The sequence below is a fragment of the Pseudomonas agarici genome (assembly GCF_900109755.1).
Taxonomy (GTDB): domain Bacteria; phylum Pseudomonadota; class Gammaproteobacteria; order Pseudomonadales; family Pseudomonadaceae; genus Aquipseudomonas; species Aquipseudomonas agarici.
This window is the reverse complement of the sequence record NZ_FOAR01000025.1, coordinates 1-85825: the sequence shown is the minus strand read 5'-3', so window position 1 is coordinate 85825 and position 85825 is coordinate 1. Positions and strand designations below refer to the sequence as shown.

Annotated in this window: 84 protein-coding genes and 2 tRNA genes; 38 read left to right on the top strand and 48 right to left on the bottom strand. The window is 59.9% G+C overall.

Annotation, left to right across the window (positions count from 1 at the left end; genetic code table 11):
* Both BMX68_RS20240 and BMX68_RS26170 read left to right on the top strand, forming a co-directional pair.
* On the top strand, positions 1-234 hold a 234-nt coding region (locus BMX68_RS20240), incomplete at its 5' end, for a Tox-REase-5 domain-containing protein (RefSeq protein ID WP_218145923.1).
* Between the two features lie 83 nt (positions 235-317).
* Entirely contained in the window at positions 318-1052 is a 735-nt protein-coding gene (locus BMX68_RS26170; protein WP_211208488.1) for an Imm52 family immunity protein, read from the top strand.
* A gap of 251 nt (positions 1053-1303) precedes the next feature.
* Here BMX68_RS26170 and BMX68_RS26000 read toward each other — a convergent pair whose 3' ends face one another.
* Genes BMX68_RS26000 through nudE form a run of 3 tightly spaced genes read right to left on the bottom strand, consistent with a single transcriptional unit; the run spans position 1304 to position 2849 of the window.
* On the bottom strand, positions 1304-1444 hold the full coding sequence (locus BMX68_RS26000) for a hypothetical protein (RefSeq protein ID WP_017132539.1): 141 nt from the start codon (positions 1442-1444) through the stop codon (positions 1304-1306).
* Positions 1444-2286 carry a 3'(2'),5'-bisphosphate nucleotidase CysQ gene (gene cysQ / locus BMX68_RS20230; RefSeq protein ID WP_017132540.1) on the bottom strand — a complete coding sequence of 281 codons (843 nt, stop codon included), beginning with the start codon at positions 2284-2286 and terminating at the stop codon, positions 1444-1446. Before cysQ ends, BMX68_RS26000 begins: the two co-directional genes overlap by 1 nt.
* Positions 2283-2849, bottom strand: a complete 567-nt coding sequence (gene nudE, locus BMX68_RS20225) for an ADP compounds hydrolase NudE (protein WP_017132541.1) — start codon at positions 2847-2849, stop codon at positions 2283-2285. The genes cysQ and nudE overlap by 4 nt, the downstream gene beginning before the upstream one ends.
* Before the next feature lie 139 nt (positions 2850-2988).
* On the opposite strand from nudE, the gene yrfG reads away from it, so the two are divergent.
* Positions 2989-3651, top strand: coding sequence for a GMP/IMP nucleotidase (gene yrfG / locus BMX68_RS20220; protein WP_026013235.1), 663 nt, complete (start codon positions 2989-2991; stop codon positions 3649-3651).
* A 51-nt stretch (positions 3652-3702) separates the two neighbouring features.
* Here the strand turns inward: yrfG and lysM are convergent, their stop codons facing one another.
* A complete protein-coding gene (gene lysM / locus BMX68_RS20215; protein WP_017132543.1) occupies positions 3703-4143 on the bottom strand; it encodes a peptidoglycan-binding protein LysM in 441 nt (146 codons plus the stop codon).
* Positions 4144-4374: 231 nt separating this feature from the next.
* Between lysM and BMX68_RS20210 the strand changes: the two genes are divergently transcribed.
* The 5 genes from BMX68_RS20210 (at position 4375) to BMX68_RS20190 (ending at position 10355) form a co-directional block, all read left to right on the top strand.
* Entirely contained in the window at positions 4375-5262 is an 888-nt protein-coding gene (locus BMX68_RS20210; RefSeq protein WP_017132544.1) for a LysR family transcriptional regulator, read from the top strand.
* 94 nt (positions 5263-5356) lie between these two features.
* Positions 5357-6190: a formate dehydrogenase accessory sulfurtransferase FdhD gene (gene fdhD, locus BMX68_RS20205; protein ID WP_017132545.1), complete on the top strand. Its 834-nt coding sequence runs from the start codon at positions 5357-5359 to the stop codon at positions 6188-6190.
* The gene (locus BMX68_RS20200) at positions 6187-8535 is read left to right on the top strand and encodes an FdhF/YdeP family oxidoreductase (protein ID WP_017132546.1); all 2349 of its coding nucleotides are present in this window, start codon (positions 6187-6189) and stop codon (positions 8533-8535) included. The genes fdhD and BMX68_RS20200 overlap by 4 nt, the downstream gene beginning before the upstream one ends.
* Positions 8536-8734: 199 nt before the next feature.
* Entirely contained in the window at positions 8735-9202 is a 468-nt protein-coding gene (locus BMX68_RS20195; RefSeq protein ID WP_060783185.1) for a glycine zipper domain-containing protein, read from the top strand.
* A gap of 244 nt (positions 9203-9446) precedes the next feature.
* Positions 9447-10355: a hypothetical protein gene (locus tag BMX68_RS20190; protein ID WP_017132549.1), complete on the top strand. Its 909-nt coding sequence runs from the start codon at positions 9447-9449 to the stop codon at positions 10353-10355.
* Between the two features lie 343 nt (positions 10356-10698).
* Here the strand turns inward: BMX68_RS20190 and bipL are convergent, their stop codons facing one another.
* The gene (gene bipL, locus BMX68_RS20180) at positions 10699-11637 is read right to left on the bottom strand and encodes a phospholipase BipL (protein ID WP_017132551.1); all 939 of its coding nucleotides are present in this window, start codon (positions 11635-11637) and stop codon (positions 10699-10701) included.
* A 111-nt stretch (positions 11638-11748) separates the two neighbouring features.
* Here bipL and BMX68_RS20175 point away from each other — a divergent pair, with 111 nt between their 5' ends.
* Both BMX68_RS20175 and BMX68_RS20170 read left to right on the top strand, forming a co-directional pair.
* Positions 11749-12324, top strand: coding sequence for a DUF6436 domain-containing protein (locus BMX68_RS20175; protein ID WP_017132552.1), 576 nt, complete (start codon positions 11749-11751; stop codon positions 12322-12324).
* Between the two features lie 300 nt (positions 12325-12624).
* A complete protein-coding gene (locus tag BMX68_RS20170) occupies positions 12625-14991 on the top strand; it encodes a penicillin acylase family protein (protein ID WP_017132553.1) in 2367 nt (788 codons plus the stop codon).
* A 17-nt stretch (positions 14992-15008) separates the two neighbouring features.
* On the opposite strand, the gene BMX68_RS20165 is transcribed toward BMX68_RS20170, so the two are convergent.
* From BMX68_RS20165 to BMX68_RS20120, 10 genes are all read right to left on the bottom strand, one after another.
* A complete protein-coding gene (locus BMX68_RS20165; RefSeq protein ID WP_017132554.1) occupies positions 15009-15341 on the bottom strand; it encodes a type II toxin-antitoxin system RelE/ParE family toxin in 333 nt (110 codons plus the stop codon).
* On the bottom strand, positions 15341-15610 hold the full coding sequence (locus tag BMX68_RS20160) for a type II toxin-antitoxin system Phd/YefM family antitoxin (protein WP_017132555.1): 270 nt from the start codon (positions 15608-15610) through the stop codon (positions 15341-15343). The genes BMX68_RS20165 and BMX68_RS20160 overlap by 1 nt, the downstream gene beginning before the upstream one ends.
* A 227-nt stretch (positions 15611-15837) precedes the next feature.
* Positions 15838-16728, bottom strand: a complete 891-nt coding sequence (locus BMX68_RS20155; protein WP_017132556.1) for an ABC transporter permease subunit — start codon at positions 16726-16728, stop codon at positions 15838-15840.
* Positions 16725-17645 carry an ABC transporter permease subunit gene (locus tag BMX68_RS20150; protein ID WP_017132557.1) on the bottom strand — a complete coding sequence of 307 codons (921 nt, stop codon included), beginning with the start codon at positions 17643-17645 and terminating at the stop codon, positions 16725-16727. Before BMX68_RS20150 ends, BMX68_RS20155 begins: the two co-directional genes overlap by 4 nt.
* Entirely contained in the window at positions 17642-18784 is a 1143-nt protein-coding gene (locus tag BMX68_RS20145) for an ABC transporter ATP-binding protein (RefSeq protein WP_017132558.1), read from the bottom strand. Before BMX68_RS20145 ends, BMX68_RS20150 begins: the two co-directional genes overlap by 4 nt.
* 80 nt (positions 18785-18864) lie before the next feature.
* Positions 18865-19959 (bottom strand): polyamine ABC transporter substrate-binding protein, encoded by a 1095-nt coding sequence (locus BMX68_RS20140; protein WP_026013236.1) that lies wholly within the window; start codon positions 19957-19959, stop codon positions 18865-18867.
* Positions 19960-20136: 177 nt separating this feature from the next.
* The gene (locus tag BMX68_RS20135; protein ID WP_017132560.1) at positions 20137-21243 is read right to left on the bottom strand and encodes a polyamine ABC transporter substrate-binding protein; all 1107 of its coding nucleotides are present in this window, start codon (positions 21241-21243) and stop codon (positions 20137-20139) included.
* 175 nt (positions 21244-21418) lie between these two features.
* Positions 21419-22783, bottom strand: a complete 1365-nt coding sequence (locus tag BMX68_RS20130; RefSeq protein WP_017132562.1) for an aspartate aminotransferase family protein — start codon at positions 22781-22783, stop codon at positions 21419-21421.
* Positions 22784-22838: 55 nt separating this feature from the next.
* A complete protein-coding gene (locus BMX68_RS20125; protein WP_017132563.1) occupies positions 22839-24197 on the bottom strand; it encodes a glutamine synthetase family protein in 1359 nt (452 codons plus the stop codon).
* A gap of 41 nt (positions 24198-24238) precedes the next feature.
* Positions 24239-25015 carry a gamma-glutamyl-gamma-aminobutyrate hydrolase family protein gene (locus tag BMX68_RS20120; protein WP_017132564.1) on the bottom strand — a complete coding sequence of 259 codons (777 nt, stop codon included), beginning with the start codon at positions 25013-25015 and terminating at the stop codon, positions 24239-24241.
* Between the two features lie 277 nt (positions 25016-25292).
* Here BMX68_RS20120 and BMX68_RS20115 point away from each other — a divergent pair, with 277 nt between their 5' ends.
* On the top strand, positions 25293-26669 hold the full coding sequence (locus BMX68_RS20115) for a glutamine synthetase family protein (protein ID WP_026013237.1): 1377 nt from the start codon (positions 25293-25295) through the stop codon (positions 26667-26669).
* Positions 26670-26814: 145 nt separating this feature from the next.
* Complete coding sequence (locus BMX68_RS20110; RefSeq protein ID WP_017132566.1) at positions 26815-27453, top strand: TetR/AcrR family transcriptional regulator; 639 nt, start codon at positions 26815-26817, stop codon at positions 27451-27453.
* A 12-nt stretch (positions 27454-27465) separates the two neighbouring features.
* Here BMX68_RS20110 and tauD read toward each other — a convergent pair whose 3' ends face one another.
* From tauD to tauA, 4 genes are all read right to left on the bottom strand, one after another.
* Positions 27466-28299 carry a taurine dioxygenase gene (gene tauD / locus BMX68_RS20105; protein WP_017132567.1) on the bottom strand — a complete coding sequence of 278 codons (834 nt, stop codon included), beginning with the start codon at positions 28297-28299 and terminating at the stop codon, positions 27466-27468.
* A gap of 69 nt (positions 28300-28368) precedes the next feature.
* The gene (gene tauC / locus BMX68_RS20100) at positions 28369-29199 is read right to left on the bottom strand and encodes a taurine ABC transporter permease TauC (RefSeq protein WP_017132568.1); all 831 of its coding nucleotides are present in this window, start codon (positions 29197-29199) and stop codon (positions 28369-28371) included.
* Positions 29196-29990 carry a taurine ABC transporter ATP-binding subunit gene (gene tauB, locus BMX68_RS20095; protein WP_017132569.1) on the bottom strand — a complete coding sequence of 265 codons (795 nt, stop codon included), beginning with the start codon at positions 29988-29990 and terminating at the stop codon, positions 29196-29198. Before tauB ends, tauC begins: the two co-directional genes overlap by 4 nt.
* 36 nt (positions 29991-30026) lie before the next feature.
* Positions 30027-31004, bottom strand: coding sequence for a taurine ABC transporter substrate-binding protein (gene tauA / locus BMX68_RS20090; RefSeq protein ID WP_060783188.1), 978 nt, complete (start codon positions 31002-31004; stop codon positions 30027-30029).
* A 676-nt stretch (positions 31005-31680) separates the two neighbouring features.
* Between tauA and BMX68_RS20085 the strand changes: the two genes are divergently transcribed.
* The 8 genes from BMX68_RS20085 (at position 31681) to BMX68_RS20050 (ending at position 38953) form a co-directional block, all read left to right on the top strand.
* Positions 31681-33075, top strand: a complete 1395-nt coding sequence (locus tag BMX68_RS20085) for an OprD family porin (protein ID WP_060783189.1) — start codon at positions 31681-31683, stop codon at positions 33073-33075.
* A gap of 314 nt (positions 33076-33389) precedes the next feature.
* Positions 33390-34028 (top strand): peroxiredoxin, encoded by a 639-nt coding sequence (locus BMX68_RS20080; RefSeq protein WP_017132572.1) that lies wholly within the window; start codon positions 33390-33392, stop codon positions 34026-34028.
* Positions 34029-34259: 231 nt separating this feature from the next.
* Positions 34260-34853, top strand: a complete 594-nt coding sequence (gene ssuE / locus BMX68_RS20075; RefSeq protein ID WP_017132573.1) for an NADPH-dependent FMN reductase — start codon at positions 34260-34262, stop codon at positions 34851-34853.
* A gap of 98 nt (positions 34854-34951) precedes the next feature.
* A complete protein-coding gene (locus BMX68_RS20070; RefSeq protein WP_017132574.1) occupies positions 34952-35917 on the top strand; it encodes a sulfonate ABC transporter substrate-binding protein in 966 nt (321 codons plus the stop codon).
* A gap of 25 nt (positions 35918-35942) precedes the next feature.
* Positions 35943-37091 (top strand): FMNH2-dependent alkanesulfonate monooxygenase, encoded by a 1149-nt coding sequence (gene ssuD, locus BMX68_RS20065; protein WP_060783190.1) that lies wholly within the window; start codon positions 35943-35945, stop codon positions 37089-37091.
* Between the two features lie 9 nt (positions 37092-37100).
* Positions 37101-37892 (top strand): aliphatic sulfonate ABC transporter permease SsuC, encoded by a 792-nt coding sequence (gene ssuC, locus BMX68_RS20060; RefSeq protein WP_017132575.1) that lies wholly within the window; start codon positions 37101-37103, stop codon positions 37890-37892.
* Positions 37889-38695, top strand: a complete 807-nt coding sequence (gene ssuB / locus BMX68_RS20055; protein WP_017132576.1) for an aliphatic sulfonates ABC transporter ATP-binding protein — start codon at positions 37889-37891, stop codon at positions 38693-38695. The genes ssuC and ssuB overlap by 4 nt, the downstream gene beginning before the upstream one ends.
* A gap of 42 nt (positions 38696-38737) precedes the next feature.
* The gene (locus BMX68_RS20050) at positions 38738-38953 is read left to right on the top strand and encodes a TOBE domain-containing protein (protein WP_017132577.1); all 216 of its coding nucleotides are present in this window, start codon (positions 38738-38740) and stop codon (positions 38951-38953) included.
* Between the two features lie 81 nt (positions 38954-39034).
* Here BMX68_RS20050 and BMX68_RS20045 read toward each other — a convergent pair whose 3' ends face one another.
* The 6 genes from BMX68_RS20045 to BMX68_RS20020 form a co-directional block, all read right to left on the bottom strand.
* A complete protein-coding gene (locus tag BMX68_RS20045) occupies positions 39035-39664 on the bottom strand; it encodes a class I SAM-dependent methyltransferase (RefSeq protein WP_017132578.1) in 630 nt (209 codons plus the stop codon).
* Positions 39665-39838: 174 nt separating this feature from the next.
* Complete coding sequence (locus BMX68_RS20040) at positions 39839-40594, bottom strand: hypothetical protein (protein ID WP_017132579.1); 756 nt, start codon at positions 40592-40594, stop codon at positions 39839-39841.
* Positions 40595-41226: 632 nt separating this feature from the next.
* Positions 41227-41976 (bottom strand): L-cystine ABC transporter ATP-binding protein TcyN, encoded by a 750-nt coding sequence (gene tcyN, locus BMX68_RS20035; RefSeq protein WP_017132580.1) that lies wholly within the window; start codon positions 41974-41976, stop codon positions 41227-41229.
* A 3-nt stretch (positions 41977-41979) separates the two neighbouring features.
* Complete coding sequence (gene tcyL / locus BMX68_RS20030) at positions 41980-42645, bottom strand: cystine ABC transporter permease (protein ID WP_017132581.1); 666 nt, start codon at positions 42643-42645, stop codon at positions 41980-41982.
* Entirely contained in the window at positions 42645-43439 is a 795-nt protein-coding gene (tcyJ, locus tag BMX68_RS20025) for a cystine ABC transporter substrate-binding protein (protein WP_017132582.1), read from the bottom strand. Before tcyJ ends, tcyL begins: the two co-directional genes overlap by 1 nt.
* A 320-nt stretch (positions 43440-43759) precedes the next feature.
* A complete protein-coding gene (locus BMX68_RS20020; RefSeq protein WP_017132583.1) occupies positions 43760-44755 on the bottom strand; it encodes a D-cysteine desulfhydrase in 996 nt (331 codons plus the stop codon).
* Between the two features lie 190 nt (positions 44756-44945).
* Here BMX68_RS20020 and epsC point away from each other — a divergent pair, with 190 nt between their 5' ends.
* Both epsC and betT read left to right on the top strand, forming a co-directional pair.
* Complete coding sequence (gene epsC, locus BMX68_RS20015) at positions 44946-45875, top strand: serine O-acetyltransferase EpsC (RefSeq protein ID WP_026013238.1); 930 nt, start codon at positions 44946-44948, stop codon at positions 45873-45875.
* 263 nt (positions 45876-46138) lie between these two features.
* Complete coding sequence (gene betT / locus BMX68_RS20010; protein ID WP_169316105.1) at positions 46139-48112, top strand: choline transporter BetT; 1974 nt, start codon at positions 46139-46141, stop codon at positions 48110-48112.
* Positions 48113-48282: 170 nt separating this feature from the next.
* Here betT and BMX68_RS20005 read toward each other — a convergent pair whose 3' ends face one another.
* On the bottom strand, positions 48283-48540 hold the full coding sequence (locus tag BMX68_RS20005; protein ID WP_017132586.1) for a hypothetical protein: 258 nt from the start codon (positions 48538-48540) through the stop codon (positions 48283-48285).
* 716 nt (positions 48541-49256) lie between these two features.
* On the opposite strand from BMX68_RS20005, the gene mgrA reads away from it, so the two are divergent.
* Positions 49257-50294 (top strand): L-glyceraldehyde 3-phosphate reductase, encoded by a 1038-nt coding sequence (gene mgrA / locus BMX68_RS20000; protein ID WP_017132587.1) that lies wholly within the window; start codon positions 49257-49259, stop codon positions 50292-50294.
* A 268-nt stretch (positions 50295-50562) separates the two neighbouring features.
* Here the strand turns inward: mgrA and BMX68_RS19995 are convergent, their stop codons facing one another.
* The 9 genes from BMX68_RS19995 to BMX68_RS19955 all read right to left on the bottom strand — a co-directional run bounded on the left by BMX68_RS19995 (position 50563) and on the right by BMX68_RS19955 (position 60785).
* Complete coding sequence (locus tag BMX68_RS19995; RefSeq protein WP_017132588.1) at positions 50563-53613, bottom strand: efflux RND transporter permease subunit; 3051 nt, start codon at positions 53611-53613, stop codon at positions 50563-50565.
* Positions 53610-54680, bottom strand: a complete 1071-nt coding sequence (locus tag BMX68_RS19990) for an efflux RND transporter periplasmic adaptor subunit (protein ID WP_017132589.1) — start codon at positions 54678-54680, stop codon at positions 53610-53612. The genes BMX68_RS19995 and BMX68_RS19990 overlap by 4 nt, the downstream gene beginning before the upstream one ends.
* The gene (locus BMX68_RS19985; RefSeq protein WP_026013239.1) at positions 54677-55777 is read right to left on the bottom strand and encodes an efflux RND transporter periplasmic adaptor subunit; all 1101 of its coding nucleotides are present in this window, start codon (positions 55775-55777) and stop codon (positions 54677-54679) included. The genes BMX68_RS19990 and BMX68_RS19985 overlap by 4 nt, the downstream gene beginning before the upstream one ends.
* Positions 55778-56006: 229 nt before the next feature.
* On the bottom strand, positions 56007-56789 hold the full coding sequence (locus tag BMX68_RS19980; protein ID WP_017132591.1) for a MetQ/NlpA family ABC transporter substrate-binding protein: 783 nt from the start codon (positions 56787-56789) through the stop codon (positions 56007-56009).
* 248 nt (positions 56790-57037) lie between these two features.
* Positions 57038-57946 (bottom strand): sigma 54-interacting transcriptional regulator, encoded by a 909-nt coding sequence (locus BMX68_RS19975; RefSeq protein WP_017132592.1) that lies wholly within the window; start codon positions 57944-57946, stop codon positions 57038-57040.
* 55 nt (positions 57947-58001) lie between these two features.
* Entirely contained in the window at positions 58002-58583 is a 582-nt protein-coding gene (locus BMX68_RS19970) for an alpha/beta hydrolase (protein WP_060783197.1), read from the bottom strand.
* A 217-nt stretch (positions 58584-58800) separates the two neighbouring features.
* Entirely contained in the window at positions 58801-59202 is a 402-nt protein-coding gene (locus BMX68_RS19965; RefSeq protein ID WP_017132593.1) for an ExbD/TolR family protein, read from the bottom strand.
* 1 nt (position 59203) lies between these two features.
* Complete coding sequence (locus BMX68_RS19960; RefSeq protein WP_017132594.1) at positions 59204-59929, bottom strand: MotA/TolQ/ExbB proton channel family protein; 726 nt, start codon at positions 59927-59929, stop codon at positions 59204-59206.
* A gap of 43 nt (positions 59930-59972) precedes the next feature.
* Positions 59973-60785 carry an energy transducer TonB gene (locus tag BMX68_RS19955; RefSeq protein WP_074862545.1) on the bottom strand — a complete coding sequence of 271 codons (813 nt, stop codon included), beginning with the start codon at positions 60783-60785 and terminating at the stop codon, positions 59973-59975.
* A gap of 416 nt (positions 60786-61201) precedes the next feature.
* Between BMX68_RS19955 and BMX68_RS19950 the strand changes: the two genes are divergently transcribed.
* Complete coding sequence (locus BMX68_RS19950; protein WP_017132595.1) at positions 61202-62122, top strand: LysR family transcriptional regulator; 921 nt, start codon at positions 61202-61204, stop codon at positions 62120-62122.
* A gap of 33 nt (positions 62123-62155) precedes the next feature.
* Here BMX68_RS19950 and BMX68_RS19945 read toward each other — a convergent pair whose 3' ends face one another.
* The gene (locus BMX68_RS19945; RefSeq protein WP_017132596.1) at positions 62156-62842 is read right to left on the bottom strand and encodes a Crp/Fnr family transcriptional regulator; all 687 of its coding nucleotides are present in this window, start codon (positions 62840-62842) and stop codon (positions 62156-62158) included.
* Positions 62843-62927: 85 nt separating this feature from the next.
* Between BMX68_RS19945 and BMX68_RS19940 the strand changes: the two genes are divergently transcribed.
* Positions 62928-63137 carry a hypothetical protein gene (locus BMX68_RS19940; protein WP_017132597.1) on the top strand — a complete coding sequence of 70 codons (210 nt, stop codon included), beginning with the start codon at positions 62928-62930 and terminating at the stop codon, positions 63135-63137.
* A gap of 173 nt (positions 63138-63310) precedes the next feature.
* On the opposite strand, the gene BMX68_RS19935 is transcribed toward BMX68_RS19940, so the two are convergent.
* From BMX68_RS19935 to oscA, 5 genes are all read right to left on the bottom strand, one after another.
* A complete protein-coding gene (locus BMX68_RS19935; RefSeq protein ID WP_017132598.1) occupies positions 63311-64279 on the bottom strand; it encodes a sulfate/molybdate ABC transporter ATP-binding protein in 969 nt (322 codons plus the stop codon).
* A gap of 3 nt (positions 64280-64282) precedes the next feature.
* Complete coding sequence (gene cysW, locus BMX68_RS19930) at positions 64283-65155, bottom strand: sulfate ABC transporter permease subunit CysW (RefSeq protein WP_017132599.1); 873 nt, start codon at positions 65153-65155, stop codon at positions 64283-64285.
* A 12-nt stretch (positions 65156-65167) separates the two neighbouring features.
* Entirely contained in the window at positions 65168-65986 is an 819-nt protein-coding gene (cysT, locus tag BMX68_RS19925; RefSeq protein WP_017132600.1) for a sulfate ABC transporter permease subunit CysT, read from the bottom strand.
* An 81-nt stretch (positions 65987-66067) separates the two neighbouring features.
* Complete coding sequence (locus BMX68_RS19920; RefSeq protein WP_017132601.1) at positions 66068-67078, bottom strand: sulfate ABC transporter substrate-binding protein; 1011 nt, start codon at positions 67076-67078, stop codon at positions 66068-66070.
* 157 nt (positions 67079-67235) lie between these two features.
* Positions 67236-67418 carry a sulfur starvation response protein OscA gene (gene oscA / locus BMX68_RS19915; protein WP_017132602.1) on the bottom strand — a complete coding sequence of 61 codons (183 nt, stop codon included), beginning with the start codon at positions 67416-67418 and terminating at the stop codon, positions 67236-67238.
* Positions 67419-67785: 367 nt separating this feature from the next.
* Between oscA and desA the strand changes: the two genes are divergently transcribed.
* Both desA and BMX68_RS19905 read left to right on the top strand, forming a co-directional pair.
* The gene (gene desA / locus BMX68_RS19910; protein ID WP_017132603.1) at positions 67786-68970 is read left to right on the top strand and encodes a delta-9 fatty acid desaturase DesA; all 1185 of its coding nucleotides are present in this window, start codon (positions 67786-67788) and stop codon (positions 68968-68970) included.
* Between the two features lie 146 nt (positions 68971-69116).
* Positions 69117-70106 carry a GGDEF domain-containing protein gene (locus BMX68_RS19905; RefSeq protein WP_017132604.1) on the top strand — a complete coding sequence of 330 codons (990 nt, stop codon included), beginning with the start codon at positions 69117-69119 and terminating at the stop codon, positions 70104-70106.
* A gap of 108 nt (positions 70107-70214) precedes the next feature.
* Here the strand turns inward: BMX68_RS19905 and gabT are convergent, their stop codons facing one another.
* Positions 70215-71495 carry a 4-aminobutyrate--2-oxoglutarate transaminase gene (gene gabT / locus BMX68_RS19900; protein ID WP_017132605.1) on the bottom strand — a complete coding sequence of 427 codons (1281 nt, stop codon included), beginning with the start codon at positions 71493-71495 and terminating at the stop codon, positions 70215-70217.
* 183 nt (positions 71496-71678) lie between these two features.
* Positions 71679-73121 (bottom strand): NADP-dependent succinate-semialdehyde dehydrogenase, encoded by a 1443-nt coding sequence (gene gabD / locus BMX68_RS19895; RefSeq protein ID WP_017132606.1) that lies wholly within the window; start codon positions 73119-73121, stop codon positions 71679-71681.
* A 620-nt stretch (positions 73122-73741) separates the two neighbouring features.
* On the opposite strand from gabD, the gene BMX68_RS19890 reads away from it, so the two are divergent.
* A tRNA-Arg gene (locus tag BMX68_RS19890) sits at positions 73742-73818 on the top strand.
* 103 nt (positions 73819-73921) lie between these two features.
* Positions 73922-74179 carry a hypothetical protein gene (locus tag BMX68_RS25205; RefSeq protein WP_017132607.1) on the top strand — a complete coding sequence of 86 codons (258 nt, stop codon included), beginning with the start codon at positions 73922-73924 and terminating at the stop codon, positions 74177-74179.
* Positions 74180-74195: 16 nt separating this feature from the next.
* Here the strand turns inward: BMX68_RS25205 and BMX68_RS26470 are convergent, their stop codons facing one another.
* Complete coding sequence (locus tag BMX68_RS26470) at positions 74196-74561, bottom strand: avidin-fold protein (RefSeq protein WP_074862542.1); 366 nt, start codon at positions 74559-74561, stop codon at positions 74196-74198.
* 325 nt (positions 74562-74886) lie between these two features.
* On the opposite strand from BMX68_RS26470, the gene BMX68_RS19875 reads away from it, so the two are divergent.
* Together BMX68_RS19875 and BMX68_RS19870 are read left to right on the top strand one after the other, a co-directional pair.
* The gene (locus BMX68_RS19875) at positions 74887-75825 is read left to right on the top strand and encodes an alpha/beta hydrolase family protein (RefSeq protein WP_017132608.1); all 939 of its coding nucleotides are present in this window, start codon (positions 74887-74889) and stop codon (positions 75823-75825) included.
* Between the two features lie 132 nt (positions 75826-75957).
* On the top strand, positions 75958-76359 hold the full coding sequence (locus BMX68_RS19870) for a hypothetical protein (protein WP_017132609.1): 402 nt from the start codon (positions 75958-75960) through the stop codon (positions 76357-76359).
* A gap of 71 nt (positions 76360-76430) precedes the next feature.
* On the opposite strand, the gene gabP is transcribed toward BMX68_RS19870, so the two are convergent.
* Positions 76431-77822, bottom strand: a complete 1392-nt coding sequence (gabP, locus tag BMX68_RS19865; protein WP_017132610.1) for a GABA permease — start codon at positions 77820-77822, stop codon at positions 76431-76433.
* Positions 77823-78506: 684 nt separating this feature from the next.
* Between gabP and BMX68_RS19860 the strand changes: the two genes are divergently transcribed.
* From BMX68_RS19860 to BMX68_RS19840, 5 genes are all read left to right on the top strand, one after another.
* Complete coding sequence (locus BMX68_RS19860; protein ID WP_017132611.1) at positions 78507-79280, top strand: ABC transporter ATP-binding protein; 774 nt, start codon at positions 78507-78509, stop codon at positions 79278-79280.
* 13 nt (positions 79281-79293) lie between these two features.
* The gene (locus BMX68_RS19855; RefSeq protein ID WP_017132612.1) at positions 79294-80043 is read left to right on the top strand and encodes an ABC transporter substrate-binding protein; all 750 of its coding nucleotides are present in this window, start codon (positions 79294-79296) and stop codon (positions 80041-80043) included.
* 64 nt (positions 80044-80107) lie between these two features.
* A complete protein-coding gene (locus BMX68_RS19850; RefSeq protein WP_017132613.1) occupies positions 80108-80800 on the top strand; it encodes an ABC transporter permease in 693 nt (230 codons plus the stop codon).
* Positions 80800-81489, top strand: coding sequence for an ABC transporter permease (locus tag BMX68_RS19845; protein WP_017132614.1), 690 nt, complete (start codon positions 80800-80802; stop codon positions 81487-81489). Before BMX68_RS19850 ends, BMX68_RS19845 begins: the two co-directional genes overlap by 1 nt.
* 55 nt (positions 81490-81544) lie before the next feature.
* Entirely contained in the window at positions 81545-82756 is a 1212-nt protein-coding gene (locus tag BMX68_RS19840; protein ID WP_017132615.1) for a methyltransferase, read from the top strand.
* Positions 82757-83090: 334 nt separating this feature from the next.
* Here BMX68_RS19840 and BMX68_RS19835 read toward each other — a convergent pair whose 3' ends face one another.
* Both BMX68_RS19835 and BMX68_RS19830 read right to left on the bottom strand, forming a co-directional pair.
* On the bottom strand, positions 83091-83543 hold the full coding sequence (locus BMX68_RS19835; RefSeq protein WP_017132616.1) for a GNAT family N-acetyltransferase: 453 nt from the start codon (positions 83541-83543) through the stop codon (positions 83091-83093).
* Positions 83533-83667 (bottom strand): hypothetical protein, encoded by a 135-nt coding sequence (locus tag BMX68_RS19830; protein WP_256218811.1) that lies wholly within the window; start codon positions 83665-83667, stop codon positions 83533-83535. The genes BMX68_RS19835 and BMX68_RS19830 overlap by 11 nt, the downstream gene beginning before the upstream one ends.
* Before the next feature lie 166 nt (positions 83668-83833).
* Between BMX68_RS19830 and pdxR the strand changes: the two genes are divergently transcribed.
* Complete coding sequence (gene pdxR, locus BMX68_RS19825) at positions 83834-85294, top strand: MocR-like pyridoxine biosynthesis transcription factor PdxR (RefSeq protein ID WP_017132618.1); 1461 nt, start codon at positions 83834-83836, stop codon at positions 85292-85294.
* 56 nt (positions 85295-85350) lie between these two features.
* Positions 85351-85426: transfer RNA gene (locus tag BMX68_RS19820), tRNA-Thr, on the top strand.
* Positions 85427-85582: 156 nt separating this feature from the next.
* Here BMX68_RS19820 and BMX68_RS19815 read toward each other — a convergent pair.
* Positions 85583-85825: transposase (locus BMX68_RS19815; protein ID WP_143063333.1), on the bottom strand; the 243-nt coding region annotated here is incomplete at its 5' end.

Sequence of the window (85825 nt, the reverse complement as noted above, 5' to 3'; positions counted from 1 at the left end):
TTGGAGTGGCAGTATAACGGCGTGGATTTCGATGGATTTTGGCGGCAGAAGTGTACGGTCGTGGATGCGAAAGGCAAGTATGCGAAGCATATTGACTCTGAAGGAAAGCCACGAAGAGGATTCCCAAGAGAGGTTATGTTTCCTGCTTTTGAAAAAGAGCTTAATAGACAAAAGACAGCTATTGAGCATGCTCACCCACAAGCCAAGATAGAGTGGCACTTCATGGAACCTTAAACTTATGAGCTTGCTGTTAACGCATTAAGGCTCGATACGCGAGTATGTAATTATACCCCTTTACCTATAAAAATGGTGGCCGTATGATCACAATACAAATCGACGTAGAAATCCCAATGAGCGCCCTTTCTCCTGAGGAAGGTTACGCACGAATAGATAAAATCATTAAAAAAATGGCAACCGTACATCCCAGCTTTTCAGACTGGTTTGGTGGTTTAAATAACGCCGATGATAAATTTGTATCTTTCCGCCAGCGAAAATCGTTTATCGAACGCTTAAAATTGAGTATTGATAAAGGCTACGAACATGAAGGAGTTACGGTTCGCGCTACCACTGACGGAGATGTAGATGGTCCTGAGAAAGAAGGATGCGCGACTATTTGGATCTCCCCCACATCAGGATTTTTGAGAATAGATATTTGGCATCCTCTAGAAGCATTTGGCCCTGAAGAAACAACTCGTATATGTAAAGAAATTTTATGTATGGTGGTAAAAATCGAGCATGCTAGCTTTGCATATGTAGATGTTATTGCTAGAATTAAAAACCATAAATCCCCGAAGACATTTAAGCGAATCTTTGCAACATTCCCACATCGCAAATGCCTTGGGTGGATGGCATTTGTACCAAAAATAGTAACTGCTGAGCAACTACCTTTGGCCGCAGAACTTATCAACATCCCAAAAAAGGGCACCATCATTGTTGCCGTTAATGACCCATTCGACCTAACCAATATGGCACATATCCGTCGCACCAATGAGATAGAAATGGATATGGTGGATCTTGATTTATTGCCGTTAACCGATCCAAGTTTCCTTTGAGTTGGAATTGAAATCCCCACACCGCCAATGCGGTGTGGGGATCGTACCCTTGAGCGCCTGATCGAGGGGCGCAGCCCATGTCGCGGGTGGCAGCGAGCTGCTCCGGGACATGAATATTGACCAGCGTCTGCGCCAAGCCAACAACCCCAATGCGGCTGCTGAAGATTTCTTAACCGTTTTATCCGCTCAAAATCGTTGGGAGCCCTGATATGGCCGCTATTCCTGCCCATGGCCTGCGCTTGCTTGGCCAGCTATTCAAACGAGCCGGTACTGCCGAAGGCGTTCGGGCTATCGATAAAGTCGTTGTGACGGGCGCGCAAGCTGAGAGCCGTTGTGACAATGAAGAAAGCACCGCTGATGATTGTTTCCACGCCCTGCGTGGGGCCGATCATCAGCGGTGCAGTAAATCAGGCAACTGTCCCCGCCACTGTGCCTTCGCTGGCAACGCCAGGAAAAACCCGTTGAGCAACGACGAGCGCGCCGGGTAGCTCAAGCGCTCGCCGCTCAACGCCAGCACTTCGCCACCGGCCCCCTCCAGCACCCCCTGCGCCGCCGCCGTGTCCCACTGGGACGTTGGCGCCAGGCGCGGATAAAAGTCCGCCGCGCCTTCGGCCAGCAAACAGAACTTCAGCGAGCTGCCGATATTGGCCAAGTGCAGTTCACCCAGGCTGGCGCTCAATCCAACCAGCAATTGCTCCTGCTCGGGGCTCGAATGCCGACGACTGGCGACCACGGTAAACGCCGCACCGGTCGGCGGCAGTTCGCGCACCTGGATCGGCTCGGGCGCCAAGCCGGCATCCGCGCGCCAGGCGCCCAGCCCCGCGCCGCCGAAGTAAACGCGGCCATTGGTCGGCATCGACACCACGCCGAACACCACCCGACCCTGCTCGATCAAGGCAATGTTCACGGTGAACTCGTCGCTGCCGCCAATAAATTCCTTGGTGCCGTCCAGCGGGTCCACCAGCCACCAACGCTGCCAACCGGCGCGCACCTGCTGGGGGATATCGGCGTCCTCTTCGGACAACACCGCAATGCTAGGGTCCAGCGCGGTCAGGCCGGCCAGAATCAGGTGATGGGCCGCCAGGTCCGCCGCCGTCACTGGCGAGGCATCGGCCTTGTCCATTACTTCGACATCGGCACGCCAGAACGGCAGGATCGCCTCGCCCGCCCGGCGCGCCAGTTCGATCACTGGGGCCAGGTACGGGTGCGGCAAATTCAACAACGGATCACTCATGGCTGAAACACTCCACGTTGGGTCAACAGGTCCCGGGCCAGGTACAACGCCGCCAGTGCGCGCCCTTCGCTGAACTGCGGGTTCAGCACCAAACCGGACAGCTCGCGCAGGTTCACCCGGTCGATCCGCATCGGCTCCGGTTCGTCGCCCTCCAGGCGTTCTTCATAAAGGTCGCTGGCCAGGACGACCTGGATCTTCTGGCTCATGTAGCCGGGAGACAAAGACAGCTCGGTCAAGTGTTCCAGTTGCCGGGCGCCGTAACCGGCTTCTTCTTTCAATTCACGCTCAGCGGCCGCCAACACGTCCTCGCCCGGCTCGATCAGGCCCTTGGGCAGCGATAGCTCGTATTCGTCGGTGCCACCGCAATATTCCTCGACCAGCAACGCATGCTCGGCATCGATCATCGCCACGATCATCACCGCCCCATAACCCGCGCCTTTGCCCACCAGGCGTTCATAGGTACGCTCGACACCGTTGGAAAAACGCAACTGCACCTGTTCGACACGAAACAGACGGCTGCTGGCGACAATTTCGCGGGCGAGTACGGTGGGTTTCTGGCGCATGCAAGCTCCTTGGCGTGAGCGGGTTACTATACAGCCTCTTTGAACGCTGCCGCGCTCGCGATGCTTTCCAGGAAACTGTATACCGTGGCTTTTCCAATTGCCTGTTGCCTACTTTATTTTCTTGGCCGAGAAGTTTTCCATGTCCTCATTACCTTGGCACGACATCGATACCGTTCTGCTGGATATGGACGGCACCCTGCTCGACCTGCATTACGACAACCACTTCTGGATGGAGCACCTGCCCCGGCGTTATGCCGAACTGCACGGCATCAGCCTGGCGTTGGCCGAGGCGCAGCTGGGAGGGTTATTCAAAGACCATGCCGGACAGTTGAAATGGTATTGCCTGGACTTCTGGAGTGCCGAGTTGAAGCTGCCGGTGCGCGAACTCAAGCGCGAGACCGCCGAGCTGATCGCCCTGCGCCCGGATGCCGATACCTTTCTGGCGGCGATCAGGCAGGCGGGCAAACGAGTGATCCTGATCACCAATGCCCATCGCGACTCGTTGTCGCTGAAGTTGGAGCGAGTCGAACTGGCGGCATATTTCGAACGGCTGATCAGTTCCCATGACTACGGCTTTGCCAAGGAAGACCCGCAGTTCTGGGATGCGTTGCAGGCCGATATCGGCTTTGATCCGGCGCGCAGCTTGTTTATCGACGACACCCTACCGATCCTGCGCAGTGCCGAGCGCTTTGGCGTAGCGCACCTGTTGGCGGTAAGCGAGCCGGACAGTCGCAAGGGGCCCAAGGATACCGAGGAGTTCGCGGCAGTCACCGACTACCGCGAACTGATCAACGGCTTGTGATCATTGTGGTGAGCCCGCCAGATCGAGCTCGCCACGGCTGGCACTTATCGATCAATCAGGGATTCGCAGTTTCTGCCCTGGATAAATCTTGTCCGGATGCGACAACAACGGCTTATTGGCCTCGAAGATTTTGTTGTACTGGTTAGGGTCGCCATAGACCTGCTTGGCGATCTTGCTCAGCGTATCGCCCTTCTTCACCTCGACAAACCGCGCCGCCGGCTGAGCCTGCCCTCTGACGGTGATCTGGTCGTCGACACTGCCGATACCGGCGATATTGCCCAGTGCCAGCAGGACCTTTTCCTTCTCTTCCTGGCTAGCCACCGCTCCCGTCACCGTGACCTTGTCGCCTTCCACCGTGGCCTGGACATTCGGATTGCCCAGGCCGACCTTGGCGATATGGCCTTTAAGTTGCTCGCCGGCATGGGCGTTGCCCGGAGTCAGCAGGTCGATCAGTTTCTCGCCCGCCTCTTTCATAAAGCTCAAGATACTCATGGTTCCTTCTCCTTACGGATTGATGTCCAGACGCGAAAGACCAATGGCCTGTACGGTAAGTTCATTAGCTCAAGTTCGCAGGCCAGGAACGGCTGGCGACGAAATTGACTAACAGAACCGACCACACCGACCACTCAACCGGCGACGTCTATGACAGGTTCCGGACCGCCCAATCACTTAGCGTAGTCCAAGCGCGCTAGAATCCCGCGCTGGACCGCACCTGGAGCGACGATGGACATCAAACAGCTGAAATTCCTGATTGCCCTGGACGAAACCCGCCACTTCGGCCAGGCGGCGGCGCGCTGTCATATCACCCAGCCGACCCTGTCCATGCGCTTGCGCAGCCTGGAAGAAGAACTCGAACTGCAACTGGTCAATCGCGGTCAGCGCTTCGAAGGTTTTACCGCCCCCGGCGAACGGGTGCTGGCCTGGGCCCGTACCGTCCTGGCGGCCTATGAGGGATTGCAGGCAGAGGCCGCCGCCTGTCGTGGCAACCTGGTCGGGACCCTGCGCCTGGGCGTGGTGCCCTTGTCGAGCTTCGACCCGCTGCTACTGATGCAGCGCCTGCACGGCGAACACCCGAGCCTGCGCTTCGAGCTGTCGTCCCTCAGCTCCGAGCAGATCCTCGAACAACTGGCGAGCAATCGCTGCGACCTCGGCGTGTCCTACCTCGAACACCTCGACACCGACCGCTTCGAAGCCCTGGCCCTGAGTGAAACCGCCATGGGCCTGCTCTACGACCAGCGTTTCTTCAGCTTCGGCGAACAGCCCTTAAGATGGGAAGCACTGATCGAGCTGCCCCTGGGCATGCTCACCAGTGGCATGCACTTTCGCCAGTCCATCGACCACAACTTCCACAGCCGGGGCCTGAGCCCGCAACCGCTCCTGCAGACCGATGCCGTTCATCAGTTACTGCAAGCCGTACACGGCGGCCTATGCTGCGCGATCATGCCGCTGCACGGCGGTTTCGAAGGCCTGACCGATCATCTGCGCCTGCAACCGATCGAAAACGCCCAGACCCTGGCCCGTCTTGGCCTGATCATGCGCCGTGGCGCCCCACGCTCGGGCCTGGCCGAGGCCTGTTTCGCGCTCTATCAGAAATTGCAGAACGCATCTTGATCGAGGGCATCTATCGATGGATCAGTACTAGCAATTAGACGCGACCCTTCGCCGCGCTTAGTCTGGATACTGGATATTCCACCGGTGATACTCCATGAACGCCAAGCCAGAGGCCTGCGCGATCCCTGCCTTGACAGCGCCCGCCGCCAGCCAGAGTTATCAATACGGCAACCTCGACCGCAGCGCAGCCGCCGAGACGGCGCTGGCCGAAGAGGTCGCGCTGGCCATTGCCTACAACGGCATCAGCCAGGCGGTGATGCTGGTCACGCCCACGGACCTGGAAGACTTTATCGTTGGCTTCAGCATCGGCAGCGGGATTATCCATGACGCCTCCGAGCTTTATGATCTGAAGCTCAGCGGCAGCGGTTCAGCGCAACATGCCGAAGTAGAAATCTCCAGCCGTGCGTTCTGGAACCTCAAGGAACAACGTCGTCAACTGGCCGGCACCAGCGGCTGCGGCCTGTGTGGCGTAGAGGCGCTGGAGCAGGCGTTGCCTGAACTGGACGCGCTGCCCGGCGCGTCCCTGCCGCCAGCCGCATGGCTGGACAACCTGCGCCAGCGCATCAGCGCCCTCCAGCCCTTGAGCCAGCACTGCGGCGCGGTACACGCCGCACTGTTTATGAACCACCAGGGTGAACTGCTGCTGGGCCGTGAAGATATCGGGCGGCACAACGCCCTCGACAAGCTGATCGGCGCGCTGGTTCGCCAGCAGATCCCGACCGCAGGCGGCCTGGCCATCGTCACCAGCCGTTGCAGTCTCGAATTGATCCAGAAAGTCCTACGGGCCGGCATCCAGACCCTGGTCAGTCTGTCGTCCCCTACCGGCCTGGCCCTGCAATGGGCTCGTCGGCACAACCTCAATCTCATCCACCTGCCGCACAAAAGTGCGCCACGGGTCTACAGCCCCGCGATGGAGAACCAAGCGTGAGCAATCAGCAGCAAGCCGACCAGATCCCGACCCCACGCTACAAGCCCTACAAGGGCGCAGCGGGTGGCTGGGGCGCCTTGATCCGCGTGGCACAGGCCTGGATGACCAGCGGCAACGCCGTGAAAAACCTGCGCATGATGCTCAAGACCAACCAGAACGGCGGCTTCGACTGCCCAGGCTGCGCGTGGGGCGACTCGCCGCAAAGCGGTAAGGTCAAGTTCTGCGAAAACGGCGCCAAGGCGGTCAACTGGGAAGCCACCCAGCGCCGGGTGGATGCCGCGTTCTTCGCCAAGCACAGCGTCAGCGCGCTGTTCGAGCAATCCGACTACTGGCTCGAATACCAGGGGCGCCTGACCGAACCGATGAGCTACGACTCAACCACCGACCGCTATCGTCCCATCAGTTGGGAAGCGGCCTACGCGCTGATCGCCAAACACCTGCGCAATCTCTCCAGCCCCGATCAGGCCGAGTTCTACACCTCGGGCCGGGCCAGCAACGAGGCAGCGTACCTGTATCAGTTGTTTGTCCGAGCATTCGGCACCAACAACTTCCCGGACTGCTCGAACATGTGCCACGAAGCCAGCGGCGTGGCCCTGGCGCAAAGTATCGGGGCCGGCAAGGGCACCGTGACCTTCGAGGACTTTGAACACGCCGATGCGATTTTCGTCTTGGGCCAAAACCCCGGCACCAACCACCCGCGAATGCTCGAACCCCTGCGTGAAGCCGTGAAACGCGGCGCCCAAGTGGTCTGTATCAACCCGCTCAAGGAGCGCGGCCTGGAACGCTTCCAGCACCCGCAGCACCCGCTGGAGATGCTCACCAACGGCGACAAACCCACCAACACCGCCTACTTTCGCCCCGCCCTGGGTGGCGACATGGCCCTGCTACGCGGCATGGCCAAGTTCCTGCTGCAATGGGAACGCGATGCCCAGACGGCGAACGAGCCGTCGGTGTTCGACCACGACTTCCTTAACGAGCACACCGCCAATGTCCTCGACTACTTGGCCGCCATCGACGACACCCCTTGGGAGCACATCGTCTCGCAATCGGGCCTGACCCTGGTGGAGATCGAACAATCGGCGCGGATGTACGCCAAGAGCAAGAACGTCATCATGTGCTGGGCCATGGGTATCACCCAGCACAGGCATTCGGTGTCGACGATCCAAGAGATCGCCAACCTGATGCTGCTGCGCGGCAATATCGGCCGCCCAGGCGCCGGCCTGTGTCCGGTACGCGGCCACAGCAACGTGCAGGGCGACCGCACCATGGGCATCAACGAGCGCCCGCCGGTAGCCTTCCTCGACGCCCTGGAGCGGCGTTTCCAATTCAAAGTGCCACGCGCCAACGGCCATAACGTGGTCGAAGCCATCCATGCCATGCTCGACGGCCACGCCAAGGTCTTCATCGCCCTGGGCGGCAACTTCGCCCAAGCCACCCCGGACAGCCCGCGCACCTTCGAAGCGCTACGCAACTGCGATCTGACCGTGCAGATCAGCACCAAGCTCAACCGTAGCCATCTGACTCACGGCAAGGCGGCGCTGATCCTGCCGTGCCTGGGCCGTACCGATATCGACCTGCAAGCCGAAGGCGCGCAAGCCGTTACCGTGGAAGACTCGTTCAGCATGGTCCACGCCTCCAACGGCCAGTTGCAGCCACTGTCGAAACAAATGCGTTCGGAGCCCTCGATCATCGCCGGCATCGCCGCCGCCACCCTCGGCGCACAGCCGGTGGACTGGAACTGGTTGGTGGCCGACTACGGGCGTATCCGCGAGTTGATTGCCGACACCGTTCCCGGTTTCAAGGATTTCAACCAGCGCCTCGCCCTCCCAGGCGGTTTCTACCTGGGCAACACTGCCGGCGCCCGGCGCTGGAATACCCCGTCGGGGCGGGCGAACTTCCGCTCGAACCGGCTGCCGGCCGACCTGATCCACGAACGCATCCACGCCACCGGCAGGGTGCCAGACCTGATCATGCAGTCGATGCGTTCCCACGACCAGTACAACACCACCATCTACGGCCTCGATGACCGCTATCGAGGGGTCAAGGGTCAGCGCGACGTGCTGTTCGTCAACGAAGCGGACATCATCCGCCTGGGCTTCAAGCCGGGGCAGAAGGCCGATATCGTCGCGCTCTGGGAAGACGGACGCGAGCGCCGGGTCAAGGGTTTCACCCTACTGGCCTTCGATATTCCCGCCGGACAGGCCGCCGCCTACTACCCGGAAGTGAATCCCCTGGTGCCCCTGGAGAGCATCGGCGACGGCAGCCACACACCGACCTCCAAGTTCGTCGCGATCCGCCTGGAAATGGCCAGCGAAACCGGTTTGATCATGGCCAGGGCCAGTTAGGTGACGACAAGCAACCGCTGACAGCCGGAAAACAGAAGGGTTCAAGCAAAGTGAGACCGTCCTGAAGGGACTAAGTTCCTTAGTAAAAACAGTAAGTTATGATTTTGTATAGCATTCGTGCTATTCGTCGGATTTCCATTGTAACGACTCCGTAACAAGCCTCAGGATCGCGCTGTCATCCCTTTGAGGCTCCTCTCACATGAAGTTCTCGTCGATTCTCTTGTTGTCCCTGAGCCTGGCCAGTGGCGTCGCCTCGGCTGGCGGTACCACCGAAGCCGGCATTGGCGGCGCATTGGGTGGCGTGTTGGGTTCCGCTGTCGGTCAGTCGCTGGGCGGCAATACCGGCTCGACCATCGGCGCGGCACTGGGCGGCGCGGGTGGTAGTGCGGTGGGTGCCGACCGACACAGCCGTGGCGAAGCCGCTATTGGCGGCGCCCTGGGCGCCGCCGGCGGCAACGTGGTCGGGCGCAGCGTGGGGGGCTCCACCGGCAGCCTGATCGGCGCCGCGGCGGGCGGTGGCGCCGGTGGTGCACTGGGTAACTACATGGGTAACTCCAGTGATCGCGACGATCATCATTACCGGGACCATCGTCGCGACTATCGCGGTGATCACCGTGGCCGCGGCCATGCCTATGGCCATCGCAAGCACGATCGCCATTGGCGCTGATCGAGCCAACCGCAAAAGGGACGCCAGGGCGTCCCTTTTTGCTGCAGTACCGTCCATCCCCGGCAAGCAATGCATAAAACCCGTCGCGAAAGGCCTCGACCATGCAAATTGCATGGAACGCAGACCCAGATAAATTTTTAACCCGTTGAAATAGCTGACTATTTATCAAGGAATAGCTTGGCATGTCCGCTGCTATCTCCTGAATGAAGGCTGTACGTCTTTTCACTTCAGGAGCGCGACAACAATGATAGGGAACCCCGAAACCTATGCTGGTGCAGTGCACGACTCGTCGAATCACTCAGGAGTTTCCTGGGCAGCGATCTTCGCCGGAGCCGCTACCGCGGCCGCACTTTCCTTCCTGCTGCTCATACTCGGTGCCGGACTGGGCTTTTCCGCCGTCTCGCCGTGGTCGGGCGAAGGTATCAGCGCCAAGGGGCTTGGCGTCTCGGCGATCATCTGGCTGGCCGTGACGCAAATCATCGCCTCGGGCATGGGCGGTTATCTGGCCGGGCGCCTGCGGGTGAAATGGACCCGCATGCACGCTGATGAGGTTTACTTCCGCGACACCGCCCATGGCTTTCTAGCCTGGGCGGTGGCGACCTTGCTGACTGTCACGGTGATAGCCAGTTCGGTCGGCGGTATTCTCGGCGGCGGCCTCAAGGCGGGAGTGACGGCGGCCTCCGGGGCCACGAACAGTCTCACCAGCGCCGCCGCGCAGAGTACCAACAGCCATTCCGACTACTTTATCGACCTGTTGTTTCGCGATAACCGCCCAGCCGCGGTAAGTGCAGACGCGGTCCACGCCGTGGTCACGCGGATTTTGGTTCGCAGCCTGGGCAACGGCCAGTTGAGCAATGACGACCGCGCCTATCTGGCGCAAGTGGTGAGCCAGCGTACCAGCCTCAGCCAGGCCCAGGCCGAAGAGCGCGTGAACCAAGTCTACAGTCAGGCCCGCCAAGCGATCGAAGACGCCCGGCAGGCTGCCGACCGGGCTGCCAAAGCCGCCGCATGGTCGACCCTGTGGATGTTTATCGCGCTGCTGATCGGTGCCTTCTTCGCCAGCCTGGCCGCTACGTTCGGTGGGCGCCAACGCGATGGCGTGACGTACCTGCAAGCCAGCGAATACCACACCGACGCCGTGACCCCGCGTTAATCCAAGGAGAATCAACATGCGCTCACTTTTACTGTTCTTTTTGGGTGTGCCCATCCCGATCATTATCCTGATCGCACTGTTTGTACATTGATGTATCGACAGCGACCCTGCTTTGAGGGTCGCTGTCGTTGTCGGCGCTCTGCCTAATCCACCCCTCCCGCAGGCAGCGGACAGCAACGACCTGACTTTCTTCTAGTTTTCCCCGCTTTTCCGTAAGTGACATTGTTCACATGCCCGCCGACACCGTTGTCATGCCAGCGCGTGACGATCGGCTGGACATACCGATAATCAGCGCGTTATGGCAGGTGCTCGGTCATAAGGGCCTTGGCTCGCAAACAAGCGCTCAGAAATGAGCGCCGAGAAAACTGAAATAGCGCTCTCGGTACTCCGGGAGTTCATTCGCCAGATGATGGCGGGCCTCGGCCAGCATCAACACTTCGGGCTGATCGAACTTACTGCGCAGCACCGTCAGGTTGTGCCGCCAGTCAACGGTCATATCGCCATCGCCCTGGACGATCAGCGGCCGACGTGGGCTTTGCGCCGCGCCTTCGATACCTGGTATCCAGCGCGCCAGGGCGCCGACCCAGGCGGTGGGCAAGCGCTGCGGTTGCAGCGGATCGGCCTGCAGGAACGGCATGAACGCCGGGTCATGGGTGTTCTCGCTGAAGCGTCGGGCAATGCCTTTGACGAACGGTTTGAGCAGATAATAGCTGAACTTCGACCAGCCCCAGTCCCGTGGCCGTACCAGCGGCGAAAACAGCACCACCTTGCCCTGCGCCGGGCTTTCAAGGCCGTGCCGGAGCAGGTGATCGACGACGATGGCGCCGCCCGTGCTCTGCCCGAACAGGTGCCAGGGCTGTGGCAGGTCAAGGGACCGGGCTTCGTCGAACAACCCTTGCAGTGCCCGCTGGTACTCGGCGAAATCGTCGATACTGGCCCGCTCACCGCTGGACAGGCCGTGGCCCGGCAGGTCGCAGGCGAGTACCGCAAATCCCCGATCCAGCGCCCAGTCGATCACGTTACGATACAGCCCCATGTGATCGTAGAAACCATGGAACAGAAACAATGTCGCCACGGGGTCGCACGGCAGCCAGAGCTGGCTGACCAAATCGAAGCTGGCGCTCTTGAATGCGCCGAGGCGGCTGCTGAAGGGCGCCGTGCGATGGGCCAGGTCCAGGCCATAGAGGCGTTGGTAAGCCTGCGCCGACGCCGACAGCGGCTGCGCCGCAGCCAAGGGTCGCAGGCTGGCGCGCAGGGAGTCGGGGGCGAAGGTGACGGGCATAAGGGGCGTCCAGGCAAGGGTGCGGCAACGTCGAGAGGTTTTACTGAGTTGCGATATTCTTCTGTCGGGGCGGGCATGGCAAGCTACACGACTTTCAAGGACCCAATCGCCATGCCCAAGACTCGTCACAAGACATTGCTCAGCGGCCTGCTCGCCGTGGTTTGCGCGGCGGGACTGTGGCTGGCCTACGACTGGTTCCAGGGCCGCTATATCCGTGCCTTCAGCGACCAGACCGCGCTGTTCGCCGGCGACCGCCTCAGCCTGCCGGCAGACCTGGCCGGCCCGGGCAGAATCCGCCTGGTGCATTTCTGGGACCCGACCTGCCCCTGCAATGTCGGCAACCAACAGCACCTGGGCGAACTGATCGCGCATTTCGCGCCCTTGGGCGTGGACTTCTATTCGGTGCAAAAACCCGGCACCCATGGCCAACTTCCCACCACTCTGGGCGCCATTCGTCCACTGGCGCGCCTCCCCGGTGCCGAACACCTGACGGTCAGCCCCGCGGTGGCGATCTGGGACCGCGATGGCCAGCTCGCCTACTTCGGTCCCTACAGCCAGGGCGCCACCTGCAATTCCAGCAACAGCTTTATCGAGCCGATCCTGCAAGCCCTGAGCGAAGGGCGCACGGTCAGTGCAACAAACAATATGGCCGTAGGGTGTTATTGCCAGTGGTCGCCGGGTACCTAATGACCCGTGTGGCGAGTGCTGTTGATCAATTTCTGCTCCACTCACGCTGACTCGGCCATACGAGCCCGGAGAAATACCAGAGACTGTCATGGGCATAAGCGCGAGACTTACCCACTTTCGCGACGTCAAAGATAGGAACAAAAAAATAGCGAGACCCTACTTCTACAACACAGTAAGCAAAAAGCTACAAACGCTGTGTACCATGAAAAAATCCTGTCTTTGCCCAATGCATATCCAGCCCGACCGGTGATGATCCTTCCCGACCGTACCGGCAGCCCTGGCCCGCACAAGGAACCCCGCATGAAACGCAGCCTGATCATTCTCGTCGTCTTGGTCGTCGCCCTGGCCGGCGGGGGTACCTGGTACGTCCAGGGCAAACTGCCGACGCGTCAGGGCCAGGTCACGCTGGGCAATCTGCATGGGCCGGTCACCGTGCGTTACGACGAGCGCGGTGTGCCGCATATCCGTGCCGAGAACGAGACCGACCTGTATTGTGCCCTGGGTTATGTGCATGCCCAGGACCGCTTGTTCCAGATGGAAATCATCCGGCGCCTGGCACGCGGCGAGCTGTCCGAGGTCCTCGGTCCCAAGACCCTGGAAACCGACAAGCTGTTGCGCAGCCTGCGCATCCGTGATCGCGCCGACCGTTATGTCGCCGAACTGGACAAACAATCCCCGGCCTGGAACGCACTGCAAGCCTATCTGGACGGTATCAACCAGTACCAGGCCAGTCATGCCAGGCCGCTGGAGTTCGACGTGCTGGGCATCGAGCGCAGGCCCTTTACCGCCGAAGATACCATCAGCGTCGCCGGCTACATGGCCTACAGTTTCGCCACTGCATTGCGCACCGAACCGCTGCTGACCTATGTGCGGGACAAACTGGGCGCCGACTACCTGAAGGTGTTCGATCTGGAGTGGCGTCCCCAGGGCGCGCTCGGCTCCCCGACGCCGTTGGCCGATGCCGACTGGAAAGGCCTCGGCGCGCTGGCCCGGCTGAGCGATCAAGCCCTGCGCGATGCCGGAGTGGCGCAGTTCGAAGGCAGCAACGCCTGGGCGGTATCGGGCAGCCGGACCAAAAGCGGCAAGCCGTTGCTGGCGGGCGACCCGCATATCGGTTTCTCGACCCCGGCGGTGTGGTACGAGGCACAACTGTCGGCGCCCAATTTTGAGTTGTACGGTTACCACCAGGCATTGGTGCCGTTCGCCTTTCTTGGCAACAATCCGGCCTTCGGCTGGAGCCTGACCATGTTCCAGAACGATGACCTGGACCTGATCGCCGAGAAGACCAATCCCGACAACCCCAACCAGGTCTGGTACCACGGCCAGTGGGTCGAGATGACTCGCAGCGAACAGCAGATCGCAGTCAAGGGTCAGTCGCCAGTGACGATTACCCTGCTCCAGTCGCCCCACGGACCGATCGTCAACGACGTGATCGGGGCCAACGCCGGGGCCAGGCCAATCGCCATGTGGTGGGCCTTTCTCGAAACCCCGAACCCGATTCTCCAGGGTTTCTACGAACTCAACCGCGCCGATACGCTGGACAAGGCGCGCGACGCCGCCAGCAAGATCCAGGCGCCCGGCCTGAACCTGATATGGGCCAACGCCAAGGGCGATATCGGCGGGTGGAGCGCGGCGTTGCTGCCCAGGCGCCCGGCAGGGGTCAACCCGGCCTTTATCCTCGATGGCAGCACCCGCGACGCCGACCAGGACGGCTTCTATCCCTTCAGCGCCAATCCCCAGGAAGAGAACCCGGCACGCGGCTATATCGTTTCGGCCAACACCCAGCCGGTATCACCCACCGGCATGGTCATTCCCGGTTATTACAACCTCGCCGATCGCGGCCAGCAACTGAACCGACAACTGGCCGATACCAGCGTGCGCTGGAGTCTGGAGAACAGCCAGAAACTGCAACTGGGCACCACCACCGACTATGGCCCACGACTGCTCAGGCCATTACTGCCGACGCTACGCGAAGCGGCGAAGAACCCGACCGAGCTGAAGCTGGTAGAACAGTTGGCGATGTGGAAGGGCGATTACCCGATCAGCTCCACCAGCGCCACGCTGTTCAACCAGTTTCTCTACGAACTGGCCCACGCGGCCATGCATGACAAGCTCGGCGACGACTACTTCAACACGCTGCTCAACACCCGGGTGGTGGACGCCGCGTTGCCGCGCCTGGCAGCCGATGAACATTCGCCCTGGTGGAACGGCAACCGCGCCGACACGGTGAAACGCGCCTGGCAGGCGACACTGGCCCATCTCAGGACCACCTATGGCGACGACTCGGCCGCCTGGACGTGGGGCAAGGCCCATACCCTGACCCACGGCCATCCACTGGGACGGCAGAAGCCGCTGGACCGGTTGTTCAATGTCGGCCCATTCGAGGCGCCGGGCAGCCACGAAGTACCGAACAACCTCTCGGCGAAAATCGGCCCGGCGCCCTGGCGGGTGACCTATGGTCCGTCGACCCGACGCTTGATCGACTTCGCCGACCCAGGTCACGGCCTGACCATCAACCCGGTGGGACAGAGCGGGGTGCTGTTCGACAAGCATTACAGCGACCAGGCCCAAACCTATATCGAAGGCGGGTACGAGCAGGCGCATATAAACGAAGTCGAGGTCTCGGCCAATACCCACGGCGTACTCAAGCTGATACCGGCCAAATAATCCCTGATCGCCGCTGTTTACCGATCAACGCGCATCAACCGCTTGACCAATAAATCAGGCAAGTTCTTGCGTGTATCAGCAATAATATGAATGTAGATTTTCTCACCACGCAGCTCATAGATGATGCGATTCAAGCCCGATACAGCCTGGCCGTATTGGTTCAGGTGGAGCTTTTCGATTTCCGTCGGGACAGAACCTGCATAGGGCGACATCGCCAAATGACCAATCGTGTCCTTGAGCTTGCCGTAGCTATCATTCCAGGCTTGTGCGGAGAAATTTCTCAGCAGGTAACTCCTGAGTTCCTTCAAATCGATTTCCGCCGATCGAAGAATGACGACATCCACCTTCATTATTCTTCAATCTCATCCAGCTCTGCGAAGAGCTCTTGCGCGCTACGGAAGTGGCCTTGCTCTATTTCTTTGTTACCCAGCGCCAATAGCTTCAAGAGCGCCATTGTCTCTTCATGCTCTTCATAGCTTCGCACATCCATGACAACGAGCTTGGCTTCGCCATTCTGGGTGATCAACAACGGCTCACGACTTTCGGTGATGGACTTGACGATTTCTGCCGTATGGCTTTTCAAGTAGCTGATCGGTCGGATCTGTGAGGAATATTTCATAAGGAGTCTTCGCCTCGAATTGACAGGACTAAGTTTAGTCTTAATTCAGTCCTATCGGAATCATTCCAGACGAAATACGTTTTAACCCGCCAAACCGACAAAATGCCGGCGCAACTGCCGCGGCGCCACCCTCCCAGCTCCGAGGCTTACCTGATTGCGGGGTAAGACCCAGAGCCCCGTGGGTGCAGGCGATTGGCATTCCCGCTGGCCCGCGAGGCTTTTGAGGGCTACACGGCCTCGGTGGCAGGCGCGCGACGCACGTCCGGCTGTTTCCAGGAGTTGGCCGCCCCTTCCTCGATGGCTTGCTGGATAGCCTTCTTGCGGCGCTCCTCGGCCTGGCGACTGAAGTACCAGACCAGAAAAGTCACCAGCGACACCGCCAGCAGGATCAGGCTGGCCACCGCGTTGATTTCCGGCTTCACGCCCAGGCGCACCGCCGAGAACACTTCCATCGGCAAGGTGGTGGAACCTGGACCCGAAACGAAGCTGGCCAGTACCAGGTCATCCAGGGACAAGGCGAAAGACATCATGCCGCCCGCCGCCAGCGAGGGCGCGATCATCGGGATGGTGATCAGGAAGAACACCTTCCACGGGCGTGCGCCGAGGTCCATGGCCGCTTCCTCGATGGACAGGTCAAGCTCGCGCAGCCGCGCCGATACCACCACCGCCACATAGGCCGCGCAGAACGTGGTATGGGCGATCCAGATGGTGACGATGCCACGCTCCTGGGGCCAGCCGATCATCTGCGCCATGGCCACGAACAGCAGCAACAGCGACAGACCGGTAATCACCTCCGGCATCACCAACGGCGCCGTGACCAGGCCACCGAACAGGGTGCGGCCTTTGAAGCGGGTGATACGGGTCAGGACGAACGCCGCCAGGGTGCCCAGCGCCACCGCCGCAATCGCGGTGTAGCAGGCGATTTCCAGCGAGCGGGCAACCGAGCCCATCAGTTGGCTGTTATCCAGCAGGCCGACGTACCACTTCACCGACCAGCCGCCCCAGACCGTCACCAGTTTGGAGGCGTTGAACGAGTAGATCACCAGAATCAGCATCGGCAGGTAGATGAACACCAGGCCCAGTACCAGCATCAGGTTGGAAAAACTGAAGCGCCTCATTCCTTGCCCTCCATTTCTTTAGCCTGACTGCGGTTGAACAGAATGATCGGCACGATCAGGATCGCCAGCATCACCACCGCGAGCGCGGACGCCACCGGCCAGTCACGGTTATTGAAGAATTCTTGCCAAAGCACTTTACCGATCATCAGGGTTTCCGGACCGCCAAGCAGCTCGGGAATCACGAACTCACCCACCACCGGAATGAACACCAGCATGCAGCCGGCGATGATGCCATTCTTCGACAGTGGCACGGTGATCTTCCAGAAGCTGTTGAAGCGGCTCGAACCCAGGTCGGACGCGGCCTCCAGCAGACTGTAGTCGTGCTTCACGAGGTTGGCGTACAGCGGCAGGATCATGAACGGCAGATAGGAATACACCACGCCGATATACACCGCCAGGTTGGTATTGAGGATCTGCAGCGGCTCATCGATCAGCCCGGTCCACATCAGGAACGCGTTGAGCAACCCGTTGTTGCTGAGAATGCCCATCCAGGCATAGACGCGGATCAGAATCGCGGTCCAGGTCGGCATCATAATCAGCAGCACCAACACGGTCTGCAATTCCTTGCGGGCGCTAGCGATGGCGTAGGCCATCGGGTAGCCGATCAGCAGGCACAGCAGCGTGCTGAACAAGGCCATCTTCAGCGAGCCGAGGTACGCCGCGAGGTACAGGCCATCGTCGCCCAGCATCGAATAGTTGCCGAGGTTGAGGACCAGTTGCATCTTCTGTTCGACGAAGGTGTAGATCTCGGTATACGGCGGAATCGCCACATCCGCTTCAGCAAAGCTGATCTTCAGGACGATGAAGAACGGCAACATGAAGAACAGGAACAACCAGAGGAAAGGGATCCCGATGACCGCATGACGGCCAGAGGGGGTTATTCGATGCAGACGGCGCTTGAGCTTTCGCAGGTTCATGAACGCAGTACCACGCCGCTGTCGTCTTCCCACCAGACGTATACTTCGTCGCCCCAGGTCGGCCGCGCGCCCTGGCGTTCAGCGTTGGCGACAAAGGACTGTACCAGCTTGCCACTTGGCAGCTCGACGTAGAACACCGAGTGACCGCCCAGGTAGGCGATATCGTGTACCTTGCCGCGTGACCAGTTGTACTCACACTGCGGCGGCGTCGTGGTGACCAGCAGCTTCTCCGGACGAATCGCGTAGGTCACACTCTTGTCCTGGACCGACGTGCTTACGCCGTGACCGACGTAGATATTGCGCTCCAGTTCGGGACTGGTGATCCGCGCATAACCTTCGGCGTCATCGACCACCGAGCCTTCGAAGATATTGACGTTGCCGATAAACTCGCAGACCAGCCGGCTGGTCGGGGTTTCATAGATATCAATCGGGCTACCGATCTGGGCGATCCAGCCCAGGTGCATGATCGCGATCCGCTCGGCCATGGTCATGGCCTCTTCCTGATCGTGGGTCACCATGACGCAGGTCACGCCGACGCGTTCGATGATCTCGACAAGCTCAAGCTGCATCTGCGAACGCAACTTCTTGTCCAGAGCCCCCATGGGCTCGTCGAGCAGCAACAGCTTCGGTCGCTTGGCCAGGGAACGGGCCAGGGCCACGCGCTGGCGCTGGCCGCCGGAGAGCTGGTGCGGCTTGCGCTTGGCATACTGGCTCATTTGCACCAACTTGAGCATTTCGGCCACGCGGGCATCGACCTCGGCTTTCGGGATCTTGTCTTGTTGCAGACCGAAAGCGATGTTCTGCGCCACGGTCATGTGCGGGAATAACGCATAGGACTGAAACATCATGTTGATTGGCCGCTCGTAGGGTGGCATCTCGGTGATGTCCACGCCATCGAGGTAGATCCGACCTTCGGTCGGCCGCTCAAAACCTGCGAGCATGCGCAGCAAGGTGGATTTACCCGAACCCGAGCCCCCGAGCAGGGCGAAGATCTCGCCCTTCTTGATGTCCAGGGACACATCGTCCACGGCAATCGTTTCGTCGAACTTCTTTGTGACCCGGTCGATCTTGACCAACACCTGCTTGGGTGATTGATCGCCCTCGAGGGCTTTCTTATAGGCGCCGGAGGCAACAGCCATTTGCAAAACTCCCAACAAAATTTAACCGCGAGGCCAAGACAGCCCGGCATTGGATAGTTTGACCCGAAGGCCCCGGCGGACTACTTGCCCGACTTCACCTTGGTCCAGCTACGGGTCATCAAACGTTGGATTTTCGGGGGTAGCTCAGAATTGACATACAGCTTGTCCACCACCGTTTGCGGTGGGTAAACCGCTTCGTCGGTGCGCACGGATTGATCCATCAATTCACCAGCCTTCGGGTTCGGGTTGGCATAGCCGACATAATCACTGACCTGGGCGATGGCTTCAGGTTGCAGCAGATAATTGATGAAAGCATGAGCCTCTTTGGCATTACCGGCGTCCTTGGGAATCGCCAGCATATCGAACCAGAGGTTAGCGCCTTCCTTGGGAATCACGTAGGCGATATCCACGCCTTTCTTCGCCTCTTGGGCGCGTTTCCTGGCCTGGAAGATGTCGCCGGAGAAGCCAGCCGCTATGCAAATCTCACCGTTGGCCAGATCCGAAATGTACTTGGACGAGTTGAAATAGGTGATGTATGGCCGTACCTTGAGCAACTTCTCTTCAGCCCGCCGGTAATCCTTTTCATCGGTGCTGTTGGGGCTCAGGCCCATATAGTTCAGCACCGCCGGGAGCATTTCATCGGCCGAATCGAGGAAGGCCACGCCACAACCGGAAAGCTTCTCGATGTTCTGCGGCTCGAACAGCACCGCCCAGGAGTCGATCTTGTCGACACCCAGCGCCGCCTTGACCTTCTCGACGTTATAGCCAATGCCATTGGTGCCCCAGAGGTACGGCACGGCGTACTGGTTACCCGGATCGTTCTTCTCCAGGCGCTTGAGCAACAGCGGATCGAGGTTGGCGTAGTTGGGCAATTGCGACTTGTCGAGCTTCTGGAAGGCGCCGGCCTTGATCTGCTTGCCGAGGAAGTGGTTGGACGGCACGACTACGTCATAGCCGGTATGCCCGGCCAGCAACTTGCCTTCCAGGGTTTCATTGGAATCGAAGACGTCATAGACCGGCTTGATGCCGGTCGCCTTCTCGAAGTCAGCCAAAGTGCTCTCGCCGATATAATCGGACCAGTTATAAATATGCACGGTGGGCGCGGCCTGGATACTGACGGCCAACGTCAGGCCGGCACCGACCAGCATGGCTTTGCGAAACAAAGAAATAGACACTCGCAGGTCCTCTCATTAGTTGGGCCTGAGTTGCCCCGGTCACATGGCGTCAAACCACCCGGTGACAAAACCGGCGCGCAACTTACCCTCGATAAACCGATCCAGCAAAGTTTTCTGTCGATAGGCGTGTACCTTGTGGGGGGGCCGGGCTTGCCCGGGCCCCACAAGTGGAGCGGATTATTTACCCGACTTGATCTTGGTCCAACTGCGGGTCAGCTCACGCTGGGTCGCCGCCGGCAGGTCGGCGATGGCATAAAGCTTGGCCTGTACGTCGGCGGGCGGATAGATGCCAGGATCGCTGGTGATGCTCTTGTCGACCAGGGCGGTTGCCTTCTCGTTGCCGTTCGGGAAACGCACGCTGTCGGTGATCGAGGCCATGACTTGCGGTTTGAGCAAGTAGTTCATGAACTTGTAGGCACCCTCGACGTTTTCCGCGTCCTTGGGAATGGCGACCATGTCGTAGAAGCTGCCGGCGCCTTCCTTCGGAATGTCGTAGGCGACCTTAACCTTGTCACCGGCTTCGGCGGCACGGGACTTGGCCTGCTGGACGTCGCCCGAGTAACCGACGGCGACGCAGATATTGCCGTTGGCCAGATCGGAAATGTATTTGGAGGAGTGGAAGTAGGTGATCGAAGGACGAATCTTCAGGAACAGATCCTCGGCTTTCTTGATGTCCTCCTTCTTCTGGCTGTCGGTCGGCAGGCCCAGGTAGTGCAGGGCTACCGGCAACATCTCGGTCGGCGAATCGAGGAAGCTCACGCCACAGCTCTTGAGCTTGGCAATGTTTTCCGGCTTGAGCAGGATGTCCCATGAATCGATCTTGTCCACGCCCAACACCGCCTTGACCTTCTGCGGGTTGTAGCCGATGCCGATCGAGCCCCACATATACGGGAACGCATGCTTATTGTCCGGGTCGCTGATCGACACCGCCTTTAACAGCGACTTGTTGAGGTTGTCGTAGTTGGACAGCTTGGACTTGTCCAGCGCCTGATAGACGCCCGCTTTGATCTGCTTGGCCAGGAAGTTATTGGACGGCACCACGATGTCATAACCGGACTTGCCGGCCAGCAACTTGGCTTCCAGGGTTTCGTTGCTGTCGAATACATCGTAGACCACCTTGATCCCGGACTCTTTTTCAAAGTTCGCGATGGTGTCCGGGGCAATGTAGTCGGACCAGTTATAGATGTGCAGCACCTTGTCATCGGCCTGAGCGGCACCCATCGCGCCCAGCAAAGACAAGGCAAGGAGAGCCTTGCCGGTGTTATTAAAACCTAATGCCTTCATGCGTCATGCTCCAATTTTTCTTTTTTTAAACCCGCTGTTCGGCGACCGATTCCCAGGCAACTCGAAACAGTGGGTAGTCTGGCAAGATCACAGGTGGGCTTTCAAGGAAAGACCCGCTTTTCTGATCGTTTCGAGCAAAAGTATCTACACCGCACTTGCGTTAAAAGCCTAGCACCTAGCCCTGCAACGCACTGAGGGTCAGGTCCAGGCATCGACGCGCCTTGGTCACCAACTCGTCGATCTCGGCCTTGCCGATCACCAGCGGCGGGGCAATGATCATGGTGTCGCCGACGGCACGCATGATCAGGCCATTGTTGAAGCAGAACTGCCGGCAGATCATACCGACCCCCTTGCCGGCGTACCGCGCACGGGTGGCCTTGTCCTTGACCAGCTCGATAGCCCCCAACAGACCCACACCGCGAACTTCACCCACCAGCGGGTGATCGTTCAGTTCCCGCAGGCGTTTTTGCAAATAGGGTGCCGTTTCGGCGTGGACGTTCTCGATAATTTTCTCATCGCGCAGGATACGGATATTTTCCAACGCCACCGCCGCCGCCACCGGATGCCCGGAGTAGGTGAACCCGTGGTTGAAATCGCCGCCTTCGTTGAGGACCGCGACCACGTCGTCACGCACGATCAGGCCACCCATGGGGATGTAGCCGGAGGTCAGGCCCTTGGCGATGGTCATCATGTGCGGCTTGAGGCCGTAGAAATCGCTACCGAACCACTCACCGGTGCGCCCGAAGCCACAAATCACCTCGTCGGCGACAAACAGGATGTCGTATTTGGCGAGGATTTCCTTGATCCGTGGCCAGTAGCTGTCTGGCGGTACGATCACACCGCCAGCCCCCTGGATCGGCTCGGCGATAAAGGCCCCCACGGTGTCCACGCCAAGCTCGAGAATTTTTTCTTCCAGTTGGTTGGCCGCCCAGATGCCGAACGCTTCGGGGCTCATGTCACCGCCCTCACCGAACCAGTAAGGCTGCGCAATATGGACGATGCCGGGGATCGGCAGATCGCCCTGTTCGTGCATGTAGGTCATGCCACCCAGGCTCGCGCCGGCCACGGTGGAACCGTGATAACCGTTCTTGCGGCTGATGATGGTTTTCTTTTTCGCCTGGCCCTTGATCGCCCAGTAATGGCGAACCATGCGCAACATGGTGTCATTGCCTTCGGAGCCGGAGCCGGTGAAGAACACGTGGTTCATGCCTTCGGGGGCGATATCGGCGATGGCCTTGGCCAGTTCCAGTACCGGCGGATGGGCGGTCTGGAAGAACAGGTTGTAGTAAGGCAGCTCGCGCATTTGCTTGCTGGCGGCGTCGGCCAATTCGTCGCGCCCGTAACCGATGGCCACGCACCACAGGCCGGCCATGCCGTCGAGGATCTTGTTGCCTTCACTGTCCCAGAGGTAAACGCCCTTGGCGTTAGTGATGATGCGCGGGCCTTTCTCTTTCAACTGCTTGAAGTCACTGAAGGGGGCCAGGTGGTGATCGCTGCTGAGGGCTTGCCACGCAAGGGTTTGCGGGTTGTTGCTGGTCATACGGTTCTCCTGGATAACAGTGCGGACGCGACTATGAACCGCCGCGCCCGACGCATCAGACGGCGAAGAGCAGGAATTCCCGCTCCCACGAACTGATGACGCGCTTGAAGTTTTCATGCTCGGCCCGCTTGAGCGCGACGTAGCCCGTGATGAATTTACGGCCCAGGTACTTCTCGATGGTCTTGCTGTTTTCCATCCGCTCCAGGGCGTCTTCGATGGTCAGCGGCAGGCGCAGGTTGCGGCGCTCGTAACCGCGACCGACTACCGGCGCGCTGGGCGTCATGCCCTCGACCATGCCGATGTAGCCACACAGCAGGCTGGCGGCAATCGCCAGATACGGGTTGGCATCGGCTCCCGGCAGGCGATTTTCCACCCGACGATTCTGCGGCACGGCATCGGGAACCCGCAGGCCCACGGTACGGTTCTCTTCACCCCACTCCACGTTCACCGGCGCCGAAGTGTCCGGCAGGAAGCGGCGGAACGAGTTGACGTTCGGCGCGAACAGCGGCAACAGCTCAGGGATCAGCTTTTGCAGACCGCCGATATGGTTGAGGAACAGCTCGCTCTTGGTCCCGTCCTCATTGGAGAAGATGTTCCTGCCGGTCTCGATATCGACGATGCTCTGGTGCAGGTGCATCGCACTACCGGGTTCGCCGGTCATCGGCTTGGCCATGAAAGTCGCGGCCACGTTGTGTTTGAGCGCTGCCTCGCGCATGGTGCGCTTGAACACCAGGATCTGGTCGGCCAGGGACAGGGCATCGCCGTGACGGAAGTTGATTTCCATCTGCGCCGTGCCGTCTTCGTGGATCAGCGTGTCAAGGTCTAGTTCCTGCAACTCGCACCAGTCGTAGACGTCTTCGAACAGCGGGTCGAATTCGTTGGCCGCCTCGATGGAGAATGACTGGCGGCCGGTTTCCGGGCGACCGGAGCGACCAATGGGCGGCTGCAACGGAAAGTCCGGGTCTTCGCAACGTTTGGTCAGGTAGAACTCCATTTCCGGCGCCACGATCGGCTGCCAGCCCTTGTCGGCATAGAGTTTCAGGACTTTTTTGAGCACGTTGCGCGGCGACAGCTCGATGGGGTTGCCCTGCTTGTCGTAGGTGTCGTGGATCACCTGGGCGGTGGGCTCGATGGCCCAGGGCACCAGGTACACCGCGTTGCTGTCGGGGCGGCAGATCATGTCGATGTCCGCCGGATCGAGCAATTGGTAATAGATGTCGTCTTCGACATAATCGCCGGTCACGGTCTGCAGCAGCACGCTCTCGGGCAAGCGCATGCCTTTTTCGGCAATGAACTTATTGGTCGGCGAGATCTTGCCCCGGGTGATCCCGGTGAGATCGCCAATCATGCATTCGACTTCTGTGATCTTGTGGTCTTTCAACCAATCGGTGAGCTGGTCGAGGTTGTTGCTCATAAGTGCCTCTGGGCTAGGTTTCCTGACCTACATAATAGAAGTCAGGCCTTCATTGACGCATCTGCGTCGCGTTGTCTTGCCCGCTTTCGACAGGCATCGCCAAATGCCTGGAAAATCGCCAGGTAGACGGGGTTGGACTGGACCTGCCATTCCGGATGCCATTGCACACCCAAAGCAAAAGCTGCGCTGGCTGTCACCGAGACGGCCTCGATCAGGCCGTCCGGAGCCCGTGCCTCCACCCGCAGGGCAGGCCCCAGGCGGTCGACGCCCTGGCTGTGGAGCGAATTGACCTGGAACTCGGCTGGCAGGCCCAGGCCCGCCAGGACACCGCCGGGTTCGACCTGCACCGCGTGCGCGAGACCGTACTGGACCTCCAGCGGCTGGCTCTCATCCTCACGATGATCCATGAAGGTTCCCACTTCATGAACCTTCTGATGCAGGCTGCCATCGAACGCCACATTCATTTCCTGGAAGCCGCGGCAGATGCCGAACACCGGGATACCCGCAGCCACGGCGGCGCGAATCAGCGGCAGGGTGGCGCGGTCCCGCGCAAAATCATGAACAGTGCCCGGCGCGCTGGCCGGTCCGTCGTACAAATGAGGGGCTACGTTGGAGGCAGAGCCGGTAAAAAGAAGACCATCGATACCGTCCAAAATATCCGACGGTGCGAACAGATCCGCCAGGGATGGGAGGGTCAGCGGCAAGCCCTTGGCCGCGATAGCGACCGCACGGGCGTACTTATCGCCGCTGATGTGATAAGCATGCAAACCTTCCTGTCTGGAGCAGGCGGTGATGCCGATTAACGGCAGGCGAGACATGAAGCACCCCGGTATTATTGCTGTCATGGGTTTTAATCGAGCTTAGCCTTGTTCATTTTTTTACACAACACCCCATAAAAGATCCTACACGGCCCGCTCAAGCCTGCAGGACCCAAAGAGACGCAGAGGCAAAAAACGCCCAAAAACGCCTGAAAAAAGGCTCTGCGGTGCTTTCTCAGCACAAAAAATGCCTTGCTTGACTTCGGCAAGCCGTTCGGGTTGACTGAAACCAGAAAAGATCAATGATTGATATTTTTAACAACAAAGGTGTTGCATCATGTCGGTACCCCCGCGTGCCGTTCAGCTTAACGAAGCGAACGCGTTCCTTAAGGATCATCCTGAGGTTCTGTACGTAGACCTTCTTATTGCGGATATGAATGGTGTGGTGCGCGGCAAGCGCATCGAACGCACCAGCCTCCATAAGGTTTACGAGAAAGGCATCAACCTGCCGGCCTCTCTTTTTGCCCTGGATATCAATGGCTCGACGGTAGAAAGCACCGGCCTGGGCCTGGACATCGGTGATGCCGACCGAATCTGTTATCCAATCCCTGACACCCTGTGCAATGAACCCTGGCAAAAGCGCCCCACCGCGCAACTGCTGATGACCATGCACGAACTCGAAGGTGCACCTTTCTTCGCCGACCCCCGCGAAGTGCTCCGCCAAGTTGTCAGCAAATTTGACGACCTGGGCCTGACTATCTGCGCCGCCTTCGAACTCGAGTTCTACCTGATCGACCAGGAGAACGTGAACGGTCGCCCACAACCACCCCGTTCGCCGATCTCCGGCAAACGCCCGCACTCGACACAGGTCTACCTGATCGACGACCTCGACGAATACGTCGACTGCCTCCAGGACATCCTGGAAGGTGCCAAAGAGCAAGGCATCCCGGCTGACGCCATCGTCAAGGAAAGTGCCCCGGCACAGTTCGAAGTGAACCTGCACCACGTGGCTGATCCGATCAAGGCCTGCGATTACGCGGTGCTGCTCAAACGCCTGATCAAGAACATCGCCTACGACCATGAGATGGACACGACCTTCATGGCCAAGCCTTACCCTGGGCAGGCGGGCAACGGGCTACACGTCCATATTTCGGTACTCGACAAGGAAGGCAAGAACATCTTCGCCAGTGAGGATCCCGAGCAGAACGCCGCGCTGCGTCACGCAATCGGCGGTGTGCTCGAGACCCTACCGGCCCAGATGGCCTTCCTCTGCCCGAACGTCAACTCCTACCGTCGTTTCGGCGCACAGTTCTATGTACCGAATTCGCCGTGCTGGGGCCTGGACAACCGTACCGTGGCAATTCGCGTGCCGACCGGCTCTGCCGATGCCGTGCGTATCGAACACCGTGTCGCCGGCGCCGATGCCAACCCGTACTTGCTGATGGCTTCGGTCCTGGCAGGCGTGCACCACGGTCTGACCAACAAGATCGAGCCAGGCGCCCCGGTCGAAGGCAACAGCTATGAGCAGAACGAGCAGAGCCTGCCGAACAACCTGCGTGATGCCCTACGCGAGCTGGACGACAGCGAGATCATGGCCAAGTACATCGATCCGAAGTACATCGATATCTTCGTGGCCTGTAAAGAGAGCGAGCTGGAGGAATTCGAACACTCCATCTCCGACCTCGAATACAACTGGTACCTGCACACCGTGTAAGCGGTTGCGCTAATAAAGAAAAACGCCGTGGGCCTCGGCCCATGGCTTTTCCATGCCCTTGTGGCAAGCGGGCTTATCGAAACGCCACAAGGCACCACCAAACCGTCCTCGCGCACAATGCCCGCCATCTTTGCCGGAGAACCCCATGACTCGCCTCGCCACCGCTCGCAAACCCCGCGCACGCAGCCAGGGGCGGATCGATTCGATCCTCGACGCCGCTCGTACTCTGCTGGCCGACGAAGGCGTGGCCAGTCTGTCGATCTATAGCGTGGCCGAGCACGCGCAAATTCCGCCCTCTTCGGTCTATCACTTCTTCGCCAGTGTGCCAGCGCTGCTCGAAGCCCTCACCGCCGATGTCCACGCGGCGTTCCGCGCCAGCCTGGAGGAACCGATCGACCATGTCAGCCTGGACACCTGGCACGATCTGTCACGGTTGGTGGAACAACGGATGTTGAACATCTACAGCGAAGATGCCGCTGCGCGCCAGTTGATCCTCACCCAGCACGGGTTGACCGAAGTTAGCCAGGCCGACCGCCAACACGATGTCGAACTGGGAGACCTGATGCACAAGCTGTTTATTCGCCACTTCGAGCTGCCGACATTGCCCACCGATGTCGACGTGTTTGCGCTGGCAATGGAGTTGGGAGATCGGGTCTATGCACGGTCGGTGCAAGTGCACGACCAGATCACCCCACGCATGGCCGAGGAAGGCATGCGGGTATTCGATGCGTATCTGGGGCTATACCTGCCACCGTATTTGCCCAAGCGTGAAACGCCGCTCTGACGGACACACCGGTCAGAACGGCACATCGCCGAGAATCGTCGCCCGATGCATCACTCGCCGGTTCGGTCGATAATCGTCCACGGCGTAATGCTGGGTCACCCGGTTGTCCCAGAACGCCACATCGTTTTGCTGCCAGCGCCAACGGATAGTGAACTCCGGGCGGGTGGCGTGGGCGAACAACAGCTTGAGAATCGCCGCACTTTCCGCTGCCTCCAACTCGTTGATGCGGGTGGTGAATCCTTGGTTGACGAACAACGCCTTGCGTCCATTCACCGGGTGCCGGCGAATCACCGGATGAGACAGCGGTGGGTGCTTCTTGCGGGTTTCTTCCCAACGCGCCAGGTCTTGGGGGGTACTGCCAAAACGCTCTAAGGGGAACGATTGAGTAAAATCATGGGTGGCCGTCAATCCGTCTAACAACCGCTGCAAGGGCACCGACAAGGCCTCCCACGCGGCAATCCCGCTGGCCCACAACGTATCGCCGCCATAAGCCGGCACCTGCCTGGCACTGAGCACCGCGCCGAGCGCCGGGGTCGGCAGGAAGGTCACGTCGGTGTGCCAGATCGCGTTGTCCCGCACATCCGTGATCGCCGTATCGAGGACCATCACCTGTGGTTGCTCCGGCACATTGGGGTAGATCGGGTGAATATGCAGATCACCGAAATTCGCCGCGAACGCCGCCTGCTGTCGCGGGCTCAGCGCTTGGTTGCGAAAGAACAGCACTTGGTACTTGAGCAACGCCTGTTCGATGGCGTCACGCCGCTCGATGCCCAATGGCCGGTTCAGCTCGATACCGTCGATCTGGGCCCCCAGGGCAGCGCTCAGGGGAGTAATAGTCAGGCTCATGGTCGTTCTCTTCAAATACGTGACGGCAGTCGGCTTGTTTCACTACAGGGCTCAGGACGTCAAGGATCGTCAGTGAGCCTGGCCGTGCCACGGCACCAGCTTGCGTTGCAGGGCGCGCAGGCCCATCTCCATGGCGAAGGCGATAAAGGCGATCACCAAGATTCCCAACACCACCACATCGGTCACTAGGAACTGCGCCGCCGACTGGACCATGAAGCCCAAGCCGCTGGTCGCAGCAATCAGCTCCGCCGCGACCAGCGTCGACCAACCGACGCCCAGGCCGATGCGCACACCGGTGAGAATGTCCGCCAAGGCGCTGGGCAGGATCACATGGCGGATCAGTTGAGTCTTGGTCGCCCCCAAGGACAAGGCCGCCCGGAGCTTGACCGGATCGACGGTACGCACACCGGTTGCGGTCGCAATGGCAATCGGGGCAAAGATTGCCAAGTAAATCAACAGCACTTTCGACAGCTCGCCGATACCGCACCAAATCACAATCAGCGGCAGGTAGGCCAGCGGTGGAATCGGCCGGTAGAACTCGATCAACGGATCGAGAATGCCCCGCGCAACTCGGTTGTAGCCGATGGCGATACCCACCGGGATAGCCGTCAGCACGGCAACACCCAGGGCCACGCCGATCCGTCCGAGGCTCGCACCGAGGTGCTGCCACAAGGTCGCATCCATATAACCCTTGGTCACCAGCAACCGGCCTTTTTCCAGAACCGCCGAAGGCGGCGGCAGAAACAGTGGCTCGATCACACCGAACGCCGTAACGGCCCACCACAGCAGCACCAGGGTCAGCAGCGTCAACACACTGATCCAGCGGGTGCTCAGGCTGCGGCGCACCACGGGCGCGGTGGGCTTGACGGTCACGGCCACCGGCAATTCATAACTGCTCATATGAACTCCTGCCGCGACGCGGCGTTGCGTTGAGAGAACACACGGGCCAGCACATGCTCGCGGGTCTCGATAAAACGCGGGTCGGACTTGATTGCCCGCGCGGACTCGCCGGCACTGTAGCGCTGGCCGAAATCCAGGCTGAGGCGCTCGACGATCTGTCCCGGATTGGGCGCCAGCAGAATCAGGTCGGTGGCGAGAAAAACCGCTTCTTCAATATCGTGGGTAATCAGGAACACTGGCTTGGCGGTGCGCTTGCACACTTGCAGCAACAGCTCCTGCATCTGTTCGCGAGTAAAGGCATCAAGGGCGCCGAACGGCTCGTCCATCAGCAATACCCGGGGATCAGCCGCCAAGGCGCGAGCGAGGCCGACACGCTGCCTCTGGCCGCCGGACAACTGCCAGATTCGCCGGCTGTCGAAACCTGTCAGGTCGACCAGGGCGAGCATTTCCCGGGCGCGAGTTTCGCGCCGCTCCCGAGGCACACCCGCCAGTTCCAGGCCGAAACCGACGTTGGCCAGCACATCCTGCCAGGGCAGCAACGCGTCGTCCTGAAACACCACGCCACGCTCGGCGCTCGGGCCCTTGACGGTCACACCGTCAAGGGTAATGCGCCCCGCGCTGGGTTCGACGAACCCGGCGATCAGATTCAACAGAGACGTCTTGCCACTACCTGACGGACCGAGGGCCACACAGAGTTGCCGCGGCCCCAGGCGGAGGGAAATATCCGACAGCACCGGTTGGGCCGCACCGGGATACTGTGCGCCGATGCGCTCCAGCTGTAACAAGGCCATGGCGATGGGCTCCTCAGTCGCGGGCTAGTCGGTCAATCAGCGGGTAATAAACTTGGCGCTGACATACGGGGCATAGTCCGCCAGTATCGCTTCGACCTTGCCCTGCTCTTTCAGGAAGGCTGCCGTGTCGGTAATGGCCTGGACGGTCGATTGGCCGAGCACGGTGACCTGGTCAGCCGCCAGCGGGTAGACGTTGCCTTGCAGCAGCGATGGAATATCCGCGGCCTTGGCACCAGAGAGTTTCACCAGCTTGTCGACGTTGTCTTTGTCAGCCAGCCAGGCCTGTGGGTCCTTTTGGTAGTGCGCATAGGCATCAAGGGTAACTTTGGCGAACGCCTTGACGATCTCCGGGTGCTGCTCGGCAAAGTCCTTGCGCACGATCCAGGCGTCGAAGGTCGGCGCACCGAATTTGGCCAGATCACCGGAAGTGATCAGCACCTTGCCGTTTTCCTTGGCGACACCCAAGGCTGGGTCCCATACATAGCTAGCGTCGATATCACCACGCTTCCAGGCAGCCATGATGGCCGGTGGTGCGACGTTGAGAATCTGCACCTTCGAAGGGTCGATATTCCAATGCTTCAGCGCGGCCAGCAGACTGTAGTGCGCGGTGGAGACAAAAGGCACGGCAACTTTCTTGCCGATCAGATCCTGGGGCGAATTGATCCCGGAGCCATCGCGGGCCACCAGGGCTTCGGCAGCACCGATCTGGGTCGCGATCAAGAAGGTCTCGACTGGCACCCGGCGGGTAATGGCTGCTGTCAGCGGGCTGGAACCAAGGTAACCGATCTGCACGTCGCCCGAAGCGATGGCGGCAATGATGTCGGCGCCATTATCGAATTTGCGCCAATCGATCTTGGCGTGGGTGGCGTTTTCATAAGATCCGTCGGCCTGGGCTACTTTCGCCGGATCAACGGTGGTCTGGTAGGCAATCGTGACGTCGGCAGCCTGTACAAACCAGCTCGCTCCGACCAGGGAAAACACCGCCAGCAAGCGGAGTGAAAAATGCATTTTCATGGGAGAAGCCCCTCAACAGGTGGCCAGGAGTCGGCGTGTCGAGAAGACTAATTGATCTAATAAATTAAAAATAAATAACTTATTTGCATTAGCTTATGAGCGGAAACACGCCTCGAAAAACACTCAAAAAAACGACAAGGTAAATTTTTATATTCAATCGAATAGAAAAAATGCCCCTCATAATCTGCAATCCACGATTCATCTTAGAGTTAACGAGCGAAATCGAACGCTTGAATATGACAAATACATGTCAATTTTATGTGAAAATTTCTGCGTTGAAATAATAAGAGGCACCTCATTTAGTCGTGATTTTGTCGCTTTCATCCTAAAAAACGGCACATACAGCCTATAAATTTCGAATTTTGTTATAAAAAATCAGTAAAAAATACTTTTAATGAATTAGTCTCGTGATCACAAAAAGTCCGTGGTTGCGATGCACGGCGGCGCGCAATATTCCATAAAAATATAAAAAACAAAAAAATAAGTATTTTTAGCTGTATATGAAAATCATTACCCTGCGCCGGCCCAACGGTGCCGGTTAAACCCAGGTGGTCAGTATGGATGATTGAAATTGACTATACAGTCACAGTTTGGTTATGGCTGATAAATTTGTAGCAAAAATGACTTAAATATCGAATCAAGATTTAAAAAATTAGCAGTAAGAGGAGCAAGATCCATGAACAAATCCACTTTGGCCGTGGCTGTGGCCGTAGGGGTTTTGGCGCAGCAGGCAAATGCCGCAGGTTTTATCGAAGACAGCAAGGCCACTCTGGGTGTGCGCAACTTCTACATCAATACCGATAACCGCGACTCCGATGCCGGCAGCACCAAGGCCAGGGCGAGTGGCGTTCAGAGCAAGAACGAAGAATGGGGCCAAGGTTTCGATCTGCGCTTCATCTCCGGCTACACCCAAGGTACCGTCGGCTTCGGTATCGATGCCATTGGCCTGTTGGGTGTGCGCCTGGATTCAGGGGGTGGTACCAACGGCGCGACCTCGACGTCCTACGGCGGCACCGTGTTCCCGAGCGACTCCAATGGCAAAGCCGTCAACGACTTCGCCAGCCTGGGTTTGACCGGCAAGGTCAAGGTTTCTCAGACCGAACTGAAGATCGGTACCCTGCAGCCAAACAACCCGGTCATCAAGTCCAACGATGGTCGTCTGCTACCGCAAACCTTCCAGGGCGGCCAGATCACCTCGAACGAAATCAAAGACCTGACCTTGACCGCCGGCCAGATCGAACACGCCAAGGGCCGTAACTCCAGCAACACCGAAGGACTGTCCATTGCCGGCGCGAACAGCCCGACCGCGGCCGGTCGGCGCAGCAACAAGTTCTATTACGGTGGTGCCGACTATAAGATCACCAAGGACCTGACCGCTTCGTACTACTACGGTGAGCTGAAAGACTTCTACTCGCAGAACTTCCTGGGCCTGGTACACAACTGGTCCATCGGACCCGGCGTCCTGAAAAGCGACCTGCGTTACTACCGCAGCCGCGACGACGGTGCCAATGGCGATACCTCCGCCTACTTCACCAATGGTTACTATGACAACAAGCCCTTCGCCAGCAACACCAAGGGCAAAGTCGACAACGATCTATACAGCTACCTGGCCCTGTACTCGGTTGAAGGTCACACCTTCGGCGGCGGCTACCAGTACAGCAAGGGCAACAGCGACTTCCCTTGGCTGAACCAGGGTGACGGCTCGTCGAACACTACCATCACCGAAATGCAGATCCAGAAGTTCGGCCGCGCCGGCGAGCGCACCTGGCAGGCCCGCTACGGCTATGATTTCGCCAAGGTCGGGGTACCGGGTCTGACCGCCGGTATCATCTACCTGCGCGGCAACAACATCGACACCGCCGGTAACGTCGGTGCCGCCCAGGTCCGTACCTTGGGTACGGGTGGCACCGAATGGGAGCGCGACCTGACTCTGGCTTATGTGATACCGCAAGGCACCTTCAAGAACCTGGGTTTCGTTTGGAGAAACGCCATGTGGCGTAACGATATTCCGGGTCAACGCGACCAGGACGAAAACCGCCTGATCGTCAACTATTCGATCCCACTGCTGTAAGCGCGCAGCCTTCCGGGTTCAAGATCCACACCCAGCCCGGCGCTATGCCGGGCTGGGTGCTTCACGTTTTGCACAGCACTACTTATTACAGCTTCAACTTCCACGCCAACGTCCTATTTCACGGCGTGCCGCTCATTACCTCTCCTTAGCCCTCTCACAGGCTGTGGACAAGAGTGCCCCCGGTCGTGCCCGGCGTCCAATGAACAAGTTTTTAATATTTCTTTATCGTCTAAATAAATCGACATTTTTTCTTTTAAAGTCAATCCGGCAACGGGCACAGTAAGACCTTCAACTTTTCCCTCTAGGAGCAACCCGTGAGCCTCAGACTCGGCGACATCGCCCCCGATTTCGAACAGGACTCCAGCGCCGGCAGGATTCGTTTCCACCAGTGGCTCGGCGACAGCTGGGGCGTGCTGTTTTCCCATCCGGCGGACTTCACCCCAGTATGCACCACCGAGCTGGGCTTTACCGCCAAGCTCCAGGAGCAATTCGCCCAGCGCGGCGTCAAGGCTATCGCCTTGTCCGTGGACCCGGTGGACTCGCATCACAAGTGGATCGAGGACATCAACGAGACCCAGAACACCATCGTCAACTTCCCGATCCTGGCCGATGCCGATCGCAAGGTCTCGGACCTGTATGACCTGATCCACCCCAATGCCAGCGACACCCTCACTGTACGCTCGTTGTTTGTGATCGATCCGAGCAAGAAAATCCGGCTGACCATCACCTACCCGGCGAGCACCGGGCGCAATTTCCACGAGATTCTGCGGGTGATCGACTCGCTGCAGTTGACCGACAACCACAAGGTCGCCACGCCCGCCAACTGGCAGGACGGTGACGACGTGGTGATCGTACCGTCGCTCAAGGACGAAGAGGAAATCAACAGACGTTTCCCGAAAGGCTATCGCACGGTAAAACCCTACCTGCGCCTGACGCCGCAGCCTAATCGCTGAAAGACCCGCCGGGGCCTGTGGCGAGCGCAACCGGCGCCATTCACAAAACCACAATTCGAGGCCGTTTCGACGGCCTTGAATTGTGTCCGAAACTTTTGTTTTATATTCCTTTAAAGAATAAATAAATGAAAAAATAAGATTTATAGACATATAAATTGACTGGTAAGGTCTGCCCAAACCAGCGAGATCGCAGACCGCGAATCGCCGACACACGTTTGAGGAAAGACCTTCATGCTGGTCGTGACACTCGGAGGAAGCCCCAGCCAGCGATCACGCTCCGGGGTATTGCTGGACCACGCCAAACGCTGGCTTAACCAGCAAGGCATCGAAGTCGTGAGCTACCAAATCCGCGACTTCAACGCCGAAGACCTGCTCCATGCACGCTTTGGCAGCCCGCAGATTGTCGACCTGCTGCAACAAATTGAAAACGCCGACGGCCTGGTCATCGCCACCCCGGTGTACAAGGCCTCGTTCTCCGGGGCCTTGAAATCCCTGCTCGACCTACTACCCGAGCGCGCCTTGAGTCACAAAGTGGTACTGCCCATGGCCACTGGCGGCAGCATCGCTCACATGCTCGCCGTGGACTATGCGCTCAAGCCGGTCCTGGCCGCGTTGAAGGCACAGGAGATGCTCCACGGCATTTTTGCCGAGGACAGTCAGATCGCCTATGGCGAAGGCAGCGCCCAAGCGCAACTGCTGCCGATCCTGGAACAGCGTCTGATCGAGGCCCTGGAGCAGTTCCACAGCGCCTTGGCGCGCCGCCCCAAACCCCTTGACCCGGCACTGTTGAATGATCGTCTGCTGAGTGCTCGCTGGAGCATCTAAGCCGCTGCACTGATACCGACATCGATGTACTGGCCTTACTCGCCCGCCAACGGGCAAGCAGGTGCAGCCAAAACCTTCACTGCAAAAAGGAGAGCGCCATGCGCACTGTCATTTTGCGTCGCGGTCTGGTCGCTCTGTTTGCCGCGGCTGTCACCTTCGGCGTCATTTCCCAAGCTCAAGCCGACTCAATCCGCATCGGCTATCAGAAATACGGCACCCTGGTGATGCTCAAGGCCAAGGGCACCCTGGAAAAACGCCTCGCCGCCCAGGGCATCCAGGTGCAATGGACCGAATTTCCCGGTGGCCCGCAACTGCTCGAAGGATTGAACGTCGGCTCCATCGACTTCGGCGTTACCGGCGAAACCCCTCCGGTCTTCGCCCAGGCCGCCGGTGCCGACCTGTTGTATGTCGCCTCCGAACCGCCGGCACCGACCAGTGAGGCGATCCTGGTGCCCAAGGACTCGCCGATCCAGTCGGTGCGCGAACTCAAAGGCAAGAAAGTCGTCCTCAACAAAGGCTCCAATGTCCATTACCTGTTGGTCCGCGCCCTGGAAGACGCCGGCCTCGGGTACAGCGATATCGAGGCCGTCTACCTGCCGCCCGCCGATGCCCGCGCCGCCTTCGAGCGGGGCAGCGTCGATGCCTGGGTGATCTGGGATCCGTACCAGGCCGCCGCCGAACAACAACTCCAGGCCCGCACGCTGCGTGACGGTAGCGGCCTGGTGGACAACCACCAGTTCTATCTGGCGACCAAGCCCTACGCCGAAAAACATCCGCAGGTGATCAAGACCCTGGTGGAAGAAATCCGCGCCGTCGGTGACTGGTCCAAAGCCAATCCCCAGGAAGTCACCGCCCAACTCGCGCCGCTGCTCGGCGTGCCCGCCGATATCACGCTGATCTCGGTGAAACGCCAAGGTTATGGCGCGCAGTTCCTCACTCCCGAGGTGATCGCGGGTCAACAGAAAATCGCCGACAGCTTCTACCGACTCAAATTGATTCCCAAACCGCTGAGTATCAAGGACGTGATCTGGTCCCCCTCAGCCGCCGTTACCACTGCACCTTGAACCCTATTCCTTAGGAAACCACTCCATGAGCCTCAATATTTTCTGGTTCCTGCCTACCCACGGCGACGGCCATTACCTGGGCACCGCCGAAGGCGCTCGCGCCGTCGATCACGGCTATCTGCAGCAAGTGGCCCAGGCCGCCGACCGCCTCGGTTTCGGCGGTGTGCTGATCCCCACCGGACGGTCCTGCGAGGACTCCTGGCTGGTCGCCGCCTCGCTTATCCCGGTGACCCAACGCCTGAAATTCCTCGTTGCCCTGCGCCCTGGAATTATTTCTCCAACAGTGGCGGCACGCCAGGCCGCGACCCTTGACCGGCTGTCCGGTGGCCGTGCGCTGTTCAATCTGGTGACAGGCGGCGACCCGGACGAGTTGGCCGGTGACGGCCTGTTCCTCAGCCACGAAGAGCGTTACCAGGCCTCGGTGGAATTCACCCGTATCTGGCGCCGCGTGCTGGAAGGCGAAACCGTCGATTACGATGGCCAGCACATCAGCGTCAAAGGCGCCAAGCTGCTCTATCCGCCGATCCAGCAACCGCGTCCACCGCTGTACTTCGGCGGCTCCTCGGAAGCCGCCCAGGACCTCGCCGCCGAACAGGTGGACATGGTCCTGACTTGGGGCGAACCACCGGCCGCCGTCGCCGAGAAGATCGAACAGGTCCGCGCCAAGGCCGCCAAGCTTGGGCGCACCGTGCGCTTCGGCATCCGCCTACACGTGATCGTTCGCCCCACCAATGCCCAAGCCTGGCAAGCCGCTGACAGCCTCATCTCCCACCTGGACGACGAGACTATCGCCCGCGCGCAGAAGTCCCTGGCGCGCTTCGACTCCGTTGGTCAGCAGCGCATGGCGGCCCTGCACGGTGGCAGCCGCGATAACCTGGAAGTCAGCCCGAACCTCTGGGCCGGGGTCGGCCTGGTACGTGGCGGTGCCGGCACAGCGCTGGTGGGCGACGGCCCGACGGTCGCGGCGCGGGTCAAGGAATACGCGGACCTGGGCATCGACACCTTTATCTTCTCCGGTTATCCCCACCTGGAAGAGTCCTACCGGGTGGCCGAGTTGCTGTTCCCACACTTGGATATCGAACGCCCGGAACTGCCGAAAAGCGCCGGTTACGCCAGCCCTTTCGGTGAGATGGTCGCCAACGACATCTTGCCCAAAGCCGCGTCCCAGCGTTGAGACCGCGCTATGACGACCCTGAGCAAAATCACCCACAGGTTCGCACCTTGGGCCCTACCGCTGCTGTTACTGGTGGTGTGGCAGTTGTCGGTCTCGGCCGGCTGGCTGTCGACCCGGATACTTCCCGCGCCGAGCGCCGTGATTGAAGTTGGCGTTGCGCTGGTGCAGAGCGGCGATATCTGGAAACACCTGGCCATCAGCGGCTGGCGCGCCGGTATCGGCTTTGCCATCGGTGGCAGTATCGGCCTGGTCCTGGGCTTTATCACCGGTCTGTCGAAATGGGGTGAGCGCCTGCTCGACAGCTCGCTGCAGATGATCCGCAACGTGCCGCACCTGGCCCTGATCCCGCTGGTGATCCTGTGGTTCGGCATCGACGAGTCAGCGAAGATTTTCCTGGTGGCCCTGGGCACCTTGTTCCCGATCTATCTCAACACCTACCACGGCATCCGCAACGTCGATCCGGCCCTGGTGGAAATGGCCCGCAGCTATGGGCTGTCCGGCTTTGGCCTGTTCCGTCAGGTGATCCTGCCGGGCGCGCTGCCGTCGATTCTGGTGGGCGTGCGCTTCGCCCTGGGCTTTATGTGGTTGACGCTGATCGTCGCGGAAACCATCTCGGCCAACGCCGGTATCGGCTACCTGGCAATGAACGCCCGGGAGTTCTTGCAGACCGACGTGGTGGTCCTGTCCATCGTGCTCTACGCCGCGCTCGGCAAGCTCGCCGACCTGGCCGCGCGCGGTCTGGAACGTGTCTGGCTGCGCTGGCATCCGGCGTATCAAGTGACCAAAGGCGGTGACGCATGACAGCCCAACAACCTCCACGCCTGCTACGCGGTATTCCCCTGGCGGTGCGCAAGCTGCAAAAGACCTTCGGCGAACGCCAGGTACTGCGCGAGATCGACCTGCATATTCCGGCCGGCCAGTTTGTCGCCGTGGTCGGTCGCAGCGGCTGCGGCAAAAGCACGCTACTGCGCTTGTTGGCCGGCCTTGAACAACCGACCGGTGGCGATTTGTTGGCCGGTTCCGCAGCCCTGAGCGAAGCCCACGAAGACACCCGGCTGATGTTCCAGGAAGCGCGGTTGCTGCCCTGGAAAAAGATCATCGACAACGTCGGTCTCGGCCTCACGGGTCACTGGCGACCACAGGCCCTGCAAGCCCTGGAAGCGGTCGGCCTGGCGGACCGCGCCAATGACTGGCCGGCGGCCTTGTCCGGCGGCCAGAAACAGCGCGTGGCCCTGGCCCGTGCCCTGATTCACCAACCGCGACTGCTGTTGCTCGACGAACCGCTGGGGGCACTGGACGCCCTGACCCGGATCGAAATGCAACACCTGATCGAGCGTCTCTGGCAGCAGCACGGTTTCACCGTGCTGCTGGTGACTCATGACGTCAGCGAGGCCGTGGCCATCGCCGATCGGGTGATCCTGATCGAAGAGGGCCAAATCGGCCTCGACCTCCAGGTCGAACTGCCGCGCCCTCGGGTGCGTGGCTCCCATCGCCTGGCGGCGTTGGAGACCGAGGTATTGCATCGAGTGCTGGCGCTGCCAGGCGTACCGCCCGCGCCGGAACCTGTTTCGCCCTTGCCCACGCAATTGCGTTGGGCGCTGTAAATCAACGCCTTGCCTATTCAGTCAATAACAGGAATCAACGTCATGACCATCAAAGCCATCAACGTTCGCAACCAGTTCAAAGGCACCATCAAGGAAATCGTCACCGGTGACGTGCTGTCGGAAATCGACGTACAGACCGCCTCCGGGATCGTCACTTCGGTGATCACCACCCGCTCGGTGAAAGAGTTGGACTTGCGGGTCGGCAGTGAAGTGATCGCCTTTGTGAAATCCACCGAAGTGTCCATCGCCAAGCTATAAACGTCGAGCACCTACCAGCCTGCCCGCTTATGGCGAGTGGGCTTGTCGCAACGGTGTTCATCTGCACATCGGGGTCTGACTTCAGATCCTGCGCCACACACTCGCCAACCACGGCTGTTGCTCACGCGGCAGTCCGGCGGGGCGATAGTAGTGTTCCAGTTCGACAAAGCCCGCCGCCGTCAGCAGTGCGCGCCAGGCGTTCAGGTCGTGGTACGAACCATACCGTTCGCCATTCCAGCCCTCCTGGTTTTCCCCGCGCGGATTGGAGCTGAACAGTACTCCGCCCGGCTTGAGCGTGGCATGCAATTGCCGCAGTACCCGTGGCAGTTCCTGGCGCGGGATATGGAACAGCACAGCGTTGGCGAAGATGCCGTCGAAGCGTTCAGGCGCCAAGTCAAGGTCGAGGAAGTTCTGTTGCAGCACTTCGCAACCGCTGTCTTCGCGGGCCATTTGCGCAAAGCGCTCGGAACCGTCGAGGCCAACCGCGATATGGCCCATGCGAGTGAAGGCCGGTAAATCCCGTCCAGGGCCGCAACCGAAGTCCAGCACGGTAAACGGCGCCGCACCCTGGAGATGCCGTAGCAGCGCATCGATGTTCTGACTCACATCATGGTCGCGGGTACCTTCGCGAAAACCCTCGGCGCTGCGGTTGTAGTGACCGAGGGTGGTGGAAGCAATCTGTTCGAGATCGTCGGGGTCGAGGGTTTTCATCGAGGTCTGCGCGGGTTGCCGTGAGTGTTCCGAATATATCACTCTGCTCGGTTCTCTCAGCGCTTGTTCCACAGCCTCGCCGACCGAGGGGCTATCGCCAGGGCGACGCAAGCGAAATCAAGCGGAGCTGGTGGTCCGGTTCATATACCCTAAACAGACATAACAGTTCCGCCTTCACTCTCGACGGCGTTGGCAGGCGAGTTTGAAGGGAGCTTTGCAAGTCCTGATGAAATGCCGCGAGGTGCCCACCCGCAACCTTCGTACTGGCGCCCAGCGGGAGTTGTTACCGACCCGGTCGATCACGCAGTAGGTGATGTCCAACCCGCGATCCTCCCCCGCTTCCTGGATCACCCCGGCGGGAACGAATACCGTGACCGGCTTACCGATATCCGCCGGGGCCAGCTTCGGCAGGTCGAGCCGGACATCGCCCCAGAGCAACGTGATTTCATCCTCGGCGGCCATGTTGAGATAAGGTGCCAAGGTCAGCGGCACCCCGCGCTTCATCTGGCGTGGATTGACCCCATAGCGACCGATAGGCCCAGGAATGATCAGTGGCGCCAGGCCCTGGTTCTCCTCGTCGATCGGCAGCCCGCCGGGGCAGGCCAGCTTGACCGGCAGCTTGAGCATCGGCGACACCAGGGCGGCGCGACCGACGCGCATCAGGTGGTAGTGAATCCGCGCCACTCCTTCAAGAATAAAACTTTCCGGCACTCGCAGGCTGATCGGCTGGCCGGCCTCACCGGCCAGGAGCTGCCTGGACGTCACATAACAACCGTCCCAGAACAACTCGACCAGATCCCCTTCGTCCATACCGGGATAGACCGGGATCGTGATCGACAATTGCTCAGCGGCCACGCGACCGATACCGCGCCTGTTGGCTTGCGGAACGACGGGCGGTGCGAGCCGGGAATGCTCCAGGGGATAGTTCATGAAATCGTCCTTTTGATAGTTGCCGAAAGTTAAACTTGCGAGAGGTGGCCTGATCCTTCCAGACACATACCCCCACTGGCGCTTTCGCCGTTTCCTTACAGCCGAAAGAATGTGTCACCAGAACACCGGGACACCCCACCAAAACTTGAGCGCCATCCGGATAACGCCGCGCAAGTTGTTAAAGGCAGCTAAAAGTTTTGCGGTGCGAGTGTCAAGGCGTTAATCGATAATTATTATTATCGCGCTGTTATTCGGACACGTCCTACTTCTGTTGCCTATATACATCAGCCGCCGCCGGGATACGTCGCAAGTCCCTATGGATATCGTCGAGTTTCCACCAGGCATCGCCTCGGTACAGGAGTCGGCGAGCCGGTCACGACGCACGAAAAGCATGACTTCAAGGTAGGTGCCGTGCCGAGAGGCGCGGCATCTCGCGCACGCGGCAATCGGCGCTCGAACACCCTGGACAACCGTCGCACGCTGTCCCGATAAGGCTGGCTTATAACTTAAGAATGGAGCGTTCCAAAGATCAGACAGGTCATATAATAAGATGACCCAAGGTCGGTTAAAACTGTCATGCCTTGAATAGCCTACTCTCTCCATGAGTACGCTATATCAACTCAAGAACATTCCTACGTATTACCCAGAAACTTACTGAGAAATTGACGAGTACGTTCTTCTTTCGGCTCGGCAAACAGCGCCTTGGCTTCACCTTGTTCAACGATCACACCCTTGTCGAAGAAGATCACCCGGTTGGCTACATCGCGGGCAAAACTCATTTCATGGGTCACGATGACCATGGTGCGTTTTTCTTGCGCCAGACCACGAATGGTCGCCAATACTTCACCCACCAGCTCCGGGTCGAGGGCCGAGGTCGGCTCATCGAACAAGATTACCTGCGGCTCCATCGCCAGGGCCCGGGCAATCGCCACCCGTTGCTGCTGCCCACCGGACAACCGGCGCGGATAAGCGTCTTCCTTGCCCGCCAGGCCGACCTTGGCCAGCAGCTTGCGCCCCAGCGCCAGCGCCTGGTCGCGCGGAGTCTTCTTGACCACCAGCGGGCCTTCGATGACGTTCTCCAGCGCGGTGCGATGGGGAAACAGGTTGAAGTTCTGGAACACGAAGCCCACCTGCTGGCGCAGTTGGCGCACCAGGCTCTGCTGTTGGCTCAGCGGACGGCTGCCATCGATCTCGATATCGCCGACCTGGATCCGCCCACTGGAGGGTTCTTCGAGGAAGTTCAGGCAACGCAGGAAGGTCGTCTTGCCGGAACCGCTGGGGCCGATGATGGCAACGACCTCGCCTTCCTTGACCTCAAGGTCGATACCGTTGAGCACCACCTGCCCCTTGAATTGTTTGGTGAGTTTTTCAACCACAATCATGCTTCAAGGCTCCAGGTCATGCCGGTTGACCCGGTCTTCCAGGCGATTTTGAAAATGCGCCAGGATGCTCGCCAGCACCCAGTAGATCAGGGCCGCGGACAGATACATGGTGAAAATTTCAAAGGTGCGCGCCGACACCAATTGCGCTTGGCGAAACAGCTCGGGCACCTGGATCGTCGCCGCCAGCGCCGTGTCCTTGACCAGCGAAATAAAGCTGTTGCCCAAGGGTGGCAGGGCGGTGCGCATCGCCTGCGGCAGGATGGCCCGGCGCAAGGTTTGCGCACGGGTCATGCCAATACTGGCGGCGGCTTCCCACTGGCCACGCTCAATGGACGCGATGGCGGCACGCAGAATTTCACACGCATAGGCAGCCATGTTCAGTGAAAAGCCGATCATGGCCGCCGGAATCGGATCCAGCTCGATACCCACTTGCGGCAAGCCGTAGTAGATCAAAAACAGCTGCACCAACAGCGGCGTGCCACGAAAGAACGACACGTAGATCCGGGCGATCCAGCTCGGCAGCTTGAAGCGCGACAGGCGCATCAAGGCTAGGCCGAAACCCAGCAGCAAACCGAAAAACATCCCGCCAAGGCTAAGAATCACTGTGTAGTACGCGCCCTTGAGCAGAAAGGGCGCGGAGTCCAGCGCAAGTTGCAAGCCTGCTTCCATTATTGAGTGACGTCAGCGTTGAAGTATTTCTCGGACAGCTGCTTCAAGGTGCCATCGGCACGCAGCTTGTCGAGAGCCTTGTTCACCGCGTCGAGCAATTCAGGCTCACCTTTGCGCAGGGCAATACCGGCTTCCTGACGGGAGAAGGCGTCGCCGGCAGCAGCGGTATCCGGGGCTTTCTTGGCGTATTCCAGGGCAGCCAGGCGGTCGATCAGAATGGCGTCGATACGACCGATGCGCAGATCCTGGAACTTGGTGGGGTCGTCGTTGTAGGTCTTGATAATGGCTTTAGGCGCGTTGTCCTTGAGCCATTGTTCGTAATTGGTGCCCAAGCCCACACCGACTTTCTTGCCGGCCAGGTCGTCGGCCGTCTTGATCGCGTCGAGGTTCTTCTTCAGGGTCAGCGCCTGAATACCGGAGACGGTGTAAGGCGCGGAGAAGTCGTATTTCTTCCTGCGCTCCTCGGAGATGGTTACCTGGTTGACCACCGCGTCCAGGCGCTTGGATTCCAAGGCCGCGAGGATGCCATCCCACGGCGTGGCTTGAAGCTTGACCTTGACGCCCAGCTCGTGGGCCAACGCCTCGGACAACTCGACCTCAAAACCGCTGAGCTTGCCGCTTTCATCGACAAAGCTGAACGGCGGGTAGGTGCCTTCCAGGCCGATCTTGATCTCGCCCGCCTTCTTGATCGTGTTCAGTTGTTCACCGGCAAAGGCCTGACCCAGCAGACCGGCGCCGAACGCCAGACCCAGGCCGGCGACCAACAGACGCTTGCGAAATGCACCAATATTCATGAAAAGCCCCGTGTGTTTTCTTATGGGAAAGGCAGGCAAACCTGACACTTTGATGACAAGCGCCAATCCTGCCTCAAAGCAAGATGGGCGTCTCGCAGCAAATTCACTGCGGTGAAACTATAAAACGACTTTTTTATAGTTTTAAACAATATAAAATACTTATTTTATTCCAATTAAATTGATCAACTGATTGTTCTCCCACGCCAGCAGGTATGGCTCTCTCCTGAGGCTCTGTACGCAAGGTATCTGCGCTCGCCCATGCGGGGTTGCAAGCCAGCTCGCCCAGCCTGGCCTTCGTTCGAAAACATTTCGTACAGACCCTAGTCAAACGCCGCGTTGTAGGCAAACAACGCTGGTGCTCCGCCAGTGTGCAAAAAGATAATAGGTCCTTCGTCGAAACGCTGCAGGCCGATCCCGTCGAGCAGCCCGGCCATCGCCTTGCCGGTGTACACCGGGTCGAGCAGGATGCCTTCCTGGCTCGCCAGCAGCTTGATCGCCGCCAGGGTCCCGGCACTCGGTTCGCCATAACGCGGGGCAAAATATTCGTCCCAAAGCTCGACCCTGAAGCTGGCCGGCAAATCCACGCCCAACAGCTCGGCGGTACGTTCGGCCAGGTCTTGTACTTTCGGTCGTTGCGCCTCATCGCTACGCGATACCGTCACCCCCACCACTGGCAACTTCGGCAGCGCCTCGCTCAACGCCAGTCCGAGGCCACTGTGGGTACCGGCGCTGCCGGAAGCCAGCACCACCGCGGCGAACGCCAGTCCCGTCGCTTCGATCTGCGCCGCCAGCTCCAACCCGCCACGCACATAGCCCAAAGCCCCGAGGGCATTGGAGCCGCCGATCGGTACCAGATAGGGTTTCCTGCCATTGTTGCGCAATCGCTCGGCCAGGGCCTGCAATTGCTCATCGACATTATCCAGGTTGTCCACCCGCTCGACCTTGGCATCGAACAAGTCGAGTAGCAGTCGGTTGCCGTTGCGCAGGTAATTGCTGTCCTCGGTGCCGATGGGGTTTTCCACCAGCGCCACGCAGCCCAGGCCCAGACGGGCGGCCAGCGCAGCGGTCTGGCGCACATGATTGGACTGGATCGCCCCAGCGGTGACCAGCGTGTCGGCGCCACTGGCCAGCGCGTCGGCGGCGAGGTATTCGAGCTTACGCAGCTTGTTGCCACCCAGGGCCAGAGGTGTCAGGTCATCGCGCTTGATGTAGATATCGCGCCCTACCCAGGTCGACAGGCGTTCGAGCTTTTCCAAAGGCGTGGCCTGGGTCAGGAGTTCCAGGCGATTAAAGCGGGCGAGCTGCTGTTTGATCATGGGTCCGAACTGACTGTGGGAAATGCCTCGACTATAGGCAGGCACTTCCTCACAGGCAACCGCCTTGCACTTATGTCGGAAAGTTCTGAGAACAACACTATTCGTTCTTAATTCCCCATCGGGGCGGTGCCGTAAAGTGAAAGCCATTCAGGCGACTCGACTGTCCGGTCGCCAGAGCGGAGATTTGACCGTGAACGAGCGTTCCAGCCATTGGCAACTACAGACCATCGTCAGCCAGTTGCGCAGCGCCCGGGATGAATGGCGCCGTCACAACGGCCGAGTCAGCGACGAACAGGGCGGGCGTGAACTGCCGTCGCGCCAGGCCATGGCCGAGATTCTCGAAGCGTTGTGCGGCGCACTGTTTCCCATGCGCCTGGGGCCGGTGGACCTGCGCGAGGAAAGCGAGGATTTCTACGTTGGCCACACGCTCGATACAGCCCTCAATGCCCTGCTGGGCCAGGCTCGCCTGGAACTGCGCTACGTGGCGCGACACGGCGGCGAATCGGACGCCGAGGTTCAGGCCAAGGCGGTGCGGTTGATCCAGGCATTCGCCATGGCCCTGCCGGAACTGCGTCGGCTGCTCGACACCGACGTCCTCGCGGCTTATCACGGCGATCCGGCGGCACGCAGCGTCGATGAGGTGTTGCTGTGCTACCCAGGGATTCTCGCGGTGATCCATCATCGCCTGGCCCATCACCTGTACCGCGCCGGCTTGCCGCTGCTGGCACGGATCAGCGCGGAAATCGCCCACTCGGCCACCGGGATCGACATTCACCCCGGCGCGCAGATCGGTCGCAGTTTCTTTATCGACCATGGGACCGGCGTAGTGATCGGCGAAACCGCGATCATCGGCGAGCGAGTCAGGATCTACCAGGCGGTGACCCTCGGTGCCAAGCGTTTCCCGGCGGACGAGGACGGTCAGTTGCAGAAGGGCCATCCGCGTCATCCAATCGTCGAGGACGATGTGGTGATCTATGCCGGGGCCACCATCCTGGGGCGAATCACCATCGGCAAGGGCGCGACCATCGGCGGCAACGTCTGGCTGACCCGTAGCGTGCCGGCGGGCTGCAACCTGACCCAGGCCAATCTGCAGCAGCACGGGCAAGATAGCCAGCGCTGAGACCCGGAACGATTCACACCGAACCGGCGTCATACCCCTACCTGATGCGCCTATCGGAACACTACAACCCAGCGCCACGATTAGTCCTCAAGGCCCTATCCGTGTTTAACTTGACCGTTCGTTCAAGTTAAACCGGCAGTTCGCTGCCCGCTCACAACAGGAGGCTTGCCTTTGCTGAGTCCGAGATATCCAGCCATGCTCCATCCCCTTGAGGTGCTCGCCGCATGAGTACCTCCGCGACCCCGCCAAGCGGCCTGATCCGCATGAATCCGCCGGTGTTCTACTTCGCCGCGACCTTTATCCTGCTGTTCGGCCTGGTGGTCATCTGCCTACCCCAAGCCGCAGGGCAATGGCTGCTGGCGGCACAGAACTGGGCGGCCGATACGGTCGGCTGGTATTACCTGCTGGCGATGACCCTGTACCTGGTCTTCGTGGTGGTCACCGCCTTGTCCGGCTACGGCAAGATCAAGCTCGGTGCCGACCACGACGAACCCGAGTTCAGCTACCTGTCTTGGGCCGGCATGCTGTTCGCCGCCGGGATCAGCATCACGCTGTTCTTCTTTTGCGTCTCCGAACCCCTGACCCACATGCTCGTACCGCCCCAGGGCGAAGCCGGCGACCTCGCCGGTACAAGCGCCGCGGCGCGCCAGGCGATGCAGATCCTATTCCTGCACTGGGGTTTGCACGGCTGGGGAGTGTTCGCCTTCGTCGGCATGGCCCTGGCCTACTTCGCCTATCGGTACAACCTGCCGCTGGCGCTGCGTTCGGCGCTCTACCCGCTGATCGGCAAACGCATCAACGGGCCTATCGGCTACGCCGTGGACGGCTTCGGCATCATCGCCACGGTATTCGGCCTCGGCGCCGACATGGGCTTCGGCGTACTGCACCTCAACTCAGGCCTGGACTACCTGTTCAACGTGCCCCATAGCCAGTGGATCCAGGTCGGGCTGATCACGCTGATGATGGGCGCGGCGATCCTGGTGGCCGTAGCCGGTGTCGACAAGGGTGTGCGGGTGATGTCCGACATCAACATGCTGCTGGCCTGCGCGCTGCTGCTGTTCGTGCTGTTCGCCGGGCCCACCCAGCATCTGCTCAACACCCTGATCCAAAACCTGGGCGACTACCTCGGGGCCCTGCCGACCAAGAGCTTCGACCTCTACGCCTACGACAAGCCCAGCGATTGGCTGGGCGGCTGGACGGTGTTCTATTGGGCCTGGTGGATTGCCTGGTCGCCGTTCGTGGGTCTGTTCATTGCGCGGATTTCCCGTGGTCGGACGATTCGCGAATTCGTCTTCGGCGTGCTGCTGATCCCGTTGGGCTTCACCTTGGCGTGGATGTCGATCTTCGGCAATAGCGCCATCGATCAGGTGCTCAACCACGGCATGAGCGCCCTCGGCCAGTCCGCCATCGATGATCCGTCGCGAACCCTGTACCTGCTGCTGGAAACCTACCCCTGGAGCAAGACGGTGATCGCCGTCACGGTGTTTATCAGCTTCGTGTTCTTCGTCACCTCGGCCGACTCCGGCACCGTGGTGCTCTCGACCCTCTCGGCACGTGGCGCCAGCGCCGATGAGGACGGGCCGAAATGGCTGCGGGTATTCTGGGGCGCGATGATCGCGCTAGTCACCAGTGCGCTGCTGTTTTCCGGCAGTATCGACGCGCTGAAATCGGCAGTAGTGCTGACCTCGTTGCCGCTCTCGCTGATCCTGCTGTTGATGATGTGGGGACTGCATAAGGCCTTCTATCTGGAGTCGCAGAAACGCATTGCCCAACTGCATTCGCTGGCACCGGTCTCCGGCTCGCCACGCGGCAAGGGCGGCTGGCGCCAGCGCTTGAGCCAGGCGGTGCATTTCCCGTCGCGGGACGAGGTCTATCGGTTTCTCGACCAGACCGTGCGTCCGGCCATCGAAGAGGTCAGCGCGGTGTTTGTCGAAAAGGGCCTGAACGTGATCACCCAACCCGACCCGGCCAACGATAGCGTCAGCCTGGAAATCGGTCATGGCGACCAGCATCCGTTCGTCTACCAGGTGCAGATGCGCGGCTACTTCACGCCCTCCTTCGCCCGTGGTGGCATGGGTCCCAAGGAATTGCGCAACCGGCGCTACTACCGTGCCGAGGTCCACCTGAGCGAGGGCAGCCAGGACTACGACTTGATGGGCTACAGCAAGGACCAGATCATCAACGACATCCTCGACCAGTACGAACGGCACATGCAGTTCCTGCACCTGGTGCGCTGACACGGCGCTCGCCTGGTGGCCTGTACGGTTAGGGTGAGCTCAAGTTCGTCTGCCACACGTCCCTGGCCAGGGCGCCGTGACCAGTCATAGCCCGCCATGGCAAGGAACGGCAACGCGGGCCAGGGACGTGTGGCACCGAAATTGACTCACAGAACTCACCACACTGGCCACTAAACCTTGTCCAGCAGCATGAACAGGGCCATAGCGATGGCTGGCAAGCCGAAAATGACCAGGGCAATCACCAGTTCGGAAATCACCGGCTGATGAGCGATGATCACGCCAATGACACCATTGAGGATCGTCGCCAGCAACCACATGCCGAGGAAGCCGAACCCCAGGGTCTGCCGGCTGATGCCCAGACGCTGGCCGAAGAACAGCGTACAGCCCAGCAGGACCAGACCGACGGTGAGGATGATGACGCTGTGCATGGGGATATCCTCCGCAAGCTACATCCGGTCGTTCCCATACTTCGCACGGGAACGACCATGAGTTATTCAAAACCGGGCGTACCGCCTCACCCCCCTGATTAACACTGTAGATCGAAACCCGCCCCTCAACAGTCGCCGATGCGCCACCGCTCCTCCAGGCCAATGCACAGAAATATCTCAGCCAGCACCTTACCCACGGCACCGACATATGTCGCCGAGGGCGTGGATGTTTGTGGACCGGATAAACGAAATTTTTTGCAAAAGCGCACTGATCAACTGTGCTTCCACCGGGGAAATTGTCGTTATTGGAACATTCAATTCGTACAAATTCATACCATGTAGCACATGTATACACTCGTGAATGTATGAAATTTCAGGTTTTACTTGCCTAAAGTCAGCTACCTACCTCGTGAAGAAAGTAAGTAGATATGTACTAAATCGTACTGACAAAAAATTATGGAACACCGGCCTCATCGCACATCGGTCGCTTATCGTCAGGAGAGTCGCTGCTCATTCAATCCGGACGTCTTCACGGGCCGAGGAAAAGCCGGCACGACACGTCGAGGACGATGAAACGTTTCAGCCAACGCTCGAACTGGGTTGGCTTGATCTTTCTTCGGCGTATGCTGAGCAGCTTCGCCCCCACAAGAGCGATGTCGTGCCCGAGGGAAGCGGGACAGCCCGCGAGATGTCACTGCGCAATGAGAGAGGACTCGATGACTTACCAAGCTGCCGAAAACCGCTACGACTCCATTCCCTACCGCCGCGTCGGCCGCAGCGGCCTGGTGCTGCCGGCCCTGTCCCTGGGGCTATGGCACAACTTCGGCGATAGCACGCCGATCGACACCCAGCGCGCCCTGCTGCGTACCGCTTTCGACCTGGGCATCAATCATTTCGACCTGGCGAACAACTACGGTCCGCCCTACGGCAGCGCGGAGATCAACTTCGGCCGCCTGTTGCGCGAAGACTTCAAGCAATACCGCGACGAACTGATCATCTCCAGCAAGGCTGGCTGGGATATGTGGCCAGGCCCTTATGGCCAGGGCGGCGGCTCGCGCAAATACGTGCTCGCCAGCCTCGACCAGAGCCTGCAACGGCTGGGCCTGGACTACGTGGATATCTTCTATTCGCACCGCTTCGACCCAGACACCCCACTGGAAGAAACCGCCAGCGCCCTGGCTACCGCCGTGCAGCAGGGCAAGGCGTTGTATATCGGTATCTCGTCGTATTCCGGCGTCAAGACCCGCGAGATCGCTGCACTGCTGAAAGAATGGAAAGTACCGCTACTGATTCATCAGCCAGCCTACAACCTGCTCAACCGCTGGGTGGAAAAGGATCTGCTAGACGCCGTCGAAGAGCTGGGCGCTGGCGTGATCGCCTTTACCCCGCTGGCCCAGGGCTTGCTCACCGACAAGTACCTCAACGGCGTGCCGAACGATGCGCGGGTCAATCGTCCGGGCGGCGGTTCGTTGCAAGCCTCGCACCTGAGCGAAGCGAATATCGGCCACGTGCGGGCACTCAACGAGATCGCCCGGCGTCGCGGCCAGAGTCTGGCGCAACTGGCCCTGGCCTGGACCTTGCGTGATCCTCGGGTGACCTCGGCACTGATCGGTGCCAGCCGGCCGGAACAGATCATCGAGAATGTCGGCGCACTGAAAAACCTGAGTTTCACTCAGGAAGAACTGGCGGAAATCGACCGGTTTGCCCAGGAAGGCGGAATCAACTTGTGGGAGAAACCGTCGACGGCGGAGTGATTTCGGCGTTTGCCGACACTCTCGTGCTGGCGAAACCTCAGCCCAGGCAGCGTCGTCGCTGTGCATGAAACTCCACAGCATCTGGCCGTCTTTCAACGTGACGCTTACGAGCATCTGACGTTTGGACTCGTAGGCGCCAATGAAGGCAAGACGGTAGATGTCATCGGTAACAGCAAAAGTCCACCTCTCTTGCAGACCTCTCGATCCACTGGGAGCAAGCACCTTTGCCCTGGCAATTCCCATCCTCACCAAAGACTCTCCCTCACGATCAATCTTCCCGCTGCGGCTCGCGAATCCGATACCACGCCACATACAGCGCCGGCAGGAACATCAGCGTCAGCACCGTCGCCACCACGATCCCACCGATCATCGCGTAGGCCATCGGCCCCCAGAACACCTCCCGAGCAATCGGGATCATCCCCAGACTCGCCGCCGCCGCTGTCAGCAGGATCGGCCGACGCCGATGTTCCGTTGCCTGCACCACCGCCTCCCAGGGTTCGTAGCCGTTGCGTTCGTATTCGTCGATCTGGGTCACCAGGATCACCGAGTTGCGGATGATGATGCCGATCAGCGCGAGGATCCCGAGAATCGCCACAAAGCCCATTGGCGTGCCTGTCGGCACCAGCGCCAGGACCACGCCGATCAGCCCCAGCGGCGCGACACTGGCCACTAGGAACATCTTCTGCACACTGTGCAGCTGGATCATCAGGAAAGTCGCCATCAGGAACAGCATCAGCGGCACTACTTTGGCAATCGGGCCCTGGGCCTTGCCGCTCTCTTCCACCGTGCCGCCGGTGACCACCTTGTAGCCCACCGGCAAGCCAGCCGAGAACTTGTCGATCTCGGGCTGCAGTTGCCGGACCAGATCGGTCGGCTGGATACCCCCCCGGACACCGGACTTGAGGGTGATGGTCGGCAGCCGGTCACGCCGCCAGACCAGCGGCTGCTCCAGCTCATAACGCACCGTGGCGAATGCCAGCAACGGAATCGAGGTGCCACCGGGGGTGACGATCTGCAGGTTCTGCAGGGTTTCCGGGGTGCTCCGCTCGCTGTCCAGCGCACGCCCGACCACGTTGATCAGGTAGATATCGTCCTTGACCTGAGTGATCGGCGAACCGCTGACGATGCTGTTCATCAGCTTCGCCACATCCTCGGAGGACAAGCCGAACTGACGCGCCTTGTCCTGGGCGATATCGATGCGCAGCACCTTGCCCGGCTCGTTCCAATCGTAGATGGTCTCGCCGACGTAGCGGTTTTTGTTGAGGATGGTCGCCAATTCGATGGCATGTTTGCGCACCTGATCGATGTCCTTGCCGCTGATCCGATACTGCAATGGCCGCCCCACCGGCGGCCCCATTTCCAGGGTCTGGACAAAGCTGCCGATGCCGACGAAGTCCTCCCGCAAGCGCTTGTTCAAGCGGTCCATCAGCGCCGCCCGTTGCTCCAACCCCTTGCTGACGATGATCAACTGGGCGTAGTAGGGGTTCTGCAATTGCTGGTCGAGGGGCAGATAGAAACGGATCGCGCCCTCGCCGATATAGCTGCTCCAGCGCAGGATATCCGGATCGTCCTTGAGACCGGCCTCAAGCCTGTCCACCGCCTTGCGTGTTTCGTGGATCGAGGCGTTTTGGGGCAGGTTGAGATCGACGAGGATTTCCGGGCGATCCGAAGACGGAAAGAACTGGTTCTGCACGAAGCGCATGCAGAACACCGACAGCGCGAAGATCAGCACCGTGAGACCGATAGCCCACCAGCGGTTACGCAGCGACCAGAGCAGCCCGGCATTAAAGGCCTGAGCAACACGCCCGGTCTGCGGGTTGTGCCCGTTCACTTTGTCACTGAGGATATGTACGCCGATCACCGGCGCGAACAACACCGCGACGACCCACGACGCCAGCATCGCCACCGCGATCACCGCAAACAGGCTGAAAGTATATTCCCCCGCCGAGCTGGCATTGAGGCCAATGGGCACGAAACCAGCCACCGTGACCAGGGTGCCAGTGAGCATCGGGAAGGCCGTGGAAGTGTAGGCGAAGGTCGCCGCCTGTTCCTTGCTATCGCCCTTCTCCAGTCGCGTGACCATCATTTCCACGGTGATCATTGCATCGTCCACCAACAGGCCGAGGGCAATGATCAGCGCACCGAGGGAAATCCGCTGCATGGTGATGCCGCTGTACTCCATAAACACGAAGACCATCGCCAACACCAGCGGGATCGAGCAAGCCACCACCAGGCCGGCACGCAGGCCAAGGGCGATAAAGCTCACCACCAGCACGATGATCACCGCTTCGAACAAGGCGCTGGTAAAGCCGCCGACGGCCTTTTCCACCACCTCGGCCTGGTCGGAGACCCTGTGTACGCCGACGCCCACCGGCAATTCAGTGGTCAGCCTGTCCATGCGTTCGTGCAGGCGCCTGCCAAAGTCCTGGATGTTGCCACCCTTCTTCATGGCGATGGCCAGGCCGATGGCCGACTGGCCGTTGTAGCGGAACAGCGGGGTCGGCGGGTCGACGTAGCCGCGGCTGATCTCGGCGATATCCGCCAGACGGTAAAAACGATCGTTGAGCTTGAGATTGACCGCTTCCAGGTCCTTTTCCGAAGCGTATTGCCCGGAGGCCCGCACCGAGATCCGCTCGGGCCCGGCTTCGATCACCCCAGCCGGCGTCACCGCGTTCTGCGTTTGCAGGCTCTGCACCACCTGGCGCTGGTCGATGCCCAGGGCGGCCAGCTTGCGGGTGGAGAAGTGCAGATAGAGCACTTCGTTCTGCTCACCGATCATCTCGATCTTGCCCAATCCCGGCACGTCGCGGATCTGCGCCCGCACTTGCTCCACGTAGTCGCGTAGCTGGCGCATGCTCAGACCGTCGCCGGTAAAGGCATAAATCGAACCGAACACATCGCCGAACTCATCGTTGAACCCCGGTCCCTGGATACCCTGGGGGAAGTCGCCGCGAATATCGTCGATCTTCTTGCGCACCTGATACCAGATCTGCGGGATGTCCTTGCCGCTGGTGGTGTCGCGCAGAAACACGAACACTGTCGATTCGCCGGGTCGGGTGTAGCTTTTCACATAGTCGAGGGAGTCCAGCTCCTCGAGTTTTTTCTCGATGCGGTCGGTGACCTGCTGCAAGGTTTCATCCACCGTAGCGCCCGGCCATCTGGTTTGGATGATCATGGTCTTGATGGTGAAGGACGGGTCTTCCTCGCGCCCCAAGTTGATGTAGGAAAACACCCCCATCAGCAACGCGACGAACATCAGGTACCAAACGAACGACGAGTGCTTGAGAGCCCACTCGGACAAGTTGAAGCTCCCTTTCATTGTGGGTGTTCCTCGTCGATTTTGACTTTCTGTCCAGGCTTGAGACTGTTCACCCCGGCACTCACCACTTTCTCGCCGGTCCTGATCCCCGACACCAGCAACGTCGTCTCGCCTTCGCGGCTAAGCACTTGGACATCGCGGAGCGAGACGGTGTGGGTTTGCGGGTCGATGATCCAGATCTGCGCCTTGTCCTGGTCTTTGCGCAGGGCCGACACTGGCAACCGAGTGCGCGGCTCGATGGCTGAACTCAAGGTAACGCTGATGGAGCTGCCCAAGCGGAACGCCGCCGGAGTCTCGGCCAGGGTCAGGCGAGCCCGCCGGGTCCGCGTGGCGCTGTCGGCCTGGGGTTCGATTTCCCGCAGCCGCGCGGTGGTGTTGACGCTCGGATCGAGCTGGCTGGCGACACGCAGCTCGACGTCTTCGCCGAGTCGCTCGGCCAGTGCCGCCGGCAGGTCGATCACCGCTTCCTTGATATCCGGGCGCGCCAGAGTGACCACTTCCTGGCCGGCATTGACCACCTGACCGGCCTCGACTTTCCAGTCGGTCACCACGGCGGCGTGGTCGCTGTGCAGCTCGGTATAAGCTAATTGATCCTTAGCCTGGCTGAGCGAGGCACGGGCCTGTTCGAGGGAGGCGCCGGTGGTCTTCAGATCGGTCTGGGCCACATCCAGCTGGGCCTGAGCGCCGACGCCACGGTCGAACAATTCCTGCTGGCGGCGAGCATTGGCCTGGACGTTGATCCACTGCGCCTGGATCCGCGATAAATCGCCCTGGGCCGCACGCACGCGATTCTGCTGATCGGTGGGATCAAGGCTCGCCAGCAAGGCATCTCGGGCCACTTCGCTACCGACATCCACATAGCGCCGGGCGATCCGCCCGGCCACCCGGAACCCGAGGGTGCTTTCATAACGGGCCTGGATGCTGCCGGCAAAACGCCCGAGGTGCTGCACCGACTCCGGCTTGACCTCGATAAACAGCACTGGCCGTACCGGCTCGGGTGGCGGCTCCTGCTTCGAACACGCGGCGATCCACAGGCCGCCCAGCAGGACCAGCGACAGACGCATCATGGCCGGGCTCCCGAAGCGGTTGCCGGGGTCGGCCTGGCGATTTCCACCAGCATGCCCGGATGCAGCAATTGCCCGCCGGCGACCACAACATTCTCGCCACCCTCCAGGCCCTCGCTGATCATCACATGACCGGTCAGGTAACGCCCGACCTTGACCCGATGCAGGCTGGCCTGGCCATCGGCATCTACCAGCCACACAGCCGGTTCGCGGCCCTCCTTGGTCAGGGCCGACCAGGGCAACTCGATACTCGACCTGGCCGGCGCCGTGGCGGTGGCGCTGACCACCGAGCCCAGGTCCATGCCCGCCGGCAGCTCGCCCAGGGCCACCTTGACCTGTACCGTCCCGCTCCGGGCCGAGACCGCCGGAGTCACTTCGCGAACCTTGCCCACGGCCTTGATCGTCGGGTTGTCGAGCAGGGTCACGGTGATCGAGCGGTCACCCGGTGGCTCCTCCAACAGCGACTCATAGACATTGAACACCGCGTCGCGTTCGCCATCGCGGGCCAGGGTGAAGATCGGCATAGTCGCCCGTACCACCTGGCCAACCTCGGCCTGGCGGGCGGTGATTACGCCGGGGACCTCGGCGATCAGCGAAGTGTAGCCCAACTGCTTGCGGGCATTGGCGAGCTGGGCCTGGGCCGCCGTCAGGGCGCTCCTGGCGCTGAGCATACCGGCGCGGGCGGCGTCATATTCGCTGTGGCTGGTGTAGCCTTTGGGCAGCAGCTTCTGCTGCCGGGCAAACGCCGCGCTGGTCTGCTGCACCCGCGCCTGCTCAGCGTTGACCTCGGCTTGGGCGCTGTCGACATTGGTTTGCAGATCCTTGGGATCGAGCTTGGCGAGCACTTGGTGGGCCGCAATCCGCGCCCCGACATCGACACCGCGCTGGATGATCTTGCCGCCAACGCGAAATGACAGATCGGTCTGGACCCGGGCCTGGATGTCGCCGGTCAGGGTTACGGCGGCAGCGAAGTCCTTGCGCTGTACCTGCTCGACAAAGACCCGTGGTCGCTCGGGCTCTGGAGGTTGTTCATGGCCGCAACCAGTCAGCAGCGCCACCAGCACCAAGGCTATTTCCCGCTTCACTCGATACCCTTTCACACACACTCCTTCGTGTAATGCTGACACACCATGTCGTTACGACTGTTTAGCGCGAAATGGGGTTCCTTGCGTGCGTGGACAAGACTCTACGAATATTTCCGTGACGAGCAAGCTCGGTAGGGGCAGAGCGGACGGGTACGCAAAGGTCGGCTTATTACAGATGGTGAAATAAACAACGCCGACGCTGCTTGCTCGTCGGCGTTCAAACCTTGACCGGATTATTCGTCAATCAGAATGCCGGCAGTACCGCACCCTTGTACTTCTTATCGATGAACGCTTTCACTTCCGGGCTGGTCAGGGCCTTGGCCAGCTTCTGGATCGCGGCGCTGTCCTTATTGTCCGGACGGGCGACCAGGAAGTTCACGTAAGGCGAGTCGGCGCCTTCGATCAGCAAGGCGTCCTTAGCCGGATTCAGACCCGCTTCCAGTGCATAGTTGGTGTTGATCATATCCAGGTCGACTTGATCCAAAACTCGCGGAAGCAGGGCCGATTCCAGTTCCTTGAACTTGAATTTGTGCGGGTTGCTGGCGATGTCTTTCGGTGTCGATAGGGCGTTGTTTGGGTCCTTGAGTTCGATCAGGCCTTTGCTTTGCAGCAGCAACAGGGCACGACCGGCATTACTGCCTTCGTTCGGAATGGCGATGGTCGCGCCGTCCTTCAATTCGTCCAGGCTCTTGACCTTTCTCGAGTAACCGCCGAAAGGCTCGACATGGACACCGACTACGGTGATCAGGTTGGTGCCCTTGCCCTTGTTGAAACCATCCAGGTACGGCTTGGTCTGAAAGTAGTTGGCGTCCAGGCGTTTCTCGGCAACCTGGGTGTTCGGTTGTACGTAGTCGGTGAAGATCTTGATTTCCAGATCGACGCCCTCTTTGGCGAGGGTCGGCTTGATCAGCTCGAGGATCTCGGCGTGAGGCACCGGCGTTGCCGCTACCACCAGTTTCTCACCGGCCTGAGCCAGGCCCGCGGTCAGAGCAGCCGCCAATGCGGTAAACAACAAAACCTTTTTCATGCAGTGTCCTTATCGAAAATCTTGGTCGTCATTGACGACAGCCAAGGGAAAAGAAGCGCTAGCAAAATGATATCGTTGGTATGGAGTAGAAGATACCGATGCTTTTATTCCAGAACAATATCTTCTATTTGTCTGCATATTCCATTTTATTAATGCCCGGCAGGCGCGATGTTTATGTGTGAGCGAGCTTGCCATCAAGCTTAGCGTTCTGGCCGACTTCTTCATCGGCAAGTCGGCTCTCCAAAAGATCAGGCGCCTGCCTGCTCCAACAACCGTTTGAGCGCCGCCAGTTCCTCGGCGCAACGGCTACCGATCAATTGCTCGACCAGGGCCAACGGCGTTGGCAGGTTCAGATGCTCCGCCAGGATCTCATCGCCGCTGCTCACCAGCAAGGCGAAGTGAATGACGTTTTCCAGCTCACGAGTATTGCCCGGCCAACTGTGACGCTCCAACGCCCGCTGGGCGCCGTCACTGATCAGCGGTACCGACAGGTTCAGGCGCTGACTGTAGATGCCGAGGAAATACTCGGCCAGGGGCAAGATATCGCCGACCCGCTCACGCAACGCCGGCAATTCCAGCCGGCCTTCGCAGAGGTAGTGATAGAGCCGTGGGTGGAATTTCCCCACCGCCACCGCCTGGCCCAGATCGATGCTGGTCGCCGCCACCAAACGCACATCCACCGGGCTGGGCTGCTTCGCGCCCACCCGCGTCACCTCATGGTTTTCCAGGGCCGCCAGCAGCTTGATCTGGATCGGCAGCGGCAGGTCGCCGATCTCATCCAGGTACAGGGTTCCGCCATTGGCCGAGCCGAACCAGCCGGCCCGACTGCTGACTGAACTGCTGTGGGTCCCCACCGCGTAACCGAACAACTCGGCGTCGGCGTAAGTAAGGCTGATGGCGCCGCAGTTGACCGAGACAAATAGCCCGGTACGGTCGCTGGCGCGATGGATATGTCGGGCCAACAGCTCCTTACCGCTGCCGGTTTCGCCGCGGATCAGCACCGGCAGCGCCTTGGGCGCCAGTTGTTCGAGCTCTTCGCGCAACTGGCGCGAACGCGGATCGACGAATACCAGCGCCTTGGCACGGATACTCAGCGGGCTTTTTTCCGCATCGGGAAAGGTCAGCAAAGGCTGGCCGAAGATTTCATGCAGACTCATGACAGACTCCCGCGCCGACCGCCTCGCAGCGGGGACGTTCAAGCAGAGGAAAAAATCAGGCGCGGCGCAGCGAAGGCGCTTCCATACGGGTTTGCAGACGGTACAGGTAGGCAAACCCCTGCTCCCAGCGTTGATGGCCGGAGTTCACATTGATATGCCCGGCGCCACTGAGGATGTCGACTTCGCCGCCCCAGCAATGCGCTAGTTCGAGGGCGCGCGCGGCGCTGACGGCGTCGTCGTTGTCGGAGGCCACGATCTGGCTCGGGAACGGCAGCCGGTCGCCGGGAATCGGGGCAAAATTACGCAACGCCGCGGCGCAGGCATGCCGTTCGACATCGGCCGGCGCCACCAATAAGGCTCCGCGAACCCGCCGCAACAGGTGCAACGGCGCGGATCGCGCCCAATGGGCGACGGCGATGCAACCCAGGCTGTGGGCGATCAAGATCACCGCCGTGTGGTCGGCGGCAACAGCCTCGGCGAGCGCTGCGACCCAATCCTCGCGACGCGGCGTCAGCCAGTCGGCCTGCTCCACTCGCGCACTGTTGGGCAGGCTGTTCTGCCAGTGGGTTTGCCAATGATCTTCTGGCGATCCTTGCCAGCCCGGCACGATCAGATAACGAATCGACTCGTTGCGCATGGGGTACACCTGCTCCAGCGTTTGCGTTCCGGATCAAGTATGAAGGAGAAAGATTGCATTCGTTAAGGAATAAGAATCTATTTATTAAGATCATAAAGAAATATAAAAAAACCTCCACTCCGTTACCATCATGGCCATTCCATCAGCTTATCCGGCAATAAAAAAGAGCCGTACCCTGCCCAGGAGACGGCCCAAAAAACTCAAGTAGCGGTTGCGTTCAGCGCGCGGTGATCACCGACAATTTGCTGATTCCGGCCCGCTCGATGGACGCCATGGCCCGCGCCACTTCGCCGTAGTTCACCGCGTTGTCGGCCTGCAGTTGCACCCGTAGGTCCGGGTCCTTGGCCTTGGCTGCCTGGAGACTGAGCTCCAGCAGCTGTGGCTTGATTTCGTCCTTGTCGATAAACCACTTGCCGGCCCCGTCGATACTCACCACCAACGCGTCCTTCTGCGTCACCGGCGCTACGGCTTCGGTCTTGGGCAGGTTGATCGCAATGGCGTTAGTCAGCAGCGGCGCGGTAACGATAAACACCACCAGTAGCACCAGCATGACATCCACCAGCGGCGTGACGTTGATTTCGCTGAGCACCTCATCACTGTCTTGGATGGAAAAGGCCATGTCAGGACGCCTCCTTCACTTTCTGCGTAATGCTCAGGCCAGTACTCTTGTTGGCCGTCGGATGGACCAGTAGCCGAAACGAACTCTTCTGCGCAAGGCTATAGAAATCGTGGGCGAAGTCGTCGAGGTCGGCGGCAGTGAGTTTCAGGCGACGCAGGAAGTAGTTGTAGACCAACACCGCAGGCACCGCGACAGCAATCCCCACCCCGGTCGCCACCAGCGCGGCACCGATCGGTCCGGCCACGGTTTCCAGGCTCGCGGAACCGGCGGCGCTGATGCCTTTGAGGGCCTCCATGATCCCCCACACGGTGCCGAACAGGCCAATGAACGGCGAAGTACTGCCGATACTGGCAACCACCGCCAGACCGGTTTCCAGGGCACGACGCTCACGCACGATCTGCTGGCGCAGGGCACGTTCCAGGCGGTCCTGGTGATTGATCGCCTGGCTCAGACCAGCGACCTGTGGCGCCTCGCCGACCTGGATCGCGGCATAGCCGGCCTGGGCCACGCGGGCGGCGGCACCAGGCAGGGTATCGCTCAGCTCGACCGCCGAGTCGAGGCTGGAGGCCGCCCAGAACTGTTTGTGGAACGTGCGATCCTGGCCCTTCAAGCGAGCGAACTGCACGACCTTGAGCAGGGTCAGGCCCCAAGTGGCGACGGAAAAGACCATCAGCAGCCAGATCACCGCGCTTTCGATGGATTGGAGTGGAGATGCCAGTAACGTCATAATAGGTTCCCTCTGTAAAAACGTTCAGCGCGTTGGCTGCCGATCAGTGGATCTTGAAATCGATGGGTACGCTGACCCAGCCGACCTGGGCGACATCGCCCTGTTTGGCCGGGACAAAGCGCCAACGCTTCACCGCCGCCAGGGCAGCCTGGTCGAGTTGCTCGCGACCACTGCTTTGCTGAATCTGGATCTCGCCCGGTGTACCGCTGGCCAGCACTTGGACCCGTAGCAACACCGTGCCTTCCCAGCCGCGCCGCTGGGCCAGCGCCGGATACTCCGGCGCCGGGTTCTTCAGGTAGGCGGCGCTGGCCGAAGCCGGGGTCACCGGGGCCGGGCTGGGCGGAGCCGGTGGCGCGGGTGGCTCCGTCGGTTGTGGCGATACCGGCGGCTGTTCGACCGGCTTTGGCACTGGCTTAGGCTCAGGCTTGGGTACCGGTTTGGGCGTCGATATGGGCTTGGCGATGGGTTTAGGCGGTGGCTTTGCCGCCAGTTCGTCAACTACCGGCGGTGGCGGCTCGACCACCGATGGAGGTGGCGACACGGGCGGCGGCGGTTGAACCACGGGCGGTGACGGCTGGGAAAACTCAATGGTCATCGGCGGGATTTGCGGCGGCACCACCACCAGCACCGGCGCCTGTTTCTGGCTCAGCCAGTAGACCACCGCGCCATGCAGCGCCAGCGCGAATACACCGAGCAAGATTGCCTCGCGTCGACTGAGGATGCCCTTGGGCACTTTCTGCAGACGCAGTTGCTCCAGCGGCGCGTGATGGGGTCGACCGAGATCGAGCAACTCGCCACTCGGCGCTTGAGGTCTGCGCACCTCATATGCACTGGCTGCGATCTGGACATTGCCCATGAAATAACTCCCGCGTTCTTCAGCAAAAAATCCTCGAAGCATGTCTGGCACGCATCGAGAGAGCCGATGATCCATGGAGATCACTTAGGTCATAAAGTAATATTTGAAGTTATAAATATTGCGAAAAGGAATATCAAATCCAAACCTCCCGCTCAAGGCCGCGTGTTTCAAGGGTTGCAGCGATGCCCTTGAAAAACCATGCTTTTCAAGCATTGAAAATATTCCCCGAAGGCATCCTCCAGCCACGGCGAGACACCCAACTGACCATGGTTGAAGTTTCTCGTCAGTCCTTTATATTCAATTTCGATCTAATAGACGCTAAAATTCTTCATTGACCGAATAATAGCTTGCATTTAAAACCTCAGGCCTCACTCGTCGCAAATGCCTTCGAGCTATTTTTGGGTGCCGGGAAGTCTATGGATCTTCGCCAACTGCGTTATTTTATCGCCCTCAACGAACATCGCAGTTTTGTCCGCGCAGCGGACGCCATGGGTATCACCCAACCGGCCTTCAGCCGCAGTATCCAGGGGTTGGAACAAGAGTTCGGCTGTGTGTTGGTGAACCGTGGCAGTAAGGACCTCCACCCGACGCCCGAAGGTCAGATGGTGTTGCAACACGCCCTGCCTCTGGTCCAGGGCGCGGCGCGGCTGAGCGCCGAAGTGACCCAGATGAGCAAGTTCGACGCCGGCGAACTGCGCTTCGGTTGCGGCCCAGCGCCGGCGGTGAAACTGGTGCCGGAAGCGGTAGCACGGTTTATCCACGCCCACCCGAAAGTGCGCACCCGATTCCGGGTGGATAATTGGGAACAACTCAGCCGCAGCCTGAGTCGCGAAGAAATAGAATTTTTTATCGCCGACATCCGTCATTTCGAAGCCGACCCGAATTTCCAGACCCAGGCACTGACGCCCAGGCGTGGCGTATTTTTCTGCCGTCTCGAACACCCGTTGCTGGCCAAGAACAGCTTGTCGACCAACGATATGTTCGACTATCCACTGGCGACCGCGCTGATCGCGCCAGGCATTCGCAAGCTGCTGGCAAACCTCAGCGGGCGCACCGATTTTTCGCCGCATATCGAGACCGAACATTTTCCCGCGCTGGTGAAAATCGTGCGCCAGTCCAATGCGATTGGCGTCGGTACTCATGAGGCGTTTGTCGAGGATGCGGCACAGGATTCGCTGGTGCTGCTGCATTGGCGCAACCTGGCGCCGAACATCGAGAGCCTGCAGGCCCGTTGCGCGATTGTCAGCCGCACCGGGTTCCGGCTATCGCCAGCGGCGCAGGCGATGATCCAGACGTTAGTGGCGCTGGACCGTCAGGAAGATTATGCCGCGCTCTAGTGGCCTGTACGATCAGTTCAATGTCGACGCCTTTCAGGCACTCGCCGCCGCCCGCAGGCGCTTCAGGTCGAGAATTTCGATTTCACCCTGGTTCAGGTCGATGATGCCCTCGTCTCGCAGGCCCTGGAAAATCTGCCGGCTGCTCTGGCGCGACAACGACAGCATCGCCGCCAGTTGGTCCTGGGCCAACGGGATCAGTTGCCGCGACTGATTGAGTTCACCATAGCCTTCGGCGATCAGCAGCAACCGATGCGCCAGGCGCACAGCCGTCGGTAGCCGGCTCAACTGTTCCAGGCCGATAAAGGTCAGGCACAGCTTCTGGCTCATCAGCAAAGCAAAATGCCGCCAATATTCCGGGTGCTCTTGCAGCAGTTCCAACAAGACATCCTGGCGCACGTGTAGCAGGATGGTGTGGCCTACCGCGTAGGCATCATGGGTGCGCGGCAACCCATCGAACAAGGAAATCTCGCCGAACCAGTACGGCAATTCGATCCGGCTCGGCGCCACTGCGTTGCTTTTTGCACTGACGGCACCGACCCGTACCGAGCCTTCGAGGACCGCATACAGGCCGCAGGGCGGGTCACCACGCTTGAACAGACACTGCCCCGGCGTCAGGCGCCGTCCCTTGGCCGTGGCCACCAGGCTATCCTGCAGGTAAGCAGGCAGGTTGCTGAACCAGTGGCCCGTCAGCAGGCGCGAGCGCCAGGCAGATACGTCCATGAGAACTCCAAAACGATTGTCGTTTAGCCGACAGCGCAAAATTTCCGGCCGGGAATGATTCCATCACCCTACAGGAGGAATAGTAATGAGAAACCTCCCGGAGCCTCTCAGTCAATACGCGGCGTACCGCCGCGATTGGCGCACTATCGCCAGTCACTTCCTCGATACCGCGCAGGTCCTGGGCGCCGTCGCGGTGCTGCCGTCAGGGCCAGGATGGCCAGTGGCCGGGCCCTGGATGATCCCTTTGGCTTTTTTGGCGGCGGCGTTGGCGGGCTCTATCTGCGTCCCGAAGTGACCTTGGGGCTGCCGATAACGGGCTGCTCGACCTATCCGTTTGGCTGGGCCAAATATCGGCCATCGAGCACGATGGTCTGGTTGAGCAGCGGCGTCGGCCTGTTTGTGCTCAGTTGGGCGATCCGGCTTGTCGCAACGCCCCCTTCAGAACAACCGGATACTGACCAGTCTCTCTCAGACCTTGGGCTTGAAGAACAGCGTCTCGCCCCGCGCCAGACCGATCAGGCTGTCATGGTCCTTCACCACTTCAGCCTCGATCAGTTCACTCTGGCCCTCGACCTTCAGAGTCACCCGGGTGGTCGCGCCCAACGGCCGGATATCGCGAACTTCGGCCGTGTGGTGATCTTCCAGTTCGTGACGCGACAACGACACCTCGTGGGGGCGGAACAACACCGGGTTGTTCTCCCCCAGGTGCAAGCGATTGGAGTCGCCGAGGAAGTGGTAGACGAAATCACTGGCGGGGTTCTCGTACACCTCGCCGGGTGAGCCGATCTGCTCAATCACGCCTTTGTTCATCACCACAATACGATCGGCGACTTCCATCGCTTCTTCCTGGTCGTGGGTCACGAACACCGAAGTCAGATTGATATCTTCATGCAGGCGCGCCAGCCAGCGGCGCAGCTCCTTGCGCACCTTGGCATCCAGCGCACCGAACGGTTCGTCCAGCAGCAGTACCTTGGGCTCCACCGCCAAGGCCCGGGCCAGGGCGATCCGCTGGCGCTGGCCGCCGGACAACTGTTCCGGGTAACGGTCGGACAGCCAGTCCAACTGCACCATGTTCAGCAGTTCATGGACCTTGGTGGCAATCTGGCTTTCGTTCGGGCGCAGGCTCTTCGGCTTCATGCGCAGGCCAAAGGCGACGTTATCGAACACGGTCATATGACGGAACAACGCGTAATGCTGGAACACGAACCCGACGTTGCGATCACGCACATCGTGACCGGAAACGTCTTCGCCGTGGAACACGATGCTGCCGTCATCCGGGGTTTCCAGCCCGGCAATGATCCGCAGCAAAGTGGTCTTGCCGCAGCCGGACGGGCCAAGCAAGGCCACCAGCTCGCCGCTCTGGATGTCCAGGTTGATGCTGTTCAGCGCCTTGAAGGCGTTGAAATTCTTGCTGACATTACGGACTTCGATCGACATGACTTATTCCTCCGCGGCGCTGGCGCGCAGGTGGTTGATTCGGTTTTCGCTCCACTGCTTGAGCAGCAGGATGAAGAGCGCCAGGATCAGCAACAGGCTCGCCACGGCGAACGCGGCCACGTGGTTGTATTCGTTGTAGAGGATCTCGACGTGCAGCGGCAGGGTGTTGGTCACCCCACGAATGTGCCCGGAAACCACCGACACCGCGCCAAACTCGCCCATTGCCCGCGCCGTACACAGCACCACGCCATAGATCAGGCCCCACTTGATATTTGGCACCGTGACATGCCAGAACATCTGCCAGCCGTTGGCGCCCAGCAGCCGCGCCGCCTCCTCTTCCTGGGTGCCCTGCTCCTGCATCAGCGGGATCAGCTCACGGGCGACAAAGGGCACGGTGACAAAGACGGTCGCCAGGATGATGCCCGGCAAGGCAAAAACGATCTGGATATCGTGATCCGCCAGCCACGGGCCGAAAAAGCCCTGAGCGCCGAACATCAGCACATAGACGAGACCGGCGATCACCGGCGAGACCGAGAACGGCAGGTCGATCAGCGTGACCAGCATGCTCTTGCCGCGAAAGCTGTACTTGCTCACACACCAGGCGGCGCTGACGCCGAACACCAGGTTGAGCGGCACTGAGATCAGCACGGCGATCACCGTCAGTTTCAGCGCCGACAGCGCGTCCGGCTCGAAGATCGCAGTGAAGAACGCGCCGAGGCCGAGCTTCAGGCCCTGGGACACCACGATAAACAGCGGCAACAGCAGAAACAGCGCAAAGACCAGCCAGCCGAGACCGATCAGAATCCGCCGCGAAACGGCACTGCCACGCCGGGCGGCGTTGGCCGCGGAGGCGGCGCTTATGGACGATTGGGACATGTTCGCGCCTCCTTATGGGGTTTCGATACGCCGCTGCAGCAAGTTGATCAGCAGCAACAGGACAAAGGAAACCACCAGCATCATCACGCCGATGGACGTCGCGCCGGTGTAGTCGTACTGGTCGAGTTTGACCATGATCAGCAGCGGCAGGATTTCGGTCTTCATCGGCATGTTGCCGGCAATGAAGATCACCGAACCGTACTCACCGACGCCACGGGCAAAGGCCAGGGCGAAGCCAGTCAGCCAGGCGGGCAGCAGCGCGGGCACGAGGATATGCCGGAACACCTGCAAGGGCCTGGCGCCCAGGCAGGCCGCCGCTTCCTCGACTTCCCGAGGAATATCGGCGAGCACCGGTTGCACCGTGCGGACCACGAACGGCAGGGTCACGAAGGTCAGCGCCAGGGTAATGCCCAGCGGCGTGTAGGCGATCTTGAAGCCCAGGTCGGCGGCGAACTGCCCGACCAGGCCAGTCGGCGTGTACAGCGCGGTCAAGGCGATACCGGCGACGGCGGTGGGCAGGGCGAACGGCAGGTCGATCATCGCATCGATGATCTTGCGCCCCGGGAAGGTGTAGCGCACCAGCACCCAGGCCAGCAGTGTACCGATCATGCCATTGATAATCGCCGCATACAGCGCCGTGCCGAAGCTCAGTTTCAGCGCCGCGAGCACCCGAGGCGCCGAAATGATCGCCCAAAACTGCTCCCAAGTGAGTTGGGCGGCATGCACGAACATCGCCGCCAGCGGTATAAGCACAATCAGGCTGAGGTACACCAAGGTGTAGCCCAGCGTCAGCCCGAAGCCGGGTATGACGGGGGAGATACGACGTGACATAGAAGTCCTTGGTTGTGACGCACAAAAGCCCCGAATGAAATCCGGGGCTCCTAGCTCGGCTGACGGTAGGTGACGTTTCAGTTACTGGGCCTGGTAGATCTGGTCGAACACACCACCGTCATTGAAGAATTTCGGTTGCGCCGATTTCCAGCCACCGAAGTCCTTGTCGATGGTCGCCAGGTCCAGTTTCGGGAACTGCTGCTCGTACTTGGCGGCGACTTTCTCGTCACGTGGCCGGTAGAAGTTCTTCGCGGCGATTTCCTGGCCGGCAGGGCTATACAGGTGCTTGAGGTAGGCCTCGGCGATCTCGCTGTTGCCCTTTTTCTCGGCATTCTTGTCGACTACCGCCACCGGTGGCTCGGCAAGGATCGATAGGGAAGGCACGACGATATCGAACTTGTCGGCGCCACCGTCTTCCTTGAGGGCCAGGAACGCTTCGTTTTCCCAGGCCAGCAACACATCGCCCTGCCCGTTGTTAACGAAAGTGATGGTTGAGCCGCGAGCGCCGGTGTCGAGGATCGGCACGTGCTTGAACAGTTCTTTCACGTACTCCTGGGCTTTGGCTTCGCTGCCACCGGCTTTTAGGCCGTAGGCCCAGGCCGCGAGGAAATTCCAGCGCGCGCCGCCGGAAGTTTTCGGATTCGGGGTGATGACCGAGACGTCTTTCTTGATCAGGTCGTTCCAGTCCTTGATGCCCTTGGGATTACCCTTGCGCACCAGGAACACGATGGTCGAGGTGTAAGGTGTGCTGGCGTCCGGTAGGCGTTTCTGCCAGTCCTCGGGCAAGCTCTTGCCGAGCTTGGCGATTTCGTCGATATCGCCGGCTAGCGCCAGGGTCACTACGTCGGCACGCAGGCCGTCGATCACAGCGCGGCCTTGCTTGCCGGAACCGCCGTGGGATTGCTGGATCTTCACAGTGTCGACTGGGTGAGCCTGCTTCCAGAAACTGCTGAATTCAGCGTTGTAATCCTGGTACAGCTCACGAGTCGGGTCGTAGGAAACGTTGAGCAGTTCATAATCCTTGGCAACAGCAGCGCCGGCAAATACGGCACTGGTAAGTGCGGCCAGGGCATAACGGCGAATCGACGACATGGTGAAGCTCCCGAAAATTTTTGATGTGTTGGCTTTGTTCTCATGGCGCTTCAAGCCCGGACTCGTGCTTGGCCGCTGCAATTTTTCTGGGGGGCATGAATGACGCCCTCCGGTTGACCAGTCGGGCCTCTGACAACTTCAGAGGGTGATGCGGGGTTCAGCTAGGTTTGTTGCCGGGGGGTTGCAGACGAAACTTTTCCTTGCGCTCAATCTGTACCACCTGAGCGTTGTGGACGGTGATTTCCACCGCGCCAAAACGCAGGTCGCGCAAGGCGTTCTGGATCTCACGCAGAACGGTTGCTTCGTCCTGGCCGTCAACGCTACGCAGAGATGCGCTCATGGTCGTGCTCCTGAAATATGAGTTACCCCGGCAGTGGCGGAACTGCTCATGGTGTTGAGGCAATTTTAGACAGGCGAAGTTATTCTTAAAAATACTATTTAAGAATTTTAATATAACCAAATATTCACAACTGTCGGCCAGTACTCGCCACCCATCCCGCAGCTTCGCCAGTATCGGTCGCCGTTAAATAGCTTCGGCTGTTGCGCCAAGCGCTAATTCTAGAAATGCCTGATGGCCTTACAAATCGGCTGAAATCATAAAGTAGGAAATATCCAGGCACTCTTATCTGCAACAGCGACTGGTTTTCTCTGGTGGCTCGGTGATAATGCGCGGGCTGTTCTTTACTTTATCGAGGGCAATACAGCCTATGTGGTACAACGGTTTTCTTGACTTGTCAGCCTGGCAACTGGTGGCGGTCACTCTGTTGATGACCCACGTGACCATTGTCGGTGTCACGGTCTATCTGCACCGCTATTCGGCCCATCGCTCCCTGGAGCTCAATGCCGGTCTCAAGCACTTCTTTCGTTTCTGGCTGTGGCTGACCACGGCTCAGAACACCCGCGAGTGGACCGCCATCCACCGTAAGCATCATGCAAAATGCGAAACCGTCGATGATCCCCACAGCCCGGTGATCCTCGGCCTCTCCACCGTCCTGCGCACCGGCGCCGAGCTGTACCGGGCCGAAGCCGACAACGCCGAGACCCTGCGCATCTACGGCAAGAACTGCCCGCAAGACTGGATCGAGCGCAACCTCTACTCGCGCTACAAGCTGCTCGGTATCAGCCTGATGGCGGTAATCGACCTGCTACTGTTCGGCGCCATCGGCATCACCATCTGGGCGATCCAGATGATGTGGATCCCGTTCTGGGCCGCGGGCGTGATCAACGGCCTGGGCCACGCGGTCGGCTATCGCAACTTCGAATGCCGTGACGCGGCCACCAACTTGATGCCTTGGGGCATCCTGATCGGCGGCGAAGAGCTGCACAACAACCACCACACCTACCCCAACTCGGCCAAGCTCTCGGTCAAAAAATGGGAGTTCGACCTGGGTTGGGCATGGATCAAGCTCTTCAGCTTCCTGCGTCTGGCCAAGGTGCAACGGACCGCGCCCATCGCCCACCGGGTCGAAGGCAAAGGGCACCTGGACATGGACACCGCCATGGCGATCCTCAACAACCGCTTCCAGATCATGGCCCAATACCGCAAGCTGGTGATCGCGCCGCTGGTAAAACAGGAGCTGACCAAAGTCGATCATTCGGTCCGCCACCGATTCCATCGGGCCAAACGTCTGCTGTCGCGAGAAACCAGCCTGCTCAGCGATAACCACCAGGTACGCATCGAAACCATGCTGGCACACAGCCAGGCACTCAAGGTCATTTACGAGAAGCGCCTGGCCCTGCAACAAATCTGGGTCAAGACCAGCTCGAATGGCCACGACATGCTGGCGGCGATCAAAGATTGGGTCCACGAAGCCGAGGCCAGCGGTATCCAGTCGCTGCGTGACTTCGCCAACCAATTGAAGACTTACTCGTTGCGTCCGTCCCTCGCCTGACACCGTTGATCGGCGCGCTTGGCTTCGAGACGCGCCGTTCGGAACTTAGCGATCATTCTCTTATCTCAAATGCACTTCGCCATCCCGGCGGGTTTTCGGTGTCGCCACGGCTGATACGAACGTGGCACACCCTGTGAGATGCGCCGATGGTCAATAAAAAGCCGAGACCGCCTTCCCTCCAACAGTGGCCTGAAGCCGCTGAAACCCTACTTGCCCTGATGCACGCACAAGGTGAAGTCGCGCGCTTGAGCGAACGCGAACAACTTTTCAGTTCCTTGCTGGTGAGCGTCAACGCCGTGTTATGGGCTTTCGACTGGGAGGCCCGACAGATGCTCTATGTCAGCCCCGCCTACGAACGCATCTTCGGTCGTTCCGCGGGCCTGCTGCTGGCCGATTACAACGAATGGCGCGACAGCATCTACCCCGATGACCTCGACTACGCCGAGCGCAGCCTCGCCCAGGTGCTGGAAAAGGGCGCGGTGGAAGACCGCGAATACCGCATTATCAGTGCCAACAGCGAGATCCGCTGGCTCAGCGACAAGTGCTTCATCGGTCGTCATGCCGAACCGGGGCAGCGGGTGATCGTGGTCGGCATCGCCGAGGACATCACCGAAAAGAAAGTCCTGGAAGATGAGCTGCAACGCCTGGCGACCACCGATGTGCTGACCAGCAGCAGCAATCGCCGGCACTTCTTCGAATGCGCCCACCGTGAGTTCGAGCAAGCCCGCCTGCAAGACTCGCCGCTGGCTTTCCTCTTGCTGGATATCGATGACTTCAAGCGGATCAATGACACCTACGGGCATCCGGAAGGTGACACGGTCCTCCAGAAAATTGCCGAGACAGGGCGTTCGGCGTTGCGCAGCGGCGATCTGTTCGGGCGTATCGGCGGAGAGGAGTTCGCCGCGCTGCTGCCTGGCTGCGCACCGGACATGGCGCAACAGATTGCCGAACGCCTGCAACGAGAGATCCAACGCCTGGCGTTCAGCCATGACGGCGAATACTTCGGCATCACCGTGAGCCAGGGCCTGACCAGCCTGACTCCCGAGGATGAGCTGTTCGACGGGCTCTTCGCCCGAGCAGATAGCGCGATGTACCAAGCCAAGCGCTTGGGCAAGAATCAGATCGTCCTGGCCTGAAGAGACCTGCGAAAATAAAACACCCTGCGAAAGCGTAGCGCTCGCAGGGTGTTGGGGTGATCGTCTGATTACCCGTCGAAGCGGGTCTTTTTTCTCACACATCGCAACTCAAGCGAGTTCGGCGAAGCACTCCTCGATGATCGCCAGGCCTTTGTCCAGTTGCTCGTCCGGCGAGGTCAATGGGACCAACACGCGCAGGACGTTGCCATAGGTGCCGCAGGACAACAGGATCAAACCTTTGTCACGGGCCTTGGCCACTACCTGGGCCACGGCGGCTGCGTTCGGCTTGTGGCTGTCGCCACCTTCGAATAGCTCGATTGCGATCATCGCACCCAGGGCGCGCACGTCACCGATCACCGGGTACTTGGCCTGAATCGCTTTCAAACCGGTCACCAAGCGCTCGCCGACTGCCTTGCAACGTTCCAGCAGGTGCTCTTCCTCGAACACGTCCATCACCGCCAGGGCCGCGGCGCAAGCGATCGGGCTGCCGGCGTAGGTGCCGCCCAAGCCACCGGGAGCAATGGCGTCCATGTACTCGGCTTTGCCGCAGACACCCGCCAGCGGGAAACCGCCAGCAATGGACTTGGCGAAGGTGGTCAGGTCGGCGGCGACGCCCATCTGTTCCATGGCAAAGAAAGTCCCGGTACGACCGGCACCCGTCTGCACCTCGTCGGCAATCAGCAGGATACCGTGCTGGTCGCACAAGACGCGCAGGCGCTGCATAAACGCTTTGGGCGCGACATAGAAGCCGCCTTCGCCCTGTACCGGCTCGATGATGATCGCGGCGATATCACGGGGCTCGGCGTCGTTCTTGAAGATGCGCTCGATGCTGGCAATCGCGTCGTCGATGCTCACGCCATGCAGCTCGTTTGGATACAGCGCACGGAAGATGCCGCCCGGCATCAGGCCCATGCCAGCCGAGTAAGGCGCGACTTTGCCGGTCAGGCCCAGGGTCATCATGGTACGACCGTGATAGGCGCCGGTGAAAGCAATCACGCCGGCGCGCCCCGTGGCGGCACGGGCGATCTTCACGGCGTTCTCGACCGCTTCGGAACCGGTGGTGACCAGCAAGGTTTTTTTCGCGAAATCACCTGGAACCTTGGCGTTCACTTTCTCGCACAGCTCTACGTAGGGTTCGTAGGCCAGGACCTGGAAGCAGGTGTGGGTCAGCTTGTTCAACTGCTCAGTCACGGCAGCGATGATTTTCGGATGCACGTGGCCGGTGTTCAGAACAGCGATACCGCCGGCGAAGTCGATGAACTCACGACCTTCGACGTCGGTCACGGTGGCATTTTTTGCGTGGTCGGCGAAGATCGGGTGGATCTGGCCGACACCGCGAGGGACAGCGGCCTGGCGGCGTTGCATCAAGGATTCGTTGGTCTTGCTCATGGTGTCCTCATTCACCGCTCATCGGGCGGCGCGACTCAAGGAATGCATGGCGGGGAAGCAACTGCGGCAGCATACGATGATCGACTGTCACAGCTTTCCCGGCCACAGAGAAAATTGCGTTCGAAGCACAGCAAGGGACAGCGCTCTCGTGCCCCTTGTGTTTGCAGCAATCTCCAACCGGACTCAGATGCCCAGGCAGAGGTATTTGATTTCCAGATAATCTTCGATGCCGTACTTGGAACCTTCGCGGCCCAGCCCCGAAGCCTTGATACCGCCGAACGGCGCGACTTCGTTGGAGATCAGCCCGGTGTTGACACCGACCATACCGTACTCCAGAGCCTCGGCCACACGGAACACACGGCTCAGGTCACGGGCGTAGAAGTACGAGGCCAGGCCGAACTCGGTGTCGTTGGCCATCGCGATGACCTCGGCTTCGTCCTTGAAGCGGAACAGCGGCGCCAAGGGACCGAAGGTTTCTTCCTTGGCTACGGCGGCGTCCTTGGAGACGTTGACCAGGATAGTCGGTTCGAAGAAATTGCCTTCGATGGACTTGCCGCCGGCCAACAGGGTCGCCCCTTTGCCCAGGGCGTCGGCGATGTGCTCCTTGATCTTGACCACGGCTTTCTCGTCGATCAGCGGGCCGGTGGTAGTGCCCTCGTCCAGACCGTTGCCGATCTTGAGTTTGGCGACTGCCGTCTTCAGTTTCTCGGCGAAGGCATCGTAGACCCCGTCCTGGATGTACAGGCGATTGGCACAGACGCAGGTCTGGCCGTTGTTGCGGTATTTGGAGATGATCGCGCCTTCGACGGCCTTGTCCAGGTCCGCGTCGTCGAACACGATAAACGGAGCGTTGCCGCCCAGTTCCAGGGAAACCTTCTTGATGTCCTTGGCGCACTCGGCCATCAATTGGCGACCAATCTCGGTCGAACCAGTGAAGGACAGCTTGCGCACAATCGGGTTACCGGTCAGCTCGGCGCCGATATCGCCGGCGCTGCCGGATACCACGCTGAACACACCTTTCGGAATACCGGCGCGCTGGGCCAGTTCCGCCAGGGCGAAGGCCGAGAACGGGGTCTGCGAAGCGGGCTTGAGCACCATGGTGCAACCGGCGGCCAGGGCTGGGCCGGCTTTACGGGTGATCATCGCGGCCGGAAAGTTCCACGGCGTGATGGCGGCTGTCACGCCGATGGGTTGCTTGATCACGATCAGACGCTTGTCCGGCTGGTGACCCGGAATCACATCGCCATAGATGCGCTTGGCTTCTTCGGCGAACCACTCGATAAAGGAGGCGGCATAGACGATTTCGCCCTTGGCCTCGGCCAGTGGCTTGCCTTGTTCCAGGGTCATCAGGCGGGCCAGATCGTCCTGGTTCTCGATGATCAGCTCGAACCAGCGGCGCAGCTTATTGGCCCGCTCCTTGGCGGTCAGTGCACGCCAGGCGGGTAGGGCCTTGTCAGCGGCTTCGATCGCGCGGCGGGTTTCGGCGGCGCCCATTTTAGGCACGGTGCCGAGAATTTCGCCCGTGGCCGGATTGTTGACCTTGATCGTCTGACCGCTGTCCGCATCGACCCAGGCACCATCGATAAAAGCTTGTTGGCGGAACAACTGACTGTCTTTGAGCTGCATGTAGGCTTTCCTTAACAGCACCGCGCTCGCGCGCAGCGTTTTATTGAGTGTAGAAAGGCGCCTTGGGGGCTGCCGTCAGGAAATTCATTCACCGGGCCGAAGCACCTAAATAGCGCACATGAGATGAATGTGCGGTTCAGCGCCCAGACAGGAGCGTTTGAAATCTCAAACGAATCCTAGGATCAATGGGGGGTAAAGGACAATAGCCTGTTCAAAAAAAAGAACGAAAATACCGAATTTGAGAGATTTTTCTGATCAACGTAAACCCGGAGACTCGGCGAAGCCGTTCGACATTGCGCAGTAGACAGCGTGGCTCAGGACTTGAATGCCTTCAATACCGTCGACCGACTGGTGCTTGACTGATTGACGCGGGCCTGCATTAACTTCCTTTGTCAGCACGAATAGCTGCCGGGTTCAACGTAAAACCAACGAACCGGCAGGTGCACCCGGCGGTGCCCGAGGATGATCCTGGGGTCAGAGAAACGTTCCAGCTTCCCGGACGGACTGCGCAGGGGCAAGGTGGGCCGGGGTATGCGCAAGTGGAGCCCCACAAAGAGAATTTCCCGACAAAACCCGAATGGACGCCCCGAGCCGACATAGGTATGATGTCGCCCGCATAAGCACCAGTAGCTCAGCTGGATAGAGTACTGCCCTCCGAAGGCAGGGGTCGTGGGTTCGAATCCCGCCTGGTGCACCATCTTCTTTCCCTTGTACACAAGGGATAGCGTTCCTAATAGAAACCTGTCCTAGTCCTGAAAGTCGTTTTTGCCACAAATTTGCCACACTTGAACGTGGCGGGAATGGTCGAAATGGCAACAATCAGGAATCGCGGCCCAGCCGTTAATAAAGGACAGTGGGAAGCGCAAATCCGTCGTAAGAGCTATCCAGCTCAAAGAAAAACCTTCGAAACCGAAGCCGATGCCCAAGCCTGGGCACGCATGATCGAAAGCGAAATCGACCGAGGCATTTTTGTCTCTCGCGTCGAGGCTGAACGCACCGCCTTTCACCAACCCATTGATCGCTCCGAGTTGCTACCGCACAGATGGACGCGAGTGTAATCAAAAAGCTTAACCGCTATGCGGCAAGCTCAACGTAGCTAGACTCCCCACCTCCAGTCGCGCCCGACAACCAACCCCATATGAACATCAGAGTGGTACGTCCTGCGTGATCAACGCCTACCGTGCCACGAGACCAGCCAGCAAGAATCTCACCATCCGTAGTTAAGCAATGATAAAGAAGCTCAAGAGTATCGGGACCAGTCACGCGTCCGACTTGATGACCTAGGCGGATCCGGCCACCTTGGTAAGTACCCCAAACGGAATCTTCTTCGACATGGTAGTGAAATACTGTGCCGGCACCGGATAGCCCGTGGGCGTTACCCACTACCGTAAATCGGCGATTGTTCAAACGCTCCCTGATTTGAGCAAGGGGGATTTCCATAAGATGTCGCGTCCTTTTAGTCGAAGTGTTCCATTACAGTCTTCGATGATCTTAAGCCATTTTGTCGTGCCTGAAGAGAGGTCTGCTTGCCTATCCCTATAGCCGCAACTCACGACGATAAAACGCAAGATGTGTTTGGCCGTGGATGCGCATGCTATGTCGATCAGAATATTTGTACTAATACACGGCCTCAAAGTCATCTGAACCTGAAAAACCCACCCGGCACAGGGCTTTATTGTCCGGAATTTGCTAGCGTCAGGTTCTGACAAAAAGCGGCAGCGGGGCGCTCTCGCAAGTCTCGCTGCAAACGCAAGGAGCCTGCTCAATGACCACCTCCGAGTCCCCGCTCGTCCTTTCGCCCGCCGACTGTATTGCCGTGCCCTTCGTCGAGTCCGCGCTCGATGGCTTTGTACTGGGTGGCTTCAACTGGCGTCACGGCGAGGTCAAAGTCGGGCGCCCGGTGGTCATCATCAGCGCCGCCACGTCGCTGCGCTGTCGCTATTACTCGCGTTTTGCCGACTATCTGTTCGCCCACGACTTCGACGTGATCACCTATGACTATCGCGGCATCGGCGAATCGCGGCCAGCGTCGATACGCGGGTTTGAGGCGTCGTGGACCGATTGGGGCGCGCTGGATTTCGAAGCCATGCTGCGGCGGGCCAGTCGCGAATTCCCCAGCCAGCCAATCGATGTCGTCGCCCACAGCTTTGGCGGCTGCGGCGTGGGGCTGGCGGCGTCGGGGCACCTGATCCGCCGTCTGGTGACCGTCGGCGCGCAATTCGCCTACTGGCGCGATTATGCGCCCGCCTCCCGCTGGAAGATGTTCCTCAAATGGCATCTGCTAATGCCGCTGCTGACCCGCTTCTACGGCTATTTCCCAGGTAAGCGACTGGGCTGGCTGGAAGACACTCCCGTTGGCGTGGTGATGGACTGGAGCACCTCGACAGCAGGTTACGAGAAGCGCCCCAGCGCACGAAAGGTCGCCGCCCTGCCGTTTTCTCTGGTACAGGCCAAAATCCTCGCTATCAGCCTGACAGACGATCCTTTCGGCACGGTGACGGCCATAGAGCGGCTCCTGGGTTACTTCACAGGCAGCGAACGCACCCATCTGCGCATCGCCCCTGAAGATATCGCCGAAACCGAAGTGGGGCATTTCGCATTCTTCCGTAGCCAGTATCAGGAAAAGCTTTGGCCGATTGCGTTGCACTGGCTAAGAAAAGGGGAACTGAAGGCACAGACGCCGGGGCAGATCATCCAACGTTGAGGCATGAGCTACTGCATTCCCCATTGATACCGGCCCAGCCAGCTGCGCGGTCCAGCAAAATGCGCTTTGGCATTGCGCCAGTTCACAGGGATAATTCCCGCCACTTACTTCTTCCCGAAAGCACCAGAGCCCATGGCATCCCCAGACAAACAACACAAACGCGCGCAACGGGCGAAAGCCAAGGCCAAGCAGAACCGTACCCGACGCGCCAGCGAGCCAGCCGAGTCGCTGCCAGTGGATGACGATCGGATCGATTTCGCATCGGTCGATTTGACCGACCTCTTCAAGAGAATGCGCAGCGCCGAAGCTATCAGCCAACAAGCCATGTGCGCTGTCTTCCTGGAAGACCCGTTGCTGGAACTGGTACTGGAGCAGGAGGGCGAGGAGGAGGCGACGGACTTTATCCTGTCCGCCCTGATCGAATACCGCCAATGGGCCACCGAGGCCAGCGAAGAAGCCGCGCTCGCCTGGATCGAGAGCCCGGCATTCCAGGCCGACTATGTCGCCGCTTCGCACGCCCTGCAGAAGTCCTGAAAAAAAACGGCCACTATCATCACTGACAGCGGCCGTCTTTTTTCAGCCAAACACAAGCCGTCGATCAACCGTTAGTTCAATACCACCTTCCCGGCGTTCTCGATTCGCCGGCGACGCGCCACCAGCAGACCAGCCACGACGACCAGTACACTGAGCAAACCGGTGGCGAGAACCTCGAGGCGATGGGCTTGCTGGACCAGCATCACCGTCAGCACCGCGACGATAAACACAATCACCACCCAGGTCAGGCCTGGGAACAGCCACATCTTGAAGTCGATTTTCTCGCCTTTGGCCATGCGCTGACGGCGCATGCGCAGTTGCGACACCGCAATTACCAAGTACACCAGCAAGGCAATCGCGCCAGAGCTGGCCAGCAGGAAGTCGAACACCGCCGCCGGCGCGACGTAGTTGGCGAATACCGCCAGGAACGCCGCCGCCGTTGACAGTAACACCGCCCAGTAAGGTGTGCCGCTGGCATTGGTGCGCTTGGATACGGCCGGGGCATCACCGCGCCGTCCCAGAGAGAAGAGCATCCGCGAGGCGGTGTATAGCGCCGAGTTCAGGCAACTGGTCACCGCCACCAGCACCACCAGGTCAACGATCAGCTTGGCATTGGGAATGCCCAGGCGGTCCAGCACGGTCTGGTAGGAGCCGACCGCCGCCAGGGCCGGGTCATTCCACGGCACCAGCGATACCACAATAAAGATCGATACCAGGTAGAACAGGCCGATCCGCCAGATCACCGAGTTGGTGGCCTTGGAGATCTGCTTACCGGGGTCTTTCGACTCGGCGGCGGCGATAGTCACGATCTCGGTACCCATGAACGAGAACATGGTGGTCAACATCGCCGCCAGCACCGCGCCCAGGCCATTGGGCATAAAGCCCACGGTGTCCACCAGATGCGACACGCCGCTGACTTGGCTGGTCGGCAACAGACCGAAGATCGCCAGCAGACCGAGCACCACGAAGCCGATAATTGCGATCACCTTGATCAGCGCGAACCAGAACTCGAACTCGCCGTAGTTCTTCACGCTGAACAGATTGGTCGCGGTCAACAGCAAGGTGATGATCAGGGTAAAAGCCCAGATCGCCACACTGGGGAACCAGGCATGCAGAATCGTCGCGGCGGCATTGGCCTCCAGCGGGATCACCAGAACCCAGAACCACCAGTACAGCCAGCCGATGGTGAAACCGGCCCAGTGCCCGATGGCGCGGTCGGCGTAAGTCGAGAAGGAACCGGTGTCCGGCGACGCCACGGCCATTTCGGCCAGCATGCGCATCACCAGTACCACCAGCATACCGGCTGCGGCGTATGCCAGCAGTACGGCGGGACCGGCCTCGGCAATAGCGCGTCCGGAGCCGACGAACAACCCAGCACCGATCACCCCGGCAATCGACAACATCGTCACATGCCGGGGCTTGAGCCCTTGCTCCAGCTCGTTGGAAGTATGCGTACCGCTCATTGAGGAATACCTATGCAATGAAGAGCTATTTATTCCACCCCTCGTCACTGGCAACCTTGTAGAAGGCACTCAACGGGGGCGTATTTTATTTTTTACGCAAAATTTGCGCCAAAATGTTACAAGCTCCCGGTTCACGGGGCCTACACATCCCGCCGAAGGAAAACCGCAAGTTGTTGAGATTAATGGCAATTCGCCAGAACGTTACCGAGCCACTCATATTTAGACTCGTCGGTCCGCACCGGAAACAGGCAAAAAAACATCGTCACGCCCCATTTTAGGGCGAGCCAATGCCCGCTCAGTCGGTTTACCCTTCCAACACTCGGCCAAAGCTGGCAACATCGCGCCTTTTTTTGACGCGACTGCCGCGCTGAAGACGGATCAAGCGGGAATTGGGGGGTTGATAAGAGCGACAATCAACCGTGTCGATGCGATAACCTGCCACGGTACCGTCCTCCAACCCTAGTGGCCTGTACGGTGAGTTCGTTAGCTCAAGTTCGGATGTCACACGTCCATGGCCAAGGCGCTGTGACCCGTCTAGCCGGGCTATGGCGAGGAACAGCAACACCGGTCAGGGGCTTGTGGCGCCGAAATTGACTCATAGAACTCACCACACAGGCCACTAGCCTGGCGCTCACCAGGAAGGCCGCCAACAGCAGGAGCGCAACAGAACAATGAGGAACGCACATGGCTGAGGCCGCGCCCGCCCTTGAAATCCGCAACTTGCACAAACGCTACGGTGAGCTGGAAGTCCTCAAAGGGATCTCGCTGACCGCGCGCGACGGTGATGTGATCTCGATCCTCGGTTCCTCCGGTTCCGGCAAGTCCACGTTCCTTCGTTGCATTAACCTGCTGGAAAACCCACACCAGGGCCAGATTCTGATCAACGGTGAAGAACTCAAGCTCAAAGCCGCAAAAAATGGCGAACTGATAGCCGCCGACGGTCGGCAGATCAATCGCCTGCGCAGCGAAATCGGCTTTGTGTTCCAGAACTTCAACCTCTGGCCGCACATGAGCATCCTCGACAACATTATCGAAGCGCCGCGCCGGGTACTCGGCCAGAGCAAGCGCGAGGCTATCGAGGTCGCCGAGGCCCTGTTGGCCAAGGTCGGTATCGCCGATAAACGCCATGCCTACCCCGCCCAGCTTTCCGGCGGCCAGCAACAGCGCGCGGCCATCGCCCGCACACTGGCCATGCAGCCCAAGGTCATCCTGTTCGACGAGCCGACCTCGGCCCTCGATCCCGAAATGGTCCAGGAAGTCCTCAATGTGATCCGCGCCCTGGCCGAAGAAGGCCGCACCATGCTGCTGGTCACCCACGAAATGGGCTTCGCCCGCCAGGTTTCCAGCGAAGTGGTGTTCCTGCACCAGGGCCTGGTCGAAGAGCAAGGAACGCCACAGCAGGTTTTCGAGAACCCGCTTTCGGCACGCTGCAAACAATTCATGTCCAGCAACCGCTAACGGAGCAATACGCATGCAGACCTACAAGAAAATCCTCCTGGCCACTGCCGTCTCCATGGCCTTCAGCGCCAGTGCCTTCGCCGAGACCCTGAAAATGGGCATCGAGGCCGCCTACCCGCCGTTCAACAACAAAGATGCCAGCGGCCAGGTCGTTGGCTTCGACAAGGATATCGGCGAGGCCCTGTGCGCCAAGATGAAGGTCGAATGCACGGTCGTGACCTCCGACTGGGACGGCATCATTCCGGCCCTGAACACCAAGAAGTTCGACTTCCTGATTTCTTCAATGTCGATCACTGCCGAACGCAAACAAGCAGTGGACTTCACCGACCCGTACTACTCCAACAAACTGCAATTCATCGCGCCGAAAAGCGTCGACTTCAAAACCGACAAGGCTTCGCTGAAGGGCAAAGTGATCGGCGCCCAGCGCGCGACCCTGGCCGGCTCCTTCTTGGAGGACCACTTCGGTGACGACATCACCATCAAACTGTACGACACTCAGGAAAATGCCTACCTCGACCTGCAAACCGGTCGCCTGGACGGCATCCTCGCCGACAAATACGTCAACTATGAATGGCTGAAAAGCGCCGCCGGCAAAAACTACGAATTCAAGGGCGATCCGGTGGAAGAAAGCGACAAGATCGGGATTGCCGTGCGCAAGAAAGACCCACTGCGCCAACGGCTGAACCAGGCGTTGAAGGAAATCATCGCCGACGGTACTTACAAGAAGATCAACGACAAGTACTTCCCGTTCAGCATCCTCTGACCTACCCGACGACCGGCCCTCGACGCAAGGTGCCGGTCGTCCCCAAGCCAAGCCCGCCTTGCCCATGAATATTGATCTCTTCGGATTCGGCCCGGCACTTGCCGCCGGCGCGCTGATGACCGTCAAGCTTGCGCTCTCGGCCCTGTGCCTGGGATTGGCGCTCGGGCTGCTCGGTGCATTGGCCAAAACTTCACCGTACAAACCCCTGCAATGGCTGGGAGGCACCTATTCGACCCTGGTCCGTGGCGTGCCGGAACTGCTCTGGGTGCTGCTGATGTACTACGGCACCGTCAACCTGATGAGCGCCCTGGGCGACACCTTCGGTTATCCCGAACTGGCCTTGGGCCCCTTCGCCGCCGGGGTCATCGCCCTGGGGCTGTGCTTCGGCGCCTACGCCACGGAAGTATTTCGTGGCGCGATCCTGGCGATCCCCAAGGGCCACCGCGAAGCCGGCGTCGCGCTGGGCATGTCCAAGGCGCGGATCTTCAGCCGGCTGATCCTGCCGCAGATGTGGCGCATCGCCCTGCCGGGACTGGGCAACCTGTTCATGATCTTGATGAAGGACACTGCGCTGGTCTCGGTCATCAGCCTGGAAGAAATCATGCGTCAGGCGCAAAACGCCGTGCAGTTTACTCGATTGCCCTTCACCTTCTACCTGACAGCAGCCTTCATGTACCTGGGCCTGACCATCTTGGCCATGATCGGTATGCACTTCCTGGAAAAACGCGCCGCGCGCGGTTTTGTGAGGACCACATAATGGAATGGGAAGTCATCATCAAGTGGCTGCCAAAGTTCCTCCAGGGTGCGCTGTTGACCCTGGAGCTGGTAGGCATCGCCGTCGTGCTGGGGCTGATCCTGGCCGTGCCGCTGGGTATCGCCCGGGCCTCCAAGCTGTGGTTCGTGCGGGCGTTGCCCTACGGCTACATTTTCTTCTTTCGCGGCACCCCGCTGCTGGTCCAGTTGTTCTTGGTGTATTACGGCCTGGCGCAGTTCGACTCGATTCGCGAGAGTTTCATGTGGCCCTACCTGCGCGATCCGTTCTGGTGCGCCACAGCGACCATGACCCTGCACACTACCGCGTACATCGCCGAAATCCTCCGTGGAGCCATCCAGGCCATCCCGCCGGGCGAAATCGAAGCCGCTCGGGCGCTGGGCATGTCGCGACCCAAGGCATTGTTCTACATCATCCTGCCGCGCGCGGCGCGGATCGGTTTACCGGCCTACAGCAATGAAGTGATCCTGATGCTCAAGGCCAGTTCGCTGGCGAGTACCGTGACCCTGCTGGAGCTGACCGGCATGACCCGAACCATCATTGCACGCAACTACCTGACGGTGGATATGTTCTTCACCGCCGGGCTGTTCTACCTGGTGATCTCATTCCTGCTGGTGCAGGCGTTCAAGCAGTTAGAACGCCTGATGCGGGTCGACGCCTGCCAGGGACGGTGACTTGGTGGACGCAGGCGACTTAAACTCCCTTGCGCCCGCCATCCAGGAACCCAGCATGCCCGCCATCCTTCAAGGCCCCGCACTCCAAACCCGCTTCAAGGCCCTGGATGCGTTCCTGACTGCCCACCAGTATCTCTGGCGTCCACGCCCCTTCACCCACCTGCAGCTACCGTGGGAAACCCAACACCCGGAACTCGCCGCCTGGCTACGCCAACGCAATCTCGACGACGCCGAAACCAGCCATAACCACCCGCAACAGCTCGCGGCGCCGGGGCCATTTCCCGCCCTGGCGAGCGCATCCAGGACACTGGCCGCCATCGGAGCCCTCGGCAAAACCCCGCTGGCGCCCGCCAATCAGCGCCTGAACGTCGAGGTCCCCGGACGCAAATGGCAGCAGATCGAAGCCTTCGCCAGTTGCCTCGACTTTGCCCGCTCGCCCACCCACTGGCTCGACTGGTGCTCAGGCAAGGGTCATCTTGGCCGCCGCCTGATGCAACCCGGCCAGCAACTGACCTGCCTGGAGTACGATCCGGCCCTGGTCGCCAACGGCGAACAACTGAGCCGCCACCATCACCTGCCCGCCCACCACGTTCTGCTAGACGTCATGGCGGCTGATACCGGTTCACGCCTGAACGCCGACCATACACCGGTCGCCCTCCACGCCTGCGGCGACCTGCACGTGCGCCTGCTGCAACTCGCGAGCGAGGCTGGCTGCCAGCAACTGGCAATCGCGCCGTGCTGCTACAATCGTACCGGCGGCGACCACTACCGCCCCTTGTCCGCCGCTGCACGGGCTTCCGAGCTGCGCCTGTCACTGGCCGACCTCGCCCTGCCGCTGAGCGAAACCGTGACCGCCGGCGCCCGGATACGGCGTCAGCGCGACACCTCCATGGCTCGGCGTCTGGCCTTCGATCTATTGCAACGCCAGCTCCTCCAGAGTGACCACTACCTGCCCAGCCCGTCGCTGCCCAGCGCCTGGCTCGACAAACCCTTCGCCGACTATTGCCGAGACCTGGCCGCGCTCAAGGAGCTTCCCGCCGTGGGGGAACAGGACTGGGCTGAGCTGGAAGCAGCAGGCTGGCAACGTCTGGCTGAGGTTCGCAACCTGGAACTGCCGCGCAACCTGTTCCGCCGTCCATTGGAACTCTGGCTGGTGCTCGACCACGCGCTGTTCCTCGAAGAACAGGGCTACCGCGTTCGTCTCGGCCAGTTCTGCGAAAGCCCGCTGACACCCCGCAACCTGATGCTGTTGGCAGAGCGCGACTAACTGTCACATCACATCGCGCAATCTGTGGATAACTCTGTTGATATTTTTAATAGACAACCGCTAAAAACAAAGGCTACAGTGCAAAAGCCTACCTGGTCATTTTTTGTTCATAAAATAAAACACCGAAGAAACATGTAGTTACACAGTGATGAGAATGAGTCCGCAAATTGGCGCCCTCCGTCCACCCACGACCAACCACTTGTGCATAAGCATTCTAGCCAATAGGCATAATGCGCTGCTTTTCCTGCGCGTGGGGGCCGGTAGCGCCTCGACAGCTAACTGATAACCCTAGAAGCCTTGCCATTCGGCTCGAGGTTCAGCACCAGGGTGCCATTCACTCCGTCGGCCCCGTACCCAAATCCTGGAAGAAATGCATGCCCTTGGCCAACATCCCTTGACGGAAATAGAAGCGCTGCGCCAATTGCATATGCAGGCCGGTGTCGAGCACCAGATGGCGATATCCCAGTTCTCGGGTGTACTGGCGGACCCACCCCAGCAATTCAGCCCCTAACTTGCGACGTTGCTGCGAGGCCATCACTACCAGATCATCGACATAGACGAAGCGTCCATAGAGAAAGTTCTCCGTCACCCGAAAGCCCGCCAGGCCGATGACCTGGCCGTGCTCGCGCACCGCCAGCAATCGATACCCCTGCGCGGCCTGACGAAGGACCTGTTCGACAAAGGACCGTTCATCCGTCAGATGTGGGCGTAACTCGCGCATGACCGCAAAACACTCACGGCAACTGGCTTCGCTTTCGATCAAGGCATACTCGAGATTATTGTCCATTGGACGCCTCCTCATGCCCGCGCGCACCCGGCGGCAGGCCGCAGCCCTGCACGTAGGTCTTTACCCCGCCCAGCGCTATGTAGCCCCGAGGCGCGGCGTCGAAATAATTGAGACGTTGAGTCATGGTCGGCTCCCCTATGAAGTGGGTAAAGTAACGGCCCGCAGTGTGCTTTGCGCTGAAACCGCACGACAGGGCCAAGATCGAGCAAGCCGCTTGGGACATGACCCCTGCTGAATCCACCACCCCATCAGCTTAAACTCGAGCGCCGCGCATGACCACGGGAAACGCTATGCCCATTGCCCACCCCACCGCCGCACCGGGCCTGCCCAAGTACCTGCTGGTCTATCGACGCATTCGCGGTGCTATCGACGACGGCCAACTGAAGCCGGGCGACCGCGTGCCCTCGCTGCGCGCCCTGGCAACCGAGCTGAACCTGGCCCGAGGCACCGTCGAAGCGGCCTATGAAATGCTCATCAGCGAAGGCTACCTGACCGCACGCGGACAGGCCGGGACCATCATCGCCCTTGACCTGGCAACCACTGCGGCTCGTGGCAACTCCACCCCCACGCCGAGCGCACAAGACCCATTGCTGCCCCTGCAACTGGGTATGCCGGCACTGGATGCCTTTCCGCGCAAACTCTGGGCCCGACTCATTACCCAGCGCGCCCGACAAACCGATACCGCCAGCCTGAGCTTCAGCGATCCACGCGGCTATGCGCCCCTGCGCTCGGCTATCGCCACGTACCTGGGGTTGTACCGGGGCCTACAGTGCACACCGGACCAGGTGTTTATCTGTGCCGGCTACAACGCCGTGCTCGAACTCGTCTGCGAAAGCCTGGACATGACTGGCCAGGACTGCTGGTTCGAGGACCCCGGCTACCTGCATGCGCGCAAGATGCTGCTCAATCGCGGCGTAAGCCTGACCCCGGTACCGGTGGATGGCGATGGCTTGCAGGTCGAACGGGCCATCCAGCAGAACCCGCTGGCCCGCCTGGCGGTGGTCACCCCGGCCCACCAGAGCCCGCTGGGCGTGGCCCTGAGCCCGGAGCGGCGACAAACGCTACTCGCCTGGGCGCAACAACACTCCAGTTGGATCCTCGAAGACGACTACGACAGCGAGTTCCGCTATCGCGGTTGCCCCCTGCCAGCATTGAAGAGCCAGGACCGGCACGACCGCGTGCTGTACGCCGGGACCTTCAGCAAGATGCTGTTTCCCGGATTGCGACTGGCGTACCTGGTAGTTCCCCGAGGACAGGTCGAGCATGTTGAACACGTGTGCCGAGGGCTGCGCAACCGCTGTCCGGAGTTGTTGCAGGCGACGGTCAGCGACTTCCTGAGCCAGGGCCACTTCACCCGCCATTTAAAGAAAATGCGACAACTGTACAGCGTGCGCCGGCCGTTACTGGTCAAGGCGCTGGAAGAAATCTGCGGCGGCATCCTGAGGGTTGATCCACAGGCCGGTGGCATCAACTTGGTGGTGCGAGTCCTGATCGACGTGTCCGACACCCGCATAGCCGAGCAGGCGCGGGCGCAGGGCCTGGCCGTCGAACCCCTGTCGCGCTGGCAATTGAGCGCCGGGAAAGAAGGTGGATTGTTGATGGGTTTTACCAACGTAGTGTCGGCGGAACAGGCGACTCAAATGGCGCGGCGCTTGCTGACGGTGATCGACGCGGTGCGCTCGACCCAGGAGAACCCAGCCCAGGGTTGTCGACAAGGAGCGGACGGGAGAATGTCAGTCTCGCAAAAATAGTCAGATATCAGGGGTTTACAGAACCTTGCCAATCGCTATAATCGTCGCCCTAACACGCCGGTATAGCTCAGTTGGTAGAGCAACTGACTTGTAATCAGTAGGTCCCGGGTTCGACTCCTGGTGCCGGCACCATACAAGGTTCCAGAGAAGGCTTTCAAAATCTCTGGAACCCCCGAAAAAACCCGCCTTTTCAGACTGTGTGAAAACACACTAATGGTGGTTCCAGCAAACGCCCCGACTTGTTCGGGGCGTTTGCTTTTGTGCTCACAGCAGACGAAAAAAGGCTTTTCAGCCCATCAACGCCATCAACTGACGTGCGCCAAGCACGTTAATCGCTCTTTTCAGGTTGTAGGCGTTCACCGCCAGGGCCATTTCAGCCCTCGTGCCCTCAAGCTGTCGCAGTAAGAAGCGAGCGTTGCCAAATAACCACTGTTTAAGGTTGCCGAAGGGATGCTCGACGATGGATCTTCGGCTGACCATCATTTCGGGGTGCGCCTGCATTCGCTGTTCCATCCGCTCGAAAGCCTTTTC

What these genes read in the sequence shown, in the direction of transcription:
- BMX68_RS26170 (WP_211208488.1), top strand. Translation starts at nt 318, where the DNA reads ATGATCACAATACAAATCGACGTAGAAATCCCAATGAGCGCCCTTTCT.
- BMX68_RS26000 (WP_017132539.1), bottom strand. Translation starts at nt 1,444, where the DNA reads ATGATCGGCCCCACGCAGGGCGTGGAAACAATCATCAGCGGTGCTTTC.
- cysQ (WP_017132540.1), bottom strand. Translation starts at nt 2,286, where the DNA reads ATGAGTGATCCGTTGTTGAATTTGCCGCACCCGTACCTGGCCCCAGTG.
- nudE (WP_017132541.1), bottom strand. Translation starts at nt 2,849, where the DNA reads ATGCGCCAGAAACCCACCGTACTCGCCCGCGAAATTGTCGCCAGCAGC.
- yrfG (WP_026013235.1), top strand. Translation starts at nt 2,989, where the DNA reads ATGTCCTCATTACCTTGGCACGACATCGATACCGTTCTGCTGGATATG.
- lysM (WP_017132543.1), bottom strand. Translation starts at nt 4,143, where the DNA reads ATGAGTATCTTGAGCTTTATGAAAGAGGCGGGCGAGAAACTGATCGAC.
- BMX68_RS20210 (WP_017132544.1), top strand. Translation starts at nt 4,375, where the DNA reads ATGGACATCAAACAGCTGAAATTCCTGATTGCCCTGGACGAAACCCGC.
- fdhD (WP_017132545.1), top strand. Translation starts at nt 5,357, where the DNA reads ATGAACGCCAAGCCAGAGGCCTGCGCGATCCCTGCCTTGACAGCGCCC.
- BMX68_RS20195 (WP_060783185.1), top strand. Translation starts at nt 8,735, where the DNA reads ATGAAGTTCTCGTCGATTCTCTTGTTGTCCCTGAGCCTGGCCAGTGGC.
- BMX68_RS20190 (WP_017132549.1), top strand. Translation starts at nt 9,447, where the DNA reads ATGATAGGGAACCCCGAAACCTATGCTGGTGCAGTGCACGACTCGTCG.
- bipL (WP_017132551.1), bottom strand. Translation starts at nt 11,637, where the DNA reads ATGCCCGTCACCTTCGCCCCCGACTCCCTGCGCGCCAGCCTGCGACCC.
- BMX68_RS20175 (WP_017132552.1), top strand. Translation starts at nt 11,749, where the DNA reads ATGCCCAAGACTCGTCACAAGACATTGCTCAGCGGCCTGCTCGCCGTG.
- BMX68_RS20170 (WP_017132553.1), top strand. Translation starts at nt 12,625, where the DNA reads ATGAAACGCAGCCTGATCATTCTCGTCGTCTTGGTCGTCGCCCTGGCC.
- BMX68_RS20165 (WP_017132554.1), bottom strand. Translation starts at nt 15,341, where the DNA reads ATGAAGGTGGATGTCGTCATTCTTCGATCGGCGGAAATCGATTTGAAG.
- BMX68_RS20160 (WP_017132555.1), bottom strand. Translation starts at nt 15,610, where the DNA reads ATGAAATATTCCTCACAGATCCGACCGATCAGCTACTTGAAAAGCCAT.
- BMX68_RS20155 (WP_017132556.1), bottom strand. Translation starts at nt 16,728, where the DNA reads ATGAGGCGCTTCAGTTTTTCCAACCTGATGCTGGTACTGGGCCTGGTG.
- BMX68_RS20150 (WP_017132557.1), bottom strand. Translation starts at nt 17,645, where the DNA reads ATGAACCTGCGAAAGCTCAAGCGCCGTCTGCATCGAATAACCCCCTCT.
- BMX68_RS20145 (WP_017132558.1), bottom strand. Translation starts at nt 18,784, where the DNA reads ATGGCTGTTGCCTCCGGCGCCTATAAGAAAGCCCTCGAGGGCGATCAA.
- BMX68_RS20135 (WP_017132560.1), bottom strand. Translation starts at nt 21,243, where the DNA reads ATGAAGGCATTAGGTTTTAATAACACCGGCAAGGCTCTCCTTGCCTTG.
- BMX68_RS20130 (WP_017132562.1), bottom strand. Translation starts at nt 22,783, where the DNA reads ATGACCAGCAACAACCCGCAAACCCTTGCGTGGCAAGCCCTCAGCAGC.
- BMX68_RS20125 (WP_017132563.1), bottom strand. Translation starts at nt 24,197, where the DNA reads ATGAGCAACAACCTCGACCAGCTCACCGATTGGTTGAAAGACCACAAG.
- BMX68_RS20120 (WP_017132564.1), bottom strand. Translation starts at nt 25,015, where the DNA reads ATGTCTCGCCTGCCGTTAATCGGCATCACCGCCTGCTCCAGACAGGAA.
- BMX68_RS20115 (WP_026013237.1), top strand. Translation starts at nt 25,293, where the DNA reads ATGTCGGTACCCCCGCGTGCCGTTCAGCTTAACGAAGCGAACGCGTTC.
- BMX68_RS20110 (WP_017132566.1), top strand. Translation starts at nt 26,815, where the DNA reads ATGACTCGCCTCGCCACCGCTCGCAAACCCCGCGCACGCAGCCAGGGG.
- tauD (WP_017132567.1), bottom strand. Translation starts at nt 28,299, where the DNA reads ATGAGCCTGACTATTACTCCCCTGAGCGCTGCCCTGGGGGCCCAGATC.
- tauC (WP_017132568.1), bottom strand. Translation starts at nt 29,199, where the DNA reads ATGAGCAGTTATGAATTGCCGGTGGCCGTGACCGTCAAGCCCACCGCG.
- tauB (WP_017132569.1), bottom strand. Translation starts at nt 29,990, where the DNA reads ATGGCCTTGTTACAGCTGGAGCGCATCGGCGCACAGTATCCCGGTGCG.
- tauA (WP_060783188.1), bottom strand. Translation starts at nt 31,004, where the DNA reads ATGAAAATGCATTTTTCACTCCGCTTGCTGGCGGTGTTTTCCCTGGTC.
- BMX68_RS20085 (WP_060783189.1), top strand. Translation starts at nt 31,681, where the DNA reads ATGAACAAATCCACTTTGGCCGTGGCTGTGGCCGTAGGGGTTTTGGCG.
- ssuE (WP_017132573.1), top strand. Translation starts at nt 34,260, where the DNA reads ATGCTGGTCGTGACACTCGGAGGAAGCCCCAGCCAGCGATCACGCTCC.
- BMX68_RS20070 (WP_017132574.1), top strand. Translation starts at nt 34,952, where the DNA reads ATGCGCACTGTCATTTTGCGTCGCGGTCTGGTCGCTCTGTTTGCCGCG.
- ssuD (WP_060783190.1), top strand. Translation starts at nt 35,943, where the DNA reads ATGAGCCTCAATATTTTCTGGTTCCTGCCTACCCACGGCGACGGCCAT.
- ssuC (WP_017132575.1), top strand. Translation starts at nt 37,101, where the DNA reads ATGACGACCCTGAGCAAAATCACCCACAGGTTCGCACCTTGGGCCCTA.
- ssuB (WP_017132576.1), top strand. Translation starts at nt 37,889, where the DNA reads ATGACAGCCCAACAACCTCCACGCCTGCTACGCGGTATTCCCCTGGCG.
- BMX68_RS20050 (WP_017132577.1), top strand. Translation starts at nt 38,738, where the DNA reads ATGACCATCAAAGCCATCAACGTTCGCAACCAGTTCAAAGGCACCATC.
- BMX68_RS20045 (WP_017132578.1), bottom strand. Translation starts at nt 39,664, where the DNA reads ATGAAAACCCTCGACCCCGACGATCTCGAACAGATTGCTTCCACCACC.
- BMX68_RS20040 (WP_017132579.1), bottom strand. Translation starts at nt 40,594, where the DNA reads ATGAACTATCCCCTGGAGCATTCCCGGCTCGCACCGCCCGTCGTTCCG.
- tcyN (WP_017132580.1), bottom strand. Translation starts at nt 41,976, where the DNA reads ATGATTGTGGTTGAAAAACTCACCAAACAATTCAAGGGGCAGGTGGTG.
- tcyL (WP_017132581.1), bottom strand. Translation starts at nt 42,645, where the DNA reads ATGGAAGCAGGCTTGCAACTTGCGCTGGACTCCGCGCCCTTTCTGCTC.
- tcyJ (WP_017132582.1), bottom strand. Translation starts at nt 43,439, where the DNA reads ATGAATATTGGTGCATTTCGCAAGCGTCTGTTGGTCGCCGGCCTGGGT.
- BMX68_RS20020 (WP_017132583.1), bottom strand. Translation starts at nt 44,755, where the DNA reads ATGATCAAACAGCAGCTCGCCCGCTTTAATCGCCTGGAACTCCTGACC.
- betT (WP_169316105.1), top strand. Translation starts at nt 46,139, where the DNA reads ATGAATCCGCCGGTGTTCTACTTCGCCGCGACCTTTATCCTGCTGTTC.
- BMX68_RS20005 (WP_017132586.1), bottom strand. Translation starts at nt 48,540, where the DNA reads ATGCACAGCGTCATCATCCTCACCGTCGGTCTGGTCCTGCTGGGCTGT.
- mgrA (WP_017132587.1), top strand. Translation starts at nt 49,257, where the DNA reads ATGACTTACCAAGCTGCCGAAAACCGCTACGACTCCATTCCCTACCGC.
- BMX68_RS19995 (WP_017132588.1), bottom strand. Translation starts at nt 53,613, where the DNA reads ATGAAAGGGAGCTTCAACTTGTCCGAGTGGGCTCTCAAGCACTCGTCG.
- BMX68_RS19990 (WP_017132589.1), bottom strand. Translation starts at nt 54,680, where the DNA reads ATGATGCGTCTGTCGCTGGTCCTGCTGGGCGGCCTGTGGATCGCCGCG.
- BMX68_RS19980 (WP_017132591.1), bottom strand. Translation starts at nt 56,789, where the DNA reads ATGAAAAAGGTTTTGTTGTTTACCGCATTGGCGGCTGCTCTGACCGCG.
- BMX68_RS19975 (WP_017132592.1), bottom strand. Translation starts at nt 57,946, where the DNA reads ATGAGTCTGCATGAAATCTTCGGCCAGCCTTTGCTGACCTTTCCCGAT.
- BMX68_RS19970 (WP_060783197.1), bottom strand. Translation starts at nt 58,583, where the DNA reads ATGCGCAACGAGTCGATTCGTTATCTGATCGTGCCGGGCTGGCAAGGA.
- BMX68_RS19965 (WP_017132593.1), bottom strand. Translation starts at nt 59,202, where the DNA reads ATGGCCTTTTCCATCCAAGACAGTGATGAGGTGCTCAGCGAAATCAAC.
- BMX68_RS19960 (WP_017132594.1), bottom strand. Translation starts at nt 59,929, where the DNA reads ATGACGTTACTGGCATCTCCACTCCAATCCATCGAAAGCGCGGTGATC.
- BMX68_RS19955 (WP_074862545.1), bottom strand. Translation starts at nt 60,785, where the DNA reads ATGGGCAATGTCCAGATCGCAGCCAGTGCATATGAGGTGCGCAGACCT.
- BMX68_RS19950 (WP_017132595.1), top strand. Translation starts at nt 61,202, where the DNA reads ATGGATCTTCGCCAACTGCGTTATTTTATCGCCCTCAACGAACATCGC.
- BMX68_RS19945 (WP_017132596.1), bottom strand. Translation starts at nt 62,842, where the DNA reads ATGGACGTATCTGCCTGGCGCTCGCGCCTGCTGACGGGCCACTGGTTC.
- BMX68_RS19940 (WP_017132597.1), top strand. Translation starts at nt 62,928, where the DNA reads ATGAGAAACCTCCCGGAGCCTCTCAGTCAATACGCGGCGTACCGCCGC.
- BMX68_RS19935 (WP_017132598.1), bottom strand. Translation starts at nt 64,279, where the DNA reads ATGTCGATCGAAGTCCGTAATGTCAGCAAGAATTTCAACGCCTTCAAG.
- cysW (WP_017132599.1), bottom strand. Translation starts at nt 65,155, where the DNA reads ATGTCCCAATCGTCCATAAGCGCCGCCTCCGCGGCCAACGCCGCCCGG.
- cysT (WP_017132600.1), bottom strand. Translation starts at nt 65,986, where the DNA reads ATGTCACGTCGTATCTCCCCCGTCATACCCGGCTTCGGGCTGACGCTG.
- BMX68_RS19920 (WP_017132601.1), bottom strand. Translation starts at nt 67,078, where the DNA reads ATGTCGTCGATTCGCCGTTATGCCCTGGCCGCACTTACCAGTGCCGTA.
- oscA (WP_017132602.1), bottom strand. Translation starts at nt 67,418, where the DNA reads ATGAGCGCATCTCTGCGTAGCGTTGACGGCCAGGACGAAGCAACCGTT.
- desA (WP_017132603.1), top strand. Translation starts at nt 67,786, where the DNA reads ATGTGGTACAACGGTTTTCTTGACTTGTCAGCCTGGCAACTGGTGGCG.
- BMX68_RS19905 (WP_017132604.1), top strand. Translation starts at nt 69,117, where the DNA reads ATGGTCAATAAAAAGCCGAGACCGCCTTCCCTCCAACAGTGGCCTGAA.
- gabT (WP_017132605.1), bottom strand. Translation starts at nt 71,495, where the DNA reads ATGAGCAAGACCAACGAATCCTTGATGCAACGCCGCCAGGCCGCTGTC.
- gabD (WP_017132606.1), bottom strand. Translation starts at nt 73,121, where the DNA reads ATGCAGCTCAAAGACAGTCAGTTGTTCCGCCAACAAGCTTTTATCGAT.
- BMX68_RS25205 (WP_017132607.1), top strand. Translation starts at nt 73,922, where the DNA reads ATGGTCGAAATGGCAACAATCAGGAATCGCGGCCCAGCCGTTAATAAA.
- BMX68_RS26470 (WP_074862542.1), bottom strand. Translation starts at nt 74,561, where the DNA reads ATGGAAATCCCCCTTGCTCAAATCAGGGAGCGTTTGAACAATCGCCGA.
- BMX68_RS19875 (WP_017132608.1), top strand. Translation starts at nt 74,887, where the DNA reads ATGACCACCTCCGAGTCCCCGCTCGTCCTTTCGCCCGCCGACTGTATT.
- BMX68_RS19870 (WP_017132609.1), top strand. Translation starts at nt 75,958, where the DNA reads ATGGCATCCCCAGACAAACAACACAAACGCGCGCAACGGGCGAAAGCC.
- gabP (WP_017132610.1), bottom strand. Translation starts at nt 77,822, where the DNA reads ATGAGCGGTACGCATACTTCCAACGAGCTGGAGCAAGGGCTCAAGCCC.
- BMX68_RS19860 (WP_017132611.1), top strand. Translation starts at nt 78,507, where the DNA reads ATGGCTGAGGCCGCGCCCGCCCTTGAAATCCGCAACTTGCACAAACGC.
- BMX68_RS19855 (WP_017132612.1), top strand. Translation starts at nt 79,294, where the DNA reads ATGCAGACCTACAAGAAAATCCTCCTGGCCACTGCCGTCTCCATGGCC.
- BMX68_RS19850 (WP_017132613.1), top strand. Translation starts at nt 80,108, where the DNA reads ATGAATATTGATCTCTTCGGATTCGGCCCGGCACTTGCCGCCGGCGCG.
- BMX68_RS19845 (WP_017132614.1), top strand. Translation starts at nt 80,800, where the DNA reads ATGGAATGGGAAGTCATCATCAAGTGGCTGCCAAAGTTCCTCCAGGGT.
- BMX68_RS19840 (WP_017132615.1), top strand. Translation starts at nt 81,545, where the DNA reads ATGCCCGCCATCCTTCAAGGCCCCGCACTCCAAACCCGCTTCAAGGCC.
- BMX68_RS19835 (WP_017132616.1), bottom strand. Translation starts at nt 83,543, where the DNA reads ATGGACAATAATCTCGAGTATGCCTTGATCGAAAGCGAAGCCAGTTGC.
- BMX68_RS19830 (WP_256218811.1), bottom strand. Translation starts at nt 83,667, where the DNA reads ATGACTCAACGTCTCAATTATTTCGACGCCGCGCCTCGGGGCTACATA.
- pdxR (WP_017132618.1), top strand. Translation starts at nt 83,834, where the DNA reads ATGCCCATTGCCCACCCCACCGCCGCACCGGGCCTGCCCAAGTACCTG.